At 64.9% G+C, this 114,825-nt stretch carries 100 protein-coding genes, 1 rRNA gene, 3 pseudogenes and 1 other annotated feature (1 of these 105 only partly in view); of the genes and pseudogenes, 67 read left to right on the forward strand and 37 right to left on the reverse strand.

Annotation, left to right across the window (positions count from 1 at the left end; genetic code table 11):
* A 5S ribosomal RNA gene (gene rrf / locus CFB43_RS32315) occupies positions 1-101 on the forward strand; the annotation flags it as partial.
* 138 nt (positions 102-239) lie between these two features.
* On the opposite strand, the gene CFB43_RS32320 is transcribed toward rrf, so the two are convergent.
* From CFB43_RS32320 to CFB43_RS32335, 4 genes are all read right to left on the reverse strand, one after another.
* Entirely contained in the window at positions 240-956 is a 717-nt protein-coding gene (locus CFB43_RS32320; protein ID WP_089498229.1) for an O-methyltransferase, read from the reverse strand.
* A gap of 106 nt (positions 957-1,062) precedes the next feature.
* Positions 1,063-1,365 (reverse strand): 4Fe-4S dicluster domain-containing protein, encoded by a 303-nt coding sequence (locus tag CFB43_RS32325; RefSeq protein WP_373452570.1) that lies wholly within the window; start codon positions 1,363-1,365, stop codon positions 1,063-1,065.
* On the reverse strand, positions 1,362-1,670 hold the full coding sequence (locus CFB43_RS32330) for a hypothetical protein (protein ID WP_089498231.1): 309 nt from the start codon (positions 1,668-1,670) through the stop codon (positions 1,362-1,364). The genes CFB43_RS32325 and CFB43_RS32330 overlap by 4 nt, the downstream gene beginning before the upstream one ends.
* 12 nt (positions 1,671-1,682) lie before the next feature.
* Positions 1,683-2,267, reverse strand: coding sequence for an RNA polymerase sigma factor (locus CFB43_RS32335; protein WP_089498232.1), 585 nt, complete (start codon positions 2,265-2,267; stop codon positions 1,683-1,685).
* A 537-nt stretch (positions 2,268-2,804) separates the two neighbouring features.
* On the opposite strand from CFB43_RS32335, the gene CFB43_RS32340 reads away from it, so the two are divergent.
* The gene (locus CFB43_RS32340; RefSeq protein WP_089498233.1) at positions 2,805-4,634 is read left to right on the forward strand and encodes a methyl-accepting chemotaxis protein; all 1,830 of its coding nucleotides are present in this window, start codon (positions 2,805-2,807) and stop codon (positions 4,632-4,634) included.
* Between the two features lie 49 nt (positions 4,635-4,683).
* On the opposite strand, the gene CFB43_RS32345 is transcribed toward CFB43_RS32340, so the two are convergent.
* From CFB43_RS32345 to CFB43_RS38115, 4 genes are all read right to left on the reverse strand, one after another.
* Entirely contained in the window at positions 4,684-5,148 is a 465-nt protein-coding gene (locus tag CFB43_RS32345; RefSeq protein WP_089498234.1) for a GNAT family N-acetyltransferase, read from the reverse strand.
* A gap of 109 nt (positions 5,149-5,257) precedes the next feature.
* Positions 5,258-5,629, reverse strand: coding sequence for a nuclear transport factor 2 family protein (locus CFB43_RS32350; protein WP_089459778.1), 372 nt, complete (start codon positions 5,627-5,629; stop codon positions 5,258-5,260).
* 92 nt (positions 5,630-5,721) lie between these two features.
* Positions 5,722-6,321, reverse strand: a complete 600-nt coding sequence (locus CFB43_RS32355; RefSeq protein ID WP_089498235.1) for a hypothetical protein — start codon at positions 6,319-6,321, stop codon at positions 5,722-5,724.
* A gap of 88 nt (positions 6,322-6,409) precedes the next feature.
* A complete protein-coding gene (locus tag CFB43_RS38115) occupies positions 6,410-6,613 on the reverse strand; it encodes a hypothetical protein (protein WP_144023148.1) in 204 nt (67 codons plus the stop codon).
* 91 nt (positions 6,614-6,704) lie between these two features.
* Between CFB43_RS38115 and CFB43_RS32360 the strand changes: the two genes are divergently transcribed.
* The 3 genes from CFB43_RS32360 (at position 6,705) to CFB43_RS32370 (ending at position 11,351) form a co-directional block, all read left to right on the forward strand.
* Complete coding sequence (locus CFB43_RS32360) at positions 6,705-8,210, forward strand: aldehyde dehydrogenase (protein ID WP_089498236.1); 1,506 nt, start codon at positions 6,705-6,707, stop codon at positions 8,208-8,210.
* An 81-nt stretch (positions 8,211-8,291) separates the two neighbouring features.
* Positions 8,292-9,683, forward strand: coding sequence for an aspartate aminotransferase family protein (locus CFB43_RS32365; RefSeq protein ID WP_089498237.1), 1,392 nt, complete (start codon positions 8,292-8,294; stop codon positions 9,681-9,683).
* A 282-nt stretch (positions 9,684-9,965) separates the two neighbouring features.
* The gene (locus tag CFB43_RS32370; RefSeq protein ID WP_089498238.1) at positions 9,966-11,351 is read left to right on the forward strand and encodes a purine-cytosine permease family protein; all 1,386 of its coding nucleotides are present in this window, start codon (positions 9,966-9,968) and stop codon (positions 11,349-11,351) included.
* 48 nt (positions 11,352-11,399) lie between these two features.
* On the opposite strand, the gene CFB43_RS32375 is transcribed toward CFB43_RS32370, so the two are convergent.
* Entirely contained in the window at positions 11,400-12,419 is a 1,020-nt protein-coding gene (locus tag CFB43_RS32375; RefSeq protein WP_089498239.1) for an AraC family transcriptional regulator, read from the reverse strand.
* Positions 12,420-12,563: 144 nt separating this feature from the next.
* Here CFB43_RS32375 and CFB43_RS32385 point away from each other — a divergent pair, with 144 nt between their 5' ends.
* From CFB43_RS32385 to CFB43_RS32395, 3 genes are read left to right on the forward strand one after another with little or no spacing between them, the layout of a single operon-like run.
* Positions 12,564-14,231: an acyl-CoA synthetase gene (locus tag CFB43_RS32385; protein WP_089498240.1), complete on the forward strand. Its 1,668-nt coding sequence runs from the start codon at positions 12,564-12,566 to the stop codon at positions 14,229-14,231.
* Between the two features lie 22 nt (positions 14,232-14,253).
* Positions 14,254-15,021, forward strand: a complete 768-nt coding sequence (locus tag CFB43_RS32390; protein WP_089498241.1) for a 3-hydroxyacyl-CoA dehydrogenase — start codon at positions 14,254-14,256, stop codon at positions 15,019-15,021.
* Positions 15,022-15,039: 18 nt separating this feature from the next.
* Positions 15,040-16,230: an acetyl-CoA C-acetyltransferase gene (locus tag CFB43_RS32395; protein ID WP_089498242.1), complete on the forward strand. Its 1,191-nt coding sequence runs from the start codon at positions 15,040-15,042 to the stop codon at positions 16,228-16,230.
* Between the two features lie 132 nt (positions 16,231-16,362).
* Here the strand turns inward: CFB43_RS32395 and CFB43_RS32400 are convergent, their stop codons facing one another.
* A complete protein-coding gene (locus CFB43_RS32400; RefSeq protein ID WP_089498243.1) occupies positions 16,363-17,016 on the reverse strand; it encodes a response regulator transcription factor in 654 nt (217 codons plus the stop codon).
* A 293-nt stretch (positions 17,017-17,309) separates the two neighbouring features.
* Between CFB43_RS32400 and CFB43_RS32405 the strand changes: the two genes are divergently transcribed.
* The 6 genes from CFB43_RS32405 to CFB43_RS32430 all read left to right on the forward strand — a co-directional run bounded on the left by CFB43_RS32405 (position 17,310) and on the right by CFB43_RS32430 (position 24,257).
* Positions 17,310-17,942: a DUF1120 domain-containing protein gene (locus tag CFB43_RS32405; protein WP_089498244.1), complete on the forward strand. Its 633-nt coding sequence runs from the start codon at positions 17,310-17,312 to the stop codon at positions 17,940-17,942.
* 290 nt (positions 17,943-18,232) lie between these two features.
* Entirely contained in the window at positions 18,233-18,925 is a 693-nt protein-coding gene (locus tag CFB43_RS32410; RefSeq protein WP_089498245.1) for a DUF1120 domain-containing protein, read from the forward strand.
* A 211-nt stretch (positions 18,926-19,136) separates the two neighbouring features.
* Entirely contained in the window at positions 19,137-19,778 is a 642-nt protein-coding gene (locus tag CFB43_RS32415; protein ID WP_089498246.1) for a DUF1120 domain-containing protein, read from the forward strand.
* A gap of 522 nt (positions 19,779-20,300) precedes the next feature.
* Positions 20,301-21,074 carry a fimbria/pilus chaperone family protein gene (locus tag CFB43_RS32420; RefSeq protein WP_089498247.1) on the forward strand — a complete coding sequence of 258 codons (774 nt, stop codon included), beginning with the start codon at positions 20,301-20,303 and terminating at the stop codon, positions 21,072-21,074.
* Positions 21,074-23,659: a fimbria/pilus outer membrane usher protein gene (locus CFB43_RS32425; RefSeq protein ID WP_089498248.1), complete on the forward strand. Its 2,586-nt coding sequence runs from the start codon at positions 21,074-21,076 to the stop codon at positions 23,657-23,659. Before CFB43_RS32420 ends, CFB43_RS32425 begins: the two co-directional genes overlap by 1 nt.
* 22 nt (positions 23,660-23,681) lie before the next feature.
* The gene (locus tag CFB43_RS32430; RefSeq protein WP_089498249.1) at positions 23,682-24,257 is read left to right on the forward strand and encodes a hypothetical protein; all 576 of its coding nucleotides are present in this window, start codon (positions 23,682-23,684) and stop codon (positions 24,255-24,257) included.
* Between the two features lie 75 nt (positions 24,258-24,332).
* Here CFB43_RS32430 and CFB43_RS32435 read toward each other — a convergent pair whose 3' ends face one another.
* On the reverse strand, positions 24,333-25,031 hold the full coding sequence (locus tag CFB43_RS32435; RefSeq protein ID WP_089498250.1) for a TetR/AcrR family transcriptional regulator: 699 nt from the start codon (positions 25,029-25,031) through the stop codon (positions 24,333-24,335).
* Between the two features lie 355 nt (positions 25,032-25,386).
* On the opposite strand from CFB43_RS32435, the gene CFB43_RS32440 reads away from it, so the two are divergent.
* From CFB43_RS32440 to CFB43_RS32475, 8 genes are all read left to right on the forward strand, one after another.
* Entirely contained in the window at positions 25,387-26,667 is a 1,281-nt protein-coding gene (locus CFB43_RS32440) for a Zn-dependent hydrolase (RefSeq protein ID WP_089498251.1), read from the forward strand.
* A 135-nt stretch (positions 26,668-26,802) separates the two neighbouring features.
* The gene (locus tag CFB43_RS32445) at positions 26,803-28,140 is read left to right on the forward strand and encodes an NAD(P)-dependent oxidoreductase (RefSeq protein ID WP_089498252.1); all 1,338 of its coding nucleotides are present in this window, start codon (positions 26,803-26,805) and stop codon (positions 28,138-28,140) included.
* Positions 28,141-28,204: 64 nt separating this feature from the next.
* Entirely contained in the window at positions 28,205-29,521 is a 1,317-nt protein-coding gene (preA, locus tag CFB43_RS32450) for an NAD-dependent dihydropyrimidine dehydrogenase subunit PreA (protein WP_089498253.1), read from the forward strand.
* A gap of 100 nt (positions 29,522-29,621) precedes the next feature.
* Positions 29,622-31,130 (forward strand): NCS1 family nucleobase:cation symporter-1, encoded by a 1,509-nt coding sequence (locus tag CFB43_RS32455; protein WP_089498254.1) that lies wholly within the window; start codon positions 29,622-29,624, stop codon positions 31,128-31,130.
* Between the two features lie 34 nt (positions 31,131-31,164).
* Entirely contained in the window at positions 31,165-32,622 is a 1,458-nt protein-coding gene (gene hydA, locus CFB43_RS32460; protein ID WP_089429249.1) for a dihydropyrimidinase, read from the forward strand.
* Positions 32,623-32,960: 338 nt separating this feature from the next.
* Positions 32,961-34,235, forward strand: a complete 1,275-nt coding sequence (locus CFB43_RS32465; protein WP_089498255.1) for a NupC/NupG family nucleoside CNT transporter — start codon at positions 32,961-32,963, stop codon at positions 34,233-34,235.
* 38 nt (positions 34,236-34,273) lie between these two features.
* Positions 34,274-35,590: a thymidine phosphorylase gene (gene deoA, locus CFB43_RS32470; RefSeq protein WP_089498256.1), complete on the forward strand. Its 1,317-nt coding sequence runs from the start codon at positions 34,274-34,276 to the stop codon at positions 35,588-35,590.
* 115 nt (positions 35,591-35,705) lie between these two features.
* On the forward strand, positions 35,706-36,095 hold the full coding sequence (locus tag CFB43_RS32475; protein ID WP_089498257.1) for a cytidine deaminase: 390 nt from the start codon (positions 35,706-35,708) through the stop codon (positions 36,093-36,095).
* A 34-nt stretch (positions 36,096-36,129) separates the two neighbouring features.
* Here CFB43_RS32475 and CFB43_RS32480 read toward each other — a convergent pair whose 3' ends face one another.
* From CFB43_RS32480 to msrB, 4 genes are all read right to left on the reverse strand, one after another.
* The gene (locus CFB43_RS32480) at positions 36,130-37,245 is read right to left on the reverse strand and encodes an aromatic ring-hydroxylating oxygenase subunit alpha (RefSeq protein WP_089498258.1); all 1,116 of its coding nucleotides are present in this window, start codon (positions 37,243-37,245) and stop codon (positions 36,130-36,132) included.
* 239 nt (positions 37,246-37,484) lie between these two features.
* Positions 37,485-38,180: a peptide-methionine (S)-S-oxide reductase MsrA gene (gene msrA, locus CFB43_RS32485; protein ID WP_089476580.1), complete on the reverse strand. Its 696-nt coding sequence runs from the start codon at positions 38,178-38,180 to the stop codon at positions 37,485-37,487.
* 123 nt (positions 38,181-38,303) lie between these two features.
* Complete coding sequence (locus CFB43_RS32490; protein WP_089498259.1) at positions 38,304-40,190, reverse strand: cytochrome c biogenesis protein DipZ; 1,887 nt, start codon at positions 40,188-40,190, stop codon at positions 38,304-38,306.
* Between the two features lie 37 nt (positions 40,191-40,227).
* Positions 40,228-40,758, reverse strand: a complete 531-nt coding sequence (msrB, locus tag CFB43_RS32495; protein ID WP_089429254.1) for a peptide-methionine (R)-S-oxide reductase MsrB — start codon at positions 40,756-40,758, stop codon at positions 40,228-40,230.
* Positions 40,759-41,736: 978 nt separating this feature from the next.
* Here msrB and CFB43_RS32500 point away from each other — a divergent pair.
* From CFB43_RS32500 to CFB43_RS32510, 3 genes are all read left to right on the forward strand, one after another.
* Positions 41,737-42,771 carry a PDDEXK nuclease domain-containing protein gene (locus CFB43_RS32500; protein WP_089498260.1) on the forward strand — a complete coding sequence of 345 codons (1,035 nt, stop codon included), beginning with the start codon at positions 41,737-41,739 and terminating at the stop codon, positions 42,769-42,771.
* Between the two features lie 259 nt (positions 42,772-43,030).
* The gene (locus CFB43_RS39040) at positions 43,031-43,420 is read left to right on the forward strand and encodes a patatin-like phospholipase family protein (protein ID WP_256990164.1); all 390 of its coding nucleotides are present in this window, start codon (positions 43,031-43,033) and stop codon (positions 43,418-43,420) included.
* A gap of 116 nt (positions 43,421-43,536) precedes the next feature.
* On the forward strand, positions 43,537-43,977 hold the full coding sequence (locus CFB43_RS32510; protein ID WP_226274156.1) for a pyrophosphatase: 441 nt from the start codon (positions 43,537-43,539) through the stop codon (positions 43,975-43,977).
* Between the two features lie 30 nt (positions 43,978-44,007).
* Here the strand turns inward: CFB43_RS32510 and CFB43_RS32515 are convergent, their stop codons facing one another.
* The 4 genes from CFB43_RS32515 to CFB43_RS32530 are packed head-to-tail and all read right to left on the reverse strand — an operon-like array spanning position 44,008 to position 49,032.
* Positions 44,008-44,904, reverse strand: a complete 897-nt coding sequence (locus CFB43_RS32515) for a hypothetical protein (RefSeq protein WP_144023149.1) — start codon at positions 44,902-44,904, stop codon at positions 44,008-44,010.
* On the reverse strand, positions 44,904-46,838 hold the full coding sequence (locus CFB43_RS32520) for an ORC-CDC6 family AAA ATPase (protein ID WP_144023150.1): 1,935 nt from the start codon (positions 46,836-46,838) through the stop codon (positions 44,904-44,906). The genes CFB43_RS32515 and CFB43_RS32520 overlap by 1 nt, the downstream gene beginning before the upstream one ends.
* Positions 46,839-46,864: 26 nt before the next feature.
* Positions 46,865-47,758, reverse strand: a complete 894-nt coding sequence (locus CFB43_RS32525; RefSeq protein WP_089498263.1) for a phosphoribosyltransferase-like protein — start codon at positions 47,756-47,758, stop codon at positions 46,865-46,867.
* Between the two features lie 8 nt (positions 47,759-47,766).
* The gene (locus tag CFB43_RS32530; protein WP_179254954.1) at positions 47,767-49,032 is read right to left on the reverse strand and encodes an HsdM family class I SAM-dependent methyltransferase; all 1,266 of its coding nucleotides are present in this window, start codon (positions 49,030-49,032) and stop codon (positions 47,767-47,769) included.
* Positions 49,033-49,322: 290 nt separating this feature from the next.
* Here CFB43_RS32530 and CFB43_RS38120 point away from each other — a divergent pair, with 290 nt between their 5' ends.
* Positions 49,323-50,225, forward strand: coding sequence for a hypothetical protein (locus tag CFB43_RS38120; RefSeq protein ID WP_144023151.1), 903 nt, complete (start codon positions 49,323-49,325; stop codon positions 50,223-50,225).
* Between the two features lie 192 nt (positions 50,226-50,417).
* On the opposite strand, the gene CFB43_RS38125 is transcribed toward CFB43_RS38120, so the two are convergent.
* From CFB43_RS38125 to CFB43_RS32550, 5 genes are all read right to left on the reverse strand, one after another.
* Positions 50,418-51,173 carry a hypothetical protein gene (locus CFB43_RS38125; RefSeq protein WP_144023152.1) on the reverse strand — a complete coding sequence of 252 codons (756 nt, stop codon included), beginning with the start codon at positions 51,171-51,173 and terminating at the stop codon, positions 50,418-50,420.
* 704 nt (positions 51,174-51,877) lie between these two features.
* Complete coding sequence (locus CFB43_RS32535) at positions 51,878-52,684, reverse strand: oxidoreductase (protein ID WP_089498265.1); 807 nt, start codon at positions 52,682-52,684, stop codon at positions 51,878-51,880.
* A 37-nt stretch (positions 52,685-52,721) separates the two neighbouring features.
* Positions 52,722-55,862, reverse strand: coding sequence for an efflux RND transporter permease subunit (locus CFB43_RS32540; protein WP_089498266.1), 3,141 nt, complete (start codon positions 55,860-55,862; stop codon positions 52,722-52,724).
* Positions 55,859-56,977, reverse strand: a complete 1,119-nt coding sequence (locus CFB43_RS32545) for an efflux RND transporter periplasmic adaptor subunit (RefSeq protein ID WP_089498267.1) — start codon at positions 56,975-56,977, stop codon at positions 55,859-55,861. The genes CFB43_RS32540 and CFB43_RS32545 overlap by 4 nt, the downstream gene beginning before the upstream one ends.
* A gap of 82 nt (positions 56,978-57,059) precedes the next feature.
* On the reverse strand, positions 57,060-57,677 hold the full coding sequence (locus CFB43_RS32550) for a TetR/AcrR family transcriptional regulator (protein ID WP_089498268.1): 618 nt from the start codon (positions 57,675-57,677) through the stop codon (positions 57,060-57,062).
* 77 nt (positions 57,678-57,754) lie between these two features.
* Between CFB43_RS32550 and CFB43_RS32555 the strand changes: the two genes are divergently transcribed.
* Together CFB43_RS32555 and CFB43_RS32560 are read left to right on the forward strand one after the other, a co-directional pair.
* Positions 57,755-59,215, forward strand: a complete 1,461-nt coding sequence (locus CFB43_RS32555) for an efflux transporter outer membrane subunit (protein ID WP_089498269.1) — start codon at positions 57,755-57,757, stop codon at positions 59,213-59,215.
* Positions 59,216-59,303: 88 nt separating this feature from the next.
* Positions 59,304-59,705, forward strand: coding sequence for a TetR/AcrR family transcriptional regulator (locus tag CFB43_RS32560; protein WP_226274151.1), 402 nt, complete (start codon positions 59,304-59,306; stop codon positions 59,703-59,705).
* Positions 59,706-60,137: 432 nt separating this feature from the next.
* Here the strand turns inward: CFB43_RS32560 and CFB43_RS32565 are convergent, their stop codons facing one another.
* Entirely contained in the window at positions 60,138-61,343 is a 1,206-nt protein-coding gene (locus tag CFB43_RS32565; protein WP_179254787.1) for an IS110 family transposase, read from the reverse strand.
* A 519-nt stretch (positions 61,344-61,862) separates the two neighbouring features.
* Here CFB43_RS32565 and pepN point away from each other — a divergent pair.
* The 16 genes and pseudogenes from pepN to CFB43_RS32640 all read left to right on the forward strand — a co-directional run.
* Positions 61,863-64,556, forward strand: coding sequence for an aminopeptidase N (pepN, locus tag CFB43_RS32570; protein ID WP_089498271.1), 2,694 nt, complete (start codon positions 61,863-61,865; stop codon positions 64,554-64,556).
* 604 nt (positions 64,557-65,160) lie between these two features.
* Positions 65,161-65,652: an RNA polymerase sigma factor gene (locus CFB43_RS32575; RefSeq protein WP_071335583.1), complete on the forward strand. Its 492-nt coding sequence runs from the start codon at positions 65,161-65,163 to the stop codon at positions 65,650-65,652.
* A gap of 42 nt (positions 65,653-65,694) precedes the next feature.
* The gene (locus tag CFB43_RS32580) at positions 65,695-66,669 is read left to right on the forward strand and encodes a FecR family protein (protein WP_089498272.1); all 975 of its coding nucleotides are present in this window, start codon (positions 65,695-65,697) and stop codon (positions 66,667-66,669) included.
* A 464-nt stretch (positions 66,670-67,133) separates the two neighbouring features.
* Positions 67,134-69,428, forward strand: coding sequence for a TonB-dependent siderophore receptor (locus CFB43_RS32585; RefSeq protein ID WP_089498273.1), 2,295 nt, complete (start codon positions 67,134-67,136; stop codon positions 69,426-69,428).
* 107 nt (positions 69,429-69,535) lie between these two features.
* On the forward strand, positions 69,536-70,201 hold the full coding sequence (locus tag CFB43_RS32590; protein ID WP_179254955.1) for an energy transducer TonB: 666 nt from the start codon (positions 69,536-69,538) through the stop codon (positions 70,199-70,201).
* Between the two features lie 30 nt (positions 70,202-70,231).
* Positions 70,232-70,957, forward strand: a complete 726-nt coding sequence (locus tag CFB43_RS32595; RefSeq protein WP_089498275.1) for a MotA/TolQ/ExbB proton channel family protein — start codon at positions 70,232-70,234, stop codon at positions 70,955-70,957.
* 1 nt (position 70,958) lies between these two features.
* Positions 70,959-71,369 (forward strand): ExbD/TolR family protein, encoded by a 411-nt coding sequence (locus tag CFB43_RS32600; RefSeq protein WP_089498276.1) that lies wholly within the window; start codon positions 70,959-70,961, stop codon positions 71,367-71,369.
* A gap of 17 nt (positions 71,370-71,386) precedes the next feature.
* A complete protein-coding gene (locus tag CFB43_RS32605; protein ID WP_089498277.1) occupies positions 71,387-72,697 on the forward strand; it encodes a thioredoxin family protein in 1,311 nt (436 codons plus the stop codon).
* 25 nt (positions 72,698-72,722) lie between these two features.
* On the forward strand, positions 72,723-74,189 hold the full coding sequence (tldD, locus tag CFB43_RS32610) for a metalloprotease TldD (RefSeq protein ID WP_089498278.1): 1,467 nt from the start codon (positions 72,723-72,725) through the stop codon (positions 74,187-74,189).
* Positions 74,190-74,251: 62 nt separating this feature from the next.
* Positions 74,252-76,018: an ABC transporter ATP-binding protein/permease gene (locus CFB43_RS32615; protein ID WP_089498279.1), complete on the forward strand. Its 1,767-nt coding sequence runs from the start codon at positions 74,252-74,254 to the stop codon at positions 76,016-76,018.
* A 53-nt stretch (positions 76,019-76,071) separates the two neighbouring features.
* The gene (locus CFB43_RS32620; protein WP_089498280.1) at positions 76,072-77,886 is read left to right on the forward strand and encodes an aminopeptidase P family protein; all 1,815 of its coding nucleotides are present in this window, start codon (positions 76,072-76,074) and stop codon (positions 77,884-77,886) included.
* Between the two features lie 90 nt (positions 77,887-77,976).
* Complete coding sequence (locus CFB43_RS32625; protein WP_089498281.1) at positions 77,977-79,347, forward strand: metallopeptidase TldD-related protein; 1,371 nt, start codon at positions 77,977-77,979, stop codon at positions 79,345-79,347.
* 119 nt (positions 79,348-79,466) lie between these two features.
* Positions 79,467-79,895, forward strand: a complete 429-nt coding sequence (locus CFB43_RS32630; protein ID WP_089459813.1) for a Fis family transcriptional regulator — start codon at positions 79,467-79,469, stop codon at positions 79,893-79,895.
* Between the two features lie 80 nt (positions 79,896-79,975).
* Positions 79,976-81,244 (forward strand): NHL repeat-containing protein, encoded by a 1,269-nt coding sequence (locus CFB43_RS32635; RefSeq protein ID WP_089498282.1) that lies wholly within the window; start codon positions 79,976-79,978, stop codon positions 81,242-81,244.
* A 9-nt stretch (positions 81,245-81,253) separates the two neighbouring features.
* On the forward strand, positions 81,254-81,472 hold the full coding sequence (locus tag CFB43_RS38135) for a hypothetical protein (RefSeq protein ID WP_143060042.1): 219 nt from the start codon (positions 81,254-81,256) through the stop codon (positions 81,470-81,472).
* Positions 81,473-81,716: 244 nt separating this feature from the next.
* Positions 81,717-81,911 (forward strand): annotated as a pseudogene (locus CFB43_RS32640) (IS5/IS1182 family transposase); the annotation flags it as partial.
* 1 nt (position 81,912) lies between these two features.
* Here the strand turns inward: CFB43_RS32640 and CFB43_RS32645 are convergent.
* The 3 genes and pseudogenes from CFB43_RS32645 to CFB43_RS32655 form a co-directional block, all read right to left on the reverse strand.
* Positions 81,913-82,167, reverse strand: a pseudogene (locus CFB43_RS32645) (transposase); the annotation flags it as partial.
* Positions 82,148-83,382, reverse strand: a protein-coding gene (locus CFB43_RS32650; protein WP_226274140.1) for an IS3 family transposase whose coding sequence is annotated in 2 segments (ribosomal slippage) — positions 82,148-83,091 and positions 83,091-83,382 — 1,236 coding nt in all. Because the reading frame shifts where the segments join, the coding sequence is not laid out codon by codon here. The pseudogene CFB43_RS32645 and the gene CFB43_RS32650, both read right to left, overlap by 20 nt.
* Positions 82,985-83,101 (reverse strand) — a sequence feature (AL1L pseudoknot). It overlaps the preceding gene by 117 nt.
* A gap of 217 nt (positions 83,383-83,599) precedes the next feature.
* Positions 83,600-84,826, reverse strand: coding sequence for an AAA family ATPase (locus tag CFB43_RS32655; RefSeq protein WP_256990165.1), 1,227 nt, complete (start codon positions 84,824-84,826; stop codon positions 83,600-83,602).
* An 833-nt stretch (positions 84,827-85,659) separates the two neighbouring features.
* On the opposite strand from CFB43_RS32655, the gene CFB43_RS38615 reads away from it, so the two are divergent.
* The 6 genes from CFB43_RS38615 to CFB43_RS32680 all read left to right on the forward strand — a co-directional run bounded on the left by CFB43_RS38615 (position 85,660) and on the right by CFB43_RS32680 (position 89,377).
* The gene (locus CFB43_RS38615; protein WP_256990216.1) at positions 85,660-86,202 is read left to right on the forward strand and encodes a chorismate mutase; all 543 of its coding nucleotides are present in this window, start codon (positions 85,660-85,662) and stop codon (positions 86,200-86,202) included.
* Positions 86,183-86,401 carry a hypothetical protein gene (locus tag CFB43_RS38620; protein WP_179254957.1) on the forward strand — a complete coding sequence of 73 codons (219 nt, stop codon included), beginning with the start codon at positions 86,183-86,185 and terminating at the stop codon, positions 86,399-86,401. The genes CFB43_RS38615 and CFB43_RS38620 overlap by 20 nt, the downstream gene beginning before the upstream one ends.
* Entirely contained in the window at positions 86,398-86,943 is a 546-nt protein-coding gene (locus tag CFB43_RS32665) for a thioesterase family protein (protein WP_089498286.1), read from the forward strand. Before CFB43_RS38620 ends, CFB43_RS32665 begins: the two co-directional genes overlap by 4 nt.
* A 368-nt stretch (positions 86,944-87,311) precedes the next feature.
* Positions 87,312-87,905 (forward strand): cytochrome b/b6 domain-containing protein, encoded by a 594-nt coding sequence (locus CFB43_RS32670; protein WP_256990217.1) that lies wholly within the window; start codon positions 87,312-87,314, stop codon positions 87,903-87,905.
* A gap of 2 nt (positions 87,906-87,907) precedes the next feature.
* Positions 87,908-88,699 (forward strand): molybdopterin-dependent oxidoreductase, encoded by a 792-nt coding sequence (locus CFB43_RS32675; protein ID WP_089498288.1) that lies wholly within the window; start codon positions 87,908-87,910, stop codon positions 88,697-88,699.
* 63 nt (positions 88,700-88,762) lie between these two features.
* On the forward strand, positions 88,763-89,377 hold the full coding sequence (locus CFB43_RS32680; protein WP_089498289.1) for a hypothetical protein: 615 nt from the start codon (positions 88,763-88,765) through the stop codon (positions 89,375-89,377).
* A gap of 87 nt (positions 89,378-89,464) precedes the next feature.
* Here CFB43_RS32680 and CFB43_RS32685 read toward each other — a convergent pair whose 3' ends face one another.
* Both CFB43_RS32685 and CFB43_RS32690 read right to left on the reverse strand, forming a co-directional pair.
* Positions 89,465-90,295, reverse strand: a complete 831-nt coding sequence (locus CFB43_RS32685) for an oxidoreductase (protein ID WP_089498290.1) — start codon at positions 90,293-90,295, stop codon at positions 89,465-89,467.
* Between the two features lie 91 nt (positions 90,296-90,386).
* Positions 90,387-91,133: a glucose 1-dehydrogenase gene (locus CFB43_RS32690; RefSeq protein ID WP_089498291.1), complete on the reverse strand. Its 747-nt coding sequence runs from the start codon at positions 91,131-91,133 to the stop codon at positions 90,387-90,389.
* A 137-nt stretch (positions 91,134-91,270) separates the two neighbouring features.
* Here CFB43_RS32690 and CFB43_RS32695 point away from each other — a divergent pair, with 137 nt between their 5' ends.
* Together CFB43_RS32695 and CFB43_RS32700 are read left to right on the forward strand one after the other, a co-directional pair.
* Positions 91,271-92,140, forward strand: a complete 870-nt coding sequence (locus CFB43_RS32695) for a LysR family transcriptional regulator (RefSeq protein ID WP_089498292.1) — start codon at positions 91,271-91,273, stop codon at positions 92,138-92,140.
* Between the two features lie 87 nt (positions 92,141-92,227).
* A complete protein-coding gene (locus CFB43_RS32700; RefSeq protein ID WP_089498293.1) occupies positions 92,228-92,653 on the forward strand; it encodes a RidA family protein in 426 nt (141 codons plus the stop codon).
* Here the strand turns inward: CFB43_RS32700 and CFB43_RS32705 are convergent.
* Entirely contained in the window at positions 92,639-92,833 is a 195-nt protein-coding gene (locus CFB43_RS32705) for a hypothetical protein (protein ID WP_089498294.1), read from the reverse strand. The two genes, CFB43_RS32700 and CFB43_RS32705, sit on opposite strands and share 15 nt — an antisense overlap.
* 190 nt (positions 92,834-93,023) lie before the next feature.
* Here CFB43_RS32705 and CFB43_RS32710 point away from each other — a divergent pair, with 190 nt between their 5' ends.
* Together CFB43_RS32710 and CFB43_RS32715 are read left to right on the forward strand one after the other, a co-directional pair.
* Positions 93,024-94,229, forward strand: a complete 1,206-nt coding sequence (locus CFB43_RS32710; protein WP_089498295.1) for a zinc-dependent alcohol dehydrogenase — start codon at positions 93,024-93,026, stop codon at positions 94,227-94,229.
* A gap of 29 nt (positions 94,230-94,258) precedes the next feature.
* On the forward strand, positions 94,259-94,582 hold the full coding sequence (locus CFB43_RS32715; protein ID WP_179254958.1) for a four-helix bundle copper-binding protein: 324 nt from the start codon (positions 94,259-94,261) through the stop codon (positions 94,580-94,582).
* Positions 94,583-94,591: 9 nt separating this feature from the next.
* Here CFB43_RS32715 and CFB43_RS32720 read toward each other — a convergent pair whose 3' ends face one another.
* Positions 94,592-96,184, reverse strand: coding sequence for a PAS domain-containing hybrid sensor histidine kinase/response regulator (locus tag CFB43_RS32720; RefSeq protein ID WP_089498296.1), 1,593 nt, complete (start codon positions 96,182-96,184; stop codon positions 94,592-94,594).
* Between the two features lie 276 nt (positions 96,185-96,460).
* On the opposite strand from CFB43_RS32720, the gene CFB43_RS32725 reads away from it, so the two are divergent.
* From CFB43_RS32725 to CFB43_RS32775, 11 genes and pseudogenes are all read left to right on the forward strand, one after another.
* Complete coding sequence (locus CFB43_RS32725) at positions 96,461-96,829, forward strand: chemotaxis protein (RefSeq protein ID WP_089498297.1); 369 nt, start codon at positions 96,461-96,463, stop codon at positions 96,827-96,829.
* A gap of 187 nt (positions 96,830-97,016) precedes the next feature.
* A complete protein-coding gene (locus tag CFB43_RS32730; protein WP_089498298.1) occupies positions 97,017-97,895 on the forward strand; it encodes a BON domain-containing protein in 879 nt (292 codons plus the stop codon).
* A gap of 191 nt (positions 97,896-98,086) precedes the next feature.
* Positions 98,087-98,335 (forward strand): annotated as a pseudogene (locus CFB43_RS32735) (response regulator); the annotation flags it as partial.
* Entirely contained in the window at positions 98,289-98,804 is a 516-nt protein-coding gene (locus tag CFB43_RS32740; protein ID WP_089498299.1) for a hypothetical protein, read from the forward strand. The pseudogene CFB43_RS32735 and the gene CFB43_RS32740, both read left to right, overlap by 47 nt.
* 157 nt (positions 98,805-98,961) lie before the next feature.
* Positions 98,962-99,744: an SDR family oxidoreductase gene (locus CFB43_RS32745; RefSeq protein ID WP_373452571.1), complete on the forward strand. Its 783-nt coding sequence runs from the start codon at positions 98,962-98,964 to the stop codon at positions 99,742-99,744.
* Complete coding sequence (locus CFB43_RS32750) at positions 99,735-100,346, forward strand: D-glycero-alpha-D-manno-heptose-1,7-bisphosphate 7-phosphatase (RefSeq protein ID WP_089498300.1); 612 nt, start codon at positions 99,735-99,737, stop codon at positions 100,344-100,346. Before CFB43_RS32745 ends, CFB43_RS32750 begins: the two co-directional genes overlap by 10 nt.
* The gene (locus tag CFB43_RS32755) at positions 100,343-101,545 is read left to right on the forward strand and encodes a glycosyltransferase family 9 protein (RefSeq protein WP_089498301.1); all 1,203 of its coding nucleotides are present in this window, start codon (positions 100,343-100,345) and stop codon (positions 101,543-101,545) included. The genes CFB43_RS32750 and CFB43_RS32755 overlap by 4 nt, the downstream gene beginning before the upstream one ends.
* Before the next feature lie 3 nt (positions 101,546-101,548).
* Positions 101,549-103,294 carry a carbamoyltransferase family protein gene (locus CFB43_RS32760; protein ID WP_089498302.1) on the forward strand — a complete coding sequence of 582 codons (1,746 nt, stop codon included), beginning with the start codon at positions 101,549-101,551 and terminating at the stop codon, positions 103,292-103,294.
* Positions 103,291-104,292, forward strand: a complete 1,002-nt coding sequence (locus CFB43_RS32765; protein WP_089498303.1) for a glycosyltransferase family 2 protein — start codon at positions 103,291-103,293, stop codon at positions 104,290-104,292. Before CFB43_RS32760 ends, CFB43_RS32765 begins: the two co-directional genes overlap by 4 nt.
* The gene (locus CFB43_RS32770; RefSeq protein WP_089498304.1) at positions 104,289-105,374 is read left to right on the forward strand and encodes a glycosyltransferase family 9 protein; all 1,086 of its coding nucleotides are present in this window, start codon (positions 104,289-104,291) and stop codon (positions 105,372-105,374) included. The genes CFB43_RS32765 and CFB43_RS32770 overlap by 4 nt, the downstream gene beginning before the upstream one ends.
* Entirely contained in the window at positions 105,364-106,314 is a 951-nt protein-coding gene (locus tag CFB43_RS32775; RefSeq protein WP_089498305.1) for a glycosyltransferase, read from the forward strand. The genes CFB43_RS32770 and CFB43_RS32775 overlap by 11 nt, the downstream gene beginning before the upstream one ends.
* A gap of 22 nt (positions 106,315-106,336) precedes the next feature.
* Here the strand turns inward: CFB43_RS32775 and CFB43_RS32780 are convergent, their stop codons facing one another.
* Positions 106,337-107,359, reverse strand: a complete 1,023-nt coding sequence (locus CFB43_RS32780; protein ID WP_256990166.1) for a sigma-54 interaction domain-containing protein — start codon at positions 107,357-107,359, stop codon at positions 106,337-106,339.
* A gap of 345 nt (positions 107,360-107,704) precedes the next feature.
* Between CFB43_RS32780 and CFB43_RS32785 the strand changes: the two genes are divergently transcribed.
* Positions 107,705-109,072, forward strand: a complete 1,368-nt coding sequence (locus CFB43_RS32785; protein ID WP_089498306.1) for a sigma-54-dependent transcriptional regulator — start codon at positions 107,705-107,707, stop codon at positions 109,070-109,072.
* A gap of 14 nt (positions 109,073-109,086) precedes the next feature.
* On the opposite strand, the gene CFB43_RS32790 is transcribed toward CFB43_RS32785, so the two are convergent.
* Positions 109,087-110,010, reverse strand: coding sequence for a glycosyltransferase family 2 protein (locus tag CFB43_RS32790; RefSeq protein WP_089498307.1), 924 nt, complete (start codon positions 110,008-110,010; stop codon positions 109,087-109,089).
* Positions 109,989-110,699 carry a PIG-L family deacetylase gene (locus CFB43_RS32795; protein ID WP_089498308.1) on the reverse strand — a complete coding sequence of 237 codons (711 nt, stop codon included), beginning with the start codon at positions 110,697-110,699 and terminating at the stop codon, positions 109,989-109,991. Before CFB43_RS32795 ends, CFB43_RS32790 begins: the two co-directional genes overlap by 22 nt.
* A 101-nt stretch (positions 110,700-110,800) precedes the next feature.
* On the opposite strand from CFB43_RS32795, the gene CFB43_RS32800 reads away from it, so the two are divergent.
* Complete coding sequence (locus CFB43_RS32800; RefSeq protein WP_089498309.1) at positions 110,801-113,152, forward strand: hybrid sensor histidine kinase/response regulator; 2,352 nt, start codon at positions 110,801-110,803, stop codon at positions 113,150-113,152.
* 31 nt (positions 113,153-113,183) lie between these two features.
* Here CFB43_RS32800 and CFB43_RS32805 read toward each other — a convergent pair whose 3' ends face one another.
* Both CFB43_RS32805 and CFB43_RS32810 read right to left on the reverse strand, forming a co-directional pair.
* Entirely contained in the window at positions 113,184-114,230 is a 1,047-nt protein-coding gene (locus CFB43_RS32805; RefSeq protein WP_089499033.1) for a UDP-glucuronic acid decarboxylase family protein, read from the reverse strand.
* Positions 114,230-114,825, reverse strand: the end of a protein-coding gene (locus CFB43_RS32810; RefSeq protein WP_089498310.1) for a glycosyltransferase family 4 protein. Its footprint extends 724 nt past the window's final position; 596 of the gene's 1,320 nt are visible here — the last part of the coding sequence; the start codon falls outside the window, past its right edge; the stop codon is at positions 114,230-114,232. Before CFB43_RS32810 ends, CFB43_RS32805 begins: the two co-directional genes overlap by 1 nt.

A 114,825-nucleotide genomic window follows, 5' to 3' on the forward strand; every position in this document is an offset into this window, starting at 1 on the left:
AGCGAGTCGGTCCCACCCCTTCCCATCCCGAACAGGACCGTGAAACGACTCTACGCCGATGATAGTGCGGATTCCCGTGTGAAAGTAGGTAATCGTCAGGCTCCCTAAGCCAGAAACCCCCGCCCGACAAGGCGGGGGTTTTTGCATTGGCGCGGCAGAAATGCACAAGAAATCGGAGCGGGTGGCGGTGTTCTTTAGCCCGAGACCCCACGGAAGAAACGCTTCAACGGACTCCCCACTCAAGAAACGACGACCGTAAATTCAACCCCCGATTCAAAGTCCAGGGTCGTGGTCGAAAACCGCGGATCGTTGTCGAGATAGTGCTTGTACGGTCGAACGGCGTCCTCGGCCGTGTACATGTTGTCGGCCAGTACGACCGATCCCGGGCGCAGCAGGCGCTCGATCTGCTTGAAGAGTCTCAGATAGGCGTCGGCCCATACGTCGATAAACACCATGTCGAACGTACCGTCCAGTTCGGCGACGGTCTCGAATACGTCGCCCTCCCGCATGTCGACATAGGCATCCAGCCCCGCCGTCCTGACGTGATCGCACAAGCGTGTGAACTTGAGCGCATCGCGTTCGGTCGCGACGACCACGCCACGGCCCAACGTGCGCAGCGCCTCGGCGAAATACAGCGTGGAGACGCCGCATGAACTGCCGAGCTCGAGGATTCTGGCCGGTCGTTGCGAGAGCACCATGTTGCGCAAGAATCCGCCCGTTTCCGGCGACACGGCCAACGATAGCGGACTGCCTTCGGGGGAATCGAAGTCGTCGCTGGACAGCCCGAGCGTTTCGAGAAATCGCCCCCGCAGACGGGGCGCGATCGCTTCGTATTCCTCGGTGAGCGACAGAAAATCCTCGTTCGATCCCTGGAACTGCGCGCGGGCGCGGGCGACGATTTCGGTCCGGCTTTCTTCGTGGAGCCGCTGCAGAAGAGCGATGGTGGGTGACGCCATGTGCGTTTCCTTGAAGAGATTGATTCGGTCGACGACGTATTCAGCGGCGGCATCTCTCATCAGAGATGCCGCGCCGTCGCTCGATATACGCGATACACGGAGGTTGCTATACCGTTCGGGCGAGCGTGATTGCGCGTTCGGGGCATGCCGTCACACACAGTCCGCATGACCGGCACGCGTGCGCATTCGGCGTATAGGCGACCTTCATTCCATGCACGCGCTGCTTCAGGCGATGCATCAGATCAAGGCCGAGGTAATCGACTTTGTCGATGCGCCGGATCTCGAACACGTGCTCGGGACAAACGGCGACACAATCCCCTTTGCCTTCGCAGCGCTTCAGATCGACGACCGGCGCAATCACCCCCGGCTTCTGTTTGCAGCCGCCCGTTGATTTGTCGGGCATGTTCATTCTCCCGTGGGCCGGTGGCTGCCGGATCGCCACGCGGTCCGGAAATGCTCGCGTTCGTCGGGTGTCATGGACTCCCACTTGCGCCAGTGGCGTCGGCCGCGCCAGCCGTGATGTCCGCGGAATCCGCCGAACAGGATGCGGCTCAACACGAGCAGGCCCAGCGCATGGGCGAAGTCGATCGTACGGGCGCCGACGAATAGCGCCGGCATGACCCAGTTCCATAACATCATGACGACCCATCCGAGCACGCCCATCGCGATCAACACGAGAAGCGCCTTGCCTGCACATCTGATTCGGAAATTCATCTGTCGATTCCTCTAGGTGTTATCCAGTTCGTCATAAATGGGCTGCAGTCGGGCACGCAAATGCAAGACCGCATAGCGTTTGCGTGCGAGCAGCGTATTGAGCGCGACACCGCTTTGTGCGGCCATTTCCTTGAAGGACAGGCCCTCCAGCTCGTGTGCGATAAATACCTCCCGCTGATTCGTCGGTAATTCGTCGAGCGCATCCTGCAAGGCCTTGAGCACCAGCGTGCGCGCGTAGCGTGCTTCGGGGCCGGCATCATGCGCCGGTAGCGCGAGGTCCAGGCGATACTCACCGTTTGTGTCATCGTCGACCTCGGACAGATCGGTCAGCGGCTGTTCCTTCTTCTTGCGAAAACGGTCAACGATGCGGTTGCGCGCGGCACGGAAAAGCCATGCACTCGCCTGTTCGATTGGCGCAGGAAGTCGATACGCCTGTACGAATTCGTGAAACACATCCTGCAGGATGTCCTCGGCGTCGTCCGGGTCGCGAATCCGACGCCGGATGAAATTCACTAGCCTCGATCGTTCACGCATCACTGTCGCAGTGATGTCGCGGTCTGGGTCGGTCATCGTGTGCGAAGTGGGTGGCGATTCCATGTGCCTGAAGACGTTTCAGGCGCGCGAATATTGTGGCCAAAGAAAGAAATCTGCTGCTGAACGTGTCAGCATTGCGTAATACCCGTTACCGCCGGCCACGCGCCAAGGGGACACACATCGTAGGCGACCTATCAAGCACGCTTGCCAGAAAGGAAATGGTTACCTCGTCTCGTCCTCTTGCTTCGACACGCTGAACCCGGTGCGCTCCCGCAGTTGTCCATGAGGCAGTCGACCGGATCGCGATGCAGATAGACCGTCAACCCTTCGGCGAATCGGGACATGGCAACCTTCCGCGTATCCGGACGAGCGTTGCCAGCTCTTCAGGGCTCCCTGCTACACGCCCCGGTCAGTCCGCACGGTAGCCGCTCTTGTCGGCTCGGCCCGTCCGTCTTCCCATCCACGGTACTGCCGATCCCGTTGCCCACACTGGTCTGGCCAGTCAGGCCTTAAGTTCCCGCAGCCGCTGTCGTTAAACAGGACGTTGCCCGCTTTCGGCGACCCCATTCATATAACGCGGTAACGGAGATCGAAGTCATCATGTTGTCCTCGATTCGTGCACGGATACTCGCGACCTGCGTCGCCATCGTGGTAACGGCGTTGGCCGTGACAGGCGGCCTGGTCTATTACGTCGTCAAGCAACACAACGACGAGACAATCGACCAGAATCACAAGTCGATCCTCGCCGGGCACGCGCTGGCGATCAACGAATGGGTGGCCAGCAGAGGCCGGGAAACCCAGGCACTCGCGGACACGATCGCAATCGGCGAGGGCGACCCGCTGCCGGCGCTGAAGCTGCTTGGGAAGTCGGGCGGCTTCGAGGTGTTGACGCTCGGCCTGCCGGACAAGACCGCGTTCTCGAACGTGCCGCTCGCGCCCGGCTACGATCCGACAGCACGCCCGTGGTACAAGCAGGCCGTCAGCGCCGGCAGCCTGGTCGTGACGGCACTCTATCGTGACGCAACGACCGGCAAGCCGGCGGTTGCGTTCGCGGTACCCGTGGTGCGCGACGGCACGGTGAAGGGCGTGCTGGCCGCCAGCCTGTTCATGGAAAGTGTGAGCTCGATCGTGACCTCGGTACACCCGACACCTGCGAGCTTCGCATTTCTGGTGGACAAGAGCGGACGCGTGATTGCGTCGGCCAAGACCGACCTGATCATGAAGCCGGCCACCGGTCTTTCGCCGGCACTCGACGCCGACCACCTCGGCGCGCTGCAAACCGCGTCCGAGCCCGTCGCGGTCGACATCGACGGCGCCACCAAGCTGCTGCGGGCCCAGCCGATCGCCGGTACCGACTGGTCCCTCGTGCTCGCGCTCGACAAGGCCGACGTGACGGCCGGCATGCGCGCGGTCGCGACGACGACGCTGGCGGCGATCCTGATCGTGGCCGTGATCGCGGCCGCGCTCGTCGGCGCGATGACGAACGCGGCCTTCAAGCGCATCCTGCTGGTTCGCGACGCGCTGACGGATGTCTCGACCGGCAGCGGCGACCTGACGAAACGCCTGCCTGCCGACGGCGCGGACGAAGCCGCGCAGATCGCGCATGCGTTCAACCTGTTCGCCGAAAAGATCAGTACGATCCTGCTGCAGATTCGCGAGTTTAGCGAATCCGTCAACCTCGCGAGCGCGGAGATCGCGCAGGGCAACCAGGATCTGTCCGGCCGGACCGAGCATGCTGCATCGAGCTTGCAGGAAACCGCCGCCGCGCTCGAGGAAATCGCCGGCACGGCCCGCAACTCGGCCGATGCCGCGAGCCAGGTGAGCCGTCTGGCGGAATCGGCGTCGGACGTCGCGGTGCGCGGCGGCACGGTCGTCAGCGAAGTCGTCTCGACGATGAACGAGATCACGCAGGCGTCGAGCGAGATCGCCAACATCGTCGGCGTGATCGACGGCATCGCGTTCCAGACCAACATTCTCGCGTTGAATGCTGCCGTCGAGGCCGCACGTGCGAACGAGCACGGCCGGGGCTTTGCGGTCGTCGCGGGCGAGGTGCGTGCGCTCGCGCAGCGCAGCGCGCAGGCCGCCAAGGAAATCAAGCAGTTGATTCACTCGTCGGTCGAGAAGATCGAGGGAGGCTCGGGACTCGTCCAGACGGCCGGCACGACGATGAACGAAATCGTCGAGGGCGTGCGCAGCATCACGAGCGTGATTGCGGAAATTACCGTCGCCGCCAAGGAGCAGAGCACGGGGATCGAGCAGGTGAATCAGGCGGTGTCGCATCTCGACAATGCGACGCAGCAGAACGCGGCGCTCGTCGAGCAGTCCGCGGCGGCCGCGACATTGCTGCGCGAGCAGGCTGCCCGGCTCGCGCAGACGGTCGGCGAGTTCAAGCTCGAGGACCGCCGTGCGAGGACGTCGCAGCCAGCGTGAGAAGGGCGATACCGGGTACGTCCGGCGGCGGTGCCGACGGACGCTGCAATCAGATCGTGATCCTCAAGATCGGGAAGAACCTGCCCGGGACGACGCTCGATTCCTTTTCGCCGATTTTCTCGGCGCCGAGCGCCAGATAGAACGGAACCGCATTGGGGTCCGCTTCGATCACGAAGCTTCTGATCCCTCTCGCGGCGCTTTCCCTGCGGACCTCTTCCCACAATGCCCGGGCGACACCGCGGCCCATGTGGTCGGGATGGACGAACAGCCATCCGGGCGTCGGGCGATCGGATTCCGATGACGCCCGGACCCAGAACCCGATGATTGCCGCGCCGGATTCCGCAACGTATCCGATCGACCCGTCGATCGTCTCCGGCGCAATCGTGAGATCGCTCTGCCACAAGTCGAGCCAGTCCTGCGGATAGCCCCAGTGTGCCTTCGACATGCGAGCCAGTCGCGTGAGCGCGTCCGCGTCCGCGGTACGGGCTGCGCGTACGGTGAATGCTTGGTGCATCTCGTCTCCTGTGATGGCCGCCCCCTTCGTTGGGGTATCGCCCGGCTTGCATCGACTCGACGCCGGATTCGCCGCTTGCCGACTCGAAGGAAGGCCAGGCTCGGCGCGGCTACGCGACCTGCGATGCATGCCCGGCGGCGACGCGCCAGCCGGCGGATGATCGGCGCCAGAGCCGAGTATAGGCAAACATGCCGTCGAACGCCGTGCCGTCGAAATGGCCGGCGAGTCTCGCCTTCGTCGTGGTCAGGATCATCTCGCCGATCGCGTATGCGTGTGTTTCCTGCACATCGAGCCTGTCGAGGCGCAGCAGCTTCGCGCGATGCGCGGCCAGGTCGTCCTCCTTCGAGATGACCTGGCCGGTCGGGACGGTGAACACCAGGTCGTCGTCCAGCAACGCATCGAGCGCTTCGACATCGCTCGCCAGCATCGCGGCACGAAGGGCGATTTCACTGGGTTCGATCGCTGTACGGATTGCATCCATTTCAGGGCCTCGCATCGTCTCTGAAGGGTTGTGGTTCCGCTCATACCGGTGAGCAACAGCAGCAACGAACATGCCGCACCGACGAATACCGTCTATCGCGCGTTCGACAGCGATTGGCGCCGGACGAGCATCACCACGCAGATGCCGATCGATGCGATGACGTTGACGGCCGGATAGAACGCGACCGCGACGCTCCATGTGCTCAATGCCAGCAAGGCCAGCACGTACTTGAGCACGCACAGCGTGAAATACGCGAGGCTCTCGCTCCACGGATCGCGGATCGTCTTGCGGACGGTCGGGCCGAGGCCGGCCAGCTCGATCAGCGTGACCAGACAGATCGAGAGCGTCGGGTCGTCGGTCAGCATCCACAGCGGAATGGCTGACAGGGCCGTGACCAGGAAAAACCAGTCGACGCGTGTCCAGCCGCGTTCGCCCCGAAAGAGGCTCGCCACCAGCGTCAGAAAGCAGGTGACGGCAATGGCCGCCGTGCACCACGCGGACGGCCCGGCACCCGCGACGAGCTGGCCGGCCGCCGCGATCGCCGTGACGACCGACCACACGAGCCAAGTGAACAGATGCGGGCGAACCTTGCGCCGGTAGATGGCGAGCGCATACGGAATCGCCGCCAGCAAAGACACGGCCGTTCCGATCACGCCAAAGATTGAAGCGGTGCCCTGATCGACACTGATCATCGACGCATCCTCGTTCGCGCAGGCCGACCAGTATGTGGTCGGATGGGCCGGCGCGCAATGTCGTACCGGCCAGATGTCGCAGCGGGTGTCACATCGCGGCGCACTGGGAAGCCGATGCGATCACACGCAAACAAACGGCACCGGGATTGAGACGTGGCAGGAAAACCCACTGCGCGACCGCAAAATGAATAGAAATAACCTCTTCAATGAGAAGAAAAACTGTTCTTTCAAATCTCTTTTTGACGACCGACAGTTGGCCAACCGGACGACTGCGGCGATGCGCGGCGGTCATGGGCATCGGTCGTGCCCGCTGGCGCTTTCGTCGGGTCGAGTTCAGGCGCAGAACAACGCATACACGCCTGGTCGTCAAAACGGAGTCTCGAATGAACCCAACTTCAGCAGAAACTCATCAGCACGCGGACTGGAGACGTCTCGCGGCGCAAGTGGTCCCGAGCACCCTCGCGCATATCGGCGGGCGCGGCGTGGCGGCTCGAAGCGGCCGGACGTTCGCCGCGATCAATCCGGCGACGGAGGCCGTCATCGCGGAAGTCGCGTCGTGCGATGCACCGGACATCGACGACGCCGTGCGTGCCGCGCGTCACGCGTTCGAATCCGGCGCCTGGTCGCGTTGCGCGCCGGCCGAGCGCAAGCGCGTGCTTTGCCGGCTCGGCGAACTCATCGCAGCGCACGGTGCGGAGCTCGCGCTGCTCGACTCGCTCAACATGGGCAAGCGCGTGGCCGACGCGTTCAGCATCGACGTGCCGGCCGCCGGCGGCCTGTTCAGTTGGTACGGCGAAGCCGTCGACAAGCTGCATGGCGAAGTCGCGTCGACCGACCCCGGCAACCTCGCGGTCGTCACGCGCGAACCGTTGGGCGTGGTCGGCGCCGTGGTGCCGTGGAATTTTCCGCTCGACATGGTCGCGTGGAAGGTGGCGCCGGCGCTGGCGGCCGGCAACAGCGTCGTGCTGAAGCCGGCGGAGCAATCACCGCTGTCCGCGTTGCGGCTCGCGGAACTGGCGCTCGAGGCCGGCCTGCCGCCGGGCGTGCTGAACGTCGTGCCGGGTTACGGCGAAACAGCAGGGCGTGCGCTCGGGCTGCATCCCGACGTGGACGTGCTCGCCTTCACCGGATCGACGGCCGTCGGCAAGAAATTCCTCGAATACGCCGCGCAGTCGAACATGAAGCAGGTGTGGCTCGAGTGCGGCGGCAAGAGCCCGAACCTGGTCTTCGACGATACGGACGATCTCGACCTGGCCGCCCGCAAGGCGTGCTTCGGCATCTTCTTCAACCAGGGCGAGGTGTGTTCCGCCAACTCGCGGCTGCTGGTCCAGCGTTCGATTCACGATGCGTTCGTCGACCGGCTGATTGCGCATGCCGCCGCGTTCATGCCGGGCGATCCGCTCGATCCGGCGAGCGGGATGGGCGCCATCGTCGACGAGCAGCAGCATCGGCGCGTGCGCGAGTGGATCGTACGCGGCCGCCATAGCGCGACGCTCGCGATCGGCGGAGGCGCGCCGCGCGTCGACGGCAAGGGCTACTTCATCGAGCCGACGATCTTCATCGACGTGAAGCACGACGACGCCATCGCACGCGAGGAGATCTTCGGGCCGGTGCTGTCGGTGATGGCGTTCGACACCGAGGACGAGGCCGTCCGGCTCGCGAACGACTCGATCTATGGGCTGGCCGCATCGCTCTGGACCGGCAGCCTGTCGCGTGCGCACCGTGTATCGGGCCGGCTGCGTGCCGGCACGGTGTCCGTCAACACGGTCGATGCGCTGAGCGCGCAGACGCCGTTCGGCGGGTTCCGCCAGTCGGGCTTCGGCCGCGATCTTTCGTTGCATGCGATCGACAAGTACACGGGCCTCAAGACAACCTGGATCAGTTACTGATTCGACGCGGCAGGCTGCACGCGGTTGCGCCGCGCAACACGACAACGCTTTTCATCCACACAACGAACCGGAGACTCGCCCATGAATGCGCCCCACTTTCCGCATCGTACGACGCAGGACTATCAACGCAGCGACGCCGCCCACCACCTGCATGCGTTCGTCGACCAGAAGGCGCTGAACGAGGAAGGCGCGCGCGTGATGGTGCGCGGCGAAGGTATCCATCTATGGGACAACGACGGCAACCGCTACCTGGACGGCATGTCCGGGCTGTGGTGCACCAACGTCGGCTATGGCCGGCCGGAGCTGGTCGACGCCGCGGCGCGGCAGATGAAGGAACTGTCCTACTACAACATGTTCTTTCATACGACGCACCCGTCGGTGATCGAACTGTCGGAGCGGCTGTTCGCGCTGCTCGGCAATCGCTTCAGTCATGTGGTGTATACCAATTCGGGATCCGAATCGAATGAAGTGCTGATTCGCACCGTGCGGCGGTTCTGGGACGTGATGGGCAAGCCGCAGAAGAAGGTGCTGATCGGCCGCGTGAACGGCTATCACGGGTCGACGGTGGGCAGCGCATCGCTGGGCGGGATGGCGTTCATGCACGAAATGGGCGACCTGCCGATTCCGAACATCACGCACGTGGACGAACCGTACTGGTACGCGAATGGCGGCGACCTGAGCCCCGAGGCATTCGGCAAGCAGGCGGCGCTGTCGCTCGAGCGCAAGATCCTGGAGATCGGCGCGGAGCGCGTGGCCGCGTTCGTCGCGGAGCCGTTCCAGGGCGCGGGCGGGATGATTTTTCCGCCGGACGGCTACTGGCAGGAGATCGAGCGCATCTGCCGCCAGTACGACGTGCTGCTCTGCGCGGACGAAGTGATCGGCGGCTTCGGCCGTACCGGCGAGTGGTTCGCGCATCGTCACTTCGGCTTCGAACCGGACCTGATCTGCATGGCCAAGGGGCTGACCTCGGGCTACGTGCCGATGGGCGGGCTGATCATGAGCCGACGCGTCGGTGATGCGTTGGTCGACAAGGGGGGTGTCTACGCGCACGGGTTGACCTATTCGGGGCACCCGGTCGCGGCCGCCGTCGCACTGGCCAACCTCGACGTGCTCGAGCGCGAAGGCCTCGTCGAGCGGACGAAGACGGATACCGGGCCGTACCTGCAGAAGGCGCTGCGCGATGCGTTCGGCAATCATCCGCTCGTCGGCGAGATCCAGGGGGTGGGCGCGGTCGGCGCGATCCAGTTCGCGAAGAACAAGGCGACGCGCGAGCGCTTTGCGAACGAGGCCGACCTGACCTGGCACAGCCGGACGGTCGGGTTCGAACTCGGCGCGATCGTGCGTTCGACGAACGGCCGACTGATCGTGGCGCCGCCGCTGGTGATCGATCACGCGCAAATCGATGAACTGGTCGACACGATGCGCAAGGCCGTGGATGCCACCGCGCGCGAAGTGCTCGGGATCGACTGCTGATCGTTGAGCGACGCGCTCCCGTCCGATGAAAGTCGGGCGGGGCGGATCGAACCATGGAGACTGCTGCGTGCAGCCGCCGCGGCGGCTATCCGACAAGTTGAAGACTGGGCGTCGTGAGCGGTGGTCGCGATAAGGCGATGTGCCGCCGACTGCGTATTGGTAAGGAATGCAAATGGAATGGCTCGTGTGTTGAAGTCCGCACGGCTTTGAGCCGGCCACGTATTCCCGGTCAGCCTTCAGCCCCAGAATCCACGAACATCACAACAGAAACAAGGAGACGAAATGAGTCACGGCGAGTCCATTGCTCATCTCGAGGAAAGCACCATCCAGCCGATTCCGCTGACCGAGCGGCACGGCAGCGCGAAGGACCTGTTCACGATCTGGTTCGGGTCGAACATCATGATGCTGACGATCGTCACCGGATCGCTCGCGACGACGGTGTTCAAGCAGCCGTTCTGGTGGGCGGCGCTCGCCACGCTGGTCGGCAGCCTGATCGGCGCGGTGTTCATGGCGTTGCATTCCGCGCAGGGGCCGCAGCTCGGTGTGCCGCAGATGATCCAGACCCGCGGGCAGTTCGGGTCGTTCGGCGCGCTGCTCGTGGTCGGGCTGGTGGTCGTGATGTACGTGGGCTTCTTCGCGTCGAACTGCGTGTTCGGCGGGCAGGCGCTGCACAGCCTGAGTGCCGACATTCCGCTCGATGCGGGCGTCGTGGTGATCGGCCTGATCAGCCTGCTCGGATCGATCTACGGCTACACGCTGATCCACGCGTATGCGCGGCTGTTGAGCTGGTGCTCGGGCAGTGTGCTCGTGCTGGCGTTCGTGTGGATCATCTGCGTGCACGGACTGCCCGCCGATACGTTCTCGAAGCATTCGCTGAACCTGTCAGGCTTCCTGGGCGCGATGTCGGTCGCCGCGCTGTGGCAGATCGCCTATGCGCCTTACGTGTCGGACTATTCGCGCTACCTGCCGCCCGATACCGGGCCGCGCACGGCGTTCTGGTCGAGTTACTGGGGCTGCGTGCTCGGCTCTTTCTTCCCGATGCTGCTCGGTTGCCTGGTGGGGCTCGCGACGCCCGACGGCAATGTCGTGAGCGGCCTCACGGGCCTCACGCAAGGGATCAGCGTGCTCGTGATCGTCGCGCTGTCGTTCGGCATCGCGGCCAGCAATGCGATGGAACTGTATTGCGGCGCGCTGTCGGCCATCACCGTGCTGCAGACGCTCTTTCCGTCGTGGTCGGGCAAGGCGCGTGCGCGGGCGATGACCGCGATCGTCCTGTGCGGCATCGCGCTCGCGATCGCGCTGTTCGGGCAGGACAATTTCCTCGCCGGCTACACGAACTTCATCCTGCTGCTGCTGTACGTGCTCGTGCCGTGGACCGCGATCAACCTCGTCGACTATTACCTCGTGTGTCACGGCGAGTACGACGTCGATTCGTTCTTCCGGCAGGACGGCGGCATCTACGGGCGCTTCAATACGATCGCCGTCGGCTCGTATTTCATCGGCATCGTCGCGCAGGCGCCGTTCATGGCGACCGATCTCTATACCGGAGAACTGGCGAGCCGGCTCGGCGGCGCGGACGTGTCGTGGATCGTCGGTTTGTCGCTGACGTCGCTCGTCTACTACGCGGGGTGCAAGCTGTTCTCGCGGCCGCTGCAGCGCGTCGCGTGAGCGTTTCCGTGTCGGCCGGGCATTCAGTGTCGACGGCTACGTGCCGCATCATCCGCTCGCCACGCCCGGCTCTCCCTCCGCCGCATGCACGTCCCGCCGGAACGCACCCGGGCTCGTGCCCGTCCACTTACGGAATGCGCGATGAAACGCGCTCGGCTCTGTGAAGCCGAGCTCGGCCGCGATCTCCGCGACGCTGAGCGCATTGCCGCGCAGCAGCGACTGGGCCAGCGCGCCGCGCAGCTCGTCCTTGATTGCCGCGAAGCTTTGCCCTTCGCTGCGCAGCCGCCGCCGCAGCGTCGCGGGCGTCGTGCCGAGGCGCACGGCCAGCGTATCGAAGTCGGGCCACTCCGCGGCCGGTCGCGCCTTCAACTGCGCGCGCGTCTTCGCGACCCAGCCCGTATCGTGCCGGTAGCGGACGAGCAGATTGCCGGGCGCGCCGCGCAGGAAGGTCTTCAGCGCCTGCTCGGAGCGGATCGTCGGCAGCGCGAGGTATGCGGCGTTGAATGCGAGCCGGCTGTCGGGCCGGTCGAAATGCACGGGTACGCCGAAGAACTGGTGATAGTCGCTGCGCTGGTCGGGGCTCGGGCATGCGAAGTCGATGCGCTGCAGCGGGATGCGCCGGCCGATCAGCCAGCACGCGACGCCGAGCAGGATCAGCCAGAACGTCCGGTATGCGAACGCCGGGTAGGGCGCGCCCGTCTGCGTCAGCACGATCTGCGCCTGCCCGTCGGCCACGATGAGCTCGCCATGCGGCTCGTCCAGCACCACGCGCAGGAACTGCAGCGTGCGCCGCAGCGCCTTGTCGAGCGTGCCGGCGTGCAGCACCGCATGGCACAGCAGCGTGAAGCTGCCGCGCCGCATCGGGCGCGCGGCGAGCCCGAAGAATTCGTCGTCGAGCGCAGCGGCGATCGCGAGCCACAGCCGGCCGTACTGCTGCGGCGTGACGGGCTCGCGCACGGCGGCCGGCAGGCCGGCGGCGCGTAGTACGGCCTCCGTCGGAAGGCCTTGCCGGCGCAGGCATGCGAGCGCGTCGTCGACGAAATCCGGCGAAATCATCTGCGGCCCCATTTTCCTGCATCCTCCCGACATGGCAAAAGCGATCACGATTCTAGATTCGGTTTGTCATTGATTGCAATGTACGGGCTGTCTACTATCGAACTATCCCCGACGCGCCCCTGGCTCGCCGGCGGCTATAACGCACAGGAGACACGCATGTCTGATGGAGCTACCGCCCGCGCGGTGCCGGCCTACGCCGACGCCGTGGCCCGGTTCAGTATCGAGACCGCCGCGCAGCAACTGCACGGCGACCTGGAGCGCGGCCTGAACGCGTGCGTGGAATGCTGCGACCGCCACACATCGGCGGGCGCGATCGCGCTCGACTGGATCGACGCCGGCGGCCAGCACCATCGCTACACGTTTGCGCAGATGAAGGCGCTGTCGGCCCGCGTCGCGAACCTGCTGGTCGCGCAGGGCGTGAAGCCGGGCGACGTGGTGGCGGGCCTGTTGCCGCGCACGCCCGAACTCGTCGCGACGATCCTCGGCACGTGGCGCGCGGGCGCCGTCTATCAGCCGCTGTTCACCGCATTCGGCCCGAAAGCGATCGAGCACCGGCTGCGCATGAGCGATGCACGCCTGGTCGTGACCAACGTCGCGAATCGCGCGAAGCTCGACGAGATCGCCGATTGCCCGCCCGTTGCGACGGTGCGCGAGACGGGCGAAGCGCTGGCGGAAAGCGACATCGATTTCCGCGCGGCGCTCGAGGCGCAGTCCGACGCGTTCGAGCCGGTGCTGCGCAAGGGCAGGGACCTGTTCATGATGATGTCGACGTCGGGCACGACGGGCTTGCCGAAGGGCGTGCCGGTGCCGCTGCGTGCGCTGCTCGCGTTCGGCGCATACATGCGCGACGCGGTGGACCTGCGTGCCGGCGACCGGTTCTGGAACATCGCCGATCCGGGCTGGGCATACGGCCTCTATTACGCGATCACGGGCCCGCTGCTGCTCGGCCACGCGACGACGCTCTACGAAGGCAGCTTCACGGTCGACAGCACGTACGACCTGATCGAACGGCTCGGGATCACGAGCCTCGCCGGCTCGCCGACGGCCTACCGGATGCTGATGGCGGCCGGCACGGACGCGGCGGCGCGGCTGAAGGGCAAGCTGCGCGTGGTCAGCAGCGCGGGCGAACCGTTGAATCCGGAAGTCGTGCGCTGGTTCGACGCGGCGCTCGGCGCGCCGATCTACGATCACTACGGCCAGACCGAACTCGGGATGGTCGTGAACAACCACCACGGCCTCGCGCATGCGGTCCACGCCGGGTCGGCCGGCTTGGCGATGCCCGGCTACCGCGTCGCGGTGCTCGACGACGCGAGCCGCGAGCTCGGCCCCGGCGAGCCGGGCAACCTCGCGATCGACATCGCACGCTCGCCGCTGCTGTGGTTTCACGGCTACTGGCAGCAGGACACGCCGGCGATCGCGGGCGGCTATTACCGGACCGGCGACAACGTCGAGCTGGAGCCGGACGGCACCGTGAGCTTCATCGGCCGCGCGGACGACGTGATCACGTCGTCCGGCTACCGGATCGGCCCGTTCGACGTGGAAAGTGCGCTGATCGAGCATCCGGCCGTGAGCGAGGCCGCCGTCATCGGCGTGCCCGACGCGGAGCGCACGGAGATCGTCAAGGCGTTCGTCGTGCTGTCGAAAGACTACGACGGCACGCCGGCGCTGGCGGAGGAACTGAGCCTGCACGTGAAGCGGCGGCTGTCCGCTCACGCCTATCCGCGCGCGATCGACTTCGTCGACGCGCTGCCTAAAACCCCGAGCGGCAAGATCCAGCGCTTCGTGTTGCGCAAGATGGAAGCCGAGAAGGCCGCTCAACCCTGAACACAACCTGTACGGACTGCGAATGGATATCAAGGATCGCGTTTTTCTGATCACGGGCGCCGGTTCCGGCCTCGGCGCCGCGGTGGCGCGCATGGTGGTCGCGGAAGGCGGCAAGACCGTGCTGCTGGACGTCAACGAAGAAGCAGGCGCGGGCCTCGCGCACGAACTCGGTGGGGCCGCACGCTTCGTGAAGACCGACGTGACGAGCGAAGCCGATGGGCAGGCGGCCGTCGCCGCCGCGCGTGACGCGTTCGGCCGCATCGACGCGCTCGTCAACTGCGCGGGCGTCGCGCCGGGCGAGAAGGTGGTGGGCCGCGAGGGTCCGCATTCGCTCGACCGCTTCGCACGCGCGGTGTCGATCAATCTGGTCGGCACGTTCAACATGATCCGGCTGGCCGCCGACGCGATGTCGAAGCAGGAGCCCAATGCGGAAGGCGAGCGCGGCGTGATCGTCAACACCGCGTCGGTCGCGGCGTTCGACGGACAGATCGGGCAGGCCGCGTATGCGGCGTCGAAGAGCGGCGTGGTGGGCATGACGCTGCCGATCGCGCGCGAACTCGCGCGGTTCGGCATTCGCGTCGTGACGGTCGCGCCGGGCATCTTCGCGACGCCGATGATGGCCGGCATGCCGCAGGACGTGCAGGACGCGCTCGGCAAGAGCGTGCCGTTCCCGCCGCGGCTCGGCCGCCCGGAAGAATTTGCGGCGCTGGTGCGCCACATCGCCGAGAACACGATGCTGAACGGCGAAGTCATCCGTCTCGATGGCGCGTTGCGCATGGCACCGCGCTGACACTGGAGGAAACGAATCATGACGACTCAGGATCCGATCGTAATCGTGGGTATGGCGCGTACGCCGATGGGTGGTTTTCAGGGCGACCTGGCGGCCGCCAGCGCGAGCGACCTCGGCGCGGTAGCGATCCGCGCGGCGCTCGAGCGTGCGAACGTGCCGGCCGAGCGCATCGATGAAATCGTGTTCGGCTGCGTGCTGCCGGCGGGCCAGGGCCAGGCGCCGGCGCGGCAGGCCGCGCTGAAGGCCGGGCTGCCGCTCGCGGCGGGTGCGACCACGGTCAACAAGATGTGCGGCTCGGGGATGAAGGCCGCGATGTTCGCGCACGACCTGCTGCTGGCGGGCTCGGCAGCCGTGGCCGTCGCGGGCGGGATGGAGAGCATGACGAATGCGCCGTACCTGCTGCCGAAGGCGCGCGCGGGGATGCGCATGGGTCACGGGCAGGTACTCGATCACATGTTCCTCGACGGGCTCGAGGACGCGTACGAGAAGGGCCGCCTGATGGGCACGTTCGCCGAGGATTGCGCGCAGGCGTACCAGTTCACGCGCGAGGCGCAGGATGCGTTCGCGATCGCATCGCTGACGCGCGCGCAACGGGCGATCGCCGACGGGCACTTCGTGTCGGAAATCACGCCGGTGACCGTGAAGGCCGGCAAGACCGAAACGGTCGTGTCGATCGACGAACAGCCGGGCAAGGCGAAGCTCGACAAGATCCCGACGCTGAAGCCGGCGTTCCGCGATGGCGGCACGGTGACGGCCGCGAATGCGTCGTCGATCTCGGACGGCGCGGCCGCGCTCGTGATGATGCGCCGCTCGGAAGCCGAGCGCCTCGGCCTCACGCCGAAGGCCGTGATCGTCGGGCATTCGACCTACGCGGACAAGCCGGGCCTGTTCGCGACCGCGCCGATCGGCGCGCTGCGCAAGCTGTCGGAGAAAACCGGCTGGAGCCTGCGCGACGTCGACCTGTTCGAGATCAACGAAGCGTTCGCAGTGGTGCCGATGGCCGCGATGCGCGATCTCGACCTGCCGCACGAGAAGGTCAACGTGCACGGCGGCGCGTGTGCGCTCGGGCATCCGATCGGTGCATCGGGCGCGCGCGTGATGGTGACGCTGCTGGCCGCGCTCGAAACGTACGGGATGAAGCGCGGCGTCGCGTCGCTGTGCATCGGCGGCGGCGAGGCGACGGCGATCGCGATCGAGCGCGTCGCGTAACGTATCAAGCGTAGTTCGCACGCTGCGACGCGGGCGACGGGTATCGTGCGGGATTCTCTCGTGCGCTGCTCGTCGCCCGTTTTGTTTCTGGAGGCCTCGTATGGGCCTGTCGATCAATCGATACGAAACCCGCTAGGATGTGACCAAACCGTTTCGTTGTGCGACCTTTACGAGTTCCACCATATTCGAAGTGTGGAGCTTGCTCATGAGACGTACCTTATAGGTACTCACCGTTTTGTGACTGAGCATGAGGGTACGTCCGATTTCCTGGTTGTTCATTCCTTTAACCAGCAGGCCGAGGACCATCATTTCGCGGTCGGTGAGGCCATCGAGTCCTGCGGTCGCGCCGGTGCCTTCACTCGTCGCGACCTCCTGCAAGTTTTCGCGGAGCATGTTGGTGACCACCTGCGGGAAATAGGAATAGCCGGCGAGCAAGGCCTTCACGGCCTTGGATATTTCATCCAGCCCGTCGTCCTTGCAAACGAAGCCTGACGCGCCGGCTTGCAGGCAACGCATTGCATAGTTGCGCGTGTCACCGGACGTGAGCACCAGGATGCCGGCGTTCAGTTCGGTGCCGCGCAGGCGCTCCATGACCGAGAAGCCGTCCAGATCGGGAATGACCAGATCCAGGACAACCAGATCGGGCTTGAGCGTCCGGACAGCCTGGACGCCGTCCACCCCCGTGCGGCATTCCGCGACGACTTCATGGCCGTCACGCTCCAGGACCATTCGTACCGCCATTCGAATCAGCGGGTGGTCGTCCACGATCACAATACGACGATTCACTGTCCCCTCTGCGCAATTGATCTCTATTGGCCAAACACACCATCCATAACCTGGTGGCCCCTCTGGCGAATGTTTGTTTGGATGATATTGCCGCTAACCATACTTGAACGCAGATTGATCGCGAATGGGCTGAGTGGCTGGTCAGATATTTCCCGGTGAAAAACAGACTCTTCCGAATGGCCTGTCCCGGGGCCTGGGCGGTAAATTTGTTCACGCGATGGCGCCACGGTTTTTCCGGCGTCAGCACGTTTGGCGGACCATCATTTTTCGGCTCATATTGATCGGAGTAAGACATGAAGAAGAAACTCGCGGGATTGGGACTCGTTGCAGGTGTATTGGCCGTTGCCGGTCATGCGCAGGCGGAAACCTCCGCGGAGATCAAGATCACCGGCAAGATCTTGCCCGATGCGTGCAATCTCACGATCGGCAACGGTGGTGTCTATGATTTCGGCTCCATCGCGTCGGCAAATCTTTACCAGGATAAGACGACGCAACTCCCGGGCAAACTTCAGACCGTGTCCATCTCCTGCAATGCGGCCGCGAAGGTTGCGTTGAACGTGCGGGACAATCGGTCCGGCACGGCCGCCGGCGGCGCGGGCGACGACACCGAATTCGGCCTGGGCAACGGCAAGGTTGGCTACTACAAGCTGAGTCTGGGCGGTGCCACGGGTGACAACAGCGGTGTGGATATCGTGGCCGCTCCGGCTGGATCCGACGCGTGGGCTTCCGATGCGGCGGGGCTGATGACGAAAGGCAGCGCGCGCAAATCGTTTGCGAAACCTGGCGACGTGACGCCCGGCGCATACAAGACCGTCACGGCCAATCTGACCGTGATCCCGACGATCAACAAACTGTCGGAACTGGATCTTTCCGGCGGCAGTGTCGATCTGGATGGCTCGGCGACTATCGAAATGGCCTATCTGTAAACAGGTGAGATCCGGACTGGATCAGGATGTCGGACGGCTGCAACGGCTGACGTTCGAGTCGCCTCTCTCGAGCGCGTGCATTAGCGTGGAGGCCTGAGTGACGAGATACCGGTCCGTATTGCTGCCGTTAGTGGGGGCTGGAATTGGCGTAGCGGCTGTCGACGCATGGGCTCCGGATGCCGCGTGTCTGCCAGCGCTCGGGCGATCGTGCCTTCGAGAGACGCACGTGGGAATGAGGTGAATCGAACCGTCGGCACGACGCATCTAGCGGAAAATGATTCGCAATCCGAATGACAATGCTGGAAGTGGACGCCCATGCCATTCCAAACGAAAGGGATATTCAGATGAGCTTGAAGCAGTGGTGTGTACGTTCCGTGCTCGCCTGCACTTTGTCGAGCACGGGCGCGGCATCGGCGGACGATCTTAAATTCAACGGCCAGGTCGACCTGAGTCTCAACGGTCAAATCAGATCGGTCGGCGCGTGCAACTTGACGCTGGAAAACGGCGGCGTCGTCGATATCGGCAATCTGTCGAAAGACGATTTTCCCAAGGATTCGTACTTTACGCTTGAACGCAGCATGTCGTTTCAGGTGGGCTGTCCGCGCCCGACCAAGGTCGGATTCGTGCTGATCGACAACGTCGGTGCAGGCGATCAGAACGATCAATCATTTAGTCTGAGCAATCCGAAAATTGGTTCGTACTACATGGTGTTAAGTACCGGTGACTACCGCGTGGTCGACGGAAAAAGAGCGCAATCGCTTCTCCACTCCTATGGCGACACATGGAAGAGCGCTTCATGGGGGGGATGGGATGTGATCCGCGGGCGTACCTATTCATGGGGTGTTGGAGGATCGGATCCGGCGGCGGGCACGTGGATGCAAGACATGTTGAGGATCTCGGTCTCTTTCGAGCCTCAAGACATTCCGTTCACCGACGAGATGGAGATCGCCGGTTCCGCGACCCTCGAACTTGTATACCTGTAGCGACCGCTCATTTCGTGGCTGACTCCGCTTGTCGGTCCACTGCGTTCGAGGGAAGTTCTTCAAACCCTGACGGTGGCGCGGGTTTGGAAATAACAGGCACCGGGTGGTCAATGTATCCGCGTGGTGGAGCGATGGTTTGTCCGATATCGGCACGTATGAGGCTTGACTCGGGCCTTCATTTTTTTGGTTCGTTTTCTATTGGAATAAGGCGATGAAGAAGAAACTCGCAGGACTGGGGCTGGTTGTCGGTTCATTGGTCGCTGCCGGTCATGCGCAGGCGGACACGTCGACGGAGATCAAGGTCGCCGGCAAGATCGTGCCCGATGGTGCGTGCAATCTCACGATCAGCAACGGCGGCGTCTATGATTTTGGCGTCATCGCGTCGGAAAATCTTCACCAGAACAAGACGACACAATTCGTTCCCAAGTCGCAGACTGTCGCCGTGACGTGCAATGCAGCCACCAAGGTCGCATTGAGCGTGCGGGACAACCGCGCGGGTACGGCCGCCGGCGGCACGGGAGAAGACTTCGAGTTCGGCCTGGGCAAGGGGAAGGTCGGTTACTACACACTGACCGCTTCCAGCGCCATGAGCGACGGCGGTGACGCCAAGCTGGATGTTCTGGCGGCTCCGGCTGGATCCAACGCGTGGGCTTACGACGAGGCGAGGCTGATGACGAAAGGTAGCGCGCGCAAAGCGTTTGCGGATCCAGGCAGCTTGACGCCGGGCGCATACAAGTCCATCGCAATCTATTTAGCGGCGACCCTGACGATCAACAAATTGTCGGACCTGGATCTTTCCAGTGGCAATGTCGATCTGGATGGTTCGGCGACCCTCGATCTGACCTATCTGTAAAAAGGCGCGGTCGGAGCGGGCCCGGACGGCTGACGTTCGGCCTGTCGTTTCCCGAACGCTCATTTTCGGCAGGCAGATCAATGACGGGAATGGGCCCAGCAACCGGCCAAGGTCGGATTCGACGTGACCGACAATCGCGCCGGTACGCAACTGCCTTGGCCTTATAAACGGGGAAGGGGATCCGGACCCGATGAGATCGCTTGGGCTACCGTCCCTATTCGTGGAAAGGCAGTGCTGGCGGCGCAGGGGAGCGAGCCCGTGGCGCTCAAGACACCGACGAGCCCGTTTTCCGCCATCGGTCATTTCGAAGCCGGCATCGTTGTTCACGGATGATCTCGTGACCGAGGGTTTCGCCACGCTGGAACTCGCTACCTGTAACGTCCGCCCTCTCGAATAGCGCGCTTGGCGGTAACCGCCACATCGCCGCAGCGGCCTCTTCCGCTGCTCTCGTTGAATTTCCTCAAACCTCGGACGTAACGGTCATTCTCGTCCATAAAATCCATTTAAGCTGGATTACTAATCATGTGCAGCCGTGTCGTGTGTCTATCGTCTCATATTCAGTCTTTCTCGTCGTGCCGGCATGCATTGGCGAAGGCCATTCTGACGGCCGGATTGCCGATATGCCTGAGCGTTCCGGCCGTTGCGCAAGCGTCGGGCGTCCTGCCGGAATCTTCCGTGGTGATCCTGAACGAAGCGGACGGCGAAGCCACGATGAATGTGAAGAATACAGAGTCGATTCCGCTGCTGCTGCACGCATCCATACAGAACACGCCGGAAGATCAAGCGTTGCTGGTCGTGGCGGTGCCGCCGGTGAGCCGGGTGGAAGGCCAGGATACGCAACTGGTGCGATTCCTGCTGCAGAGCCCGTCGCCGCTCCAGGTGCAACGGCTCAAACGCGTGACGTTCGAGGGCATTCCACCCAAGGGCCCCGACGGCAAGGCGCGCATCAGCATGACGATTCGCCAGAACCTGCCGTTGATCATCCATCCCGCCACGCTCGCGAAGCATGCCTCCCCCTGGACGCTGCTGCAGTGGTCGGTCGCGGACGGCAAGCTGCGCGTGCGCAACGACAGCCCGTATGTGGTGCGTCTGGGGCAAGGCGTGCAACTTCTGCCGGAAAAGACCGCCGTGGATCTGGGCAAGACCTATGTGCTACCCGAAAGCACCGTGGAAGTCTCGCTGCCGAAGGGGGCCGGTGCGCGGGCAACCGGCGTCAAACTGTCGCCGGCGACGATCTACGGCTACGAAGTCGACAGCTACGAGGCCCCGCTCGTCAATCTCACGACGCAACAGTAATGCGGCTCGATCGTGCCGCGCGCCGGGTACGGCCCCAACGCGAATCGAACGCGTACCGCAATGGGACGGCCGCATCGCTGTTGATGTTGCTGGCGAGTGCCTATCCGTCGCGGGCGCACGCGCAGACAGCCACGCCGCCTGACACGGCATCCGCCGTCCAAGCGACGACCGCGCAAACCACGTTCGATCCGGCGTCCGTCGATGCAGCCTTCAACTTCGATACGAGCATCCTGCAGCAGCGCGGGCTCGATCCACAGATCGCCGACTATTTCCGCACCATGCCGCGGTATCGGCCTGGCCGCAGCCGCGTTGTCGTCTACGTCAACGACATTCGGCGAGGGCGGATCAATACGCGGTTCGACGAGAACGGCGCGCCGTGCTTCGATCGCGCGTTTCTGGATGCGGCCGGAATGGTTGTGCCCGACGCAAAGTACGGGATACCCGGCGATGCGGAACCCGACACGTGCTACGACTTCGCGCGGGCATTCCCCGGCACGGATGTGGCGCTCAAGCCGGGGCGGGAAGAGGTTCGGCTCGTCGTACCGACCACGGCGCTTCGTCAGGCGGTAGCGGACTTGTCCGGTTACAGCCGGGGCGGCAACGCGGCGCTGCTGAACTACGAGCTGATGACCCTGCGTAGCGAGGCGAGCGGCATGCCGGGCTCGAACTTCCTGTCGCTCAACACTGAAATCGGCGTGAACGCCGGCGACTGGATCCTGCGCAGCCGCGCCTATTCTCAACGTCAGGACAATTCAGGATTCCAGAGTCGCCACCTCTACGCATACGGCCAGCGAACCTGGCTGCGATGGGGCGCCACGTTGCAGGCCGGACAGATCAATATCGCCAACTCCGTGCTGACCGGCGCGCCGTTGACCGGCATCCAGGTGTTTCCCGATGCCGCGCTGAGCAAGCAGGAGCGCAACATCGTCATGGTCGAAGGCGTGGCGCAATCGCAAGCGCGCGTCGAGGTGCGACAGGCGGGCGGGTTGATCTATACCACGATCGTGCCGGTCGGCCCCTTCGCGCTTACGGACTTGCCGCTGCTCAACGACAGCAACGACCTGGAGGTGACCGTCATCGAGTCCGATGGTGCGCGACGCAGCTTCGTCGTGCCCGCTGCGTCGATCGGCGCGGGGGCGCTCGGGCAGCGGCCGGGCTACGCGTTCGCGCTGGGGAAGCGTCGCAATCTCGACGGCAACAAGGCCCGCAATCCGTGGGTGGCGAGCGCGAGCGGCAACTGGGCGCTTGGCAAGCGCGGTAATGTCGGCGTGGCAGCGCTGTTCGCGCCCGGATACCAGGCCGCCAGTTGGGGCGTGGATATGCGCGTGTCGCAGTCGAGCAGCGTCAAGTTGCAGCAGCGTATGTCGTTGCAGGCCACGAAGTCGGGCACGGAAATCGAGGTCTCGGGCATTTTCGGCGGGTTGCACGAGAACCTGAGCATGAGCTTCAGCAGTGCGTATCAGAGCAACGGCTATCGCACGCTCGACGATTTCACCGTCGATGTCGGCCGGACCGGGTTCGCTGCATCGCGTTACCGGAGCCGGCATACCGCGGCGCTGGCCTGGTCCGATGCGAGGCTGGGCGGTCTGACGTTCGGCTACGCATTCACGAATCAACAGAACGGGGAGCGTACGCAGCGGCTGAATTTATCTTGGGGCAAGAGCTTCGCGTTCGGCACCGTGTCGCTTAACGTCGAGCGCGATCTCAGCCCGCGCCGGGAGGGCCGATATTACGGGAGCCGTGCATATGACAGGCCCGGCAACACCTATTACGCGTCGTTGAGCATCCCGTTCGGCAAGCGCAGTGTCCGCACCTATGCAAGCAATACGAGCGGCTATACGCGTTTCGGCGCCAGCTACAGCGAGCGGATCGGCGATAACCTGAATTACTCGGTCAACGTGGATCGCAACACGCGCGACCGGAGCAACGCGGTGGCAGGTCAAATGTCGGCGACGCCGCGCATTGCCCAGGTCAACCTGGGTTTCTCCGATACCGGCAAGCGCGCCCGGTCGTATTACGCCGGGGCCTCGGGCGGCGTGGTGCTGCACGCGAACGGGGTGACGCTCTCTCCCTATCCCGTGCAGGACACGTTCGGCATCGTGTCGGCGTCGGGCGTATCGAACGTGAAGATCAATACGCCGCAGGGGCCGGTGTGGACCGACCTTTGGGGGCGTGCCGTGGTGCCCCGGCTCTCTGCATACAGCAGCAATCGCGTGGAGGTGATGACCCATACCTTGCCGCGCAACGTCGATATCGGCAACGGTACCCGGCAGGTCGATCCGGGGCGCGGATCGGTGAACCGGATCGACTTCGAACTTGCCCGCGTGCGCCGGGTGCTGCTTAATGCGCGCGACGCCGACGGCATTCCGCTGCCAGCCGGCGCCTATGTGCTGGATGGCCGCCAGCGATATGTCGGCATGGTGCTCGAGCAGGGGCAGGTGTTTCTGAACAACGGCGCCGGCGACGAGGTGTTGCAGGTGGCGTTGCCGGACGGCAGGCAGTGCCGGTTGCAATATGCATTGCCCGAGCCCTCGGGTTCCGGTGCGCTGTTCGAAAGCGCCGATGCCCGATGCATTCTTCAATGAGCCCCTGGCTTCGAGAGACGACATGTTGCAACAACCGAAACGCATTCGCCGGTGGGCGTGGACGATGTGCGCGGGCCTGAGCCTGGGCGGGGCCGCGCAGGCCGCGGACAATTGCCGGATGCATACCGGGCACGCACAACTCGACTACGGTGCCCAGTACCGGCAAACCATTCTGGGGCAGCCCGCATCGCCCTTCGGATACTCGTTGGGAAAACGCCTCGTGTCCGTGAGCATCGTCTGCAAGGAGCCGGTGCGCATGGCGATTTTCCTGCGCGGCGACGCGCTCGACGACGGCGCGTTTCGCTTCGGTCAGCAGGGCGTGCTTTCCGTGACAGCCGGCGACGCCAATCTGGATGGCAGGTCCGTTGCATTGGGCCGTGTCGAGCATGCCGGTCAGCAACCTTCGGAGCCGGCCGGCAGAGTCGGCTTGCATCCGCGCTCGGGCGTTGTCGTCTTGGCGCACGGCGTGCCGGAGGCGGGGAGCCGGTTGAGTTTGCAACTGGAACTGGAACCCGTGATTCCACGCAGCGCGATCGACGTCGTCAACAGCGAATCGCACTGGTCCAGCAGCCATGCGCTGGAGCTGGTTCCGTTCTGAAGGCAACCGGCCGGCGAGCTATTCCGTGACGGCGCAGCGATGAGCCGCGCAGCGGCGGGATGGGCTTTATAGCGCTCATTCCGATCGCTTTGCCTCCGGCGACACCGCCCCGCATGCGCGAATCACGAGCTGCACGACCTGTTCGGTCTTCTCGTCGTACGCCTTCTGCATGAACGTGCGCTTGCCGCTCAGCGCGCGGATCTGCGCATCGAAATCCGCGTAGTGCTGCGTGGTGGCCCAGATCAGGTACATCAGCGCATGCGCGTCGATCGGCGCGAGCAGCCCGCGCGCGATCCAGCCGTCGATGACCTTCACGCGCGTATCGAACCACGGCTTCACGCGTTCCGACAGGATGTCCTGCATGTGCTCCGCACCGTGGATGATCTCGTTGGCCCAGACCTTCGAGCCGAGCGGGCGCCGCCGCGACAGCGCCATCTTCGCGCGCACGTAGCCGCTGATCGCTACCACCGGATCGTCGTCGGCCTCGAATGTCCCGGCCGCGCGATGCCAGTCCTCGAACAGGTCGTCGAGCACGCGGCGGTACAGCGCAAGCTTCGTCGGGAAGTAGTAATGCAGGTTGGCTTTCGGCAGGCCGGCGCGCTCCGCGATCATCGCGGTGCTTGCGCCGTCGAGCCCGCGTTCCGCGAACACGGCCTCCGCGCAGGCCAGCAGATGCGCTTCGTTGGACTCGCGGATGTGCGCCTTGCGTCGCCGCAAAGGCACGGGCGTTTCGTCGCTGTCGGTGGCTGCGGTTGCCGCCTCGTCATGTCTCATCGTTGCCCTCGCGCGGCGGGGGTGCCGCGTTGGGCTTCATTCTAGCCGCTGATTCGCATCGAACGCACGCGTGCTGATCCCGCGCAGTCATCGCCATGCTGCGTTGCGATGGCACGTTTCTCGCTCCATTCATTCACGCAAGAAAGAGATTGATTTGGTCATTTTGATCGTCTAAAACCTGTCCAATCGGACAGGATTCGACGCGCGGCAGAAACCTTTCGGCCCGATTCGTCGGACGATCTTCGCGAAGACCAGGGTATGCACCGCGCTTGGGCGGCATTGCCCCGAAACAGGCATGACATGCACCGGCACAGACCGGGCTGACGACATCACCGACCCCACAGGAGCGATACGAATGAGCGCGGTATCGGAAACAGTGAAGCGGGCAACTTTCGACACGTCGATCAAGGTCGACGGCAAGCGGTTGTGGGACAGCCTGATGGAAGTCGCGAAGATCGGCGCGACGCCGAAGGGCGGCGTGTGCCGCCTCGCGCTGACCGATCTCGACAAGGCCGGCCGCGACCTGATCGTCAGCTGGGCGAAGGCCGCCGGCTGCACGGTGACGGTCGATACGATGGGCAACGTGTTCATGCGCCGCGCGGGCCGGGTGGCCGATGCGGCGCCGGTCGTCACGGGCTCGCACGCGGATTCGCAGCCGACCGGCGGCCGCTTCGACGGCATCTACGGCGTGCTCGGCGGCCTCGAGGTGATTCGCAGTCTCAACGATCATGGCATCGAGACCGAGCATCCGGTCGAGGTCGTGATCTGGACCAATGAGGAAGGCTCGCGCTTCGCGCCGGCGATGGTCGCCTCCGGCGTGTTCGCGGGCGTGTTTTCGCTCGAATATGGGTTGTCGCGCAAGGACGTGGACGGCAAGACGATCGGCGAGGAGCTGGCGCGGATCGGCTACGCGGGTGACGTGCCGTGCGGCGGACGCAAGCTGCACGCGGCGTTCGAACTGCATATCGAGCAGGGGCCGATTCTCGAAGCGGAATGCAAGACGATCGGCGTCGTGACCGACGCGCAGGGGCAGCGCTGGTACGAGATCACGTTCACCGGCCAGGAAGCGCACGCGGGGCCGACGCCGATGCCGCGCCGCCGCGATGCACTGCTCGGCGCGTCGCGCGTGGTCGATCTCGTCAACCGGATCGGCCTCGATCATGCGCCGTTCGGCTGCGCGACGGTCGGCATGATGCAGGTCTACCCGAACTCGCGCAACGTGATTCCGGGCCGCGTGTTCTTCACCGTCGATTTCCGTCATCCGGACGACGCGGTGCTCGCGAAGATGGATGCTGCGTTGCGCGACGGCGTGGCGCGCATCGCGGGCGAGATCGGGCTCGAAACCCAGCTCGAGCAGATCTTCTATTACAAGCCGGTCGCGTTCGACGCGGCCTGTGTGGAAGCGGTGCGCAGCGCGGCCGACCGCTTCGGCTTCTCGCATCGCGACATCGTGTCCGGTGCCGGCCATGACGCGTGCTACCTCGCGCAGGTTGCGCCGACGTCGATGGTGTTCGTGCCGTGTGTCGACGGCATCAGCCACAACGAGATCGAGGACGCGACGCCCGCATGGATCGAGGCCGGCGCGAACGTGCTGCTGCACGCGATGCTGTCGCGCGCATGCGAGCCGGCTTCATGACGCGCAGACCGTAGCAGCCGGCAGGCTGCTCAATGCGTGACAGCCTGACCGTAGCATTCCTAACAACGACCGCCCCGACTGTGCATTCACAGCCGGCGGGGATGGCTTTGTCTCCACCCAGTCGAAGGAACGCGTATGACCACCCAGCCAACCGGCGATATCGCCGCGCATCGCCTGTCGTCCACGCAACTCTCGTGCGAATTCGCCGACATCGCGCCGCTGCTCGATCCGACTGCCGCGGCGGCCGCCGCCAGCCGCTGCCACTACTGTTACGACGCGCCGTGTGTGCAAGCCTGCCCGACGCAGATCGACATCCCGAGCTTCATCCGCAAGATCGGCAACGGCAACCTGAAGGGCGCCGCGACCGACATCCTGTCGGCGAATCCGCTCGGCGGGATGTGCGCCCGCGTGTGTCCGACCGAGATCCTGTGCGAAGGCGCATGCGTGCGCAACCATCAGGATGCGCAGCCCGTTGCAATCGGCGCGCTGCAGCGGCATGCGACCGACTGGGCGATGGAGACCGGCGCGGTGCGCTTCACGCGCGCACCGGACACGGGCCGCCAGGTCGCGGTGGTTGGCGCGGGGCCGGCCGGGCTCGCGTGCGCGCACCGGCTCGCGCTCGCCGGGCATCGCGTCACGCTGTTCGACGCACGCCCGAAGGGCGGCGGCCTCAACGAATACGGGATCGCCGCGTACAAGACCGTCGACGATTTCGCGCAGCGTGAAGTCGAGTGGCTGCTGTCGGTGGGCGGCATCACGTTGCAAACCGGCGTCGCGCTGGGCCGCGACATCACGCTCGACGCGCTGCGCGAGCAGCACGACGCGGTGTTTCTCGCGATGGGGCTCGGCGGCGTGCGTGCGCTGTCGATCGACGGCGAGCAACTGAACGGCGTGATGAACGCGGTCGACTTCATCGTGCAGGTGCGGCAGGCCGATGCGCTGGAGAACGTGGCGGTCGGGCGGCGCGTGGTGGTGATCGGCGGCGGCAATACGGCCATCGATGCGGCGGTGCAGAGCCGCAAGCTCGGCGCCGAGCGCGTGACGATGGTGTACCGGCGCGGCGTGGAGGCGATGAGCGCGACGTGGGCCGAGCGCGAGTTCGCGCAGAAGAGCGGCGTCACGCTCGTCACGCACGCGAAGCCGGTGTGCATCGCGGGTGAGAACGGGCAGGTGACGGGTGTCGAGTTCGAGGCGGCATCGGGCGAGCGCTTCACCGTCGAAGCGGACATGGTGCTGAAGGCGATCGGCCAGACGCTGGTGCCGGACGCCATCGACGCCGCGTTGCTGACCGCGGACGGCGCGCGCATCGCGGTGGACGCCGACGGGCGCACCGCATGGCCCGACGTGTGGGCCGGCGGCGACTGCGCGGCGACGGGCGGCGTCGACCTCACGGTGCAGGCCGTGCAGGACGGCAAGCGCGCGGCCGCGTCGATCGACGCGACGCTCGCGCAGCGCGACGCGAAGGCCGCGTGAGCGCACCACGCGCGTCACCCACCCCGAGCACAACGAACACGACCCCACTCTCACGGAGCCGACCATGGCCGACCTTCGCTGCACCATCGCGGGCATCACTTCGCCGAACCCCTTCTGGCTGGCGTCCGCGCCGCCGACCGACAAGGCCTACAACGTGAACCGCGCGTTCGAGGCGGGCTGGGGCGGCGTCGTGTGGAAGACGCTCGGGCTCGATCCGCACGTCGTCAACGTCAGTTCGCGCTATGGCGCGGTGCAGTGGAACGGCCAGCGCATCGCGGGGCTGAACAACATCGAGCTGATCACCGACCGTCCGCTCGACGTGAACCTGAGAGAGATCGCGCAGGTGAAGCGCGACTGGCCGGACCGCGCGCTGATCGTGTCGCTGATGGTGCCGTGCAACGAGCGCGACTGGAAATGGATCCTGCCGCTCGTCGAGGACACGGGCGCCGACGCGGTCGAGCTGAACTTCGGCTGTCCGCACGGGATGAGCGAGCGCGGGATGGGTGCGGCGGTCGGACAGGTTCCCGAATACGTGGAGATGGTCACGCGCTGGGTGAAGGAAGGCACGAAGCTGCCGTGCCTCGTGAAGCTCACGCCGAACATCAGCGACATCCGGATGGGCTCGCGTGCCGCGTACAAGGGCGGCGCGGACGGTGTGTCGCTGATCAACACGATCAACTCGATCGTCGCGGTCGATCTCGACCACATGGCGCCGATGCCGATGGTCGACGGCAAGGGCACGCACGGCGGCTATTGCGGCCCGGCGGTCAAGCCGATCGCGTTGAACATGGTCGCGGAGATCGCACGCGACCCGGAAACGCCGAACCTGCCGATCTCGGGCATCGGCGGCATCTCGTCATGGCGCGACGCGGCGGAGTTCATGGTGCTCGGCGCCGGCAGCGTGCAGGTGTGCACCGCCGCGATGCATTACGGATTCCGGATCGTGTCGGACCTGGCCGACGGATTGTCGAACTGGATGGACGAGAAGGGCTACGCAGCGCTCGACGACATCCGCGGCCGCGCGGTGCCGAACGTGACCGACTGGAAATACCTGAACCTGAAGTACGACATCAAGGCGCGCATCGACCAGGACCGCTGCATCCAGTGCGGGCTGTGCCATATCGCGTGCGAGGACACGTCGCACCAGGCGATCACCGCGACGAAGGACGGCGTGCGCCACTTCGAAGTGGTCGATTCGGAATGCGTCGGGTGCAATCTTTGCATGCATGTGTGTCCGGTCGAGCAATGCATCACGATGGAGCGTGTCGATTCGGGCGACTACGCGAACTGGACCACGCATCCGAACAATCCGGCAAGCGCGGAGGCGGGGGCGAGTGCAGGCGCGGCGGCCCCCGAGAAGCACGCGAAGAAGGCTGCTTGACGGCGTCCGGCGAGGCGGGTCATCCTGCATCGCCGCCTTTCGTTCCACCCGGGCCGGCATCGGTTGATGCCGGCGCTGACGTTTTAGTGGAGTGCGTTCGATGAATCACGCAGCGAATCCCGCCGATCCCGACAGCGCCGCGGCGCAGGGCGGCAGCCTGTACAACGACGACCTCGCGCCGACGACGCCGGCGCAGCGCACGTGGAAGTGGTATCACTTCGCGGCGCTGTGGGTCGGGATGGTGATGAACATCGCGTCGTACATGCTGGCGGCCGGGTTGATCCAGGAAGGCATGTCGCCGTGGCAGGCGGTGATGACCGTGCTGCTCGGCAACCTGATCGTGCTCGTGCCGATGCTGCTGATCGGCCATGCGGGCGCGAAGCACGGGATTCCATACGCGGTGCTCGTGCGCGCGTCGTTCGGCACGCAGGGCGCGAAGCTGCCGGCGCTGCTGCGGGCAATCGTCGCGTGCGGCTGGTACGGGATCCAGACCTGGCTCGGCGGCAGTGCGATCTATACCTTGCTGAACATCCTGACCGGCAACGCGCTGCATGGCGCGGCGCTGCCGGTCATCGGCATCGGGTTCGGGCAGCTCGCGTGCTTCCTCGTGTTCTGGGCGCTGCAGCTCTACTTCATCTGGCACGGCACCGATTCGATCCGCTGGCTCGAGAGCTGGTCCGCGCCGATCAAGGTCGTGATGTGCGTGGCGCTCGTATGGTGGGCGACGTCGAAGGCGGGCGGGTTCGGCACGATGCTGTCGGCGCCGTCGCAGTTCGCCGCGGGCGGCAAGAAGGCCGGGCTGTTCTGGGCGACCTTCTGGCCGGGGCTGACCGCGATGGTCGGCTTCTGGGCGACGCTCGCGCTGAACATCCCCGACTTCACGCGCTTCGCGTATTCACAGCGCGACCAGATGATCGGGCAGTCGATCGGGCTGCCGTTGCCGATGGCGCTGCTGTCGGTGGTGTCGGTCGTCGTGACGTCGGCGACCGTCGTGATCTACGGCAACGCGATCTGGGATCCGATCGACCTGACGAGCCGGATGACGGGCATCGGCGTGGGCATCGCGCTCGTGATCCTCACGCTCGACACGATGTGCTGCAACCTCGCCGCGAATCTCGTCGGCCCGGCCTACGACTTCTCGAGCCAGTGGCCGAAGGCGATCTCGTACCGCACCGGCGGGATGATCACCGCGACGATCGCGATCGTGATGATGCCGTGGAAGATCCTCGCGACGACGGACGGCTACATCTTCACCTGGCTCGTCGGCTATTCGGCGCTGCTCGGGCCGGTGGCGGGGATCCTGATGGTCGACTACTTCCTGATTCGCGGCACGCGGCTCGACACGCGCGCGCTGTTCGACGAGCGCGGCGGCTTCAGCTACGCGCGCGGCTGGAACCCGGCCGCACTGGCCGCGCTCGCGGTCGGCGTGCTGCCGAACCTGCCCGGCTTCCTGCATACGGCCTTTCCGGCGTCGTTTCCGAACGTGCCGGCGTTCTTCAACACGCTCTACACGTACGCGTGGTTCGTCGGCCTCGTGCTGGCGTCATGCGTGTACGGCACCTGGATGAAATGGCGCGCCGGACAGCACGCGCAGGTCGCGCGCGCCTGATGCGGCACCCGACAGTCAACGAGGAGGCAACCCCATGGCAATCCTGATTCGTGGCGGCACCGTGGTCGATGCGGACCGTTCCTACCGCGCGGACGTGCTCTGCGCAGCCCCGGAGGACGGCGGCACGATCCTGCAGATCGCCGAGCAGATCGACGCGCCGGCCGGCGCGACCGTCGTCGATGCGCACGGCCAGTACGTGATGCCGGGCGGCATCGATCCGCATACGCACATGGAACTGCCGTTCATGGGCACGACCGCGAGCGACGATTTCTACTCGGGCACGGCCGCCGGGCTCGCGGGCGGCACGACGAGCATCATCGACTTCGTGATCCCGAGCCCGAAGCAGCCGCTGATGGACGCATTCCATGCGTGGCGCGGCTGGGCCGAGAAGGCGGCGGCCGATTACGGCTTCCACGTGGCCGTGACGTGGTGGGACGAGAGCGTGCACCGCGACATGGGCACGCTCGTGCGCGAACACGGCGTGTCGAGCTTCAAGCACTTCATGGCGTACAAGAACGCGATCATGGCCGACGACGAGGTGCTCGTGAACAGTTTCTCGCGTGCGCTCGAACTCGGTGCGTTGCCGACCGTGCACGCGGAAAACGGCGAGCTCGTGTTCCAGTTGCAGAAGGCGCTGCTCGCGCGCGGGATGACGGGGCCGGAGGCGCATCCGCTGTCGCGGCCGCCGGAGGTCGAGGGCGAGGCCGCGAACCGCGCGATCCGCATTGCGCAAGTGCTCGGCGTGCCGGTGTATATCGTGCATGTGTCCGCGAAGGACGCGGTCGATGCGATCACCAAAGCGCGCAGCGAAGGGCTGCGCGTGTTCGGCGAGGTGCTGCCGGGCCACCTGGTGATCGACGAGGCCGTCTATCGCGATCCGGACTGGACGCGTGCGGCCGCGCACGTGATGAGCCCGCCGTTCCGCTCGGCCGAGCACCGCGAGGCGCTGTGGCGCGGGCTGCAGGCGGGGCAACTGCATACGACGGCAACCGACCACTGCGTGTTCTGCGCATCGCAGAAGGCGATGGGTCGCGACGACTTCACGAAGATCCCGAACGGCTGCGGCGGTGTCGAGGATCGCATGTCGGTGCTGTGGCATCACGGCGTGAATCATGGCCGCATCACGCCGAACGAGTTCGTGCGGATCACGTCGACGAACGCCGCGCAGATCTTCAACCTGTATCCGCGCAAGGGCGCCGTGCAGGTGGGCGCCGATGCCGATCTCGTCGTGTGGGACCCGGCCGCGACGAAGACGATCTCGGTGAAGACCCATCATCAGCAGGTCGACTTCAACGTGTTCGAGGGGATGACGGTGCAGGGCGTCGCGACGCACACGCTCACGCGCGGCGCCCTCGCGTGGGCCGACGGCGATCTGCGCGCCGTGCGCGGCGCGGGCCGCTACCTGAAGCGGCCGCCGGCGGCCAGTTACTACGAGGCCGCGCGGATCGCGAACCGGTTGCGCGAGCCGCATCCGGTCGAGCGCGCCGGCTGAGCGTTGCGTGTCGCGCGGGGCGTGTCGGTTGGAACGACACGCCCCGCGCATGTTTGAGCGCGCGTCCCGTTCGTGCCGGCACCGCGCATGCCGCCTCCCCGCATCACGCCAATGCGCTCAATATTTGGGACGAGTGAAGCGTTGATCGCGCCTTTCCAATCTCCAGGTACATAGAACAACTGAGCAAGTCGACGCAACACGCGATGTCGCGCAAATGCGACCATTTTGTTTGCGTTGTCGGCGTGCATACCGGCGAGTAATATCCACCGACGGCGTTGCGCAGGCGTGCCGGGCCGCCCGCCGAACAGTCCAACAACATTGAGAGCAAGGAGTACGAGGTGGATATTCTGCGCAGTCTCCTGGGTATGCTGTTCCTGCTGCTGGTTGCCTATCTGCTGTCGAACAACCGGCGCGCGGTGAGCGGCCGGACCTTGATCGCCGCGCTGTGCACGCAGCTGGCGATCGGTGCGCTGGTGCTGTTCGTGCCGGCGGGCCGCACGGCGCTGGCGGGGGCCGCGAACGGCGTCAATCGCGTGCTCGACATGGGCAATCACGGCATCGCGTTCGTGTTCGGCGGGCTCGTCGACAGCCGGATGTTCCAGCTGTTCGGCGACGGTGGGTTCGTGTTCGGCCTGCGCGTGCTGCCGATGATCATCTTCGTGACCGCGCTGATCGCGGTGCTGTACTACATCGGCGTGATGAAGTGGATCGTCGCGATCCTCGGCGCGGCGCTCGCGAAAGTGCTCGGCGTGAGCCGCATCGAGGCATGCTCGGCGGTCGCGACGATCTTTCTCGGGCAAAGCGAGATGCCCGCGCTCGTGAAGCCGTTCGTGCGGAACATGACGAGCGCCGAGATCTTCACGGTGATGGCGAGCGGCATGGCGTCGGTCGCGGGTTCGGTGCTGGTCGGCTACGCGGGCCTCGGCGTGCGGATGGAATACCTGCTCGCCGCGTCGTTCATGGCGGTGCCGGGCGGGCTGCTGTTCGGCAAGCTGCTGTATCCGACGGTCGAGCCGAGCCGCGTCGTGGTCGACGGGCTCGACTTCGACGACAAGCGGGCCGCCAATGTGATCGAGGCGGCGGCGTCCGGCGCGTCGGTCGGGATGCGAATCGCGATCAACGTCGGTGCGATGCTGATCGCGTTCGTGGGGCTCATCGCGCTGATGAACCTGATCGTCGGCGGCGTGGCCGCGTTCGCGGGCTTTCCGCAGATCACGCTGGTGGGTATCATCGGCCACCTGTTCGCGCCGCTCGCGTGGATCATCGGCGTGCCGTGGCACGACGCGGCGCTGGCCGGCAACTTCATCGGCGAGAAACTGATCTTCAACGAGTTCGTCGCGTATGGCGACCTGTCGCCGTACCTGAAGGGCGGCGAGCACGTCGCGGCCGCCGGCCTGCAGGTGCTCGACCCGAAGACGCTCGCGATCGTGTCGTTCGCGCTGTGCGGTTTCGCGAACTTCTCGTCGATCGCGATTCTCGCAGGCGGCTTCAGCGCGGTCGCGCCCGAGCGCCGCTCGGAAGTCGCGCGGCACGGCCTGCGCGCATTGACGGCCGCGACGCTGTCGAACCTGATGAGCGCCGCGATCGCCGGCCTGTTCTTTTCCCTGCATTGAGCCCGCAGCGGCCATCGACCGATCGAGGAGAAGCAACGATGTTCTTACCGCAGGAATTCATTCGCCGGAAGCGCGACGGGCAGCCGCTCGATCGCGACGGGATCGCCGCGTTCGTGCGCGGCGTGACCGACGGCAGCGTGACCGAGGGCCAGGTGGCCGCGTTCGCGATGGCCGTGTATTTCAACGACCTGAGCACCGACGAACGCGTCGCGCTGACGCTCGCGCAGCGCGACTCGGGCGACGTGCTCGACTGGCGCGCGCTGGCGCTCGACGGGCCGGTGATTGACAAGCATTCGACCGGCGGTGTCGGCGATGTCGTATCGCTGATGCTCGGGCCGATGGTGGCCGCGTGCGGCGGCTACGTGCCGATGATCTCGGGGCGCGGGCTCGGACACACCGGCGGCACGCTCGACAAGCTGAGCGCGATTCCCGGCTACAACGTGGCGCCCGACACGGACGCGTTTCGCCGCACGGTGCGCGACGTCGGCGTCGCGATCATCGGGCAGACCGCGCGGCTGGCGCCGGCCGACATGCGCATCTATGCGATTCGCGACGTGACGGCGACCGTCGAGTCGGTCGCGATGATCACCGCGTCGATCCTGTCGAAGAAGCTCGCGGCCGGGCTCGACGGGCTCGTGATGGACGTCAAGGTCGGCTCCGGCGCCTTCATGCCGACCGCCGAGAAGTCGGCGGAACTGGCGCGCAGCATCGTCGACGTCGGCAACGGCGCCGGCATGAAGACGACCGCGATCCTCACCGACATGAACCAGTCGCTCGCGCCGTGCGCGGGCAATGCACTCGAAGTGGTGTGCGCGATCGACTATTTGACGGGCAAGTCGCGCCCGGCGCGCCTGCATGAGGTCACGATGGCGCTTTCCGCTGAGCTGCTCGTCACCGGCGGGCTGGCACGCGATGTCGCAGACGCGCGCGCGAAGTTGCAGCAGGCGCTCGATACGGGGGCGGCCGCGGAACGCTTCGCGAGGATGGTCACGGCGCTCGGTGGCCCCGCGGATCTGATCGACGCACCCGCACGTCATCTCGCGCGGGCGGAGGTGATCGTGCCGGTTCCGGCGCGCACGAGCGGCGTGGTGCAGCACGTCGATTGCCGCGCGCTCGGGCTGGCGGTCGTCGCGCTCGGCGGCGGCCGCACGCGCGGGGCGGATGCGATCGACTACAGTGTCGGCCTGACGGCGCTCGCGGAGATCGGGCAGCGTGTCGAGGCCGGTGAGCCGCTCGGCTACGTGCATGCCCGCGATGCCGCATCAGCCGCGCACGCGGTGGACGCGATCCAGCGCAGCTACGTGCTGGGCGAAACCGGTGACGCGCCGCCGACCATTTATCAGCAGATCGGCTGATCGATCGTCAGGCGCGGGCATCGGCGATCACTTCACTTCACGTCACGGGTGTATCGCGACGGTCAGGGGTTGGCCGCGCCGATACCTCCCCGCACACAATCGAGGCTACGACGAGATGGAACGACACGAACTGATCGACGCGGCGAAGGCGGCGCGCGAACGCGCGTATGCGCCGTATTCGCGCTTCAAGGTCGGCGCGGCGCTGCAGGCGCGCGACGGGACGATCTTTCATGGCTGCAACGTCGAGAACGCGTCCTACGGACTCTGCAATTGTGCGGAACGCACGGCGCTGTTTTCGGCCATCGCCGCCGGTTATCGTCCGGGGGATTTCACGCGGCTCGCGGTGGTGGGCGACACGGACGGCCCAATCGCGCCGTGCGGCGCGTGCCGTCAGGTGATCATCGAGATCGGCACGCCCGACATCGAAGTGATCCTGGCCAACCTGAAAGGGGCCGTCGAGGTCACGACGGCCCATGCATTGCTGCCGGGCGCATTCCGGTTGTAACGGCGCGCGCTTCTCCAGTCACGCGCCGCACGCGTCACGCGCCGTCGCGCGCGTCGCGGATCGGGATCACCGTGCGCGCGCCCCACTGGCGCAGCAGGTCGCGCAGCTCGTTGATGACCGGAAACACCTCGTGGTTCCAGTCGGCGCCCTGGGCGTCGTGCGCTTCCTGCTCGCGCTCGACGATCCAGCGATCCTCGCGGAAGATCCGCTCGGTGAACCAGACGAGCAGCGGCCACGCGAGATCGAGCGCGAACGGAATGCCGGGCTTGTGGATCGACAGCAGTCCGAACGTGCGGTTGGTGCGCTGCTCGGCGTCGAGCGGCACGTAGACGATCCACAGGTCCATCACGAGCGTGCCTTCGCTCGAACGGATCTGCAGCGTCTGGTACGGGTAGCCGGTGCGCACCGTCATCACGCTCTTGTCGGACTGGTCGGCCGGCTTCTTGCTGGCGCCGAATACGAGCGCTTCACCCACCGGCTGCTTGCCTTCCATCCGCGCGAACGTGTAGTCGACCTCGACCCAGTCGTCGCCGCGGCGCCGGCCCACCGAGCGCGCGCGCATCTGCCCCATCTGCTTGCGATGCAGGAACTGATGGTTCATGTCCATCAGGTTCTCGTGCATGAACGAGTAGTGGCACTTGACCTCGCGGCCGAAGCGGCGCGTCTTGTATGCGCGGTTGTCCGCCGATTCGAGCGCGGGGAACGGCCGGGTGTCGGCGAGCGTCGCATCGCCCGGGAAGACGAAGATCAGCCCGTGCGCTTCGCGGCACGGATACGCGCGCACGCCGTTGGGCAGCCGCTCGCGGCCGAGGTACGGCACGTCGACGCAGCGGCCGCTGTCGCACGCGTAGGTCCAGCCGTGATAGCAGCAGCGCAGTGTCTCGCCGCTCACGACGCCCGCGTGCAGCGGCACCTGGCGGTGCGCGCAACGATCCTCGAGCGCGTACACGGCGCCGGATTCGGTGCGCACGAGCACGATCGGATCGCCGGCGAAGCGCACGCCGAGCGTCTTGCCGCGTTTCAGCTCGCGCGACCACGCGAGCGGGTACCAGTGATCGGGATGAATCGGCACGCGGCGCAGGTCGCGCACGGCCGCGCCGGAAGAGGGTTCTCCAAGGATGCCGCTGTCAGGAATGGGCACTGCGCGCATGCGTGACGTCTCCGGGCTGAACGGGGATTCCGGGCGCCGCATGATGCGGCGGGGATCTGGAGAAGTCTACGCGAAGTTGCCGGTCGCGGCGGACGCGATGCGGGTTTGCCCCGGCACGGCGGCCGCGGTTTCGTTGATGCAGCGCAATCCGGGTCGAAGGCGGCGCGCGCTGGCCGTGCGTGGCCGCACGGATCTCGGCCGCGCGGCGGGCGTCACCCCGTCACGCGGCCGCTTGGCGGTCACGAGCGCGCATCGCGCCACAGTACCGCGTCGGTGCGGTACAGCGCCGGGAAGTGCTGCTTCAGCCCGGTGATCTTCGGCATGTCGTTGTACGCGATGTACGGCGCGTCGGGGTGCAGTTCGAGGTAGTTCTGGTGATAGGCCTCGGCCGGGTAGAACCCCTTGTAGTCCTCGACGCGCGTGACGACGGGCGCCGGAAACACGTGCGCGGTGCCGAGCTGCGCGATGTAAGCGGTCGCGACCGCGCGTTGCTGTGCGGTGGTCGGGAAGATCGCCGACCGGTATTGCGAGCCTTCGTCGGGGCCCTGCCGGTTGAGCTCGGTCGGATCGTGCGCGACCGAGAAGAACACCTGCAGCAGCCGGCCGTACGTGATCTGGGTCGGGTCGTAGACGATGCGAACCGATTCCGCGTGCCCGGTCAGCCCCGAGCCGACGAGCGCGTAGTGCGCGGTTTCGGACGCGCCGCCCGCATAGCCGGCCGTGACCTGCTTCACGCCCTTCACGTGCTCGAACACGCCCTGCACGCCCCAGAAGCAGCCGCCGGCGAGCACGGCCGTCTCGTCGTGCGACGCGCCCGGTGTTTCGTCGAGCGTCGGGGCGGGCACCGTGCGCATCGGTTCGGCGGAATTGACGATGCGCTGGTAGCCGAACACGGCGGCGGCCGCGACGGCGATCGCGCCGATGCGGCGCAGCATCGCCGTGCGCCGTTGCGGTGCTGGGCCGCGGGGAGAAGTGGTGTTCACGGTGTGCTCCTTCGAAAGGCGGTACGGGAAGCGGGTGGCCCGGACGCGGCGCCGGTGCGCCGCGTCCGGCCGGGATCAGCCGAACGTGAACGCATACGCATTCACGCCGGGATCGAGAAACTCGATCGAGAACGTGCGGTCGGCGATCGCGCCGGGCTGCCGGACCAGCTGGTACAGGCGCTGCCCGGTCACGGTGCCGTAGCCTTGCGCATCGACGTCGCTGCCGTGCGCGGCACCGGGCGCCGCGCCGTCGAGCGTCACGCGAAAGCGCACCGGCTTGCCGTCCTCGCCGGGGCCGAGCACCAGGTGCAGGTCGCGTGCATGGAAGCGGTAGACGATGCGGCCGGCCGGCGCCGCGAGCGTCGCCCGTTCGGCGCCGACCTGCCACGTGCCGGCGAGGCCCCAGTCGTTGAGATCGGGACGGGCCGGCTCGGCGTAGTGGTACGCCGCGTCGCGCACCACGCCGCCCGGCGACATGAAAGCCTCGGCGCGTGCGTAGCCGACGTAGGTCTCGGGCGAGCGGACGTCCGCGCTGTCGGCCGCGGCGAGCGCCCCCTTCGCGGGCGCACCGGCGAGCCCGATCGGCACGTTCAGCGCTTCCGGATGGCCGGCCTCGGCGAGCAGCGACTGGATCGCGCGCTCCGATTCCGCGTATTCGCCTTCGCCGAAGTGGTGGCGGCGCACGCGCCCCTGCGCGTCGACGAAGTAGTGCGCGGGCCAGTATTCGTTGTTGAACGCGCGCCAGATCGTGAAGCGGTTGTCGATCGCGACCGGGAAGTCGATGCCGAGGTCGTGCACGGCCTTCTTCACGTTGCCGATGTCGCGCTCGAACGCGAACTCGGGTGCGTGCACGCCGATCACGACGAGCCCGTACGGCGCGTACTTGCGTGCCCAGGCGGTCGTGTACGGCAGCGTGCGCAGGCAGTTGATGCACGAATACGTCCAGAAATCGACCAGCACGACCTTGCCGCGCAGGCTGGCCGCCGTCAGCGGCGGCGAGTTCAGCCACTGCACCGCGCCGTCGAGCGACGGCAGCGTGCCTTCGACGGGCAGCGCGGCCGGCGCATGCGTCGTATCCACCGCGCGCATCATCGCGCCGCCGGCGATCACCCCGCCGTTGGCCTGGGTGCGATCGGCCGCCGCGGCCATCATCGCGCCGCCATTCGTGTCGTCGGCGGCGTTGCCGGTCGCGGCCATCGCCGCCGGTGCGCCCGGTGCGCCCGGTGCGCCGTTCGAACGCCCGCCGAGCCGGTCGACGAGCTTCGTCTCGAGGCCGCCCGTCGTGACGGTCGACAGCTGCGCGAGCGCACCCGTATCGAGGCCGAGCGCGATCGCGCCGACGCCGGCCAGCAGCGCCACGCCGATCCCGCGCTTGATCCATTCTCCGGCGCCGAGCGAGCGCTTCATCGCGGCGAACACCTTGCCGCCGATCACGAGCGCGACGCCGAGCGACGTCGCCGCGCCGGCCGCATACGCGACCAGCAGCAGCGTCGTGCCGACGCTGGCGCCGCGCAGCGCCGCCCCGGTCAGCACGAGGCCGAGGATCGGGCCCGCGCACGGCGCCCACAGCAGGCCGGTCGCGACGCCGAGCAGCAGCGACGACGCGGGGCCGGCCGGGCGGCCGTCGCGTTGCGCGAAGCCGGTGAGCCGGTTGCCGGCGGCGACGAGCGGGCGGGTCAGGTGCTCCGCGAGGCGCGGCATCAGCAGGGTCAGGCCGAAGATCGCGAGCAGCACGATCGCCACCCAGCGGCCGGCCTGGTTGGCCTGCGCGACCCAGCCGCCGCCCACGGCGGCGAGCGTCGCGACGACGGCGAACGTGAGCGCCATGCCGACGAGCAGCGGCAGGCCGCTGCGGACGAACGGCTGGTCGGCGCGCGCGAACACGAACGGCAGCACGGGCAGGATGCACGGGCTCAGGATCGTGAGCACGCCGCCGAGGTAGGCAAGGACGATGAGCAGCATGGTGCGTTCTCCAGTCGGTCGGGAGTTCGGGGCCGGATCAGGCGGCGGCGGGGTGGAAGGTGAGCGCGAGGCCGTTCATGCAGTAGCGCAGGCCGGTCGGTTGCGGGCCGTCGTCGAACACGTGGCCGAGATGGCCGCCGCAGCGGCGGCAGTGCACTTCGGTGCGGATCATCCCGAACGATGCGTCGGTGTTGGTGGCGACCGCGTGGTCGAGCGGTTTCCAGAAGCTCGGCCAGCCGGTATGGCTGTCGAACTTGGTGGCCGACGAGAACAGCGCGAGGGCGCAGCCGGCGCACGCGAACGTGCCTTGCCGGTGCTCGTCGTTCAGCGGGCTGGTGTACGGCCGCTCGGTGCCGGCTTCGCGCAGGACCGAGTACTGGGCGGGCGTGAGCCGGCGATGCCATTCGGCATCGCTGAGGGTGACTTCAAACGGGGCGGCCGTCTGCGGGGTGGCCGGCGATGCGGCGAACGCACGGCCGACCAGCGCGCGGCGCCCGACGGACGACAGCGTCGCGAGCACGGCGAGGCCGGTGGCGCCGGCGAACAGCAGATGTCTGCGGGTGGGCATGATGGGCTCCTGGCGGCAGGTCCTGAAAATATGCGCCCATCGTAGTCAGCGGCCGGTGTCGAAGTCCTCACGGAAAGTTAAATGAATTGTGATGTCTCAGGTGTTCCGTCGGAGTGTGCTGGAATCCGTCGAAGCTCCAATCGGCAAGGGCCTTTGAGTGGGCGAGCCGCCGATATTTACCGAGTACCGGTTCGAGCCGCGTTTTTTAGTGTTTTTTTAGTGTTCGTAGCGTTGCGCGGTGAATCCGGACTTTGGCTTGCCAGATCAAATCGGACTGGGGAATGAACGTTGTTTGACTGCGGTCGCGAATCACGCCGAGCGTCTGATGCGCATTGATAGGCGGATGAGTTTGCAAGCTAGTGCGACCGACCTGTGGTGCGCGTGTGGGCGCGGCAGTTTGACAGTTTTTACGTAGAAACTTCAGGGGGGCGACTTAGGACGTGAGCGGTTGCCCAGTGAAAGAGGGGCACGATGCGGCTCCGCCGAAGTGGTCCTTGTCGAAGCAGGATCCGGCGGAATGAAGGGGGACATAGTAAGGGCTATGTTGCCCTTCATTTCGGGGCATGGACGAGGCCCCGGCGTGCGCGGCACTCCCTGTAGGGAATTGCGCGCTCCCACCGCGGCGATCGAAAAAGCGGTGCCGTCACCGTTTCGGCGCCCTTGGATTTCTGGCGCGGGCGACGACGTGCCGTGGGCGGGTTCATTGGGCATTGCGTTACACGCGAGCCAGGAAGTTCTTCGATCCGGGCAGGGCGGCTGGAGAGGCGGCTTCGTCTCAGGCGGTGCTGAAGCTCAATTGCGAGCGCCCACATTTAGCGCGGTGAGAGGCGAGGGTCCCAGCTGGCAGGTGGCTGAATTCTCTCCGCGGTGCGGAGAGAATTGGGGGAGCGCCCAGCAGGGTTCCACCGTGGCTGAGATTACGGTAACGTGGCCCCTATTGGCGCGCGCCGGCCCGCTGAGCCCTCCATTCCTGACAAGATGACCGAACTCGTCCCCGCATCCCTATTGACCGACATCCGCCGCATGATTGATTCGGCGCGCGTCCGAGCGGCGGCGGCCGTCAATGCTGAACTGACCCTACTTTATTGGCAAGTTGGTTGTCGCATTCGGGATGATGTGCTGGGCGGTGAGCGCGCGGGCTATGGACAACAGATCCTCCCCGCGCTCGCTCGGCAACTGAGAGCCGAATACGGCCGGGGTTGGAGCGAGCAGCAATTGCGTCACTGCATTCGCGCGGCCGAGGTGTTTTCGGACGAGTCAATTCTCTCCGCACTGCGGAGAGAATTGAGCTGGACCCATCTGAAGATGTTGATGTACGTCGAAGACTCGCTCAAGCGCGACTTCTACATTGAACTCTGTCGCCTGGAGCGCTGGTCGTCGCGGCAGTTGCAGGAGCGGATGCAGTCGATGCTGTTCGAGCGCAGTGCGCTGTCGCGGCAACCCGAAGAAGTGATCCGGCGCGAAGTGGCGCACCTGCGCGACGCGCAGCAGATGACGCCTGATCTCGTGCTGAAAGATCCATACATACTCGATTTTCTCGGCCTCAATGATCACTATCTGGAACGCGATCTCGAGGATGCGATCCTGCGCGAGATGGAACAGTTCCTACTGGAGCTCGGCGCGGGCTTCACGTTTGTTGCGCGCCAGAAACGGCTTCCTATCGACGATGACGACTTCTATCTCGACCTGTTGTTCTACAACCGCAAGCTCAAGCGTCTTGTCGCCATCGAACTGAAGCTCGGTTCCTTCAAGGCCGAGTACAAGAGTCAGATGGAGCTGTACTTGCGCTGGCTCGCGAAGCACGAGCAGGAGCCGGATGAAGCGCCGCCGATCGGCATCATCCTATGTGCGGGAAAAAAGCAAGAACAGATTGAATTGCTTGAACTCGGCAAAAGTGGGATCCACGTGGCAGAGTACCTGACCGTGCTGCCGCCGCGTGAGACGCTGCAGGCGAAGTTGCACCAATCGATCGCGGCGGCACGCGCCCGACTTGATGATAAACGCGAGTCTTGATGACAGTGTCTTGTCGACGAGATTTCGCGCATAGCGAAGGCTAACGCGCATCGAGATTAACTCGGCACCCCGCGCCAACGCATGCGATGCAGACTGCCGAAACGGCAGCGCACCGTATTGCTGCTGTTACGCTGGCGCGGTAACAGGGGGTGTTACATGAACGAGACAAACGCAGGACGCGACGCGCCGGCGGCGGCCAGAAGGCCTTGCAGGACTTTCACTGGACGGCGGCGACGCCAAGGGTTTTTATACGCTGGGAGTGCTGCGTGAGACCAAGGCGACGGCGGGGCCGCTGCTGTGCGAGTGCTTCGATCTGATCTTCGGTACAAGCACTGGCTCCATCACCGCCAGCCTGCTCGCCCTGGGCTACAAGGTCGAGGCGATCCACGCGCTCTTTCAGCGGCATGTGCCGACGGTCACCCTTCGCGACTATTTGACGAGAAAATTCGGCGGGAAGCCGGCGGAGGTTTGGCTCCCCCCAGCACGAAGCCGAATATCTGACTGGATCAGTCGGCGACTAGGGGTAGACGTTTCTAAGATAGTTCGAGCAACTGGACGCGTTGCTCGTAAACCTGTTCTACTGCTTGCTACAACAACAGCGGGCCTGGACGTCGCTGGCGAAGCGCATGTGAGGCTTGGGCGGTGCTGATTTGGTAGAGCCGTGCGCTGTTCTGTTGCATTACACCGGAGATACGCCCGAAAAAATGACTTTGGGCGCGCGGGTATTACACTGCCCAGATGCCCAATCGTTGTTGGAGAAGAAGATTGACTGAACCGACCTTTGCCGACCGTATCGCTGCGATGAACGAGATGTACAAGTTGCCGGTGCAGCCAAGCCCGGTGTTGCCGGCCGCGCCGGCTGACAGGTTGCGAAAATTCAAGGCGACCCTGCTTGACGAGGTCAATGAGATTGACGAGATCGTCACTGCCGCCGAACGACAGGTGGATCCCTTGGATGTCCTCGTGGCAATGGCAGATCTTCTTGGCGACGTGATCGTCTATTGCCGATCCGAAGCGCTAAAATACGGTATTCCGCTCGAAGAGGTTTTGTCCATAATTATGGATAGCAACGAGAGTAAGCTCGGCGCGGACGGCAAGCCAATTTACGACGACAACGGCAAGTTCCTGAAGGGACCAAATTACTGGAAGCCTGAACCGAAGATTAGGGAGCTCCTGCAAGCCGCTATTACCACCGCCAAGACATGAATTGTCGCAGGTGGTTGCGGCAGACGCCGATTAGTCGCTACGCTCGACCGTCACAGTGAATCGATGCCAAAGGTCAACGCCTGAGGAGCGCTTCTTTTTGCGGCGGGGATGGTCAAACAGAAGGCCAACTTGCTCGGGATAGACACTCGCGAAGATCGCGGAAGCGATGCCGCATGGCTTCGGGCCGATGGGCGCAACGAACATTCGTCTCTCGGCCCCAAGTGTGTCGCGTGTGCGTTCGAGGCTTTCGAACGCAGCCTCAGGGTCATTTGCTGAGCAATAGTCGAGCTGCAGTTTGTGACGTTCCAGGGCCGGGAGGTGTGGAATGATGGCGTCAAGCTCCCAGCCAGGGTGGTATGCCGGGATCCCGAATACCACCTTCACATACTTCGACGCGATCATCTGATATTCCTCAAGTGCACGATCCAGCCGTTCTGGCTCGAACCCCAGGAAAAAGACGCCGGCTTCGACCTCTTCACTAGCTAAGTCGACGATAGCGTTTGGAATTGCTACGTAACCGCGGGTCGGCTCCGACAACGCGAACAACTCAGCGCCCTTACCATCGCGTGTGTACTCGGCAGGCTCGACGTAAATAATGCTGATCGAGCTGGCACCGCAGGTTAGCAGCGCGTTGACGGCACAAAACAGCTCGGCAAACCCGAGCGTCGTTGCTTCTAAAACCACCTTGCGCCAGTCGTACGCGCTTAACAGCTCGATGGCCGAGTCGCTGGACTTCGTCTGCGTACCGACGGTCAGCGACATGTCGTCGACACCGAAGGTCAGCTGGACTCGCCTGCTTTCAGGCGCGCTTCGGCAGGCCGATTCCCCTCGATCATCCAACTCCTCGCCGTGCAGCAGGATCATGTCCTCGGGAAGTTGAAGGTCTGCAGCGCTTTTGCCGGAGACTGAGAAAAACCTTGTCTTCATCATAACTGCAAGCCGAGTTGTTGGGCGTCGATCTCTGATAGTTGCCGCGCGAGACCGCGTGCCAGTTCCTTGTATTCGTTCTCGTTGCCCATCACCAGCGTGTGGAACTGCTCCACGGAGATTTCGAGCTTACGCTTGCGTCTGTAGCTGATCTGGAAGTAGGGCGCGTAGATAGGGTTCAACTGGTAGTCGACGATGTCCTGGCCAACACCAGATTTCGATTTGGTTTCCAATTGTTCGACCAAGATGCCGTAGCGCTGCGCTTCTGCGATGAAGTCCAGCTCGGACTTGTCGAGAGAGCGACCGCCGGAATTGATTGTGAACTGGTTTTGCTCCGGCTCACTCATGGTCGGGCTGGCTTGCAATGCGCGAAAGATATTGCCTAGCCTCAGCACGAACATACGTAGCGGCTCACCAAACCGCCCGAACGTCCTGATTTCCTTGATCAATTGTTCCGATGCGTCGTATGCTGCGCGGCACTGGATAGACACAGCGTACGGCGGGTCTGGCTGGTCCCGCAACTCTGCAACTTCGAGGGTCTTATAACAAAGGATAAGGAAATTCCGTAAGTTGTTGTTCGACATCGTGCAAAGGGTATCGAAGCCGCTATACAGCGGGCATTCGCGCCCGAATGGTCGATACAACTCCAGCAAGGCTCCGAACAGGTTGTTGTGCACCCAACTGCTGCTGAATTGACCTTTCTGATCGACAGAAAATCTTTTCAGCTCGGCTAGCACCTTGTCAGGGTGAAGTGTCTCTCGGTTCAGTAACGCAGGTAGCGTAACGACTGCCTCAGCCGGGGCGCCATCGAACAGGAAGTCATCGACGGTCAGGCTACTTCTACGGTCTTTCAGGGCCTTGCTGATTCGCTCCTGGATGCTCTTGCGTAACGGTGCCTGCTGAAGAGCGTGGATGGCGATCTGCTTGTCCGCCATGTCTGGGAACCGTGTGCGCATGTCCGCCAGCACGGCTTTCTGATATGTGGGCGTCTGACGTTCAGCCAGCCGATCGTGCGACCTTACGATATCCAGCCGCTCGCTTTCCGGTTGACTAGCGGCGATGTCCAGGTTGCCGAGGAACACTTCCGCGAAAAAAATCATCGCCGTGCCGCTGAGAGCCAACAAGTAGTCAAGATCTACCAGTCGGTAGTCGTGGGTTGCATTGATTGATTCGGAGCCGGACGTGTCGTTGTCGGATGGATGTTCCTTCGACGTGAAGCTTACGATCATTGGGCGCTGGCTATGCTTCAGGAAGGAGTTGAGCACGCGGCGCTGGTATGGCACCAGGTTCTCGACCTCATCAACGTAGATAAAGACAGCGAGCGTTGAAAGGGCTAGGTTGGCTTGCATGTCCGCGATCAAGGACAAGATGAACTCCCGGCCCGGGGGCAGAATTGGGCAGTCCATCGCTTTGACATTGGAGACCCAAGTCGTGAATCTGCGCCGCAGCGATTCAAGGTACTTGGTCAGATCGCGTACGTTAGTGGGTGCATCGGCGAGGTAGTCCGCAGCGCTGGGCAGGCTTAGCGCTACCAGGTCCTCGCGGTTGAAGCCCGAGAAGGCGCTATCGGCAATGGTCTCAACTGCATGTAGGAGTTCGGTGGCGATCACTAAGCCGAAGTAGCTCTCAAACACCACGCTCCATTCGTCGTCTGCGATTCCGCGGTGATTCAGCGAACTACAGAACTGAGTATCGACCCGCCAGTAGATACCGACATGGTTGATTGCATCGACCGGGATCTCCTTGCGCCGCTTGGAGAATGCGGTGTGGTAATCAAAGTACTTCAGCAGCATGGTCTTGCCGCAGCCGCGCTTGCCGGTGATGTAGACCGAGCGCGTGGCCGACGTGAGAGCCAACCGATCAAAGTAGGGGGGGATGAAGAACTCACCCCAGACGTCGGCGCTATGTTCCTCTGCGCGGGTACGCGCGAGCATGGAGGCGTCAATATGCATAATCAAGCCTATCGTTCGACGAGAGGTTTCCAGTTTTCGGAAACGCCCCACAGCAATTGAATCGAGTCGTCCGGCACGCCATGGCTGAACGCGACTAACGCCCCGATGTCGCCATAGCCATTTCCTCCGCTTCCTTCCTTGAATGGCTGGGCGCGCTTGTGGACTTCAGCGTAGACCTCAAGTGGCGATTTGTCGTACTGCCATTGTTGCGTCTCGATCCACTTTTGGGTCAGTGAAGCGAAGCAGGTTTCCTGCGTTAGCAACTCTCCATGGAATAGCGGCACGTCAGGAAACTGGTCACTTAGGTGATCGCAAGCCGTTTGATGTGCCAAGCCGACAGCGATTGCAATGCGCCCGCTGGTATAGTCTCGGTCCCAACTCTGAAGAAAGTTGCTAAGTTGTGTGCCAGTATAGGTGCCATCGTCCACGACAATGAATCGCTCATTTTCGCGTAGCTCGGTGACGTCGGAGGGGAACAGCTTCGCAATTCCGTACCGTTGATTGATCGCCCTGGCGATCAAGTCGCCACTCTTACCGGGCTCAGCCATGCCGTAGACCACGAGCGACGACGGGCCGCAGTAAAAGTCCAGGCCAGCGGCGCCTTTCAGGGCATCAGTCCAGGCTACGGTTTCCCGCTGGCCGCTCTCGTCGAGAAAGTGCAAAGCGGCTTGCTTCAAGGCTTGGCGCATCGACGACAGTAGCTGTTCGTTGGTTCGAAAAATCAGATTGCGCAGGATCAGCCAAGCAAGTGTTTTTTCCTCTTCCGACACGAACTGCTTGACCCACACCTTGATGCGTTCAACGGACAGGGGGTTGCGGACGTTTACGCGGCTAAGGGCGTGGACCGCACGCTCCACTGCAAGTCGATCGAAGCCACTGAGTTGAGGTATCTGTGACATCATCCGGCTGTTCAGAATTGGATTTCGACGAGATTGGTCTTTGATAAGAACCTAGCCGCGACGCCATGGGCCGACGTCGCGAGGGCAAGCCGGCCGGCTTCGCTATCAAAGAAACGGTAAAGCCTCTCCCGGTGCTCGTCGGTCGTGCGCAAAGCAAAGACGCAGTCGCTAATGACGCATGGGCCGTGGACCACGATCGCGAGTTGGCGCTCGAGTCTCCGGCCTATCCGCGCCAGAAGAATATCGCCGGGTAGTGCCAAGCGTGCGTCCTGCGATGCGATCGTGGCGGATCGTCTTCCGAGAGCGAAGCGTTTGGGGACGACTCGAACAGTCTGCTCGACTGTAGACTCAGCAAAATCGCTAAGATGGAACACCGGCGCCGGGAATGTCGCGATCGCTGACGAGCAAATCGTCCCGCGCACGACATGTGTAGCGGCCGTGCCCACGGAGATCGGCTGAAGGGCGCCGCTGTGCGTTTGAAAGTTCGGCCGCGCATGGAATGTGTAGTCGAGCCGCTTGGCCGCGAGATCCTGTGGGACCTCGATAGCTTCGCTCAGACGCCCGTCGTGCCCCATCTGCCGCAGTATCACATGTTCGGTCTCTCCAGCCATCTTGGAGAGCACGGCTAGGTAGGTCTGGGCTTCAGTGTTCTTGAACACCCCGCGCGGAAGCTGAACAACTTGCTCAACGTTATGTTGGCGCACGAGAGCTTGCCGCACGCCGCTGAAACGCTCGGCGGTGATCAGCCCATCCGGCAAAATCAATCCGAGCTTGCCATTGCGCCGTAACAGCCGCAGATTCTGTGCCAAGAAAAGTAGGTCCGCGCCGGCGTCCCGAATCGAGGCGAGAGTGCCTGAAAGGCCCGCGTCCTCAAGGATCTTGCCGAAGTCGGATCGCCACCGAGGCCGGATGTAAGGCGGGTTGCAGACCGCGACGTCCACGGTACCCGGGCAAAGTCCGATTTTGTCCGAGAGCGCTTCGTCAAGCGCATCATGCACAAAGTGAATATGCTTTGAGTCTTCAGCAGCTAGTTGCTTCGGAGCCTGATGATCAACATCGACAGTGACCAGTTGTGCGTCGCGCCATCGGCTCGCGGCAGCCGAACACAGAGATCCTGAGCCTGAACCCAGTTCAAGCACCAGCTTGGGCTCGCGTGCCTTGATGCGCTCGATTAGCGAGCGACTGACTTCAGCAGAGGTATAGTACCGCCCCCATGGATCGGAGTACTGGCCCGACCGGGTCAGGTGCTGTATAAGACTACTTGATGACGTCGTCATCTCATCCCCTTGCGCGACTTGGTATTTTAAAGCGGTAGTTGGCCCCATGTCTCGATCGCTTCGTCTCAAGAGTCTAACTGAAATGGAGGCCTCGGCGACTGCAGCGAGCGATCCAACAACGGTCGTCGCAATTTCAGTGATCATGGCGTCCGGCTTTACCCATGTGCCGGAGCCAGCAAAGCCCATTTCGCTAGTCTATTCACGTCTATAGCTTTCCACCAGTCGAGGGGCGGCGTTGATCATTGTGGTACTCGATTGTTGAGGTCAGTTTCGACTTTACGGTGATAAACTTGGATCTTTCAAATTCCCTCGGTTATGCCGCGTTTGTTGTTTCTGCACTCACGGCATTCTATGCAAAAAAGCAGATCGATTTGGCAAAATCGACTCTGGGAAACGCATACCGTACTCAGGTATCAGACCAACACGCAAGATATCGCGACGCTTTGAGTGAGATAAAGCGAAAGCATAAGGAGGAGATCCTGATGCTAAGCCGAACCGCTGGCGATGCGTTGCTTGATATCATCAATCGTGTAGACGGGTATGATGCGGATCGCCATGCGGGGCGTCCGCTGCGGCACTTGCTTCATGAAAGTTCAGAGATGGTTTTCTATGCTTTTAAGGGGCAACTGGCGTGGCAATATGCGGAAAATATCAATTTCAGATTGCATCGATTCGTACATATTGAAGATGAACTCAAGCCGTCCGTTGACCACTACGCGCAGGATGGAGGTAGTGGTCGGCTCTTTGAGAGAAAATACTTCAATGATGTGAATTCATATATTGAAGAGACGTTGGAAGTGGATCGACATTTCTGTCGACTGGTGTCAGAAATGAAATCTCGAATAGATCGATCGAGATCCGCTGATCTGCTTGTTGGAATTCAAGAAGATTTAGGGAAATTTCGTAAGAATCATGCAGAGGTTGCACCTGGGTTAATCGAAAGTTCGACTCATCTCGCGGATCTAATTGATCAGGATAAGTTTGGACATTTCCCCCTCAGTGAATCACCTCGACTCTTCGACGCAATGCGTCGCCAGAAGACGATCTTGGATACTATGGGGAAGTTGTGGATTCCCCATGTGGCTCCTGACGACGCGCATCTATACTTGAACTGCGTTTCGATTGGCGTACATGCGTGTGCTGTACTCCATGCGTTCCAAGGCGTTCATTCGTGGGGGTGGACTTACGAGTAGAGGCGAGCATCACAAGCTCATTGCAGAGGGCAACAATGAGCTGCGAGAATGTGAGTCGGGCATGACACCGTGGTACAAGTAGGGGCAGTGACATTGATGCAACGGTCCCACCGGTAGAGTGGTTCGCGATTCAGTTGCTGTTAAGTTTGTTGAAAAATAAATTGCGCTGTGATCTGATGATTTTTTATCGCTTTATCTACTCGTCATCGCTTTATTGAATTCTCGTAGTTCTCTTGGAATGCTAAAATTACCGAATCCAATGGAAAATGAAATAATCAGAAGAATTTCGCCGGGCAACATCAAACCCAGCGCGAGTAATGATTTGGGATCAAACGTGAGGTTTAAGCGGTATGCAGCCCAAGCTCCGGTGAAAAAAGTGATAACGGCAAGACTGGGAGCCCAGCGACGGAAAGTCCGCCGCCTCCTTGACAAGAAGGATCCGATGTCGATTCGACCGAGTGCTTGGATTGGCTGTAGACCGTCGATCGAACCGGTGATTTTGGGTACGACTCGAGTAGACGTATGTAGAGCCTCGAGGACGACACCGTGCTTGGCTTCCCAGTGATCAAATTCGATGAGCCAGGCGCCATCATCAAGTTGTACCGTACGAAAACCGATTGCTCCCTCGCTTGGATGAAGCAAGGCCAGGTTCAGCAGCTGTGCCTCGGGATAGATCACCTTCAGCGGATTGGCGGTGATCACGTCGCTTGGTCGAATTGCCTTTCTTCCGGCATTCCAAAGCCACACGTGAGATCTGGTCAGCCGCTCGATCTCATTCCCATTATGCTTAATGTCCAATCCTTTAACGGTGTCGCGCATCTCCATTACCGTAATCCCGTCCGCTGCGTACTTCAAACGGCGACGATCAAGGTGGCGTACCAATAACGTTGACGAAACACTGCCGCCTGCGAACGAAAGCAGGGATGTAATGATCGGTAGAAGGTTCATCTGTGGTGCGAGATCGCACTCGCAAGTTGTTGTTAATCTATTATTCTAACTGGGTAGCGCTGTAGGGAGGAGCGACGCGACGGTCGTGAGCGTGATTTACTGTTTTGTCGTCGTACGAAGTCGATGTTGGTGGTTCACAATTGCCGCTGGCCGTGCGCAGCAGCATGCTGCACGCGATGGGTGCGTAATTCAGGGGGGCGCGGATGTGCATGTGGCACAACGTCGCGACCGTTATTACTGTGTGCCAGGGGACTTTGGCGCACGCAAGCCTGTCGCCAATCGTGTGTTTTTTGGATGTCGACGCAATACCTTGACCACTGGTAAGTGCGCAGTTCGACCTGCGCTGTCACCTTGCTCCAGGTCCCAGCCCTCAGCCAGGTTGTACGGGAAATGGACCCTGAGTAAGAGGTCAACGCCCTCGTGAGGAAAGACCGTCACCCACGCCACGACATGAATTGATCGTGCGGCAGCGCTTGTATGGCAAGGAACCTTACCACTAGGCCCCGATTGCCCGCTCAAACTCAGATTTCGCACAACCGCCTTGTTATCACGCAAGCACGATTCCGAGGCAGCGCTCGGCGTGGGCATATCCGAACCGCTGATCCGCCGAGCGCGCGCGCTTGCGCCGCAGCATACGCCGGTTCCAATGATGCCGATTTCCATGGTGGATACCTCGTTCAAGCATGTTTCGTCGGCCCGCCGTGTCACGCGAGATGGAATTTCTTCCGCAGGCTTGCATCGACCGGGCCGGCAGGCATGAAGCGCCGCAACTTGCGCAGCAGCGACGCCTCGCCGGCCGGCGTGCGGCGCATCCGCCACGCGCCGAGCGCCGCGTCGACGATGGTGGCGGCCACGCCCTCGGGGAGCGGCGCGGTTTTCACGCTGTCGACGACGGCGCGCGACGCAAGCGTTCGCTCGCGGTCGTACTCGGCGATCGGCGCGCTGGCCTGCGGCGCATTGACGTCCAGGCGGGTCCGCGTAAACGACGGCTCGACCAGCGTCGCGCGAATGCCGAACTGGCGCAGTTCGTGATCGAGCGATTCGGTCAAACCTTCCACCGCATGTTTGGATGCCGAATAAAGCCCCATATAGGGCGCCGGCAGGAAGCCGAGCACCGAGCTGACATTGACGATCCGGCCGCGCCGTTGCGCCCGCATGTGCGGAAGCACCGCATGGGTCGTACGCAGGAGGCTGAATACGTTGGTGTCGAACAGGGCCGCTGCCTCGTCCACCGACGTTTCCTCCACCGCGCCGATCAGGCTCATGCCCGCATTGTTCACGAGCACGTCGATACGCGCGGCGCGGTCGATGATCGTCTGGAATCCGGATCGAACGGACGCGTCGTCACGCACGTCCATCTCGATCAGCTCGACGCCGGCAACCGGCGCCGTTCGCGCGATGCCGCGCACGGTGCCGAACACGCGGCAGCCGCGTTTGGCGAATCGTTCTGCGGCGGCGCGCCCGATGCCCGACGACACGCCGGTCACGACGACAACGGTGGAATTCGACATGGCTGCTTCCTTTGATACGGTGAATGGATTGGCGTAATCAATCGCGCGCGTCGAGCGCGGGCTGAAGTGCGGGCTCGCCCGGCGATGCCGCTTCATGGCCGCCGTGGCGCGCGGCGGCGGACTGACCCGGCCGGATCCTGAACCAAATCGCATACATCGCCGGTAGGAACACGAGCGTGAGGACCGTCCCGGCGAACGTGCCGCCGATCAGCGTGTACGCGAGCGTGCCCCAAAACACCGAATGCGTGAGCGGAATGAACGCGAGCACCGCCGCCATCGCGGTGAGAATCACCGGGCGCGCCCGCTGCACGGTCGCTTCGACGACCGCGTGGAACGGATCCAGCCCCGCCTGTTCGTTCTGGTGGATCTGGCCGATCAGGATCAGCGTGTTGCGCATCAGGATCCCCGACAGCGCGATGAGGCCGACCAGCGCATTGATGCCGAACGGCTGTCCGAACAGGATCAGCGTCGGCACCACGCCGATCAAGCCGAGCGGGCTCGTCATGAACACCATCACCATCGCGGAGATCGAGCGCACCTGGAAGATGATGATGACGAGCGTGACCGCCAGCATGATCGGGAAGAGCGGCAGCATCGCCTTCGTGGCCTTGCCGGATTCCTCGATGGAGCCGGCTTCCTCGATTCGATAGCCGCTCGGCAGCGCGGCGACGATCGGCTTAAGCTGCTTCGTGATCGCGGCCGACACGTCCGGCGGCTGCAGGCCGTCGGCGATGTCGCCGCGCACCGTGAGCGTCGGCACGCGGTCGCGCCAGCGCATGATCGGCTCCTCCATCCGCACGTCGACCTTGCCGACCTGTGACAGCGGGATGCGCTGCCCGTTCGCGCCGGCGAGCGTGAAGTCGTCGAGCCGCGCCGGGTCGAGCCGCGCATCGCCGCCCGAGCGCGCGATCACCTGTACGGTCCGGATATCCTCGCGCACCGCGGTGACGGGCACCCCGGTCAGCAGGAACTGCAGCTGCTGCGCGACCGCGCTGGAGGTCAACCCGACTGCCTGCAGGCGGTCCTGCTGCAACGTGAAGTGCAGCGTCGGCGCGCGCGTGCCCCAGTCCGCATTGACCGTGCGCATCATCGGGCTGCCGTTCATCACACGCTCGACATCCGTCGCGATGCCGCGCAGCGTGTCCGGATCGGGGCCCGTGATCCGGTAGGCCACCGGGAACGGCGAATACGGACCGAACACGAGCTGCGTCACGCGCACGCGCGCGTCGGGCGCGAGGCCGTCGGCGATGGCCCGCCGCAGGCGCGCCTTCAACGCGTCGCGCTCGTCCTGGCTGTCGGTGCGGATCACGATCTTCGCGAACGACGGATCGGGCAGTTCCGGCCCCATCGCCAGATAAAAACGCGGCGCGCCCTGGCCGACGTACGCGGTGACGATCCTCGCTTCCTTCTGCTTCGCGAGCCACGCCTCGACCTTCGACGTGGCGGCGCTCGTTTGCGAAATCGACGTGCCGTACGGCATCTGCACCTCGATCAGCACCTCGGGGCGATCGGAGATCGGGAAAAACTGCTTCTTGACGATCGCCATGCCGAGAATCGCGAGCACGAAGAGGGCGACGACCGACCCGGCGACGAGCCATTTGCGGGCGATCACGCGCGTCAGCAGTTGCCGGAAGCGGTTGTAGCGGGGCGTGTCGTAGATCGCATCGTGGCCGCCTTCGAACTTCTTGAGGTTCGGCAGCATCTTCACGCCGAGGTACGGCGTGAACGCGACGGCGACGACCCACGAGGCGATCAGCGCGATCCCGACGATCCAGAACATGTTGCTGGTGTATTCGCCGGCGGTGGAGCGCGCGAAGCCGTTCGGCATGAAGCCGACCGCGGTGACCAGCGTGCCGGCTAGCATCGGCGCCGCCGTATGGCTCCACGCGTAGGCTGAAGCAGCCACGCGGTCGTAGCCTTCCTCCATCTTCACGACCATCATTTCGATCGCGATGATCGCGTCGTCGACCAGCAGCCCGAGCGCGAGGATCAGCGAGCCGAGCGTGATGCGGTCGAAGTTCTTGCCGGTGGCGGCCATCACGACGAACACCACGGCCAGCGTCAGCGGCACGGCCGCGGCGACGACGAGGCCCACGCGCCAGCCCATGCTGACGAAGCTCACCAGCATCACGACGAGCAGTGCGGCGAAGAACTTGACCATGAACTCGTCGACGGCCGAGCTGATGTTCACGGACTGGTCGGTGACCTTGGTCAGGCTCATGCCGAGTGGCAGCGCCGCGTTGATCGCACCGACTTCCCGGTCCAGCGCGCGGCCGAGCTCGAGCCCGTTCCAGCCGTCGCGCATCACGACGCCGAGCAGCAGCGCGGGTTCGCCGTTGTTGCGAATCAGGAACGTGGACGGGTCTTCGTAGCCGCGCTCGACGGTCGCGATGTCGGACAGTTTCAGCGTGCGGCCCTGTGCGACGATCGGCGTGTCGCGAATCTTCTGCAGCGTGTCGAACGCGCCGTCCACGCGAATGAAGATCTCCGGCCCGCGCGTCTCGACGGAGCCGGCCGGCGTCAGCAGGTTCTGGCCGTTGAGCGCGGCGAACACGTCCTGCGGGCTCACGCCGAGCGTCGCGAGCCGGTCATGCGACAACTGCACGTAGATGCGCTCCGCCTGTTCGCCGATGATGTCGACTTTCTTCACGCCCGGCACATGCAGCAGGCGCTGGCGCTGCGTCTCCGCATCGCGCACCAGCAGGCGCTGCGGTTCGCCCTTGGCCTTCAGCGCGAACAGCGCGAACGTGACGTCAGCGTATTCGTCGTTGACCAGCGGTCCGATCACGCCGGCCGGCAGATCGTTCGTCACGTCGCCGATCTTCTTGCGCGCCTGATAGAACTGCTCCTGCACCTCGGACGGCGGCGTGCTGTCGAGCAACGTCAACGTCGTGAACGCGAGGCCGGGGCGCGTGTAGGTTTCGCTGCGGTCGTACCAGCGCAGCTCCTGCATGCGCTTTTCGATCTTTTCGGCTACCTGGTCGTGCATTTCCTGCGCGGTCGCGCCCGGCCATGCGGTGACGATGGTCATCACCTTGACGGTGAAGGCCGGGTCTTCCGCGCGGCCGAGCTTGAAGAACGACACGAGCCCCGCGAGCGAAATCAGGCAGATCAGGAACAGCGTGATCGCGCGTTCGCGCACAGCGAGCGCCGACAGGTTGAAGCGGCGTTCGCTCACGGTCGTGCTCCTTTGCTCGCGAGCGTGGCGGCCGGTGCGGCCACGCGAACCACATCGCCGTCATGCAGCAACTGCGCACCGAGCGCGACGACCCGCTCGCCTTGCCTGAGTGCGCCGGACACGCGCGCGCTGTCGTCGTCCAGATGCTCGACCGTGACCGGCCGCCATCCCACCTTGGCCGGATCGCCTGCGACGACCCACACGCCGGGCCCTTTGCCCCCGTCCAGCAGCGCGCCGATCGGCACCTGCAGGCCGGCCTGCGGCGTCGCGCGTGCGTCGTCCGGTAGGCGGATCGTGACGGTCGCGCCCAGCGGCGCGGCAGCCAGCGGGCCTTGCAGCACGTAGCGCGCCTCGAACGTGCGCGTACGCGCATCGGCGGTATCGGAGAGCTGGCGCAGCGTGGCGGGGACACTCGAGCCCGGCTTGCCGAACAGCTCGGCCTGCGCGACGGAGCCGACCGCGGGGCGCAGCGTTTCCGGTAACTGGATCACGGCTTCCCGGCTGCCGGCGTGCGCGAGCCGCACGACCGGCTGGCCGGCGCTGACGACCTGGCCGGGCTCCGCGAGCGTGTCCATCACGACGCCGTCGCCGTCCGCGACGAGTTCCGCATAGCCGGTCGCGTTGCGTGCGACGCCGGCGTCGGCCTCGGCGGCGCTCAGCTGGGCTTTCGCCGCATCGGCCGCTGCCTTGACCTGGTCATAAGCGGAGGCCGATATCGCGCCGGTGCCGCGCAGGTCGCGGTAGCGGGCTTCGTCCTCGGCGGTCTGCCGCGCGCGTGCCCGTGCCGCGGTCACGGCTTCGTCGCGTGCGCGCGCCGCGAGCTTCAGGTCGACGGGATCGATCCGCATCAGCGGCTGGCCGCGCCGGACGGTTTGTCCGGTATCGACGAGTCGCTCCAGCACCTTGCCGGACACCCGGAACCCGAGGTCGCTCTGCACGCGGGCGGCGACGGTGCCGGTAAACGAGCGGGACGCGGGCGCGGCTGCCTGGACGATGGCGGTACGCACGAGCGGCGCCTCCGTGCGCGGATCGGAAGGCGCTTTTCCGCTGCAGGCGGCTAGCGCGAGGGGCAGTGCGGAAGCGACTGCGAGGAGAGCGAGGCGACGCCGAACCATGAAAGACCCACTGACGAAGTGATCGGGGCTTTCATTGTGTATCTAGTGACCAATATAGTCAATGGTCACAAATGGTGTCGGTTCAAGGGGCGAGGCTGCGGAGTACCAGGCTCGACAGCTGCGCGGGCGCGGCGTCGGTCGTGTCGAGGTTGTATTGCAGCAGCAGCGGATTCAGGTACGGCCGCATCACGAGGTAGATCGCCGTCGCGGTTTCGTCCAGCGGCGTCTTGCGCTCGAACTCGCCGCTTTGCCGGCCCGCCTGCAGCACCTCCTGCAGCAGTTGCTGCACGCGCGCCTCATAGGCCTGCACCGACTGCCAGTTGCCGGTGGCGGCCGACGCGGCGATGTCGTACAGCTTGCGGTCGCGGAAGAACAGCCGCAGGCTCGCTTCCGTAAAGACCTTGAACATGCGCCGCAGCTTTTCGGTGGGCCGTTCCGCTTCGGCGACGGCGGTGCGCACGTCGGTTTCGATTTCGTGCAGGCAGTTCGCGCAGATCATCTCGCCGATCGCCTGTTTCGATTCGAAGAACTTGTAGATATAGGCCTTCGAGAAACCGATGGACTTCGCGAGGTCGGACACGGTCGTCTTCTCGTAGCCATACCGGCTGAAGTGCTCGGTGGCGGCAGCCACGATCTGATCGCGCACGTCGTGATCGGCCGGGCCGCGCGCGGGCGCGGGGGAAGCGGTGGTTTCTTTCATGGATTGCGGCTGGCAGGGATGGACAACGAGTGACTATTTGGTATTATAGTCACCACCTGATCTTGGCTGAAACCGTCATGCTACCGAAACCCATCGTTGCCGCGGTGCTCGCCGCGCTCCTGTCGGCGGGATGTGCCGTCGGTCCCGACTACGTGCGCCCGGACATCGCCATGCCGCAGCGCTTCCAGGGCCAGAGTGCCGTGGAGCAGCGGCGCGCGGCGGCCGAGGCGGAGCTCGCGACTTGGTGGACAGGCTTCGGCGATCCGCAGTTGACCCGGTTCGTCACGCTCGCGCTCGCGCAGAACCTCGATCTCGCGCAGGCCGCGGCACGCGTCACGCAAGCGCGTGCCGGGCTCGGTGCGGCCAATGCAGCGCTGTTGCCTTCGGGCAATGTGACCGGTCAAGCCGCGCGTGTCTACCAGTCGGTCGAAACGCCGTTGGGGCGCGTGCTGAATTCCACGCCCGGTTTCGACCGTCACGGCAGCGACTACGAGGCCGATTTCAACGCGAGCTGGGAGGTGGACGTGTTCGGCGGGTTGCGCCGTGGGCGGGAAGCCGCGCTCGCCGACTATCAGGCCTCCGAAGCAGCGGCGGTCGCCACGCGCCTTGCCGTGGCCGCGCAGACGGCGGACATCTACATCACGATTCGCGGGTTGCAGGGCCGGCTGAAGGTCGCGCGGCATCAGGTGCAGACCGAACAGGATCTGTTGTCGACCATCAATCTGCTGTATGGAAAGGGGCTCGCGGCGGAGCTTCAGGTCAGGCAGGCCGAAGGTGCGCTCGCTCAGGTTCGTGCCACGGTGCCGGTACTCGAAGCGGCGCTGGACGCGGCGATGAATGCGCTCGACGTGATGCTCGGCTCGCAACCCGGTACGTATCGAGCGGAATTGCTCGACGGCGGTGACGTGCCGGTTGCACCGCGGATCGCGGCGACGGGAACGCCGGGCGAACTTCTCAGGCGGCGGCCGGACCTGATCGTCGCCGAGCGGCGCCTTGCGGCGTCGAACGCGCGCATCGGCGTGGCCATTGCCGAGTATTACCCGAAGTTCTCGCTGAGCGGGTTGATCGGCAGCGCGACGACGATGGGCGCGGGCAACCTGTTCGCCGGCGGCGCGAACCAGGCTGCCGGCGTGCTCGGCCTGCGCTGGCGTTTGTTCGACTTCGGGCGCATCAATGCGCAGATTGCCGACGCCAAAGGGAAGGATGCCGAAATGCTGGCCGCGTATCGGCTCGCGGCGCTGCATGCGACCGAGGACGTCGAGAACGCGTTCTCGGCGCTCGTCAAACGCGACGAACAGGCGGCCGTGCTCGCCGACGGCGTCGAATCGCTCGGCCGCGCGAGGGCCGCGTCGTTCGCGGCATACCAGAAAGGCGTCGTCAGCCTGATCGAGGTGTTGCAGGCCGATGAAAGCCTGCTGCGTGCTTCGGACGAGCGCGTGCAGGCGAAAACGGAAGCGGCCCGGGCGTCGGTGGCTGCGTTCAAGGCGCTCGGCGGAGGATGGCAAGGGCCGGCGCCTGAGGCCGTCGCCGGTCGATAACGGCCGAACGTGCCGACGCGTTGGCGGGGGGACGTCGTCGTCACTGTTCTTGGTGCGATACGTACTCTGGAACATGCGGCCCACGCGGATGACACGTGCGGAAAGCCGCTCACTCACCCGTCGGGATCTGCTCGATGCTGCCGCGCCGTGCATCGCCGAGAAGGGACTGGCGGCATCGAGCGTCGAGGACATCGTGGCGCGCGCCGGGTACACGCGCGGCGCGTTCTACTCGAACTTCAGGAGTACGCGTGAGCTTTTCGTCGAACTGCTTCGCGTCAAGCATCGCGACATTCAAGACAATCTGGAGACGTTAATGCAGGATGCCGCGGTATCGTTCGAGCCGTTCAACAGCAGTTCGCCTTGCTGTATGCGCGCTGCCATTCGAGCAACGTCGACTCAGTCGTTTGGGCCGAGATCCGCCTGCAGGCAGGGCGCGATGTGTACTTGTGCGAGCATGTGGAGGCCACGTGTGTTGATCGACGCGACATGATTGCGCACTTCTTGGATCACGGCGGCGAGCATCGCAGCACAAGAGCAGCGGCCCCGTCCGCCGATCGTGCGCTTATCCTGATCGCGATCATGGATGGCCTGCGGTACTTGGGGAGATCGTAATCTCCATGCATGTTTTCGGTTAGAGCGATCTAACGGGGTGCTGGCCAGGCCAAAGTAGGGTGTTGTGAATGACGCGCGCTGAGCACCGCTCGGCGCGTGCGGCGGCCATCCAGGCCCACCATCGATACATCGTGCCGTACGAAACCTGGCTCCAAAGCATGCGGATCGTGTCGCGGGCATGAGGGCGCCCGACGACACTATGACCCGGCTTCCGAGCCGGTCTTTTTTGTGTCTGGCGGCAGCTCGGGGTAATTGCGGACGGCTGCAGGGGCGTCAAGGTTTGTGGAGGGGGGTGCCCCTATGTCCTTCGTCAAGCGTTAGGGGCGGACTTGGGTTGGTAAATGGTGCCGTCGCGCAGCATGGCGAACAGGACGTCGCAGCGTCGCCGTGCCAGCGCGATGAGTGCTTGGTTGTGGCGCTTGCCCTGCTGGATCTTGCGCGCGTAGTAAGCCCGCGAGACAGGATCCCGCAATGCCGCGAAGGCGGATAGGAACAAGGCGCGCTTGAGCACCTTGTTGCCGCGTCTGGATGGGTGCTCACCACGGATGGATGAGCCTGAGCGCCGGGTGACCGGGGCAAGACCAGCGTAGGCCGCCAAGTGGGCGGCCGAAGCGAACGCTTTATGCGCGACCTCGGTCAGGAGTCTGGCGGCGGTCCTGACGCCGACTCCCGGCATGCTGGTCAGGACCGGCCAAAGAGGGTGAGCAAGCACCAGTCGCTCAACTTCGGCGGCGACCTCGTCACGTTGCTTACGCAAGGCCGCAAGCTGCTGGGCCAAGCGAGGCATGACGATGGTGGCGGCTTGCGTGCCGGGCACGGTCACGGCTTGTTCGCTGAGTGCCTGAACGATCTCGGTCGCCAAGCCTTTGCCCATGCGCGGTGCGAGTTTGGTCAGGCGGTTGGCGAGCGTCTTCTCGCTGGTGGCGGCAAGCGCGGCTGGCGACGGGTAGCGCTCAAGCAGATCGAGTACCGCTGGATGATCGAGGCGCGGTCCGAGAACGCGTTCGAGAGCGGGATGGATCTGGGTGAGCAAGCCGCGAATGCGGTTGCTGGTTTGAGTGACTTGGTCGGCGAGATCGTCGTCGAAGCCGCACAGCATGGTGAGTTCGGCGAGCTGCTCGTCGGCCAACCGAAGCGAGCGCAGTGTGTGCGGCATCGAGCGAGCGGCTTCGGCAATGATCGCGGCATCGCGGGCATCGGTCTTGGCTTCGCCTGCATGTAGGTCGGCGATGCGGCGCATAGCCAGTCCCGGCAGATAGGCGACGAGTACGCCTTCGGCGCGGGCGACGGCTACAGGAAGCGCGCCGATGGTGGATGGCTGATCGACGACGAATAGCAGTTGACCCTGAGTCTTGAGCTCGGCGATGAGGGCTCGCAGCTTGGCCTCGTCGTTGGGTAGCGCCTTGTTGTACAGGCGCTTGCCGTTCCGATCAAGCGCGACGGCATGATGCTGGCCTTTACCGACATCGACGCCGATGAAGACATCGACGGCGCCATGTTGTTGAGTGTCTTGCATCGAAGTATGAGCAGAGTGAACGGATTGGCCTGCAACAACGGTGGCAAGTCTCGGCATCCACGTTACGGACGGCGTCGGGATATCCCGGCCAAACCCCTATTAGCGATCACCAGCCACCCACCAGGCCCGGTGACAACACCCCCCGGATCATGACTGCGACTGGGGGCGAGAATCATGCCGGGCCTGGCTGGCCAAAGCCCCAATTATCGGGGCGTGAAGATAGTAACGGGGCGTCTGCGGCATTTAATAGTTTCAGTCAATGGAATCGAGTTCTGAATCCGAATTTCCAATTGAATGCGACTGGTCCAATGGCCGTTCTGAATCGTCTTAAGCGATTCGGAGCACGCATCGAATGTGCGAGCGCGGCGCGAGTGCGTTTCGCGCACGGCGCGATGCTCAGGTGCGTGAAGGTCCGATCAGGCGTCGCGTTTCGTGTTGACCGCTTGATCGTTCCTGGCGCATCAGCCCAAGCCGATGCGAGCAATGTCAGAGCGAGAACCCCTTTCCTGAAGCATGACCATGGCTGAAAACATCGCCCAAACCGTGATCCGCCGCGCCGACTACACGCCGCCGGCCTTCCTCATCGATGCCGTCGCGCTCGAATTCGATCTCGCGCCGGCCCGTACGATCGTCAGGAACACGATGCGCGTGCGTCGCAATCCGGACGCCGCGCCCGCACCGCACCTGGAGCTGATGGGCGAAGCGCTCGAATTCGTCCGCGCCTGGCTGGATGGCGCGCCGCATGGCGCCGTGCGCGCGCACGAACACGGGTTGACGGTCGAGAACGTGCCCGAAGCCTTCGAGCTGACGCTCGAAAGCGCATGCGCACCCGACCAGAATACGACGCTGTCCGGCCTCTACGTGTCGAGCGGCAACTTCTTCACGCAGTGCGAAGCCGAAGGCTTTCGCCGCATCACCTATTTCCTCGACCGTCCGGACGTGATGGCGTCGTACACGGTGACGCTGCGCGCCGACAAGGCCGCGTACCCGGTGCTGCTGTCGAACGGCAACCTCGTCGATTCGGGCGACCTGCCCGACGGCCGCCACTTCGCGAAATGGGAAGACCCGTTCCGCAAGCCGAGCTACCTGTTCGCGCTGGTCGCGGGCAAGCTCGTTGCGATCGAGGAGAAGATCACGTCCGGCTCGGGCAAGGAGAAGCTGCTGCAGGTGTGGGTCGAGCCGGCCGATCTCGACAAGACGCGTCATGCGATGGATTCGCTGATCCACTCGATCCGCTGGGACGAGCAGCGCTTCGGCCTCGAGCTCGATCTCGACCGCTTCATGATCGTCGCGGTGGGCGACTTCAACATGGGCGCGATGGAGAACAAGGGGCTCAACATCTTCAACACGAAGTACGTGCTGGCGAACCCCGAGACCGCGACCGACACCGACTTCGCGAACATCGAATCGGTGGTCGGTCACGAGTACTTCCACAACTGGACCGGCAACCGCGTGACCTGCCGCGACTGGTTCCAGCTGAGCCTGAAGGAAGGCCTGACGGTATTCCGCGACCAGGAGTTCTCGGCCGACATGGCCGCGGGCGACGACCTCGAATCGGCGGCCCGCGCGGTCAAGCGCATCGAGGACGTGCGCGTGCTGCGCCAGCTGCAGTTCGCCGAGGACGCGGGCCCGATGGCGCATCCGGTGCGCCCGGAAAGCTACGTCGAGATCAACAACTTCTACACGATGACCGTCTACGAAAAAGGCTCGGAAGTCGTGCGGATGTATCAGACGCTGTTCGGCCGCGACGGCTTCCGCAAGGGGATGGACCTGTACTTCAAGCGCCACGACGGGCACGCGGTGACCTGCGACGACTTCCGTCACGCGATGGCCGACGCGAACGGGCGCGACCTCGCGCAGTTCGAACGCTGGTACAGCCAGGCGGGCACGCCGCGCGTGTCGGTGCGCACCGCGTACGACGCGGCCGCGCGCCGCTATACGGTGACGCTCGCGCAGGGCTACGGCGACGCGTCGCCGGCCGCGCGCGACACGCAGCAAGGGCCGCTGCTGATTCCGTTCGCGATCGGCCTGATCGGCCGCGACGGCCGCGACCTGCCGCTGCGTCTCGACGGCGAAGCCGCAGCAGCAGGCACGACGCGCGTGCTCGACTTCACCGACACCGAGCAGACCTTCACGTTCGTCGACGTGCCGGAACAGCCGCTGCCGTCGCTGCTGCGCAATTTCTCGTCGCCGGTGATCGTCGAGTACGACTACAGCGACGACGATCTCGCGTTCCTGCTCGCGCACGACAGCGATCCGTTCAACCGCTGGGAAGCCGGCCAGCGCCTCGCGACGCGCGCGCTGCTCACGCTCGCCGCGCGTGCGGCCGCGAACGAGCCGCTCACGCTCGGCGAGAACTTCGTCGCCGCATTCCGCCGCGTGCTGACCGATGAAAGCCTGTCGCCGGCATTCCGCGAACTCGCGCTGACGCTGCCGTCGGAAACCTACCTCGCCGACCAGATGGCCGAAGCCGATCCGGCCGCCGTGCATCGCGCGCGCCAGTTCGTGCGCCGCCGGCTCGCCACCGCGCTGCGCGCGGAATGGCTCGCCGCCTACGCGCAGCACCAGACGCCCGGCGCCTACGAGCCGACGCCGGAGGCCTCCGGCCGCCGCGCGCTGAAGAACCTCGCGCTCGCGTATCTCGCCGAACTCGAGGATCCGGCCGATGCGGTGCGCCTCGCGACCGCGCAATACGATGCGGCGAACAACATGACCGATCGCGCGGCAGCGCTCGGTGCGTTGCTGTCCGCCGCGGCCTCCGGCGCGACCGAACCGGCCGAGCATGCGCTCGACGACTTCTATCGTCGCTTCGAGAAGGAAGCGCTCGTGATCGACAAGTGGTTCGCGATGCAGGCGGCACAACGCGGCACGCCCGCGCAGCCGACGCTCGCGAAAGTGCGCAAGCTGCTCGCGCACCCGGCGTTCAACCTGAAGAATCCGAACCGCGCGCGCTCGCTGATCTTCAGCTTCTGCGCGGCCAACCCCGCGCAATTCCATGCGGCGGACGGCTCGGGCTACGCGTTCTGGGCCGAACAGGTGCTCGCGCTCGACGCGATCAACCCGCAGGTCGCCGCACGCCTCGCGCGCTCGCTGGAACTGTGGCGCCGCTTTACGCCGGCGCTGCGCGATCGGATGCGCGAAGCGCTCGAGCAGGTCGCCGTCGGTGCGAAATCACGTGACGTGCGCGAAATCGTCGAGAAGGCGTTGGCTTGACGGTTGGACGCGTCGGCGATTTCAGTTGATCCGGTGGTGCGGGATTCCATGTGTCGTGCAGATCGATGGCCAATGCCGAAGGCGGCGGTCACGTATCTGCCCATCATGTGCGGAGCATTTGTCACCGAATGGATTCTTCCGTGACGGAAGACGCCGGCGCCCCCGCATCGCTCGCGACAGGCGTGACGCAATCACATGGTCATACTAATTTTAATTCGGAAGATTTCAATTCGTATGTCGAATTTATCGATGTAACGACGAAGCGATTCCGAATAAAAATACTTTCCATATTTCTTTCGCGAGATCGTACCGCTTATCGCGAGGGGTTTCTTTTCAGGCTTGTCAGAAGTCGTTGCGCCGGGATTTATGCGTTCCTAATTCGTCATATCAAGTGAAACGTAATATATCGGGAGGGCGGTAGGAAATTATGTCGCGACAAAAGTGAAAAGCGCCCAAAAAAAGAAATTCATTCTAAATTGGCGTCGCTATGATGATGTCATCTTAGGGGCGAACGCTTGAAATTGATTTGGTCAGATCACGGCGCGGCAGCCGGTCAATTCTTACGATCTCCATGTATCGCTGGATGTGGGACGGAGCAACGCAAATGGCTAGCTTTATCGATGATCTCTTGCGGGGCTACGCCGACCTCCGCCGTGTTCTCACCCGGGAGTTGAGCGCCGACGATGCCGCCGATATTGCGCAGTCGTCCTTCGAGCAGGTGCTCCGCTATGCGGGGCAGCGCCCGGTTGAGTCGCCGGCTGGCCTGCTGTTCGCCATCTCGCGCAACCAGCAGATCGATTCCGCTCGACGCAGGAAGCGTGTACCGCACCAGTCGCTCGACGACGTCGACGGACTCGCCGACCAGTTGCCCGTATCCGAACTGACGCCGGAGCGACGCTATGCCGCGCGTCAGCGGATGGAGATTCTCGGCAAGGCGCTGGATGCGTTGCCACCCCGTTGCAGGGAGGCATTCGTGTTGTGCAAGTTGCACGGTCTTTCGTATGACGAGACCGCGCAGGAGATGGGAATCAGCACGACCGTCGTGCGCAAGTACCTGGTCCAGGCGATGAAAGAATGCAGAATCGCCTTGCTGTAGAATGAATCATTCGATTCGCTACGGATTGTGCCATTTTCAACGATGACATGGACCGAGTCGCAAAAGGACGAGGCTGACGAACTCCTCGTAACGATCCATTTTGGTCGCGGCGAGGAGCGAACCCTTGCGCGTGCTGCGCTCCAGCGCTGGGCTGGAGACGATCCGAAACGTCTGGCGTATATCGCCGAGCATATGAGCGTCGACCGAGAGGTTGACACTTTCGTGCACGAACTGCGCGGTCGCTACAGGCGTCATCTTTCACCCTCCCGGGAAGCAGTGGTGCGGCGCGCGCCGAGATGGCCCGCAATCGCGAGTGCGATCGGTTTCAGTGCGTGTGCATTCGCCGTGGCCGCATGGGCGGTCAATCCGGTACTGTCGGAGCAGCGTTTTTCGTCGGCTGTCGGTGAGCAGGTCGACGCCGCTCTGGATGACGGCAGCCATGTGCGCCTCAACACCGCGACGTCGATACAGTTCGTCAATCGGCTCCGGTCTCGTGAAGTGACGATGCTCGAAGGCGAGGCGCTCTATGCCGTCAAGCACGATTCCCTGCGTCCTTTTCATGTGATTGCCGGCGCGACCGATATCCGCGACGTCGGCACGCGCTTCTCCGTACGCGTTCGTCCCGCCGATGTGGACGTCGCGGTACTGGAAGGGCGCGTCGAGCTGTCGCTCCGCTCGGGCGGCCCCGTCGCCGATCTCGACGCGAACGAAGCGGCGAGGGCAACCGGAACCCAGATCGTCGAAGTATCCGACAGGCAGGAATTCGACGCGATGGTGAGCTGGAAGGATCGGCGCCTGCAATTCGACGGTACGCCGCTGTCCAGCGTCATACACGAATTGCAGCGGTACCGGGTCGCCCGCATCGTGCTGGCGGATAACGTCGCGGCGCGGTTTCGCGTGACGGGCGGGTTTTCAATTTCGGATCCCGATGTTTTGCTGAGATCGTTGCCCATGGTCGCCCCCGTGACGGTGAAGTTTCAGCCGGACGGGACCGCCGTGATCGCATCGCGTCGATAGCGTCGCTTCCGCGTGTTGCTGCTGCCGTCAATGTCCGCGCCTGACGAGGCGACGCCGGCGTTACACGTCCTCGCATAACGAAAACGCCGAAGAATGCTTTCGCGCTGGCAAGAGGCCAGCTGTCCATCGATCGGGCCTGGTCTGCGATCGTCGCAGCACCCGGTGCGCCCAAGCACGGACGCGCGCTCGTCATCGAAGCGCGATATCTTCCAGCAGCGCTTCACCCCAGTCCTCACAACTTGCCTCTGCCGAGCGGCTTCGTGATGGCGACATACAACCGACAAGCCGTTCTTTTGCGCGCGTGCAGGCAGCGCGACTCGAAAGCATTTGGCTATCGTCGCGATGAAAAATTTCAATAGCACGCGGCTGGTCTTTTTTGCTCCCTGCGTCGTCTTTAGTGGTGAAGCCTGACCGATAGCAACGTCAAGGCTCAATCACATCTTTGCACTGACAGAGAGGGGACAATGAAGCAATTCAAGCAGCCTGTGGCAAGGGCGTTGGCAAGGCATGTGGCGGCCAGTGTCGTCGGCATGGCGAGCATTTCGTTGTACGCGCAAACGTCGATCAATTTGCCCGCGCAGTCGCTTTCCACGACATTGTCGCAGCTCGCTCGCGAGGCCGGCGTCAATATCCTCGCGCCCGACAACATCGTGGCGGGCCGCGCCGCGCCGGCGGTGTCGGGCATGCTGACCGTGAATGACGCGTTGGCGCGCCTGTTGAACGGCACGGGTCTGCGCGTCGAGCAAGTGGACGCCAAGACTTACGTCATCAAGCGGTCCGACCCACCGCCTTCGCCGGGCGCATCGAAGTCGGGACAGGATTCAGTACTCCCGACGATTACGGTCAGTGAAAGCACCAGCAGCGCCAGCCTCGATAAGGGTTTCGTCGCCGATTCGACCAGCACGGCGACGCGCACCGATACGCCGATTTCGCAGACCGCGCAGTCGATTCAGGTCGTCACGAAGGACCTGCTCGACAGCAAGCAGACTCAAACGGTGTCCGAGGCACTCGCCAACGTGAGCGGTGTCACGGTGCAGGACTGGGGTAACGGTGCTCAAGTCAGTGTCCGGGGCTTCACAGCGGCCACGATGAGCAATGGCCACAACGATACGGGGTCCAGCAATTCGCTGGATATTCCGGTGGCCGGCGTCGAAAGAATCGAAGTGCTCAAAGGTGCCGACTCCATTCTGTCGGGAGCCATGGTTCCGGGGGGCGTGGTCAACATCGTGATCAAAAGACCGACCGCCGAAACCGTTCGGCAGCTGACGCTGCAAACGGGCTCCTACGGCGACTGGATGAGCTCGATCGATCTGGGTGGCGCACTGACGAGCGACAAGTCGCTCCGCTATCGGTTCGTCTTGTCCGCCGAGCGAGCCGGGGAGTCCTTCGGCGGTTACGATGGCCAGAGAAACTTCTACGTCGCGCCGTCGATCGAATGGAAATCGGGTAACACGGACATCGTTCTCGGCTACCAGCATCAGGTGGTCAACCGACCGCCGATACAACTGACACAACCTCGGGTCGGAGACGACCCGCTGCCGATCCATTCGCGCAGCACGCCATCCCAGAATTCGCTGAGCCAGATGGACACGCTGTCGGTCGATTTCACACAGCAACTCGGATCGATCTTCAAGTTTGAAAGCAAGGCGCAATATCAGGCGTCGACTTTTTCCCAGCGTGATTTCTATGATCCGATCGGCATCGGATCCGGGAAGACCGTTTTTTTGGGCTTCAATGACCACTCGCGTTCCTACGGCTTCGACCTGGACAATCATCTGCAGGCGAAGTTTTCTTTGGGCCCGGTCAAGCAAACCGTTCTCGTGGGCGTGAGCAACAGCGTCTATTGGACAGATTTCACCAGTTTGCCCATGAAGTTTCTCGTTGCCCCATTCCCGCTGGCTTCGGCACCGCCCATTACCGGGACGTCGCAATATTCGGGCAGCCCCGTCAAATCGTACTCGTCCACGGTCTACTTCCAGGATCAGATTACCTGGGACAGGCTGCATATCCTCGCGAGCATCGCTCGCGGAACGGTATGGGGCACCAATACGGCCTCTCAATCGCAATGGTCGCCGAACCTCGGCATCCTTTACCAGCTCACGGATAACGTCGCCGTTTATGCAAACGCGTTGCGCAGTTTCTACCCGCAATATGGAACGCTTCTGCTGGATGGCAGTGTGCCGCCTCCACAAATCGGGCGATCGGTCGAGGCAGGCTTCAAGTTCAACTTCTTCGACGATCGCCTGAGCGCAACGGCCGACGTATTCAGAACGGCGCAAAGCAACGTCCTGGTTGGCATTCCCGGCACGAATTTCTCCACGCTCGGCGGCGGCATGGTGGTACGCGGCGCAGAACTGAGCGTCACCGGCCGTCTGTTGCCGGGGTTGAACGTTTTCGCGAACTACACCTTCAGCAATCAGCAGCAAATCACGGACGGTGTGAGCGAAGTGCCGCGTCATAGCGGCACGATCTGGATGACCTACGACCTGCAGGGCGAGCGTTTGCATGGGTGGGGCGTCGGTGCGGGCGTCGAAGCGCGCAGCGGCTATCAAGTGTCGAACTCGCGCCTCGGGGTATTCAAGGCTCCGGGGCAAGCGCAGACCGATGCGAGCGTGTATTACCGCGCGAAGCAATGGACGGCGACCCTGGGCGTCAAGAACCTGTTCAACCGCACCCTCTATCAGAACCAGATGACTTCAGCGATCGTCGGCCTGCAGCCGGGCCGACTGATTTACCTGACCGGACGCTATAACTTCTGAGGCATGTCGTGGATAGTTCGATCGTATTGCCGTCAAGGTACGCATCCGGCCCCGCAGCAGCGGGCCGGGAGGTTCGTATCGGTTATGGCCGGCCTGTCGCAATGGGCGTGGCGGTGGCGCTTCATGCATTGCTGCTGGTCGCGTTCTGGAAGGCCGACGTCCATCTCGACCTGCATGCCGGGAAGCTCGCGTCGGCCGGATCGTCGATCAGCGTGACGCTGGTGAACACGCCGCAACCGACCCCGACGCCCGTTCTGCCGCGGCCACCCGTCAAGCCGGTGACGCGCAAGCCGCCCGTGCCGCACCGCGCGCCCGTGCTCGCCACGCATCACGACGCACCGCGTGCGGCCCAGGCGGCGACCCCGCAAGCGCATGAACCGGAACCGCCGGTGCCTACGCCGCCCGCCGTCCAACCCGTCGAGACAAGCGCAAAGAGCACCCCGTCGGCGCAGCCGGCAGCCGCGCAGATGATGGCGCTCGCCGGCGGGCAGGACGCCAAGAGCGTGGCGCACGTTTCATGCGACATCGAGCGGCCGCCGTATCCCGCGCTTGCACGCCGGCTGAATCACGAAGGCAAGGTGGTGCTGCGCGTGACGATCGGCATCGACGGCCGCATCACGGAGGCGACGACCATCGAATCGAGCGGTTTCGAAGAACTCGATGCGGCCGCGCGTGCCGCGATGCTCGCCGGGCATTGCAAGCCTTACCTGGAGAACGGGACGCCGATCGTCGTTCGTGCGCTTCAACCACTTGAATTCAGATTGGACAACTGAGCTGCAAGCAGCTCGTCGAGGAGTACAGCAATGAACTACGGAATCGCAGACATCGTAAATCGTGGCGACACGATCAGTCACGCCATCGCGCTGGTCCTGGTCGTCATGTCGCTGACGTCGTGGGCGGTCATGCTCTACAAGGGCGCGCAACTGATCCGCATGAGAAGGCAGAGTAAAGCCGCCGAGCGAAAATTCTGGCAGGCGGGTTCGATCGAGGAAGGGTGTGCGGCACTGGGTCGCTTCGACCACAGCAACCCATACCAGAATCTCGCGGAGGCCGCGCGTGAAGCATCGGAGCGACATAACGATACGCACCTGAAGGAAGTGCTCTCGCCGGACGACTGGCTGCAGCGCTGCCTGAGCGTGGCGCTCGAAGAGCAGGTTGCCCGAATGGCGAGCGGCCTTGGGGCGCTTGCATCGGTCGGCAGCACGGCGCCGTTTGTCGGCCTGTTCGGCACTGTCTGGGGGATCTATCATGCGCTGCTCGGCATCAGCGAGGCGGGGCAGAGCAGTCTCGCGCAAGTGGCCGGGCCCGTCGGCGAATCGCTGGTCATGACCGCGTTCGGCCTGTTTGTCGCGATCCCGGCCGTGCTCGGCTACAACGCGGTGTCCCGCGGCAATCGCATGATCGTCCACAAGCTCGCGCGCTTCCGCCACGAGTTGCACGCGTATCTGATGAACTCGGACCGTCATCGCACGGCTTCCGTGCGCGTGAAGATCGAGCAGAAACGCGTCGCGACGGTCGAGGAGAACTGACATGGCGTTCTTTGACGACAGCCACGACGACGTCATGAGCGACATCAACATGACGCCGCTCATCGACGTGATGCTCGTATTGCTGATTGTGTTCATGGTGACGTTGCCGGTGATCAATCACGCCGTCAAGCTCGACTTGCCGAGTGCGAACAGCAGTCCGAACGATACGCGGCCCGCGCACGTGAGTTTATCGGTCGACGCGAGCGGCACGGTGCTGTGGGACGAGAAGCCCGTTGAAGCCGATGCACTGGATGCCCGGCTGAATCAGGCGGCGGCCCAGCAACCGCAGCCGGAGATCGAGCTGTATGCCGACCGGGCCGCGCGTTATGAATCGGTGGCCAACCTGCTTTCGGCGGCCCAGCGCGCAGGCCTCGTGAAAATCGATTTCGTCACGCAGCCGAAATCAAAATAAATTTAGGAATATGAACGATGTCAATTCTTGATACGACCGCCGCGACGCTGCTCGACGACGTGTCGGGCGAAACAGCCGTACTCGTGGATTTCTGGGCGCCGTGGTGCGGACCTTGCCGCGCGCTCGCGCCTCATCTGGATCGGCTTGCGAAGGACTATGAGGGGCGACTGAAGATCCTGAAGCTGAACATCGACTCCGAGCCGGACGGCGGCAAGAAATTCGGCGTGCGGGCGATTCCGACGCTGATCTTTTATGCGAACGGCAAGGAGCACGACAGGCTGACCGGACCGTCGACCATACGGATGCGCATGACGATGGAGAAATGGTTCGCGCAATGCGGACTGGAGACGCCGGAATCGGCCGCGAGCGAAGCCGGAAGCGACGAGCCGGAAGCCGTCGCGGTCGATGCACCGGCCGCGGCATGGTGCAGCTTCGGCGGGGATGAAGCGCACAAGGATCGATGCATCAGCCGCTATCACGAGCTTTCGGACGCGCAGCGCGGCAGTGAGCGCGTCCAGGAACCGTCGACGCGGCTGGCAGGCGCCCGGGGGCAGTTCGAGGAGGTTGTCGGGGTACCACGGCAGTTCGGAGAACTCGTCGATTCGATCTGGATGTTCCTGAGCCGAGTCAAGGACGGTGCGGAAGAAGCCGATGCGACGGCGCTGAAGATCTTCCACGCCATTCCGGTGGGCGCGAATCTCGCGCGAGCCGCGACCGACGTTCTCCATGAACTCGTTTACCACTCGCGCTGGGAGATCACGCAGTACTTCACGGCCGAAACCGAGCGCGGCATCGTGTTGCGCATCAAGGCAGCGCACGCGCGCGAGCGCGCCGGCGAGAAGATCGCGGCAAAGGAATGGGAGGTGTTGCAGCGCGCGGCGGTGATGCTGGGCGTGGGCGACGGATCGGCCGACCTTGAGGCAAGCCAGATGCTCGAGGGCTTGGCCGGTCCCATGTCGGACTGGTCGGCCAATGGGAAACTCCACATGATCCTGAAGTACGTGAATCGGGAGCTTCGCCGCAAGGCCGATTGGCGTGACGACGAAGAGCAGAAAATCACCGCGATGCTCGAACGCGCTACGGAACAGGTACACAGCGAGATCGGAAGTGCGCCGCGCGACGACGCCGCAGCGCGGGCGGCATGGGTGTCGGCCTTCATCGAGCGCCGCGGGGCATTCATTCAACAGTGCCGGGAGCAGGACCCGGACCTCTGGAAGCGATACGACGTCGTCAGCATGGATAGCGTGCGGCAAGCCGCAATCGTCTGTGCGGATGTCGCGGAATCCCTGTTGACGTGGCTGAGCGCGAACGCTCCCCGTTCTGTTTGAACCTCTTTCCTTCCTTCGATTATTCATGATCTCTGTTGATCCCTCCTTGCGCAATCTGATCGTCGCAAAGGACATTCTGCTGACGCCCTACGGCGTCGACGAGAGCCTGCTCACGCGCACGATCGCCGACATCTTCACGCATCGCGTCGACTACGCGGACCTGTACTTCCAGGCACGCCGCAGCGAAGCATGGCGCCTCGAGGAAGGCATCGTGAAATCGGGCAGCTTCAGCATCGATCAGGGCGTCGGCGTGCGCGCGGTCGCGGACGACCGCACCGCGTTCGCGTTTTCCGACGACCTCTCGCCCGCGGCGATCGCGCAGGCGGCCGCGGCCACCAAGGCGATCGCGGCGGCCGGCGGCGGCATGCAGAAGGTGACGGCGGACGCTTCGCTGAAGAGCGTGACGGGTCACGACCTGTATCTGCCGTCCGATCCGCTCGCGTCGCTCGACGCGACGGCCAAGGTCAAGCTGCTCGAGCGCATCGAGCAGATGGCGCGCGGCCGCGACCCGCGCGTCACGCAGGTGATGGCGGGCCTCACCGGCGAATACGACGTCGTGCTGGTCGCGCGCAGCGACGGCGCGCTCGCGGCCGACATCCGCCCGCTCGTGCGTGTGTCGGTCACGGTGCTCGCCGAGCAGAACGGCCGCCGCGAGAGCGGCTCCGGCGGCGGCGGCGGCCGCTTCGACTACGGTTACTTCACCGACGACGTGCTGTCGCGCTACGTCGATGACGCGGTGCACGCGGCGCTCGTAAACCTCGACGCGCGCCCCGCGCCCGCCGGCACGATGACCGTCGTGCTCGGGGCCGGCTGGCCCGGGATTCTGTTGCACGAAGCGATTGGCCACGGCCTCGAGGGCGACTTCAACCGCAAGGGCTCGTCGGCGTTCGCCGGCCGCATCGGCGAGCGAGTCGCCGCGAAGGGCGTGACGGTGGTCGATGACGGCACGGTGCCGAACCGCCGCGGCTCGCTCAACGTCGACGACGAAGGCAACCCGACGCAGCGCACGACGTTGATCGAGGACGGCATCCTGACGGGCTACATCCAGGACACGCTGAATGCGCGCCTGATGAAGATGTCCGTCACCGGCAATGCGCGGCGCGAGTCGTACGCGGCGCTGCCGATGCCGCGCATGACGAACACGTACATGCTGAACGGCGACAAGGATCCGCAGGAAATCATCGCGTCGGTGAAGAACGGCTTGTATGCGGTCAATTTCTCCGGCGGCCAGGTCGACATCACGAGCGGCAAGTTCGTGTTCTCGGCGTCCGAGGCGTACATGATCGAGAACGGCAAGATCACCTACCCGGTGAAGGGCGCGACGCTGCTCGGCAGCGGCCCGGAATCGCTGAAGTACGTGAGCATGATCGGCAATGACCTGTCGCTCGACAAGGGTGTCGGCACGTGCAGCAAGGAAGGCCAGGGCGTGCCGGTTGGTGTCGGCCAGCCCACACTGCGGCTGGACGAGGTCACGGTCGGCGGAACGCATTAAGCCAGGATCGATGCGGCCCGCTTCGACGGACTTTCGCGCCCGATCAATGTACGAATAAAGACATGCTCACTGCCACCACGCAAGCGGACCCGAAGGACTACAGTCTCAACGGCCGCTTCTTTCGACGTTTCATCGACATATCCCGCCCCTACTGGACGAGAGCCGGCGCATCGCGCTCATGGCTGGCGCTCGGCATCTTCATCGCGTTCTCGCTGTTCGAGATCCTGCTTGGCGGCAAGGTCTCGATCCTGACCCGGCAGATGAGTGACGCGCTGGTGGGGCGCCACGAGCTGTCTTACTGGCGCCTGTTCCTGCTCGTGACATCGATCGGCCTGGTCATCAACAACGGCATCCTCAGTCAGTTCTTCGATTTCGTCTACACCCGGCTCGCCATCCACTGGCGCGCATGGATGACGAATGACCTGATGTCGCGATATCTGGGGGCCCGAACGTACTACCGGATCGAACAGGATGGCGACGTCGACAACGTCGACCAGCGCATTCAGCAGGAAACGGGGCCGTTCTGCAACATGGCGGCGATGTTGCCGCGCATCGCCATCTATTCGGCCGGCACGTTGGGCATCCAGGGCTTGCTGCTTCGTCAGATTTCCCCGCTCTTGTTCTACGGCGTCATTGCCTACGGCATCATTTCCGCCGTGGTGACGTGGCTGCTGTACCGGCCGCTCATTCGCCTGAATTTCGACTTGACCGTTTCCGAGGCTGAGCTTCGCTTCGGTATCCTGCATGTCAGGAGCAATGGCGAGACGGTCGCGCTTTACCGCGGCGAATCCGCCGAGGCGCGCAGCGTGGCGCGACGGCTGGACAAGGTCGTGGATATCGCGAGGGGCACGGCGCGCTACGCCTTCATCATGCGGTCGACCGAGTCGCTGGTCGGCGTCGTCTGGACGCTGTTGCCGGTCGTCATCCTCGTGCCGCTCTACTTCAGCGGCAAGATCAGTTTCGGCGTGGTGACGCAAGGAACGGCGTCGGCAACGCTGCTGCTTCAGGGCATCCAGCGCGTGACGACGTTCATGCCGATATTCGCGTCCGCCGCGCCCCATGTGGTGCGGCTTGCCCAGATCGTCGAAAAGGCGGATGCGGTGAACGCAGCCCGTGCCGATCGCGCGGAAACCATCGCATATCAGGAAGGCAACGCGATTCAACTGACGCGTCTTACGCTCCAGACGCCTGGCCGCGAGCGCACGCTGCTGCGAGGATTGAGCCTGGCAATCGGCTGGGGCGAGCACTTGCTGATCATGGGGCAAACCGGCGTCGGCAAGAGTTCGTTGCTCCGTGCCGTGGCGGGACTGTGGAGAACGGGCAGCGGAACGATCACGATGCCGCCGCCGCAGGATGTGTTGTTCCTGCCGCAACGTCCGTACATGCTGCTGGGAAGCCTGCGCGAGCAGATCCTGTACCCGGAGACGGAAAGCACGCATACCGATCAACAGCTCCAGGCCTTGCTGGAGCAGGTCAATCTGCCGGATCTCGCCCACAGGCATGGGGGATTCAATACGGTGATCGATTGGTCGAGAGTGCTGTCGTTGGGAGAGCAGCAGCGGATCGGCTTCGCGCGCGCACTGGCTGCGCGCGCCCGTTACGTGTTTCTCGACGAGGCAACGAGCGCTGTCGACCTGGCCACCGAGCAAGCGCTGTATCGGGCACTCGCGCTGGCCGGTGCAACGTACGTCAGCGTCGGCCACCGCGATTCGCTGCTGGCGTACCACCGGAATGTACTCCGGCTTCAGGCGGAGGGCGCGTGGCAATTGCTGACGGCGGAGCAGATGCAACGAGAAACCGATCGCGTGAAGAATGAAGACGCCGCGTGACGGGCGATTCGGCAACCCTTCGCGGGCGCCATTCCAAACACAAACGAACGTTCATGAATCAACCTCTACCTGACATGACGCCGGCGGCGGCTCGCATTGCGCGACTGCGCGGCGCGATGATCCGCGAGGGGACTGCCGCGTATCTCGTGCCGTCCGCCGACCCTCACCTGTCCGAGTACCTGCCCGAACGCTGGCAGGCGCGCCGCTGGCTGTCCGGTTTCACGGGCTCGGTCGGCACGTTGGTCGTCACCGCGGATTTCGCGGGCCTGTGGGTCGACAGCCGCTACTGGGTGCAGGCCGAGGCCGAGCTCGCCGGCACCGGTGTACAGCTGATGAAGATGACGGGCGGTCAGCAAAGCGCGCCGCATGTCGAGTGGCTCGCGCAGAACGTGCCGACCGGCGCGACGGTCGGCGTCGACGGCGCGGTGCTCGGGGTCGCGGCGGCCCGCGCGCTGACGGGGGCGTTGAACGCGCGCGGCATCGCGCTGCGCACCGATCTCGACCTGCTCGATGCGATCTGGCCCGAGCGACCGGGGCTGCCCGGCGACGCGGTATTCGAGCACGTCGCGCCGCAGGCCGACACGGGCCGCGCGAGCAAGCTCGCCGAGGTGCGTCGCGCGATGCGCGCGCAGGGCGCGCAATGGCATTTCGTGTCGACGCTCGACGATCTTGCGTGGCTGTTCAACCTGCGCGGCACCGACGTCGACTTCAACCCCGTGTTCGTCGCGTACGCGATGATCGGCAGCGATCGCGCGACACTGTTCGTCGCCGACGGCAAGATCTCGCCGGCACTGGCCGCGTCGCTCGCGCAGGACGGCGTCGAGGTTCGCCCGTACGATGCCGCGCGCGCCGCGCTCGCGGCGCTGCCCGACGGCGCGACGCTGCTGATCGACCCGCGCCGCATGACGTTCGGCACGCTCGAGGCGGTGCCGGCCGGCGTGAAGCTGATCGAGGCCGTGAACCCGTCGACCTTGGCGAAGTCGCGCAAGACGGCCGCCGAGATCGAGTGCGTGCGCGTGACGATGGAACACGACGGCGCCGCGCTCGCCGAATTCTTCGCATGGTTCGAGCAGGCGGTGAACCGCGAGACGATCACCGAGTTGACGATCGACGAGCAGCTCACGGCCGCGCGCGCACGGCGCTCCGGCTACGTGCAGCCGAGCTTCGCGACGATCGCCGGCTTCAATGCGAACGGCGCGATGCCGCACTACCGAGCGACGCCGGCTTCGCACGCGACGATCGCCGGCGACGGCCTGCTGCTTGTCGATTCGGGCGGCCAGTACACGACCGGCACGACCGACATCACGCGTGTCGTGCCGGTCGGCACGATCAGCTACCTGCAGCGCCGCGATTTCACGATCGTGCTGAAGTCGATGATTGCGCTGTCGCGCGCCCGCTTTCCGCGCGGGATCCGCTCGCCGATGCTCGACGCGATCGCGCGTGCGCCGATGTGGGCGGCCGGGCTCGACTACGGTCACGGTACGGGTCACGGCGTCGGCTACTTCCTGAACGTGCACGAGGGCCCGCAAGTCATCTCGCACTCCGCGCCGGCCGAGCCGCATACGGCGATGGAGGAAGGGATGATCACGTCGATCGAGCCGGGCGTGTACCGGCCCGGCAAATGGGGCATCCGGATCGAGAACCTGGTCGTGAACCGCGAGGGCGAGCAGACGGAATTCGGCGATTTCCTCGCATTCGAGACGCTGACGCTGTGCCCGATCGACACGCGCTGCGTGCTGATCGACCTGCTGCACGACGACGAGCGCGCGTGGCTGAACGCATATCACGCGACGGTGCGCGAGTGCGTCGGCGGGCACGTGAGCGGTGACGCGAAGGCATGGCTGGACGCGCGTACGCAGCCTGTCTGACGAAGCCAGCCGGTTCAACACAAGAGGGAGCGTCACGTCACCGACGGTGACGTGTGACGACACGTCGCAATGAACACGAGACAGTGGAACATGGAAGCCAACCTGAACATGCAATCGAATGAATTTCTGCATACGCAAGACGAATTCAACCAATATGCGGCCGACATCCTGGCGCACGCCAAGGCTATCGGTGCGACCAGTGCGATGACAAGGATCGCGGAAGGCAGCGGCTTCTCCGTATCTGTTCGGCGTGGTGCAACCAATACCATCGAACACAAGCATAGCAAGGGCGCCAGCGTCATCGTCTATGTCGGCAACAAGCAGGGTACGGCAACCACGTCCGATTTGTCCCCGGCTGCCCTGAAAGATGCGGTCGCTGCCGCCTACCATATTGCCAGCGCCACGGCCGAGGATGCGGCAACCGGGCTTGCCGACGACGACCAGCTCGAACATGCGCCGCGCGATCTCGACCTTTACCACCCGTGGCCGCTGTCGATCGACGGAGCGCTGGAGCTCGCGCGCCGGGCCGAGGACGCTGCGTTTTCGGTGAGCCCGCAGATCCAGAATTCGGAGGGGGCGAGCGTCGATACGATGAACGGACACTTCGTGCTCGCCGCGTCGAACGGGTTTCAGGGCGGCTACGCGTCGTCGAATCACTCGATATCATGCAAACCGCTGGCGGGAAGCGGCAGTCATATGCAGATGGAATCCTGGTACACGTCGGAGCGGCGGCCCCAGGATCTGGCGTCGCCCGAATTCGTGGGGCGTTACGCAGCCGAGCGCGCCATTGCGCGTCTGCAGCCGCGCCCCTTCGAGACCAGAAAGGTTCCCGTTCTGGTGGAGGCGCGGTTGGCGGCGGGATTGCTGATGAATTTCGTCCAGGCGGCGAGCGGCAGCGCGCTGTTCGCGAAAGCGTCTTTCCTGGTCGACAGTCTCGGGAAGGAGATCTTCGCGCCGCACATCCGGATCGACGAGGATCCGCATGTACCGGCCGCGATGGGCAGTGCGCCGTTCGATGGCGAGGGTGTGAGAACGCGGAAGCGTCGCGTGGTGCACGACGGTGTGATCGAAGGCTACTTCTTGTCGTCATACGCGGCAAGAAAGCTCGGCATGCAAACGACCGGCAACGCGCACGGTCCGCACGGTCTGTCGTTGCGCAGCACGGCAACCCTGCCGGGCGACGATCTCGACGGCATGCTCGAGCGACTCGGGACGGGGCTGCTGCTTACGTCGATGATCGGACAAGGCATCAATTTGGTGACCGGAGACTATTCGCGAGGTGCCGCCGGGTTCTGGGTCGAGAACGGCAAGATCCAGTACCCGGTGGAAGGCATTACGGTCGCCAGCACGCTGCAGCAGATGTTCAGGAACATCGTTGCGGTGGGAAGCGATACGTTCACGGCTGGCGCGTTGAAGTCGGGCTCGGTGTTGATCGAAGAAATGACCGTGGCCGGACGATGAGCGGTTTCGTCGAGATCGCGGCGGCTCGCAGGGCGTTGCATGGACGATTGCAGAATGGCCTTTCCGTGCTGCGTGGAAGGGGGATAGCCTTCGTCCGGCAATTTCCTGGACGGTGAACCATGCGTGATTTCCATAGCCGGGCTCGCCAATCCAGTCTGAGGAAACGCGCTCGAAAGATCGATTGCATGCCGCTTCCCCGGCATGTCAGGGATAGTCTGGCGCTCGAATATCATCTGCAGCTCGAAGCACTGAAGGCGGGCGTGGGGACGTTGACGTCGCTGCAATTGCTGACAAGAGTGGCACTGGCCGCCGAGATGCTGCGATCGTTGGGGTATGGCGCAGCGGAAACGCGGGGGTTCCATGAGTACGAGGCCGCTGCATGGAATGCGCTTCAGGCTGGGCGGGATGGCGAGATCCAGTTCGATGAGGACAGCTATCGGTTATTCGCCGAGCTGGTGACGAGCCATGATGACCAACTGGCTCGCGCGCCCGTGAGCGCGATCGAGGCCGTCGCGAATCGACTGGAATCGGCCTGTAGCCGGGCGTGACACTGCACGGCCGTCTTTTGGAAGTTGACCATGCAGAAGATATTTTCAATAAGAAATAAATTTATATTGGGGATCTCGCGATGGCAAATATAAATCATTGGATTTTTGCTATTTTATGTTCTTTGTTTTTGGTCGGTTGCAATGGAGATGGTCCGGCAGCTGAAAATTCCACATTGTCGACTTCAAATAAGGCGGCTACTGTATTTGCGGGATCTAAACAATATGGTTCGGTTGACAGTTCTGGAGTCGCGGCGTCATTTAATAGCCCGGTCAATTTGGCCGTCGATACAATGGGAAGTCTCTACGTCGCCGATGCCGGCAACAATAAAATCCGGAAGGTTGCGGCGAGTGGCGTTGTAACGACGGTCGCCGGATCAGGGCAACCCGGTTCGACCGATGGTGCGGGTATGGGGGCGACCTTTGACCATCCATCCGGTGTCGCCGTCGATGCAGGAGGTGCTCTGTACGTTGCGGACACAGCCAGCAATAAGATTCGGAAGATTTCTCCAGCAGGTCTCGTGACGACGCTTGCAGGATCTGGGCAATCAGGTTCGACCGATGGTCTTGGGGGGAATGCGTCGTTCAATCATCCGACGGGAATCGCTGTCGATGGAGCCGGTTCACTCTACGTAGCGGACACGGAAAACAACCTGATCCGCAAGATTACTGCAACAGGTCTTGTGACGACTCTTGCCGGATCCGGGCAAAGAGGTTCGACCGATGGTCTCAGTGGGAATGCGTTATTCAACCATCCCATGGGTATCGTCGTCGACGGAGCGGGTTCAATTTACGTGGCGGACACGGAAAACAGCCTGATCCGCAAGATTACGGCAGCAGGTCTTGTGACGACGCTTGTCGGATCTGGGCACACAGGCTCAGCCGATGGCCTCGGGCGGAATGCGTCGTTCAATCATCCCATGGGTATCGCCGCCGACGCAGCCGATATACTGTATGTAGCGGACACGGAAAGCAACCTGATCCGCAGGATTACGGCAGCAGGTCTTGTGACGACGCTTACCGAGTCTGGGCAGTCAGGCTCGACAGATGGTCTCGGAGCGAATGCTTCGTTCAATCATCCCATGGGTATTGCGATTAATTCATCTGGGATTGCCTATATTACTGAATCTGATGAAAATATAATCTACTCGGTTAATCTTGGAAGGGGGCGCGCCAAAATCAATTCCAAGAGATTTAATTCATTCCAGATTGATTGCCAGCAGGTCAAGCAAAGCTGCATAGCTCAATGCAGCGAAACAGCTTTGCCGACTCCGGATTATGGATTTGCGTTTTGGAATTGCATGACAAGCTGTATGGATGAGAAAGGATTTTTGTATGGGGTTGATTGCTAGGGGTGAACAATGATTGCCGATCTTGAAACTGCCAGAAAGATAAACGAGTTGATGCTTTCGATGGGGGCATCGTTGAATGAATCAGTATTTCTTGTTGTTGATAACTGCTCGGATGATGATGCTAAGAAATACAAGCTGATGATTGGTAATGTCATGAGTGGCTTGTACGACATACTGGCGCAAATTTATATCGATCACCCAACCCTCAAGCCAAAAGGGTTATTATAGGCATGTCGTTATACACAACGTCCTCGTTGTTAGGGAAACTCTGCGCAATTCGCACCCGTCTTGTGCTTGCAGTGAATCGTCGAGCAGGAGAGCATGTAGCGCATGAAACACGCTGACCTTGGGGCATTGTTGCAAAAATCGGGCGAGCCAGCGGCCGGCTGACGTTTACCCACAACAGCCGGTCCGGCACCCCTTTTAACAATTCGGGGTCCTGTGTAGATTCTCGATTTTTGGCTGCGAGAAGATGCGCAGGGACAAGGGCAAGACGTGCGAGCCGAAGGCGCGCTATCGTGTCAGGAACTGGTCGACCTGCAACGCCGGCCTGATCAACCGAGGTAACGTCACGATGTGGATCGATGCAGCCGCCCTTGCGGGCATACCCGACACCGAGCCGACCCGCGGCCGTCCGCGTCTGTACAGCGACGCACTGATCCAGGCGCGGTCACCCGCGTGAGTTCGGCCTTCAATCGCCGCGCCTCGGCACTCTGGTCTAGTTCCACCTGCCGCACGACATCTGGCTTATCGAACTTCGCTCGCCAGGCATATAGGCTGTGCGTCGTAATGCCCAAACGCTGGGCCACATCTGCAACCGAATGACCACGCTCGGTGACTTGCTTGACTGCTTCGATCTTGAACTCATCTGAACCGCCCCGGGAATCATGGAGGCTGGTTGGTTTAAGTTGATGCGGGTTCAGTGGTAGCTGTTTCAAGTTGCCGATAGTCGTTTGCCTCAGCTTCGGCGGGCGGGATATAGCCGAGGGGTTCCATCAACCGATGACGATTGAACCAAGCCACCCACTGCAGCGTTGCCAGTTCAACGGATTCTCGCGTTTTCCAGGTGCGGCGATGAATCAGTTCAGCCTTGTACAGGCCGTTGATCGTTTCAGCCAGGGCGTTGTCATAGCTGTCGCCCCGGCTGCCGACCGACGATTCGATGCCCGCTTCGGCCAGCCGTTCGCTGTAGCGAATGCTGACGTATTGGGACCCTCTATCCGAATGATGTATCAAGGTTCCGTCGTCGCCCGGGCGCCGCGCGTAAAGCGCCTGTTCAAGTGCATCCAGGACGAAGTCCGTGGTCATCGAACTGCTGATGCGCCAGCCGACGATACGGCGAGCGAACACATCGATCACGAAAGCCATATACAGCCAGCCCTGCCACGTCGAAACGTAGGTGAAAGCCGAAACCCAGAGCGGGTTCGGCCGTGCCGCCTTGAACTGGCGATTGACCCGATCCAGCGGGCGCAGGGCTATGGCATCAGGAACAGTCGTGCGAACACGCTTGCCTCGCATCACGCCGCGCAAACCCAGTTGCTTCATCAACCGTTCGACCGTGCAGCGCGCCACCGCGATACGCTCCCGGTTCATCTGCTTCCAGACTTTATCCGCACCGTAGACCTGCATGTTGGCCTGCCACACACGCTTGATATCCGGCCGCAGACGTTCATTGCGGATTGCGCGAACAGAGCGCCGCGACGGATCACGAAGCTGCGCGGCATGGCGTCGGTAACCCGACGGGGCAATCCGCAAGACCTTGCAGATCGGCTCGACCCCGAAGGGGTCGCGATGCTGATCGATGAATGCCTTCAGGACTTGAAACGGCGGTCGAGCTCCGCCTGGGCGAAAAACGCGCTCGCGACCTTGAGAATCTCGTTGGCACGACGCAACTCCTTGACTTCGCGCTCCAAGGCCTTGAGGCGCTCGCGCTCGTCTGTGGTCACGCCATCGCGCTCACCGTGGTCGACCTGGTCACGCTTGACCCACTCGTGCAGCGTCTGCGGTGTGCAGCCGATCATCGGCGCAATCGATTCGATCGCCGCCCACATCGACGGATGTTCGCTACGCTGCTCGCGTTCCAGGCGCAACGCGCGCTCTCGGACTTCCGGGGAAAACTTACTTGGCTTCTTGTTCATGGCTCCATTCTCTCAAGAGTTGGAGCCTCCACAAAATCCGGGGCGGTTCAGACAGGAGGTTTTCGCTCAGCACGCCCGCCTTGAAAGTCGCGCCGGTTTCATGAAACGATGGACTTCCCGTGATGTTTTCTAGAGCCGATCACCGGCGCGGTTCAGTTTGGCCAACATCCGAATCGGTGCAACAGATCCGACTGACGAGCGCATCGACGGGTGTCTGTTACTTGCCCGAATCCGGCCATCGCCAAACGGGTCGGTCGAGCTTGTGCTGCCCGAGAATCGTCGTCTCAGAGAATGCCTTTTCCAGGGTGATCTGGCTGAACTCCGTGTCCTCTTCAAGCGCTGACGCCAGCCGTGTCGAATGGGAAACGACCCAGATTTGAGAATACATCGCCGCCTGCCGAATGAGTCGGCCCAGCGCGGGAATGAGATCGGGATGAAGGCTCGCCTCGGGTTCATTGAGGACCATCAACTCGGGCGGCCGCGCAGTCAGCAAGGCTGCACACAACAGCAGATATCGCAGCGTGCCATCGGAAAGCTCGGCAGCCTTGAGCGGGCGGAACAGGCCGTCCTGTCGAAACACGAGCGAAAACAATCCGTCCCGCTCCGTTTCAATTTCGACATGCGCGCCGGGAAAGGCATCGGACACTGCATCGTCGAGTGCCTGATGATCACCGACTTCGAGAATCGTCTGCCACGCCGCAGCGAGATCGCGCCCGTCATGATGGAGAACGGGAGTACGGGTTCCCACATGCGACCGCCGTGCCGGCGCATCCACATCAATTCGAAAATGATCGTAGAAGCGCCAGCGGCGCATCACTTCCCTGACTTCGAATACCTCCGGACTGCTCCGATCGTTGCCGATTTGCGAGAAGAGGCTCTCATAACGGGGCAAGCTGTGTGTTACGGTATCCCAACCGTCGTCCGACCGGCGGTGCACGACATTACCGTCCCGATCAATCAGCATGTTCGAGGACCGAAGGAATGCGCCACTCCAAATCGCTTCGCGCTTGAATTCGGGGTCCAGCTTGAACGCCGAAGGCGATTCGGATGATTGCTGGGCAAGACCCATGGACACCGCGTAGCCGAATGTCATGCCGCCGAAGCCCAGCTTCAGGCGCGGCGCGGGCGTTCCTTTGGCCGGTCTTTGCAGCGGGATCTCACCACGTCGCATCGCCCCCGAGCGGTCCTCCGGCCCTGCCCATACGACCGACTGCAAGCCGCCCTCGGAGGCCAACGGCGCCACGATTCCATCCTGCGCTGTGCTGGCGAGCAACCGCAATGCACGATAAAGATTCGATTTGCCGCTGCCATTCGCTCCAGTGATCAAGTTGAGCCTCGACAACGGGATGACGAGTTCCTTGATCGAGCGGTAGTTGTTGATTGCCAGGGTCTCCAGCATGGTCGAGCGCAGTATCCGGTTTGGGTCGAATGCGGGATGGGGCATGACGCCTCGAACGCATTTGATATTGACGGCGTGTCGCGTGCAGGCCTGAGCGAGTTGAGGCGTCTTCGGTCACAGGTGCGCTTGCAAAACAAATCGATCTCGTGGTCTCTAAATTATTTCTCTATCGAAGATCGTCGGTTGCTCTTCGCTGATGTGAGAGGAAGTTTCACGGCTGGTGACGGCCAGCGCTTCCCCGACCCGCATACGGAACAAAGGATTCGTATGACACTAAAGACGAACGAGCGAAGGATTTAGTACCGTCTCTTTTTTATGTATTTTATATATAGGTATGGTTGTTTAAATAGAAAATATAGATCGTTGATGTGCTGACGAGAAACCGCTTGCATCCGCGCTAAATCGGAAGCCCCTGAGCAAGGCGATGTGCTGCGGTGTAGTGAATCATCCAATCGGCGAAAGCATCGAGGGCGATGCCGCACGCCAGACCATTCAGGAATCTGCCTCGACGCCACTTGCAGCAAGAGGGTTATAACTTCTTGCCTGTGCGGAGGCATCGAACGGCGGCCCTCACGAATCGGAAATCCCTTGCACGTTGGGTCGGTCATTTGACCGATGTGCACCGGTCAAATGTTTTGCGATTCTTCAACGACGGAGAAGATGGCGTAGACACTATGACTTGTAGCGTACGGGAAGGGAAAAACGGCGTGGCCGCGACTGCCACCCAGGAATGGGCGCCAAGGGCGCCGCGACCTGACGAAACGAGGGCATATAAATCCAAGGTCGAGCGTTCGACTCCTGCACCCGATGGAATTGCCCGCGGAATGAAGTTCAGATCCTGGAGATCATGTCTTTTGATAAGTTCACTCGCCACTGTCATGTTATCCATATCGCCGTCGGCAGCGGTACCTCCGGGCAACGCGTCGACGTTAAGCGCGCTGTTGGATCTGACGGCAGCACGGCTACGAATTGCGAGGCAGGTCGCACTGAGCAAGTGGGACTCCGGAAAGCCCGTGGAGGATCTTTCGAGAGAGTCTGCGGTGATCGCTGCCGCGGTAAAGGAAGCGCGAGCCAACGGAGTACCGGCCAAGTTGGCAGTCCATTTCTTCACGGATCAAATTGAAGCCAACAAGCTTGTCCAGTATGCGCTGCTGGCTGAATGGCGGCGCTCTGATCACGCCCCGGATGATGCGCGTGCGGATCTCGAGAAAGAAATACGTCCCGAACTCGACCGTCTCAAAGGCGGGTTCATCCAAGTACTCGCACAATCCGGTGAATTTCGGGACCGTACTGACTGCAGCGAGCGCATTTCTCGCGCAACTCACGAGTACATCGCGACGCACTCTTTGAATTCGCTCTATGCACTCGCTATGGATCGCGCGCTTGCTCGGGTTTGCGAGCGTGACGAGCAACGTCCCTGACAAACGCACCGCGAATCGCGTATCTGTTTCGTTTTGTGTCGTCGCCGCCATTGCCTATGAAAAGTCCGCGGAACGCGCAGCAGAAGTGGTCGCTGCACTCGAAAAGCGTGGCCGGCAAGCCGTCGCCTGCTTCCCGTCCGGTATGGATGCCGTGACGCGCGCGCTCTGCGCCGGCACCGTCAAAACCCGCGATTCATGAATCTACTGCTGCGTTTGTGTCTGACGTTCCTGCTGAGCCTGCGTCGTCAGCGACTGCACATTCTCGACACCTGTGTCACGCCGTTTCGCGTGTGGCCAAACGACCTCGATGTGCTGCGCCACATGACCAATGGCCGCTACTTTGGCATTCTCGATCTGGGGCGGGTCGATCTGCTGCTGCGCTCGCGCGTCTGGCAACGCGTCAATGCGCAAGGGTGGTATCCCGTCGTCACGCTCGAGACGATACGATTTCATCGATCGCTGCATCTGTGGGAGCGCTACGACGTCACGACGCGTGTGATCGGTTGGGACGAGAAGCATGTGTTCCTGGAGCAGGGGTTCAGCCGCGGCGGGACGCAGGTCGCGGTCGGCGTCGTGCGAACCCGGTTCCTGAAGCGCGGCGGAGGTACCGTGCCGACCGACGAACTGCTGGCGTGGATCGGCGTGACGCAGCCTCCGCCCGAACTGCCCGAATGGGTCGTGCAATGGAGCCGAGCCGAGGGTGGGATGGCGATGCATGCGGAATCGGTTCTACAGACTTGATGCACCGCGATGGCAGCCGCTCGCGGACATGCCGTCAGCGGTCGCGATGGCCTTCGTCGGCGCCGGAAGTTTTCCGGCGCGGTGACGGCATGTGGCGGGATAAATCCGCCCCCTTCAACGCGCGCGACGGGCGGGACGTGGTCGACGTCGAAGCGAACCTTCGACTGGCCGGCCCGCGCCGACGGGTCGCGTGGCGGACGACCGCCATTGTTCCCGCCAGCCGCCTGACCGTCGGCTCGACAGGCGTCCGACGGGGTCGGTCGTTCGACCGATACCGCTGCGTCGCGGCAATTGCGATCCTTCTCGTCACGCCCCTGTCACCACGGCATGACGCGTGCACCATCCGCAAGATTACGAGGAAGTTCGCTGTGAAACGTTCGACGATTCATCCGCTGTGGGTCCGTCTTCTCCATTGGATCAATGCCGCCGCAGTCATCGCCATGTGCCTGAGCGGCTGGCAGGTCTACAACGCGTCGCCGATTGTCAGGGCGGTCACGTTTCCGCGTTCCACCACGCTTGGAGGCTGGCTGGGCGGTGCGCTCCTCTGGCACTTCGCGGCGATGTGGATCCTGGTCGGCAACCTGTTCGCCTATCTCGTGCTCGGCATGGCGACAGGGCGGTTGCGCAGGAAGCTGTTGCCGCTCGGCATGCGCGCGCTTCTTTCCGACCTCGCCGCCGCGCTGCGCGGAAAGCTGGTTCACGAAGATCCCGCGCAGTACAACGCCGTGCAGAAGTTCGCGTATCTCGGCGCGCTCGCCGATATCGTGCTGCTCGTTCTGTCGGGGCTCGCCATCTGGAAACCGGTGCAGTTTGCTTTCCTGAGGACATTGATGGGCGGATTCGACAACGCGCGCATCGTTCATTTCGTCGCGATGAGCGTGCTCGTCGGTTTCCTTGCCGTTCACGTCGTGATGGTCGCGCTCGTTCCGCGCTCATTGCTCACGATGATTCGAGGGCGCTGATCATGAATGAACCCAAACGTTCGTCGCGGGCCGACCGCGTCTCGCAGCTCGATTCGCATGCGATCGTCAAGGATGCGCGCAACGCGCTCCAGTCGACGCAACGCCGCCTGTTCGGCAAGCGGATCCTCACGCTCGGCGGCCTGATGCTGCTTTCCGGCTGCGACCTGACCGACGACCAATCGGTCAACACGATGCTGCGCCGCGTGTCTTCGTTCAACGACGACGTGCAGGCGTCGCTCTTCGATCCGCGCAAGCTTGCGCCGACGTATCCGGAGTCGATGATCGCGCGGCCCTTTCCATTCAACGCGTACTACGACATCGACCAGGTGCCGGACGTGGATGCGGAGAAATATCGGCTCCAGCTCGGCGGGCTGGTCAAGGGCAGGCGTACGTGGACGCTCGACGAGCTCCATGCGTTGCCGCAGGAAAGCCAGGTTACGCGGCATATCTGCATCGAAGGGTGGAGCGCGATCGGGAAGTGGGGCGGCGTGCGATTTTCCGATTTCCTGTTGCGCGCCGGCGCCGACACCACCGCGAAGTACGTCGCGCTGCATTGCGCCGACAACTACTGGACGAGCATCGACATGCCGACCGCGCTCCATCCGCAAACGCTGCTGACGCTCACCTATGACGGCCGCGTCTTGCCGGCGAAGTACGGCTTCCCGATGAAGCTGCGCATGCCGACCAAGCTCGGATACAAGAATCCCAAACACATCGTCGCCATCACGGTGACCAACGCATTCCCGGGCGGTTATTGGGAAAACCAGGGATACAACTGGTTTGGCGGCTCCTGAGCCCTTGGCCCTGGACACCTCGCCGGTCACGTTCTCGATCGCAACCTCATCAAAGGAGCATTCATGTCCATTCGACTCAAACTCGCCGCCTCCGTCGTCGCGGCGACGCTGGCCGGCACCGCGTTCGCGCAATCCGCCGCGGTCAAGCCCGAGCGCATTCGTGGCGACATCGTCTCGTTTTCCGGAGACAGCCTGAAGGTACATCGCCGCAGCGGCGACACCGTGCTCATCAATGTCGCGGCGTCGACCAACGTGAACGCGGTGAAAGCGATTCAGCTGTCCGATATCAAACCGGGTTCCTATGTCGGCGCAGCGGCCACGCCGGGCGAGAACGGCAAGTTGATCGCGAAGGAAGTGCTCGTATTCCCCGAGGCCGCGCGCGGCATGGGTGAAGGCCACTATGCGTGGGATCTCGCCGCGAACAGCTCGATGACGAACGCGAATGTGGATACCATCGTTCAAGGCACGAGCGGGCGCGATCTGAAGCTTTCGTACAAGGGCGGCAGCAACACGATCAACGTGCCGCCCGACGCGCCGGTCGTGACGCTCATCCAGGCGACGCGCGCCGATTTGTCGGCGGGCAAGAAGATTTTCGTCGTGGCTACGCCGGGCAAGGACGGGGGATACGACGGACGCCAGATCGTGGTCGAGAAGGACGGGGTAGCGCCTCCGATGTAAGCCGGCCGCCGGCGGGCGACTTGTCGTTCGCCGGCGTGTCCGCGATTCGTTTTCTTTCGGGCCGACCGTTGCGTCGGCCCGAGACCGTCAATCGAAGTCGGTCGCGATGGAGCGCGCGCGCCATGCGTCGATGTCCCGGCGGAACGTCTTCAGCTTGCGCTCCGCAATGGCATGGGCACTCGGTCCGATCGGCAGGTGCAACGGTGGATCGTCCGAGTCGATCGCCTGGATGATCACCGCGGCGGCTTTGGCAGGATCGCCTGCCTGATGTCCGTCATTGCTGTCGCGGTAGCTGCGCGCGGAGCCCGCGGTTGCCGAATAGTCGCCGATTTGCTGCTTGGCGACCGTGATCGAGCGCCCCAGGAATTCGGTTCGAAACGGACCGGGCTCCACGATGACCACGCGAATGCCCATCGGTTCGACTTCCTGTGCGAGGGCCTCCGACAGGCCTTCGACTGCAAACTTCGTCGCGTTGTAATAGCCGCGGCCCCCCGAGCCGGCGATACCGGCACCGGACGACAGGTTGACGATCCTGCCACCGCCGGTGCGTCGCATCAGCGGCAACGCCGCGCGCGTCGTCTCGATGAGCCCGAAGACGTTCACATCGAATAACGGCCGGTATTCCTCCGGCGTGCCTTCTTCGATTGCGCCCATGAATCCATGCCCGGCGTTGTTGACCAGCACGTCCAACCTGCCGAACGCTTCAATCGTCAACGCCATGGCCGCGTGTATCGTCTCCGGCATCGTCACGTCCAACGCTGCAACACGCAGCGTGTCCGGATAACGCCGTGCCAGATCGCGTAGCGTTTCCGGTGCACGCGCCGTTGCCACCACGTGGTCGCCGCGCGCGGCCGCCGCGCGTGCGAGATGCAGGCCGAAGCCGCCGGAGCAGCCGGTGATCAACCAGGTTTTGTTCATGCGTTTCTCCTTTCGCTCGATTCTGCGTTTCGATACGCTCGACGGAGCGCGCCGATGCGGGATCGGCGCACGTTCCCGCGAGCATGGCGCGTCAGCGCATGCCGCCCGACGCGAGAATGATCTCGCCCGTCATCCATCCCGAGTCGTCGGACGCGAGAAACGAAACGATCGGCGCGATGTCCCGCACCTGGCCGATGCGGCCGAGCGGCGTCTGGTCCGCGTTCCACGTCTCGAAGTTCGATCCGATGACGCCGGCGGCATGGGTGCCCTCGGTTTCCACCAAGCCGGGGTTCACGGCATTGACCCGGATGCCGCGCGGGCCGAGCTCCCGCGCGAGCACCCCGGTGATGGCGTCGATTGCGCCTTTCGTGCCGCTGTAGATGGCACTCTCGGCCGGAAGGACGCGCGTGACGTTGGAGCTGATGTTGACGATGCTGCTGCCGTTGCCGAGGTGCGGCGCGGCGGCGCCGGCGACCAGCAGCGGACCGAGCACGTTGATGTCGAATTGCTCGCGGTAGCGTGCCTCGGTGGTTTCCTCGATCCTGGCGAACTGGTAGACGCCGGCGTTGTTCACCACGATGTCCAACCGCCCGAAATGGTCGATGGCTGCGTTGACGAGTGCCTCGACCTCCGCCTTGTTCGTCACGTCGGCGCGCACCGCCGATGCCTTCCCGCCGGCGGCCTGAATGTCCCCGACGACCTGTTCGGCACCGCTCGCGCTGGATGCGTAGTTGACGACGACCTGTGCGCCGTCGGCCGCAAGCTGGCGCGCGATACCTGCGCCGATGCCTTTCGATGCCCCCGTCACGATCGCGACCTTGCCCTTCAACTTGTTCATGTCTTCACACTCCGCAGAGGTTGGCCCCGAGCGGGGCGGTTCGGTAGATGCAAGTCACCATCGTGAGGCTCACACAATTGTTTGTGAATGGTCGTTCTTGTATATTGAATGTACATTTTTGAACGAAGGTTCATCGCATGGAATGGAGTGATGTCCGGGTGTTTCTGGCGGTCAAGCGGGGCGGATCTTTCGGTGCGGCAGCCCGAAGCCTGGGCGTGAGCCATCCAACGATCGGCCGCCGGATCAAGGCGCTGGAGGATGAATCCGGGCAGGCGCTGTTCCGCAGGACCGCGGATGGGCTGGTGCTCACCGACGCCGGCGATACCGTGCTGAGCCTCGCCGAAGCCATGGAAAACGCCGCGCTGGCGATGGAGCGGCGTCTGGCCGGTCATCACGACCGTCTCGAAGGCATCTTGCGGATATCGTGCGCAGAGTGGTTCGCCGGCTACGTTCTCGCGCCGGTTCTGGCGGAACTGGTGCGCCGTCATCCGGCCGTGGTGCCGGAAGTGATCGCGAGCTACCGATTGCTGAGCCTGTCGCGTCGCGAGGCCGACCTGGCCTTCCGGATCGTTCCTTTCACCGAACCGGACATTGTCCAGCGCCGCATGATGAGCGTTCCGTACGGCCTTTACGGCACGGCGGAAACCGCGCGTGCGTTGCGGCGCGATCCTGCTTCAGTGGGATTGATCGTGATGAATACGGCGCAGTCTCACTTCCCCGACGTCGCCTGGCTGCTCGACAGGTTCCCGCGGTCGCGGCGCGTGTTCACCAGCACGAGCCGAGCCGTTCAGGGCCGGATGTGCGCGGCAGGCATGGGCATGGCGGTGCTGCCGCGACCGCTGGGCGACGCGATACCGGCAGTGCAGCGCATCGAAACGCCGGAACCGCCCCCATCCCGAGACATCTGGGTGGGGTACCACCATGACCTTCGGCATATGGATCGCTTGCGCGCGATGCTCGATATCGCCGATACGATGCTGACCGAATCACCGATTGCCGCGCGCTGAATTGAACTTCGTGGGTGCTCTCGGCCAGATACGGTCATCATCCGCGCCGCGGTAAATGACCGCTTCAATCCTTAAAGGGTAAGACACATGACCATCCGTGAATTGATCATCCCGCCGACGATGCAACGTATCGTAGAGCGCGCCGGTTATGTACCGGCCGTGAAGGTTGGGTCCATTGTTTTTTGCGCCGGACAGGTCGGGCGTACCGTTGACCTCGAAGTCATCGCCGATCCCGAAGCGCAATTCCTGGCATGCTGGGAAAATTTGCGCGTGGTTCTGGAAGCGGCTGGGTGCACTTTTGAAGATGTTGTCGATATGACGACATACCACGTGCAGATGGGCACGCATATGCCCGTATTTCGCGACGTGAAGAATCGGGTTTTTCCACGCGGCACATGCGCGTGGACTTCGATCGGCGTGACCGAACTCGCGCATCCCGGCTTGCTGGTCGAGATCAAGTGCGTGGCAGTCAAGCGAGATGCCGCTGCGGCGGGAGCGTCAGCCAATCGCTGAAGGGCGGCCGTTTTCCACGCATTCCCAGCGGTAGGGCGCCCGCGCTGGCGACAGCCGCCAGCCGATACAGCGGTGCCGGACGAACGCGTCGGGGTGGCCGGGCGCGCCGTGTTTTTCGATGTAACCGGGCGCGGCCGCCGCGCGTTCGCGTTGCCCGCCGCCCAGCGGCATGGCGATCATGTCCTTCTCGATGCATTGTCCCAGTCGGATCCCGGCATCGAATCCGCGCGACGATGTCGAATTCGTGGTTCGTGACGGATGAATGCTCTCCGCACCGCGGAGAGCATTCAGGTGATGCCCGTCAGGGCCCACTCCTTGCTCACCGTCCTTCTCGGTAGTTCCGAGAACGTTCGAACAAGGAGGGCCTGACATGAAAGCAGTCGTATTCCACGGTATCGGCGACATTCGCATCGACACGGTGCCCGATCCTGAAGTCACCGACGCGACCGACGCGGTCGTGCGCCTGACGGCCAGCGCGATCTGCGGCACCGACCTGCACATGGTGCGCGGCACCCTCGGCGGGATGAAGCCGGGCACGATCCTCGGCCACGAGGGTGTCGGCATCGTCGAGACGGTCGGGCGCGACGTGCGCAACCTGCGGCGCGGCGACCGCGTGCTGATTCCGTCGACGATCGCATGCGGCAGTTGCGCGTACTGCCGCGCGGGCTACACCGCGCAATGCGACGTCGCGAACCCGGGCGGCCCGCGTGCGGGTACCGCGTTCTTCGGCGGTCCGGCCGCGAGCGGCGCGTTCGACGGGCTGCAGGCCGAGTACGCGCGCACGCCGCTTGCGCATGCAAGCCTGATTCGGCTGCCGGATGCGATCGACGACGATCGCGCGATCCTGATGTCGGACATTTTCCCCACCGGCTATTTCGGCGCGCAGCTCGCGGAAGTGAGCGCGGGCGACACGGTCGCCGTGTTCGGCGCGGGGCCGGTCGGCCAGTTCGCGATCGCGAGCGCGAAGCTGATGGGCGCCGGGCGCGTGATCGCGATCGACCGCGTGGCGTCGCGTCTCGAGATGGCGTGCGCGCAAGGCGCGGAGATCGTCGATTTCGCGGAGGACGATCCGGTCGAGACGGTGCTGCGGCTGACGGGCGGAATCGGCGTCGATCGCGTGATCGACGCGGTGGGCGTCGACGCGATGCGCGCGACGCACGGGCCGGCCGCGGCCGATCGCGACGCGGCGCAGGCATTCGATGCGGAAGTCGAGACGATCGCGCCGCACCGCAAGCCGGACGGCCGCAACTGGGTGCCGGGCGACGGGCCGTCGCAGGTGCTGCAATGGGCGGTGCGCGCGGTCGCGAAAGCCGGCACGGTGGCGGTGATCGGCGTGTATCCGCCGGCGGCCCGCGTGTTTCCGGTCGGCGATGCGATGAACCGCAACCTGACGATCAAGATGGGCAACTGCAATCACCGAACGGTGACGCCGCCGCTCGTCGAGCTCGTGCGCAGCGGCGCATTCGACCCGCTGTCGGTGCTCACGCGTTGCGAGCCGCTGACGAATGCGATCGATGCCTATCGCGCGTTCGACACGCGCGAGCCGGGCTGGATGAAGGTGAAGCTGACGCCATGACGATGCCAACCGAAACCGGGAGGACTGCGATGAACGATCCCTATGACAACTGCATGGCCGCTTGCGACGCGTGCGCCCACGCCTGCGATGCCTGTACGGCCGCGTGCCTCGCCGAACGCGACGCGCAGGCGCTGGCCGACTGCATCGCGCTCGACATCGAATGCGCGCAGCTGTGCCGCTTCGCGTCGGGTGCGATGGCGCGCCGCAGTGTGCTCACGCCCGGCGTCTGCGCGCTGTGCGCGCAGGCATGCGACTTGTGTGCAGCCGAATGCCGGCGGCATGCACACGATCATTGCCGCCGCTGCGCGCTCGCGTGTGAAGCATGCGCGGCGATGTGTCGGGCGGTGGCTTGAGCACGGCGGTCACGGCGTGCGGCGAACCCGGCGCGCGACGCGCTGCAGCAGCGCGTCGAGCACGGCTATTTCGACGGGCTTCACGAGGTGCTCGTCGAAGCCTGCGCGTTCGGTGCGCGCCAGGTCCGCCGCGCTGGCATGTCCCGACAGCGCGACGCAGGTCGTGTCGCGCAGCGCGTCGATCGCGCGCAGCTCGTGCAGGAGCGTGAAGCCGTCGACGTCGGGCATCGTGAGGTCGAGGATCATCAACTGCGGGACGTAGTGGCGGGCGAGCGCCAGCGCGTCGTGCGCGTTGTAGGCGACGCGCGGCGCGTGTCCTTTCACCTGCAGCAGCACGGCGAGCGTGTCGGCCGAATCGCGATTGTCGTCGACGATGACGATACGGAGCGGCGTCGTGTCCGTCTGCACGGACTTGACCGGCCCGCGCACCTCGACGCGGGTCGCGCGCGCCATGCGGTCGATCGGCAGCCGCACCGTAAACGTCGCACCGTGACCGGGCCCGGCACTTTCGGCCGAGATGCGCCCGCCGTGCAGTTCGACGAATGTCCGGCAGATCGCGAGACCCAGCCCGAAGCCTTCGGCCGGCCGCCGGCCCGCTCCGCTTTCCTGCTCGAACAGGTCGAAGATGGTTTCGAGCGCGTCGCGCGCGATGCCGACGCCGCGATCGGTCACGCGGATCGCGACGACCGGCCCCTCGATCGTGGCGCCGACGTCGATGCGTCCGCCGAGCGGCGAGAACTTCGACGCATTGTCGAGCAGGTTGTGCAGCACCTGGACGAGCCGCGCATCGTCGCCGTGCAACGGCACGGCATCGGCCGGCAGATCGACGTGGATGTGCTGCCCGCGCGCGGCCAGCTTCGGCTGGATGCTTTCGACGCCGCGGCACACGATGTCGCGCACGGTAATGGGGCGGTCTTCCAGCTCGAGCTTGCCGGCGGTGATGCGCCCGACGTCGAGCAGGTCGTCGACGAGGCGCGTCAGTTGCGTGACCTGACGATGCACGGCGTCGCGGCACTGCGCGAGCGCGGGTGCCGGGTCGGCCAGGCTCTGCAGCACGCCGACCGAATGGCGCAACGGCGCGAGATGGTTGCGCAGCTCGTGCGCGAGCATCGCGATGAACACGCTGAGCCGGTGCGTCGACGCTTCGAGCTCCTCGAGGCGCTTGCGCTCGGTCATGTCGCGCGTGATCTTGATGAAGCCGCAGAGCTGGTTCGAGTGATCGTGCACGGGCGTGATCGTCACGCTCGCCCAGAACTGCGAGCCGTCCTTGCGCACGCGCCAGCCTTCGTCCTCGAAGTGGCCGTTGGCGGCCGCTTCGGCGAGCCCGAGCGACGGCCGGCCGGCCGCGATCGCGTCGGGCGGATAGAAGCGCGAGAAGTGGTGGCCGACGATCTCCGCGGCGCGATAGCCCTTGATGCGCGCGGCCCCCGCGTTCCAGGTCGCGACGTTGCCGTACGGGTCGAGCATGAACACCGCGTAGTCGGTGATCGACTCGACGACCGTCTGGAACCGGAACTCGGCGAAGCGGTGCAACAGGTCGCGCGCGTCGGATTGCCCGAGCGGCGGCGGAGGCGAGCGAGGATTGAGGTCGTCTTTCATCATCGGAGCGGCTTGTCGAAGACGGGCGGGCAAGCGCCGCCCGGCCGCCGTCGGGCGGGCCGGCGGCGGCGGTACGAATCGGATTGGCACCCCCGAAAGCATAAGGGAACTCAATTCGGCTGATCAATGAGCGCGCATCGGTTGTGCCGATCGCCATTCCGGCCGCGCGCAATCGGTTCCGGTGCGCGGGGCGGCACGCCGATTGCACGCGTTTGCATTCCGCTGGCCGTGCCGCGTTGGCCGGCTGCCCGCGGCCGCGAGCCTTGCAAGGAGATCGACATGAACAGCACGCTGAACCCCGACAACGAACCGTCCGAACCGGACGACGACAATGCCGGCCGCGGCCGCGACGGCCGCGCCCTGGGCCCGAGCGACTCGTCCGACAGCGGCAGCGACACGGCCGGCGCGCGGCGTCATCCGTTCGACGTCGATTCGCCGCTCGACGATCACGCGCTCGAACGCGGCGATGCCGCGCTCGACAGCGATACGGACCGTGCAGGCACCGGTGAGCGCGCGTCGGCGGACGGCGATTCGACGCTCGATGAAGGCATGGACATCAAGCCGGACCGCACCGAGCGGCTGAGCGAGCCCGGCGGCACGACGGAACCGGAGGACGGGGACGAAGCGGGCGATGACGGCACGCCGTGACGCCCGGCACGCAAAAACTGCAATCGCATTGCAGATTCTCGCGTCCGGCAGCCAATCGGCGTCGCGATGCGCGTCCGTCTTCCATCGGCCACGACATCGGCACGCGACTTGCATCCGAGCTGACCGACGCGCGCCGTGACACGGCATGGGGCCGTGCGCGGCGCAGGCGCGATCAAGGAGGGACACGATGCAACGACGATATCCCGGACGGCACGGCGAACGCGGTGGCCCGCCCGACTGGCAGGAGCGCAACGAACGCGCAGCCCGAGGCGCCGGCGAGCGCGGCATCCCGGACGATCCGGCGCGATGGCCCGACGCGGGCGACGAGTCGGCGTACCGCCGCTTCGCGAGCGAGGACGTCGGCCCGGAAGATTGGGGCAGCGAATGGAGCGAACGCGCGGCGCGGCCGGTCGGCCAGCGGCGCGGCGAGGCCGATGCGGGCTGGCAGGGCGACTTCCCGCGCCAGCCGGCGCGCGAACGCGATCCCGGCTACGGCGAACGCGACTATCACGCGCAGGGCCGCGACTGGCGGGAAAGCCCGTACCGCGGCGTTCCCCCGGAGTTTCGCGGGCATCACCGGATGGGCGGGTACGACCGCGACCGCGCCTATGGCGATCCGCGCGACGATGCGCGCTACCGCGGCGACGCCCCCGACTTGTCGCGATTCGGCAGCGACGCCGAACGCGACGCGCTGCGCAATCGTCGCGGACCGAAAGGCTATACGCGATCGGACGAGCGGATCCGCGAAGAGGTGTGCGAGCGGCTCGCGCATGCACTCGACATCGACGTGAGCGACGTCACGGTGCAGGTGCAGGACGGCCGCGTCGAACTGGACGGCACGGTGCCGGCCCGATGGATGAAGCACGGCATCGAGGACCTGGCCGATGGCTGCATGGGCGTGCGCGACGTCGAGAATCGCGTGCGGGTGCGTCGTGACGAGGGCGAGCACGATTCGGGGATGGTGCTGCATCCCGACCAGCGCACGGTGACGCCGACGCAGCCCGCCGTACTCGATCCCGAGCCGGGCACCGTCGGTCGCGACCGCGAGCGCAAACCGCACCACTGAGCGCGCGTGCACGAACCGGCGCGCCCCGAACCGCGTCGCGCACGCATGATCACGGGAACCGACGATATGCCGCTCGGGCAGTGCTCGTGATCGTCATCGGCACGTGCGGCGGCGGCTTCGTCACATTCGCGATCGATGCGGCATGCGCGGCCGTGTTTGCGCGCCGGCGGATGCGCTGCCAGCGGCGTGTCATTCGCCAGATGGACGCCGCGCATGATCGAGAAGGCTGCGCTCAGCCTGAGGGCCTGGCGCTGTCCGGCCACGCGCTCGACCGCGACCGCGACCGCACGCGCGCGGTCGAGGCCGGTTTCCACGCTGACCTGACCCAGCCCGCGGCAACGGCCGACCGGATCGCGCCGTTGCGCGCACTCGCATTTCCCTCTGGAGAAACCCATGTCCCACCCGCCACCCGAAGCGCTGACCGGCCGCCGCGCCGGTAGCGCGTTCGTCGACCGCCAGACCGCGGTCGCCGCGGTCGAACTGCTGCTGCCGAGCCTGTCGGCCGCGCTGCAGAGCGACTTCGTCGGCGACAGCGGCTGCCTGCACATCGTGATCATGGATCCCGCGCTCGGGCCTCGCGACGCGGCGTTCGAGGACGCGATCCTGTACGAGTTCTCGTTGCCCGACCCGAAGGACTGGGACGCCGACTACCGTGCGTATGCGCGCGCGAAAGCGCGGCTGTCGTGGGAAACGGGCCGCGACGGCCACGTCGTGCAGGCGCTGGAGCCGTACCGGCTGCGCGCGGGCGATACGAACCTGTGGGGCGGCGTCGCGCTCGGCGGGATCGTGGTCGGCGTGTCGGGCGCGCAGCCGTGGTTCGACGAGGCATTCGCGGGATGCATCGCGCACTGCCTGCGTGCGCTCGCGAAGCGCCGCGCGCAGGCGACGCCGGACGCGCTGGCGATCTGAGCGCGGCCGTGCGGGGCGGTTTTTACAGCAGCTTATAAAAAAGCCAGCGAGCGCTTGCCGGCGCGCGAGGCGGCACGCGCGCCGGCAAGCCGGCACGGTTCTCGCTGTATCTCCTGCATCGACGTTTGTCGCGACAAGCGTCACACAGCCAGTCCGGATGCGTCCGGACGTTCGCAAGGAGGTGCAGGTGAACGACGTCAAACACGATTCCGTCCAAACGCCGCTCGCCGGCCGCGTCGCGCTGGTGACCGGCGGTGGCCGCGGGCTCGGCGAGGCCATTTGCGAAGACCTGGCGCGGCACGGCGCGCACGTGATCGTCGCCGATCTCGACGGCGACCGCGCGGCCGCCGTCGCGCAGCGGCTCGAACGGCACGGCGGGCAGGCGGTCGGCCGGCCGCTCGACGTACGCGACGAGGCGTCCGTGCTGCAGGTCGTGCACGACGCGCGGGAAGCGCTCGGCGATCTCGACGTGGTCGTCAACAACGCGGCGATCGACGTGACCGCGCCAATCGACGACGTGAGCGTCGACGCGTGGCGGCAGGTGCTGATGACGAACCTGCTCGGCCCGTACCTGATGTGCCACGCGGCCGTGCCGATGATGAAGGCGCGCGGCACCGGCCATATCGTCAACATCGCGTCGACCGCGTCGAAGCGCGCGTGGCCGAATGCGTCCGCCTATCACGCGACGAAGTGGGGGCTGCTCGGCCTGTCGCACGCGCTGCATGCCGAACTGCGGCCGGCCGGCGTGAGCGTGTCGGCGATCGTCGCGGGCGGGATGCGCACGCCGTTCCTGCTCGACCGCTTTCCGGACATCGACGCGGACACGCTGCAGCCGGCCGAGAACGTCGCGGCCGCCGTGCGCTTCGTGCTGATGCAGCCGCCCGGCACGGTGGTGCCGGAAGTGATGGTGCTGCCGATGAAGGAGACGTCATGGCCTTGACGCGCGAACGGGGGCTGCCCGGGGCCGTGCTGATCGACAAGGACGGCACGTTGCTCGACGACGTGCCCTACAACGTCGATCCGGCGCGCATGCGCCTCGCACCGGGCGCGGCACGCGCGCTGCGCACGCTCGGCGCGACCGGCATGCCGATCGTGGTCGTCTCGAACCAGCCGGGCGTCGCGCTCGGCCGCTTTACCGAAAACGAGCTTGGCGCGGTCCGCCGGTGTCTCGCCGAACTGTTCGAAGCAAACGGCGCGACGCTGGCGGATTTTTTTTACTGCCCGCATCACCCGCGGGGCAGCGTGCCGGCCTATACGGTTGACTGCATCTGCCGCAAGCCGCGCCCCGGCATGTTGCGTCGCGCGCTGGCCACGCTGGGCGTCGTCCCCGAATGGAGCTGGATGATCGGCGACATCCTCGACGACGTCGCGGCCGGGCGCGCCGCGCGTTGCCGCACGATCCTCGTCGACTGCGGGCACGAGACCGAATGGCGCACCGGCGCCGCGCGATCGCCGCACCACATCGTCGATCGCGTCGACCGCGCGGCCGACATCGTCGCGCGCGAAGCCGTGCGGCGGCACGGCACCTGGGGCCGGCGATGAACGCCGCGTGGCGTCGCGCGCGACGCATCCTCTGCGTGCGGCTCGACAGCGTCGGCGACGTGCTGATGACGACGCCCGCGTTGCGCGCGCTGAAGGAAAGCGGCGAGGGGCGCCGGCTCACGCTGCTGACGTCGCGCACGGGCGCCGCGCTGGCGGCGCACCTGCCGATGGTCGACGACGTGTGGACCTACGATGCGCCGTGGGTCAAGCACCCCGACGTGCGCGGCGATCCGGTCGCCGATCTCGACATGATCGACCGGCTGCTGGCCGGCCGTTTCGATGCGGCCGCGGTTTTTACCGTCTACAGCCAGAATCCGCTGCCCGCCGCGATGATGTGCTGGCTGGCGGGCATTCCGCTGCGGCTCGCGCATTGCCGCGAGAACCCGTACGAACTGCTGACCGACCGCGTGCCGGAAAGCGAACCGGAGTCGCATGTGCGGCACGAGGTGGCGCGGCAGCTCGCGCTCGTGCGCGCGATCGGCGCCACGACGTCGAACTGGCGGATGGCGTTCGAGCCGGGCGACGCGGCGCGGCGCGCGGTGAGCGCGCGGTTGCAGGCCACGGTGCAGCGCATCGGCGGCCCGCGCCGGCCGGGCGCGCCATCCGCGCGCTGGCTCGTCGTGCATCCGGGCGCGAGCGCGGCGTCGCGTCGCTGGCCGGCCGAGCGCTTCGGCGAGGTGGCCGCGAGCGTCGCGCCGCTGTTCGACGGCATCGCGGTGACCGGTAGCGAAAGCGAGCGCGCGCTGGTCGACACGGTATGCGCCCGCGCCGGCCCGCGCGCGGTGCCGTTGGCGGGCGTGCTGTCGCTCGGCGAACTCGGCGCGCTGATCGAGACGGCCGACCTGCTGCTGTCGAACAATTCCGGCCCGGTGCATCTCGCGGCCGCGCTCGGCACGCCGGTGGTCGATCTCTATGCGCTGACCAATCCGCAGCACACGCCGTGGCGGGTGCCGCATCGGGTGCTGAACGTCGACGTGCCGTGCCGCAACTGCTACCGCAGCGTGTGCGATCAACCCGGCCATCCGTGCCTGCGGGAGGTGAGCGTCGACGATGCGGTCGCCGCCGTGCACGCGCTGCTGCGCGGCCGTATGCGCCATGCGCGGCGGGCGGCCGTGCGGGCCGCCATGCAGGGTGACGGACCGGTCGACGCGAGCCCGTCGAACGTGATTCCGTTCTCGCCCGCCATCACGAGGAGCTGACGCATGCCCGAACCGATCCATACGCTCGGCATCAATGCCGCCTTTCACGACAGTGCCGCGTGCCTCGTGCGCGACGGCGTCGTGATCGCGGCCGCCGAGGACGAACGCTTCACGCACGTGAAGCACGCGAAGCGCCCGGTACCGTTCTCGACCTGGGAGCTGCCCTACCATGCGATCGACTACTGTCTAGCGGAGGCCGGCATCGTGCTCGCGGACGTCGACCACGTCGCGTATTCGTACGATCCGTGGTTCGAGCTCGACCGCGACACGGCCGAGCCGTCGCTGACCTTGCCGCTTTCGCCGTCGGCCCACGCGCCGCGCAACGGCGGCGCGTCGCCATGGCATCCGCTGTTCCTGTCGTCGATCGTGAACGCGCCGCGCCAGCTCGCGGGCGGCGCGCCGCACCACCTGCAGCGGCGTTTTCGCGGTGTCACGCACGACGGGCCGTTCCGCTGGCATTTCGTCGAGCACCATCTCGCGCACGAGGCGAGCGCGTTTCTCGCGGCGCCTTTCGCGCGCTGCGCGGTGATGACGATGGACGGGCGCGGCGAGCGTGCGACGACGAGCTACGGCGCGTTCGACGGCCGGTCGTACCGGCGGCTCGGCCAGGTCAACCTGCCGCATTCGCTCGGGTTGCTGTACGAACGCGTGACGCGCTACCTCGGCTTCCTGCACTCGTCCGACGAGTACAAGGTGATGGCGCTCGCGTCGTACGGCAAGCCGGTGTTCGCCGACGCGATGCGCAAGCTGGTGCGCTACGACGGCGACGGACGCTACGCGATCCTCGACGGCGATCTCGTTGCGATGTTCGGCCCGCCGCGCGAACGCGGCGGCCCGATCGAGCCGCATCACTGCGACATCGCGCACGCGTTGCAGCTGGTGCTGGAAGAAACGGCGTTGCAGGCGGTCGACTGGCTGGCCGCCGGCACCGGCGAGCGGCAGCTCGCGATGGCGGGCGGGGTCGCGCTGAACTGCGTGATGAACGCGAAGATCCGCGATCGCGGCCCGTTCGACGACGTGTGGGTGCAGCCGGCCGCCGGTGACGCCGGCACCGCGCTCGGCGCGGCGCTGTGGACCGACTTCCGGATGCGCGGCGAGCGCGGTGCATGGCGGATGGAGCATGCGTATCTCGGGCCGTCATACGGTGACGACGCGATCGAGGCGTTCCTGAAGGACGCGCAACTGCCGTACCGGCGGCTGGCCGACGTCGCCGCGCAAACGGCCGCGCTGCTCGCGGCGAACCGCGTGATCGGCTGGTTCCAGGGGCGCATGGAGTTCGGCCCGCGCGCGCTCGGCGCACGCTCGATCCTCGCGTCGCCGACCGATCCGGACATGCAGCGCAAGCTCAACAAGATCAAGGATCGCGAGGACTTTCGGCCGGTCGCGCCGGTCGTGCTCGAAAGCAAGGCGCATCACTGGTTCCGCGGCGGACGGCGCACGCCGCTGCGCGCGCCGTTCATGCTGTTCGTGTACGACGTCGCGCCCGGCGCCGAAGCGACGATTCCGGCCGTGCGCCATATCGACGGCACCGCGCGCGTGCAGACCGTCGACGAAGCGCAGCATCCGCTGCTGCACGCGTTGCTGACCGAGTTCGACGCGCTCACCGGCGTGCCGGTGCTCGTCAACACGTCGTTCAATACACGCGGCGAGCCGATCGTCTGCACGCCGCGCGATGCGCTCGAATGCTTCTGGACGTCGCCGCTCGACGCGCTCGTGATCGGTTCGTTCCTGCTGGAGAAACCGAGATGAACGCGCGCGACACGCAACGGCCGCCGGTCGTGTCGGTCGTCGTGCCGACCTACCGGCGGCCCGACCTGCTCGAACGCTGCCTCGACGCGCTGTGCGTGCAGGTGTTCGACCCGACGGCCTACGAGATCATCGTGGTCGACGACGACGCCGCCGGCAGCGCGCGGCCCGTCGTCGAGCGGTGCCGTGCGCGCGTGACCGACGTGCCGGCGATCCGCTACATGACCGCGCCCGCCACGCAAGGGCCGGCCGGTGCGCGCAACGTCGGCTGGCGCAGCGCGTGCGGCGCGTTGATCGCGTTCACCGACGACGACACGATTCCCGATCCGGCGTGGCTGCGCCACGGCACGGCCGCGTTGCTGGCCGAACCGTCCGCGTCCGCCGCCGCGGGCCGCATCGACGTGCCGTTGCGGCCGCACCCGACCGACTACGAACGCGACGCGGCCGGCCTCGCGCATGCGGAATTCGCAACCGCGAACTGTTTCGTGCGGCGCGTGGCGCTCGAACGGGTCGGCGGCTTCGACGAACGCTTCACCCGCGCCTGGCGCGAGGACGCGGACCTGATGTTCGCGTTGCGCGAACACGCGGGGCCGATCGTCGACGCCGGCGCGGCGTGCATCGTTCATCCGGTGCGCCCCGCGCGCTGGGGCGCGAGCATCGGCCAGCAGTCGAAGGTCTATTTCGACGCGCTGCTGTACAAGAAGCACCGTGCGACCTACCGCCGCCATATCCGGCCGGTGCCGCCGTGGCACTACTACGCGGCGGTGCTCGCCGCGCTCGGCGCGATCGTGTGCTTCGCGGCCGGGTGGCCGGCGCCGGGCGCGGCGTGCGCGGCGGCCTGGATCGTGATTACCGCGGCGTTCTGCGTGAAGCGCCTGCGCGGCACGCGGCTCACGCCGTCGCACGTGGCCGAGATGATCGTCACGTCCATCGCGATTCCGCCCGTGTCGCTGTACTGGCGCATGCGCGGCGCGCTTCATTTCCGGGTCTTGTTCCTATGACGACCGAACCTGCCGATTTCGAGCGTGTGCGGCGCCCGACGCGCATCGCGGTGTTCCGTGCGCTGCAGCTCGGCGACATGCTGTGCGCGGTGCCCGCGTTGCGCGCGCTGCGGCGCGGCGAACCCGACGCGCGGATCACGCTGATCGGGCTGCCGTGGGCGCGCGAGTTTGCGTCGCGTTTCTCGGACTACCTCGACGGTTTCATCGGGTTTCCCGGTGCGCCGGGGCTCGGCGAACAACCGGTGCCCGACGCAGCCGCCCGTGAAGCGTTCATCGCCGAGTGCCGCGCGCGGGATTTCGACCTCGCGATCCAGCTGCACGGCAGCGGCACGACCACCAACGCGATCGTCGCGTCGCTCGGGGCCACGCGCACGGCCGGCTTCGTGCCGGCCGACGGTGGCGCGACCCGGCTCGACCACACGCTCGCGTGGCGGGACGACGAGCCGGAAGTCACGCGTTACCTGGCGCTGATGCGCGCGCTCGGCTATGCGGCATGGGGCGACTACCTCGAATTCCCGCTCGGCGGGCTGGATTACGCGTTGTGGCACGTGCTGTGCGACGAGCATGCGCTCGATCCGGGGCGCTACGTGATCGTGCATCCCGGTGCGCGGATGGCGTCGCGGCGCTGGCCGGTCGAGCGCTTCGCGCTCGCCGCACGGCAGCTCGCGGACGACGGCTGGCAGATCGTGTTGACCGGCACGCGCGCGGAACGGGCGCTGGCCGATGCGTTCGCCGAGCATCTCGCGCGGTCCTGCGTGAACCTGTGCGGCCGCACGCCGCTCGGCGCGCTGGCCGCGCTGATCGGACGCGCACGGCTGGTGCTGTGCAACGACACGGGCGTGTCGCACGTCGCGGCGGCGCTCGGCACGCCGAGCGTGGTCGTCGCGTGCGGCAGCGACACGGCCCGCTGGGCGCCGCTCGACCGCGCGCGTCATCGCGTCCTCGCGAACTATCCGGCGTGCCGGCCGTGCATGTTCGACACGTGCCCGTATGGGCACGAATGCGCGATGGCGATCGGCGTCGGCGACGTGATCGAGCGGGCGGGCGAACTGCTGGCGGAGGAGAGGCGTCATGTCACGTAAGCGGCTGCGCGTGCTGACCTGGCACGTGCATGGCAATTACCTGTATTACCTGTCGCAGGCGCCGCACGAGTTCTTCATCGTGACGAAGCCGCACGATCCGCCCGGCTATGCGGGCCGCGTCGGGCACCTGCCTTGGGGCGACAACGTGCACGAGGTGCCGGCGGAGTGCGTGCGCGACACCGCATTCGACTGCGTGCTGTACCAGCATCAGAAGCATTACGAGCACGACCGCCTGCGGCTGCTGAGCGACGACCAGCGTGCGTTGCCGACCCTGTTCGTCGAGCACGATCCGCCGCGCGGGCATCCGACCGATACGCTGCATCCGGTGCAGGATCCGAACGTGCTGCTGGTGCACGTGACGCCGTTCAACGCGCTGATGTGGGACAACGGCGTGACGCCGACGCGCGTGATCGAGCATGGCGTGCTGATGCCCGACCACGTCGCGTATCACGGGACGTTGCCGAAAGGCGTGACGGTCGTGAACAACCTGGCGCGCCGGGGGCGTCGGCTGGGCGCCGACCTGTTCGAGGCCGCGCGTCACAGCGTGCCGCTCGAACTGGTCGGGATGGGCTCGGCCGAGCTCGGCGGGATCGGCGAGGTGCCGAACCCGGCGCTGCCGCACTTCCTGTCGCACTACCGGTTCTTCTTCAATCCGATCCGCTATACGAGCCTCGGGCTCGCGGTGATCGAGGCGATGATGATCGGGATGCCGATCGTCGCGCTCGCGACGACCGAGATGGCGCTGCTCGTCCGGAGCGGACGCAACGGCATGGCCGATATGCGGCCGGCCGTGCTGATCGATGCGATGCGCATGCTGATCCGCGATCCCGATCTCGCACGCGAGTGGGGCGCCGCCGCGCGACGCGACGCGTGCGAGCGCTTCGGCATCGAGCGGTTCGTGCGCGACTGGGACGCGGCGTTGCACGACGTCGCGACGTGAGCCGCGCGCGTGTCGCGCGGGCTCAGGGCGTCGGTGCGTCGGGTGGGTTCGGCACGTTCGGCACGTTCGACGTGCCGGTTCCGCGAAACGCCTCCCGTTCATGTTCGGGCAGGAGCGCGAGCCGGTTGTACAGCGTCTTCAGGCTGATGCCGAGCGCTTTTGCGGTGCGCGGCTTGTCGCCGTTGAAATGCCGCAGCGACGCGACGATGAAGCGCTGCTGCGTGTGCGCGAGCGTCGTGCCGATATGCAGCGTGATCGCGTTGTGACGACATTCGTCGCGCGGCGGCGCACGACGCGGCAACTGCAGCTCGATCTGCTCGTCGGCGAGGATGAACGCGCGCTCGAGCGTATTGCGCAGCTCGCGCACGTTACCGGGCCACGTATAGGCGCGCAACGCCTTCATCGCCTGCAAGGACAGCCGCTTTCTCGTGCGGTGCCGCGCATTCAGCCGCTCGACGATCTGCAGCGCGATATCGTCGACGTCGTCCTCGCGCTGCCTGAGCGCGGGCACGTGCAGCGCGACCGTCGCGATCCGGTAGAACAGGTCCTCGCGCAGCCGCCCGCTGCGCACGGCCTCGACCGGGTCGTGATGGGTGGCGGCGACGATCCGCACGTCGAGCGGGATCGATTCGTGGCCGCCGACCCGCACGATCGTGTTCGACTCGAGCGTGCGCAGCAGCTTGACCTGCAGCTCGGCCGGCATTTCGGCGATCTCGTCGAGAAACAGCGTGCCGCCGCGCGCGGCCTCGAACATGCCGACATGCTGCGCGACGGCGCCGGTGAAACTGCCTTTCTCGTGACCGAACAGGTGCGATTCCGCAATGTCGTGAGGAATCGCGCCGCAATTGACGGGAACGAACGGCCCGCGACGGCGTGGGCTCATGTCGTGCAGGAGCCGCGCGACGATGTCCTTGCCCGCGCCGCTTTCGCCGACGATCAGCACGCCGACGCGCGTGACGGCCACACGCGACACCTTCAGCAACAGGGTCTGGATCGTACGCGAGCGGCCGAAAAGCCGCATGCCGTCATCGACGGATTTCGACATGGTGTGATATCGAGTGGGAAGATTTGACCGAATGCGTCGAGACCAGGTGAAAAAATGACGTGGCATGCGTCACCGTTTTCCTATACCGAGAATACCTGTTATGCCGGCGATGAGACATTGAATCTGCAATGCGGGCCGCGCGGCCGGATAGATTTATTCGATAGGCGGAGATTGCACGACACCATTCTTCTATACTGCTAAGCGTTGCATCCCGGGCAGGAACGCTCGCCCGTCCGATCATGCGCAGCGCGGCGCGTGCCGCCGCGAAACGAGGCGGAGACGGTGCGCTGCGCGTCCGTCGCGGTTCCGGCCATGCAGGGTCGGGCCGCTTCACGAGGAGCCTCGATGCCCTATGTCCTGATCGTCGAAGACGATGCCGATACACGCACCATGCTTGCGACGCTCGCCCGCACCCAGCAGCTTGCCTGCGATACGGCCGCGACGCTCGAGGAAGCGCGCACGCTCGTGTCGACGCATACCCCCGATCTCGTGCTGTGCGATCTCGTTCTGCCGGACGGCAACGGGATGGACCTGTTCGATGCATTGCCGAAGCGCGCGCACTGCGAAATGGTGCTGACCACCGGCCACGCGAGCCTCGAAACCGCGATCGACGCACTGCGGCGCGGCGCGACCGACTACCTGGTGAAGCCGCTGAACATGCAGCGGTTGAACAGCATCTTCGCGCGCGTGCCGCGCACCACCGCGCTGCATGAAGAGATTGCCGAACTGCGCTCCGAACTGCAGCGCCTCGGCCGCTTCGGCCGCATGCTCGGCAGCTCGCCCGCGATGCAGGCCGTCTACGACGCGATCGGCCGCGTGGCGCGCACCGAGGCATCGGTGCTGCTGACGGGCGAATCGGGCACCGGCAAGGAGCTGGCCGCGCAGACCGTGCACGACCTGAGCCTGCGCCGCCGCGGACCGTTCCTCGCGGTGAACTGCGGCGCGATCGCCGCGAACCTCGTCGAGAGCGAGATGTTCGGCCACGACCGCGGCAGCTTCACGGGCGCGGAGCGCCAGCACAAGGGCTTCTTCGAACGCGCGGACGGCGGCACGCTGTTTCTCGACGAGATCACCGAGATGCCGCTCGAGTCGCAGGTCAAGCTGCTGCGCGTGCTCGAGACGGGACGCCTCACGCGGCTCGGCTCGACGCGCGAGATCGACGTCGACGTGCGCATCGTCGCGGCGACCAACCGCGACCCGGAGGCCGCGATGGCCGACGGCAAGCTGCGGCCCGACCTGTTCCACCGGATCAACGTGTTCCCGATCCCGCTGCCGTCGCTGCGCGAGCGCGGCGACGACATCCCGATGCTGGCCGATGCGTTCCTGCAGCGCTACAACGAGGAAAGCGGCCGTTCATTGCGCTTCTCGCCCGCCGCGCGCGACGCGCTGAAGACTTACGCGTGGCCCGGCAACGTGCGCGAGCTGCGCAACTTCGTGCAGCGCGCGAGCATCTTCAGCGATACGGACCTGATCGATACGCTGCCGCCGCCGATCATGGACGAGTTGTCGAGCATGGTCGATTCGCATGACGATCGCGTCACGGTGCCGTTCGGCACGCCGCTCGAGGAAGTCGACCGCAAGCTGATCCTCGGCACGATCGCGCAATGCGGGGGCGTGAAGGCGCAGGCGGCCGAGGTGCTCGACGTCAGCCTGAAGACGATCTATAACCGGCTCGCGCAACTGGACGACGATGCGGGAAAGCCGGATTCGTGATGGCGCCGCCGCGTTCATGCTCCGTCGCACGCATCCGGACGCGCATCGCGCTCGAGCTGACGGCGCATGCGTTCCACGTGCGGCGGGATCGTCCGGCGCTCACGCAGGATCCACGCCAGGCCCGCGAACGTGCGCGCGAGCATGCGCTCGCGCCACAGGCGCGGCAGCAGCCGCACGGTGTGCCGCAGCGCGGCCGGCGCCGGCCACCTGAGCCAGGCGGTCCATACCGCGTTGCGGGTGGTCACGCGGGCGCGCGTGCGCGCGTCGCGCTGCTGCGACGGGTCATGGTGAACCGTGAGGCGCGGCGCATAGACGAGCCATCCGCCGGCGCGATACAGGTCGAGCGCGAGCAGCGCTTCCTCGCCGCCGAGAAAGTAGCGCGGATGGTAACCGCCTGCCTGCATGAACGCGTCGCGCCGGAACGCCGTCGCGCCGGCCAGCAAGCCGAGGATCGGGCGGCCGGGCAGCGTGACGGGCGCGTCGAGCGGGCTGTCGGCCATCAGGCGACAGGTCGGGTCTTCGCGCTGGTCGGCGCCGACGAGCACGCGTGCGGTGACCGCCGCGACGTGCGGATACGCGTCGAGCAGGTCCGCCGCTTGCTCCATCGAACCGGGCGCCCACCATGTGTCGTCGTCGCAGAACGCGACGTGGCGCGTGCGGGCGACGGCCACGCCGAGATTGCGGCCGGCCGCGCCGAGATTGACGGGCGCCTGCACGAGTACGACGTGCGGAAAGCGGTGGCGGATCAGCGCGGCGGTGTCGGCTTGCGCGGCATTGTCGACGACGACGATGACGGGCCGGTCGGGCAGCGACGAGAGCCGGGCCAGCGTGTGCGCGAGTCCGGCCGGTCGTCTGAACGTCAGCACGATGGCGGTCACGCGCGGTTCAGGCGGCGGCGCAACGTGGCGCGCGGGGGTTACGCGAACGTGACGTCGCATTCGAGCCGCCAGTATGTTTCGGGTTCCTTGAGATCGGCGCGCATATGAGGATCGAACAACGCAACCTGGCTCGCATACGCGGCGACCGCGTCGGCTTTCGCGGCGACGGCTTCCGCGCGGTCGCAGGCCGGGGCGCCGGCCGGATGGGCGATCCAGCCGCGCTCGCGCCAGCCGCTCACGCGCCGGGCCATCAGCCCCGCGATCCGGCGGTACGGTACGTCCTCGTAGAAGCGCCACGTGCGCGCCGCGTCGGGCGACGCGCGTGCGCGCTCCAGCAGCGACAACGCGGCTTGCTGCACGTGCAGATGATCGCGGTGGAACAGGCCGGCCGGCGCGAGGACGCCGAACCCGGCGTGGGCGTCGATCTCCCGCGCCACGCGCGCGGCAATCGCTGCCGATGCGGCGGGCGTGCCGTATTGATCGTCGAGAAAGTCGAGCCAGACCGGCCGCGCGTCGAGCCGTGCGAGCGCGCGCCGGTCTTCGTCGCGGCGCGCGCGCACGGCTTCGCCGGCGCGCTGGAAACCTGCGCGGCGATCCCACGGCGGCGCCGGCGCATCGCGCGGCGGAATCCCGGCGAACACGGTGACGACGATCGAACCGGGCGCTGCCGCAAGCAGGCGCCCGCAACTGAAGACGGCGTCGTCCAGATGCGGCGAGACGACGAGCCAGCGTGTCGGGGCAGGCGTCACGAGATGATCTCCCTGGTGGATGGCCAGCCGGGCGAGCAGGCATCGTGCCCGGCCGTCGTGGCCCCGAGGGCGCCCGGATGCGCGCGACAGGAATGCGTCCGATGATTGAAATGACCCATCCGCGCGCCGGCAATTACGTGATGGCAGCGATGCTGGTCGCGATCGCGACCGTGCTGCAGGCGCTCGCGATCCGTTTCGGCGGCGTGAACCTGCCGTTCGTGCTGTATTACCCGCTGCTCGCGGCCGCGGCATGGGCGACGTCGTTCCTGTTCGGTGTCGTGTCGACCGTGGCCAGCGGCATACTCGTGTGGACGTTGTTCCTCTCGGATCCCGCGGCCTATACGCAGCCGTTGCCCGCTCGGCTCGTCCAGCTCGGCACGTTCATGCTGGTCGGCGTGCTGGTGTGCGCGCTCGCGGCGATGCTGCGCCAGACGCGGCTCACGAACGATCGTGCGCGCCGGCGCGAGGCGGCCGCGCGGCAGCGGCTCGAAGCCGTGTTGCAGGCGCTGCCGCACGGTGTGATCGCGGCCGATGCGAACGGGCGGCTCACCTACCTCAACGCGGCCGCGGCCGCGCTCGTCGGCTGCCGGCCGGAAGACGCGACGGGGCGGCCCGCGCGCGACGTGCTGCGGATCGTCGACCACGCGGGCCGCCGCGTGCCGACGACCCCGCTCGAACGCGCGCTCGGCGGCGCCCATGCGACCTCCGACCGGCACTGGCTGCAGGCGACGGAGGGCGGCGATCCGGTACCGGTCGTCGAGGTCGCGTCGCCGCTCGGTGACGCGCACGGCAACATCGACGGCGCGGTGATGATCGTGCGCGACGCCAGCGCGGACCGCGCGCGGGTCGACGCGTCGCGTCTTCAGCAAGCGGTCGTCGACGCATCGCCCGACGCGATCGTCGGCGTCGACGGCGACGGCCGCATCGTCAGCTGGAACCCGGCCGCGCAGCGGATTTTCGGCTACGACGAAGACGACGCACGCGGCCGTTTGCTCGATACCCTGGTGGCGATGCGCTGGCTGCGGCGCAGCCCGCTCGCCGAATCGTTCGACGACCTGAGCGACGCGGTCGGGCCCGTCGAACTGCTGTGTGTCCGGCGCGACGGCCGGCGGTTTCGTGCGACCGTGTCGGCGCGCCGGTTGCGCGGCGACGCGGTCGCGACCATTGCGCTGTCGCTGACGCTGCACGAGACCGGTGCGCGGCGCCGCCATGATCTGCGCGCGCAGCGGTCGCTGCAGGGGGCGCGCGATGCGCGCGACCAGGCCGATACGTCGAACCGGTTGAAGGACGAACTGCTGGCCACGGTGTCGCACGAACTGCGCACGCCGCTGAACGTGATCTACGGTTGGGTCGAGGTACTGCGCAATTCGGTCGACCACGCGCTGCAGCGTCAGGCGATCGATGCGATCGACCGCAGCGCGCGCTCGCTCACGCGGATGGTCGGCGACATTCTCGATGCGTCGTCGCTCGCAACCGGCAAGCTACGGCTCGACGCGGCGCCGGTCGACCTCGCGCGGCTGTTCTCCGACTCGGTCGGCACGTTCCAGACGGCCGCGTCGTCGGCCGGCGTCCTGCTCGAATTCGCTTGCGGGTCCAGCACGTTCATCGTGTCCGGCGACGCCGAACGGTTGCGGCAGATGCTGTCGAACCTCGTGTCGAACGCGCTCAAGTTCACGCCGGGCGGCGGCCGCGTGCATGTCGGGCTGGCGCGCAACGACACGCACGCGGTGTTGACCGTGACCGATACGGGGCAGGGGGTCGCGCCCGAGTTCGTGCCGTACGTCTTCGACATGTTCCGTCGCGCGGACGAATCGCCCGCGTCGTCGCGGCGCGGGCTCGGCCTCGGGCTGTCGATCGTGCGGCACATCGCGGAGCTGCACGGCGGCACCGTGACGGCCGAAAGCGCGGGCCGCGATCTCGGCGCGACGTTTACGGTGAGGCTGCCGGCCGGCTGGCAGCCGGCCGGCGCGATGGCGTGGGGGCTCGCGCAGGCGGGCGACCGTCACGCGCCGCTCGGGCTCGCCACGCAGCGGATCCTGATCGTCGACGACGATGCGACGACGCGCGCGAGCCTGACGGCCGCGCTGACGACGTTCGGCGCGGCCGTCACGGTCGCGTCGTCGGGCCGCGAAGCGCTCGCGATGGCCGCCGGCCTGCAGCCCACCGTCGTGCTGTCCGATCTCGCGATGCCGGACGGAGACGGCTTCTGGCTGCTCGACGCGCTTCGGCGCGGTGCCGGCAATGGCAATGGCAACGGCGACGGCAACGGCAACGGCAACGGCAACGGCAACGGTGACACGCGAAACCTGCGCGTGCTCGCCGTCACCGCGCACGCGGGCCTGGCGGATGAGCGCCGAGCCCTCGAGGCCGGCTTCGACGGCTATCTGTGCAAGCCGGTCGACGTGCGCGAACTGGCGCAGAAGATCATGCTCGTGACGAAGCGCGACGACTGACGGACGGCGCGCGCCGGACGCGCCGGCATCGTCACCGCGCCGGTGCCGGGCGGCGCGGCATGTCGGCCTGCGCGAGCAGGTGCGACGCGATCTGCGTGCTGCGCACGAGATCGCCCGGTTGGTGAAGCGCGGCCTGCCGATGAATGAAATACCGGACGGTACGCGCGAGCCCGGTGGCGAGCGGCGTGGTCGCGCGCCAGTCGAGGCGCCGCTGCGCGGCTTCGAGGTTCGGCCGCCGCTGGCGCGGATCGTCGGACGGCAGCGGCCGGAACTCGATCGCGACCGTCGCGCCGACGATCCGCACGACCTCGCGCGCGATGTCGAGCATCGCGATTTCGGCGTCGCTGCCGAGATTGACCGGCTCGCTCGCGTCGCCCGGCTCATTCATCAGCCGGATCAGCGCGTCGACCATGTCGTCCACGTAACAGAACGAGCGCGTCTGCTTGCCGTCGCCGTAGACGGTCAGCGGCGCGTCGGCGAGCGCTTGCGTGATGAAGTTCGACACGACGCGGCCGTCGGCCGGATGCATGCGCGGGCCGTACGTGTTGAAGATGCGCGCGATCCGCACGTCGACGCCGTACTGGCGGTGATAGTCCATGAACAGCGTTTCCGCGCAGCGCTTGCCTTCGTCGTAGCAGGCGCGCAGGCCGACCGGGTTCACGCGGCCGCAATAGTGCTCGTGCTGCGGGTGGACGTCGGGGTCGCCGTACACCTCGCTCGTGGACGCCTGCAGGATGCGCGCCTTCACGCGCTTCGCGAGACCGAGCAGGTTGATCGCGCCGTGCACGCTCGTCTTGGTCGTCTGGACGGGGTCGCGCTGGTAGTGGACGGGCGACGCCGGGCACGCGAGGTTGTAGATCTCGTCGACCTCGACATAGAGCGGAAACGTCACGTCGTGCCGCAACAGTTCGAAAGTCGGCGCGTCGAGCAGATGCGCGATGTTGTCCTTCGCGCCCGTGTAGAAATTGTCGACGCACAGCACGTCGTGGCCGTCCGACACGAGGCGTTCGCACAGATGCGAGCCGAGGAAGCCGGCGCCGCCGGCGACGAGCACGCGTTTGCGATCATGGCCCTTCATCATGCGTTCTCCTTGCGGTGGGCGAGCGCGCCCGATGTGATCGACACGGGCGTGCGGCGACCGGTGCCGGCCGACGCGCCGGCGCTGCGCGGCCGGGCGACGTCGCGATAGATGTCGACGAGCCGGTCGGCCACGCCTTGCCATGTATAGAACCGGTGCGCACGCAGGTAGCCGGCGCGCCCCAGCGCCGCGCACAGCTCGGGTTGCGCGCGCAGCTCGACGAGCCGCGCGGCCAGCGCGGCGGGATCGCGCGGCGGCACGAGATAGCCGGTCTTGCCGTCTTCCACCGTCGTGCGGATGCCGCCGACGCGGCTGCCGATCACCGGCGTCGCGCAGGCCATGGCTTCGACCGGCGTGATGCCGAACGGCTCGTACCACGGGGTCGTGACGAACACGTCGGCCGCGCTGTAGTACAGGTGCAGCGTGTCGCGGTCGCGCCGGCCGACGAAGGTCACGCGATTGGCGATCCCCAGGTCGTGCGCCAGCCCGGCGAGGCGGGCGAGTTCCGGGTCGCGGGCCGGGTCGGGCGTGGCCTGGCTGCCGCCGACGATATAGAGGTGGGTCGGCCGGCGCGGGTCGCGCGGCATGCGGGCCA

The organism is Burkholderia sp. AU15512 (assembly GCF_002223325.1).
Taxonomy (GTDB): domain Bacteria; phylum Pseudomonadota; class Gammaproteobacteria; order Burkholderiales; family Burkholderiaceae; genus Burkholderia.

Coding starts and splice junctions, on each gene's coding strand:
- CFB43_RS32320 (WP_089498229.1), bottom strand. CDS start 956: ATGGCGTCACCCACCATCGCTCTTCTGCAGCGGCTCCACGAAGAAAGC.
- CFB43_RS32605 (WP_089498277.1), top strand. CDS start 71,387: ATGTCAATTCTTGATACGACCGCCGCGACGCTGCTCGACGACGTGTCG.
- CFB43_RS32730 (WP_089498298.1), top strand. CDS start 97,017: ATGCAACGACGATATCCCGGACGGCACGGCGAACGCGGTGGCCCGCCC.
- CFB43_RS32410 (WP_089498245.1), top strand. CDS start 18,233: ATGACAATGCTGGAAGTGGACGCCCATGCCATTCCAAACGAAAGGGAT.
- CFB43_RS32325 (WP_373452570.1), bottom strand. CDS start 1,365: ATGAACATGCCCGACAAATCAACGGGCGGCTGCAAACAGAAGCCGGGG.
- CFB43_RS32565 (WP_179254787.1), bottom strand. CDS start 61,343: ATGCAAGACACTCAACAACATGGCGCCGTCGATGTCTTCATCGGCGTC.
- CFB43_RS32330 (WP_089498231.1), bottom strand. CDS start 1,670: ATGAATTTCCGAATCAGATGTGCAGGCAAGGCGCTTCTCGTGTTGATC.
- CFB43_RS32790 (WP_089498307.1), bottom strand. CDS start 110,010: ATGCGACGTCACGTTCGCGTAACCCCCGCGCGCCACGTTGCGCCGCCG.
- msrB (WP_089429254.1), bottom strand. CDS start 40,758: ATGCCCACCCGCAGACATCTGCTGTTCGCCGGCGCCACCGGCCTCGCC.
- preA (WP_089498253.1), top strand. CDS start 28,205: ATGGCCGACCTTCGCTGCACCATCGCGGGCATCACTTCGCCGAACCCC.
- CFB43_RS32520 (WP_144023150.1), bottom strand. CDS start 46,838: ATGCTCGCGCGTACCCGCGCAGAGGAACATAGCGCCGACGTCTGGGGT.
- CFB43_RS32690 (WP_089498291.1), bottom strand. CDS start 91,133: ATGAACAAGTTGAAGGGCAAGGTCGCGATCGTGACGGGGGCATCGAAA.
- CFB43_RS32385 (WP_089498240.1), top strand. CDS start 12,564: ATGTCTGATGGAGCTACCGCCCGCGCGGTGCCGGCCTACGCCGACGCC.
- CFB43_RS32725 (WP_089498297.1), top strand. CDS start 96,461: ATGAACAGCACGCTGAACCCCGACAACGAACCGTCCGAACCGGACGAC.
- CFB43_RS32350 (WP_089459778.1), bottom strand. CDS start 5,629: ATGGATGCAATCCGTACAGCGATCGAACCCAGTGAAATCGCCCTTCGT.
- CFB43_RS32535 (WP_089498265.1), bottom strand. CDS start 52,684: ATGTCGAATTCCACCGTTGTCGTCGTGACCGGCGTGTCGTCGGGCATC.
- CFB43_RS32775 (WP_089498305.1), top strand. CDS start 105,364: ATGTCACGTAAGCGGCTGCGCGTGCTGACCTGGCACGTGCATGGCAAT.
- CFB43_RS32720 (WP_089498296.1), bottom strand. CDS start 96,184: ATGATGAAAGACGACCTCAATCCTCGCTCGCCTCCGCCGCCGCTCGGG.
- CFB43_RS32630 (WP_089459813.1), top strand. CDS start 79,467: ATGCGTGATTTCCATAGCCGGGCTCGCCAATCCAGTCTGAGGAAACGC.
- CFB43_RS32345 (WP_089498234.1), bottom strand. CDS start 5,148: ATGCACCAAGCATTCACCGTACGCGCAGCCCGTACCGCGGACGCGGAC.
- CFB43_RS32405 (WP_089498244.1), top strand. CDS start 17,310: ATGAAGAAGAAACTCGCGGGATTGGGACTCGTTGCAGGTGTATTGGCC.
- CFB43_RS32580 (WP_089498272.1), top strand. CDS start 65,695: ATGACATGGACCGAGTCGCAAAAGGACGAGGCTGACGAACTCCTCGTA.
- CFB43_RS32420 (WP_089498247.1), top strand. CDS start 20,301: ATGTGCAGCCGTGTCGTGTGTCTATCGTCTCATATTCAGTCTTTCTCG.
- CFB43_RS32715 (WP_179254958.1), top strand. CDS start 94,259: ATGAACGATCCCTATGACAACTGCATGGCCGCTTGCGACGCGTGCGCC.
- CFB43_RS32740 (WP_089498299.1), top strand. CDS start 98,289: ATGTCCCACCCGCCACCCGAAGCGCTGACCGGCCGCCGCGCCGGTAGC.
- CFB43_RS32415 (WP_089498246.1), top strand. CDS start 19,137: ATGAAGAAGAAACTCGCAGGACTGGGGCTGGTTGTCGGTTCATTGGTC.
- CFB43_RS32695 (WP_089498292.1), top strand. CDS start 91,271: ATGGAATGGAGTGATGTCCGGGTGTTTCTGGCGGTCAAGCGGGGCGGA.
- CFB43_RS32530 (WP_179254954.1), bottom strand. CDS start 49,032: ATGACGACGTCATCAAGTAGTCTTATACAGCACCTGACCCGGTCGGGC.
- msrA (WP_089476580.1), bottom strand. CDS start 38,180: ATGCTGCGCCGCATCGGCGCGATCGCCGTCGCGGCCGCCGCCGTGTTC.
- CFB43_RS32525 (WP_089498263.1), bottom strand. CDS start 47,758: ATGATGTCACAGATACCTCAACTCAGTGGCTTCGATCGACTTGCAGTG.
- CFB43_RS32750 (WP_089498300.1), top strand. CDS start 99,735: ATGGCCTTGACGCGCGAACGGGGGCTGCCCGGGGCCGTGCTGATCGAC.
- hydA (WP_089429249.1), top strand. CDS start 31,165: ATGGCAATCCTGATTCGTGGCGGCACCGTGGTCGATGCGGACCGTTCC.
- CFB43_RS32425 (WP_089498248.1), top strand. CDS start 21,074: ATGCGGCTCGATCGTGCCGCGCGCCGGGTACGGCCCCAACGCGAATCG.
- CFB43_RS32430 (WP_089498249.1), top strand. CDS start 23,682: ATGTTGCAACAACCGAAACGCATTCGCCGGTGGGCGTGGACGATGTGC.
- CFB43_RS32800 (WP_089498309.1), top strand. CDS start 110,801: ATGATTGAAATGACCCATCCGCGCGCCGGCAATTACGTGATGGCAGCG.
- CFB43_RS32635 (WP_089498282.1), top strand. CDS start 79,976: ATGGCAAATATAAATCATTGGATTTTTGCTATTTTATGTTCTTTGTTT.
- CFB43_RS32685 (WP_089498290.1), bottom strand. CDS start 90,295: ATGAACAAAACCTGGTTGATCACCGGCTGCTCCGGCGGCTTCGGCCTG.
- CFB43_RS38125 (WP_144023152.1), bottom strand. CDS start 51,173: ATGAACCTTCTACCGATCATTACATCCCTGCTTTCGTTCGCAGGCGGC.
- CFB43_RS32340 (WP_089498233.1), top strand. CDS start 2,805: ATGTTGTCCTCGATTCGTGCACGGATACTCGCGACCTGCGTCGCCATC.
- CFB43_RS32440 (WP_089498251.1), top strand. CDS start 25,387: ATGAGCGCGGTATCGGAAACAGTGAAGCGGGCAACTTTCGACACGTCG.
- CFB43_RS32760 (WP_089498302.1), top strand. CDS start 101,549: ATGCCCGAACCGATCCATACGCTCGGCATCAATGCCGCCTTTCACGAC.
- CFB43_RS32480 (WP_089498258.1), bottom strand. CDS start 37,245: ATGCGCGCAGTGCCCATTCCTGACAGCGGCATCCTTGGAGAACCCTCT.
- CFB43_RS32805 (WP_089499033.1), bottom strand. CDS start 114,230: ATGAAGGGCCATGATCGCAAACGCGTGCTCGTCGCCGGCGGCGCCGGC.
- CFB43_RS32560 (WP_226274151.1), top strand. CDS start 59,304: ATGACACGTGCGGAAAGCCGCTCACTCACCCGTCGGGATCTGCTCGAT.
- CFB43_RS32370 (WP_089498238.1), top strand. CDS start 9,966: ATGAGTCACGGCGAGTCCATTGCTCATCTCGAGGAAAGCACCATCCAG.
- CFB43_RS32445 (WP_089498252.1), top strand. CDS start 26,803: ATGACCACCCAGCCAACCGGCGATATCGCCGCGCATCGCCTGTCGTCC.
- tldD (WP_089498278.1), top strand. CDS start 72,723: ATGATCTCTGTTGATCCCTCCTTGCGCAATCTGATCGTCGCAAAGGAC.
- CFB43_RS32615 (WP_089498279.1), top strand. CDS start 74,252: ATGCTCACTGCCACCACGCAAGCGGACCCGAAGGACTACAGTCTCAAC.
- CFB43_RS32700 (WP_089498293.1), top strand. CDS start 92,228: ATGACCATCCGTGAATTGATCATCCCGCCGACGATGCAACGTATCGTA.
- CFB43_RS32765 (WP_089498303.1), top strand. CDS start 103,291: ATGAACGCGCGCGACACGCAACGGCCGCCGGTCGTGTCGGTCGTCGTG.
- CFB43_RS32360 (WP_089498236.1), top strand. CDS start 6,705: ATGAACCCAACTTCAGCAGAAACTCATCAGCACGCGGACTGGAGACGT.
- CFB43_RS32335 (WP_089498232.1), bottom strand. CDS start 2,267: ATGGAATCGCCACCCACTTCGCACACGATGACCGACCCAGACCGCGAC.
- CFB43_RS32515 (WP_144023149.1), bottom strand. CDS start 44,904: ATGAAGACAAGGTTTTTCTCAGTCTCCGGCAAAAGCGCTGCAGACCTT.
- CFB43_RS32455 (WP_089498254.1), top strand. CDS start 29,622: ATGAATCACGCAGCGAATCCCGCCGATCCCGACAGCGCCGCGGCGCAG.
- CFB43_RS32780 (WP_256990166.1), bottom strand. CDS start 107,359: ATGTCGAAATCCGTCGATGACGGCATGCGGCTTTTCGGCCGCTCGCGT.
- CFB43_RS32705 (WP_089498294.1), bottom strand. CDS start 92,833: ATGATCGCCATGCCGCTGGGCGGCGGGCAACGCGAACGCGCGGCGGCC.
- CFB43_RS38135 (WP_143060042.1), top strand. CDS start 81,254: ATGATTGCCGATCTTGAAACTGCCAGAAAGATAAACGAGTTGATGCTT.
- CFB43_RS32365 (WP_089498237.1), top strand. CDS start 8,292: ATGAATGCGCCCCACTTTCCGCATCGTACGACGCAGGACTATCAACGC.
- CFB43_RS32755 (WP_089498301.1), top strand. CDS start 100,343: ATGAACGCCGCGTGGCGTCGCGCGCGACGCATCCTCTGCGTGCGGCTC.
- CFB43_RS32770 (WP_089498304.1), top strand. CDS start 104,289: ATGACGACCGAACCTGCCGATTTCGAGCGTGTGCGGCGCCCGACGCGC.
- CFB43_RS32575 (WP_071335583.1), top strand. CDS start 65,161: ATGGCTAGCTTTATCGATGATCTCTTGCGGGGCTACGCCGACCTCCGC.
- CFB43_RS32500 (WP_089498260.1), top strand. CDS start 41,737: ATGACCGAACTCGTCCCCGCATCCCTATTGACCGACATCCGCCGCATG.
- CFB43_RS32595 (WP_089498275.1), top strand. CDS start 70,232: ATGAACTACGGAATCGCAGACATCGTAAATCGTGGCGACACGATCAGT.
- CFB43_RS38115 (WP_144023148.1), bottom strand. CDS start 6,613: ATGACCGCCGCGCATCGCCGCAGTCGTCCGGTTGGCCAACTGTCGGTC.
- pepN (WP_089498271.1), top strand. CDS start 61,863: ATGGCTGAAAACATCGCCCAAACCGTGATCCGCCGCGCCGACTACACG.
- CFB43_RS32475 (WP_089498257.1), top strand. CDS start 35,706: ATGGAACGACACGAACTGATCGACGCGGCGAAGGCGGCGCGCGAACGC.
- CFB43_RS32785 (WP_089498306.1), top strand. CDS start 107,705: ATGCCCTATGTCCTGATCGTCGAAGACGATGCCGATACACGCACCATG.
- CFB43_RS32435 (WP_089498250.1), bottom strand. CDS start 25,031: ATGAGACATGACGAGGCGGCAACCGCAGCCACCGACAGCGACGAAACG.
- CFB43_RS32490 (WP_089498259.1), bottom strand. CDS start 40,190: ATGCTGCTCATCGTCCTTGCCTACCTCGGCGGCGTGCTCACGATCCTG.
- CFB43_RS32585 (WP_089498273.1), top strand. CDS start 67,134: ATGAAGCAATTCAAGCAGCCTGTGGCAAGGGCGTTGGCAAGGCATGTG.
- CFB43_RS32710 (WP_089498295.1), top strand. CDS start 93,024: ATGAAAGCAGTCGTATTCCACGGTATCGGCGACATTCGCATCGACACG.
- CFB43_RS32395 (WP_089498242.1), top strand. CDS start 15,040: ATGACGACTCAGGATCCGATCGTAATCGTGGGTATGGCGCGTACGCCG.
- CFB43_RS32550 (WP_089498268.1), bottom strand. CDS start 57,677: ATGAAAGAAACCACCGCTTCCCCCGCGCCCGCGCGCGGCCCGGCCGAT.
- CFB43_RS32680 (WP_089498289.1), top strand. CDS start 88,763: ATGTCCATTCGACTCAAACTCGCCGCCTCCGTCGTCGCGGCGACGCTG.
- CFB43_RS32390 (WP_089498241.1), top strand. CDS start 14,254: ATGGATATCAAGGATCGCGTTTTTCTGATCACGGGCGCCGGTTCCGGC.
- CFB43_RS38615 (WP_256990216.1), top strand. CDS start 85,660: ATGTTATCCATATCGCCGTCGGCAGCGGTACCTCCGGGCAACGCGTCG.
- CFB43_RS32355 (WP_089498235.1), bottom strand. CDS start 6,321: ATGATCAGTGTCGATCAGGGCACCGCTTCAATCTTTGGCGTGATCGGA.
- CFB43_RS32545 (WP_089498267.1), bottom strand. CDS start 56,977: ATGGTTCGGCGTCGCCTCGCTCTCCTCGCAGTCGCTTCCGCACTGCCC.
- CFB43_RS32675 (WP_089498288.1), top strand. CDS start 87,908: ATGAATGAACCCAAACGTTCGTCGCGGGCCGACCGCGTCTCGCAGCTC.
- CFB43_RS32555 (WP_089498269.1), top strand. CDS start 57,755: ATGCTACCGAAACCCATCGTTGCCGCGGTGCTCGCCGCGCTCCTGTCG.
- CFB43_RS32375 (WP_089498239.1), bottom strand. CDS start 12,419: ATGGGGCCGCAGATGATTTCGCCGGATTTCGTCGACGACGCGCTCGCA.
- CFB43_RS32625 (WP_089498281.1), top strand. CDS start 77,977: ATGGAAGCCAACCTGAACATGCAATCGAATGAATTTCTGCATACGCAA.
- CFB43_RS32655 (WP_256990165.1), bottom strand. CDS start 84,826: ATGCCCCATCCCGCATTCGACCCAAACCGGATACTGCGCTCGACCATG.
- CFB43_RS32600 (WP_089498276.1), top strand. CDS start 70,959: ATGGCGTTCTTTGACGACAGCCACGACGACGTCATGAGCGACATCAAC.
- CFB43_RS32620 (WP_089498280.1), top strand. CDS start 76,072: ATGAATCAACCTCTACCTGACATGACGCCGGCGGCGGCTCGCATTGCG.
- deoA (WP_089498256.1), top strand. CDS start 34,274: ATGTTCTTACCGCAGGAATTCATTCGCCGGAAGCGCGACGGGCAGCCG.
- CFB43_RS32665 (WP_089498286.1), top strand. CDS start 86,398: ATGAATCTACTGCTGCGTTTGTGTCTGACGTTCCTGCTGAGCCTGCGT.
- CFB43_RS32745 (WP_373452571.1), top strand. CDS start 98,962: ATGCGTCCGGACGTTCGCAAGGAGGTGCAGGTGAACGACGTCAAACAC.